This is a genomic window from Streptococcus sp. STR1/CE/0325 (assembly GCF_055386095.1).
The window spans coordinates 503,872-619,214 of sequence record NZ_AP045018.1 but is presented as its reverse complement, the minus strand read 5'-3'; the positions used below and the strand labels follow the sequence as shown (position 1 = coordinate 619,214).

Here is a 115,343-nt window from a genome sequence, read left to right as displayed (position 1 = left end):
AGTTGGGAGACCATTTTTTTCCACTCGCTTTTGATTTGACTGACCGCTTAGAGACACAAACAGCGCTCAGATCTCTACCTGAAAACTGGCAGGCGATTGATCTTTTGGTCAATAATGCTGGTCTAGCTTTAGGGCTTGAAGCCGCCCACCAAGCCAACCTAGATGATTGGGAACAGATGACGAAAAAGCTGCCAAAGTCTATGAAAACATCGCCTACATCACCCCACAAGACATCGCCAATATGGTCCTTTGGCTCAACCAACAGCCCGAACACGTCAACGTCAACCGTATCGAGGTCATGCCAACCGCTCAAACATTTTCACCCCTTTACGTTTCACGAGACGAAAATTAAATCAAAAAGACACCCTATCCTAAAGCAGATGAGGCATTCATCTGTTGGGATAGGGCTTTTTCTATCTCCGTCCAAATCCTGCTGGACTTTGTGGTTGACCATCTCTTTGTCCACCTGCACCCGGACCAGTCTGGGTCAGCTCAGTAAGAGTTTCACCATTGACCACAAGAGTTCCACCCGTATAGCTTCCTTTGCCATCATAGTCAAAGGCAGACTGGGCAGTAATCGCAATCTCGCCTCCTGTAATGGTGAGGTCGCCGTTAGAATCAATGGCATCCGTATCACCTGCACCGACCGCTACCTTGATCTTGCCTCCTGAAATGGTAATGGCTACCCCATCTTGGGACTCGCCTGGTACACTTTCACCTTTTTGGGAGTCACTAGCATTGATTCCATCATCAGAAGCAGTGAGATCTAGCTCTCCGCCTGTGATGGTCACGGTTTTGCCTTCAAGAGCCTCGTAACTCTTTGTTACCGTTATTTTTCCACCTGTGATGAGAGCGGCATTTGAGGCATGGATGCCGTCATCACCCGCTTCTATGGTCACCGTTCCCGACTCCATATAGACATTTCCAAGACTGGTGTCCTCGTCGTTATCTGCGTGAATGGCATCCTCTGTTGCGGTGAGCTGGAGGGTCGCCTCCTTAATATTGAGGGCATCATTGGCAGAAAGGGCGTGTTTTTGCCCTGTAAGGGTATAAGTACCACCAGTAATTCTGAGGTCGTCATTGCTCTCAATCGCATTGGCATAGTTGCCCGTAACCGTAAGACTGCCTGAACCATTGAGGGTCAGATCATCCTTGCTGTAAATGGCAGCATCATATTGCGTGTTGCTGTGGTTTGAGCTATCTGAAATACTATTTTTGGTGCCCTCTGCTAGGGTCAAAAAGGTCTTGTCCGCATTTTCCACCACAATCGCCGCATCATCTCCGGTCATGGTGACACCATTTAGGACGATTTGCACCTTATCGGTGTCGCTCGTCTTAACCACGACTTGCACTCCTTGGCTAGAGCCAGATAGGACATAGGTCCCCGCCTTGGTGATGGTCACCGTTTGACCACTGACTTTTGCTCCCTCTCCTTCCACTTGGGCGCTAGCACCTTTGAGCGCAATCTTTGTAGCTGTCTTTTCATCATAGGATGCATCGCTATCACGCGCAGAAAAATATTGACTTTTAGTGCTTGTTTGGGTGGTCTGTGTCGTTTGACTAGCGCTGCTGGTGCTATTTTGATTTGTCCCAGAGCTACAAGCCCCAAGGAGTAAGCTGGATAAAAGTAGGGGAAAGATTGTTTTTCTTAGTTTTTTCATGGGAAATCCTTTCTATAATTCATTTTCCTTGGTCACATAACGGCTGAGGGAAATCTCTAGATTGCCATTTCTCGTTCTGAGTTTATCGATAAAGGCTTTTTCAGATAGCTGACCGTTAAGACCAACCACATACTTGAGCTTAAATAGGCTACCCATATCAGAGGTTTTGACCGTGAGCAGCTCCGTGTGATTGGTCGCTTCCTTGAAAATATCCTCAAAAATCGTGTCATAGTCCAAACTTTCTGGAATCACGATGGTCAACTGCCTCAGACTCTCTTTCATTTGCCCAAAGTTTAGCCTTTCAAGCAACACCATGACCCCAGACAGTAACAGCGTCAGAACACAAGCCAGAACCAAATAGCCCATCCCAACTGCAATCCCGATGGTCATGGCTAGAAAAATAGCTAAAAGCTCTTTTGCCCCACCCGGTGCTGAACGAAAGCGAATCAAACTAAAGGCACCCATAACCGCCACCCCAGCGCCCAAGGAACCATTGACCAAGAAAATCACCACCGCAATCAGGCTAGGCAGCAAGACCAAACTCATAACAAAGGACTTGGTGTAGATACTCTTATACTGGTAGCTCTTGGCTAAGAGAATACCAAGAAGCAGAGAGACAAAGAGAGCTAACAACATCTCCAAACCACCCACACTAGTATCTGGAAAGACATCTAAAAATAGGGAATCAAGCATATAAAACTCCTTTATAGTTGGTCGTTTTTTTGTAAGCGACACCGTACTTAGAAAAAGACTGAGGGAAGATCTGGTGCTGGTCTAAAATCTCAGATAACCACAAGGGGTAGCTGCCTGGCACCTTGACCTCCATGATGACCCACCCCTCATCTAAGAGGGGAAGCCCGTATCGCTTGCTATCTAGTGTCAAGTCACTTCTGCGGTAGAGCAGGTCGTAGTCAATGGTAATGCGAACCGCCTCATCCTCTAAACCCTTTAACGAATAGCGACTATAATAGATATACATCATAGGAGCTAGCTCTCCGTAGCGCTGAATCAGCCAGTCTAACTCACTTTTAATCTGACTCTCTGCTAGCTGGTCCTCACCGACTAGATAGCCCTGTGCTTGAGCGATGGGAGCTGTAATTCGCCTTTTATAGACGATTTTCTTGACCTTTTTCTTGATTTCAAGAAAGGCTTGACTATCCTGACTTGGCGCATGGTCGTAGGTCCGAATCCGCAGCTTTTCCTTAAAATAAGGTTTTTCCAAAGACTCACGAATCATGCGAAAGTTGGGCGTGTCGTAGTAGAGATTGCTAATGGTGGAGTGCGCGTGCTCATCCTCTCTCATGTACTGGAACAGGTCTAGAAAAAGCCCACATAAATCTTTCTTTTTAACCAGATACTTAGTTTCATAGCGTTGAAATTTATCCTTAAAGGTCGTTTTTGACATGATCTTATCCCCGTTTCTTTTGAATAATATTAGGATAAAGGATAAAACTTAAGAAAAAATGAAAGAAATCTGAAACAAAACTAAATTAAATTGTATATTTAAATTTTAAAATCGATAATTCTCAACAAAAAAGAACCCCAAATTAGGGTTCTTACTAAGTTATCCGCTACTAGATGGGGCAAAACCTTTAACGTGTGATCGCTTGATCCGTCGTTAATAAAGAGGTAATAGAGGTTTTCGCCTAGATTTTCTGCGATTTTTTCACTTCCTCATAAGAGAGGGGAATGCTTTCTTCTTCATTATAGCAAGACACGATAATGTCTAACCTTCCCTCTCCTTTTTAGTGATTTCCCAGATATTTTTTAGCTTCTTCTAGGATGGGTAGCTCACGATTTGCCACCAAACGAGCGATAGGTGTAACCGCATTTTTGTGATAAGAAGCGATTGCCTCGTCTAAGCTTAAAAGGACTGTTTTTAGCTGAAAATCGTCTTTTTCAGCTTGCGTCAGTTCTTTTTTAGTAAACTGCTCAATCTGGCACAAAAAATAATGCGTGATATTGTGTCTATGAATCAGGTTGTAATAATCACTGACCACTCCAAGTTTTTGAACGATCTCTACCACAACACCTAACTCTTCTTTTAGTTCCCTTTGCAGCGCTGCTTCAAGATTTTCTCCCTCTTCGACACCACCACCTGCTGTTTCAATAAAAGTTGCTCGCCCAAAATCATCGTCCCTATGGACTTCTACAAAGTAAAACTGTCTCTTTTGGTCAAAAACTATCCCTCTAGCAATCATGCGGTCGTGATCTATATGCGTCTTTTTCCACTCAGTATCTTCAAGCTCTAGGAAAACTGTCACGATTTAATGACCTCTTGTGTTTTAGCGTAGTTGGCTTCGACAGCTTCCTTGTCTTTTTTCCACCAATCTTCATTAGCGGTGTACCACTGGATGGTTTCCTTGAGACCTGCTTCAAAGTTGGTAAATTCTGGTTTCCAGCCTAGCTCGTCACGCAGTTTTGAGGCGTCAATAGCGTAGCGCAAATCATGTCCAGCACGATCGGTCACATGGTCATAAGCATCAGGTGCTTGTCCCATTTCCTTGAGAATGAGTTCCAAGACTTCCTTATTGCTCTTTTCACCGTCTGCACCGATTAGGTAAGTTTCACCGATTTTTCCTTTAGTGAGAATGGTCCAGACACCTGATGAGTGATCGTTGGTGTGGATCCAGTCACGGACGTTTTTCCCTTCGCCGTAGAGTTTTGGCTTGATGCCACTTAGGATATTGGTGATTTGACGTGGGATAAACTTCTCAATATGTTGGTAAGGACCATAGTTATTTGAACAGTTAGAAATGGTCGCTTTGACCCCAAAAGAACGCACCCATGCTTTGACAATCAAATCAGAAGCTGCCTTGGTCGAAGAGTAAGGCGAGCTTGGATTGTACTTGGTTTCTGCGGTGAATTTTTCCCCAAAACCTTCTCCGTGACCTGGTAAATCCTCACGCAGTGGAAGATCCCCGTAAACCTCGTCAGTTGAAACGTGGTGGAAACGCAAATCATACTTTCTCGCCGCCTCTAAAAGCGTATAAGTCCCAATAAAGTTGGTATAGATAAAAGGACTTGGGTCATTGAGAGAGTTGTCATTGTGGCTTTCAGCCGCATAGTGGACGATAGCGTCCGCTTTTTGGGCTAAGCGATCCACCAGCTCAGCGTCCGCAATATCTCCGACAACCAGCTCCACACGCTCCCCAAGGATTTCTTCGATATTGGCACGGTTTCCAGCGTAAGTCAGCTTATCTAGCACCGTGATGTGGACATCTGGATAGTTATTGTAAACGTAATGCACAAAGTTTGAGCCGATAAAACCAGCCCCACCTGTGACGATGATGTGTTTGTATGTTGTCATGTTTTCTCCAAAAATTTTTGTTGGGCTTTTCTATCGCCCGTCATTTTCTCGTTTGGCTATCAAGCGAGCTTACAGCTCTTCTTTTTTTAGCGGTTTGACATCTTTTAAAAATGGATGCTGCTTATCCGCTTCAGAGACTTCTGCCGCTGCCACATCTTCCCATGTGATATCTAGGCTTGGGTCGGCGTAGTTGACAAAGGCATACTTAGGCTTAAGCTCTAAGGCCCAGTAGTCATTGACCAAATAAGTATAGGCAGCTTTTTCAGAAAGGACTTGAAAGCCATTTGCCACACCACGTGGGACGAAAATCCCCTTGCTGGCATCGATTACGGTCTGATAGGTGTGACCAAAAGTCTCACCCTCACGCAGATCCACCCAAGTACCTAGGACGCGTCCCTCATCAGCGATGGAGATGTATTTGTCCCAAGGCTCGGCGTGAAGACCACGAAGAACATTTTTACGTGAAAAGCTGATATTGTTTTGGAGCTTGCCTTCTTTGAAAAAACTTTCTGGAAAGCCTAAAGGCAACATTTTTTCCTTTTGGAAATTTTCCTTAAACCAGCCACGATTGTCGCCGTGAACAGGAATGTCAAATTCCAAGAGACCTGGGATGTCTTCAATTTTTTTAACTGCAAGGGTTTTGCCGAAAAATTGTTCTGTCATTAGTTATCTTCTCCAATCAAACGCAAGAGGTACTTGCCGTATTCATTTTTCTTGAGCGGTTGCGCTAGCGCATAGACCTCATCTCGTGTGATATAACCCATACGGTAGGCGATTTCTTCAAGGTTTGCCACCTGCACATTTTGCATGCGTTGCACGGTTTCGATGTATTGGGCCGCCTCTAAAAGGCTCTCATGCGTGCCTGTATCTAGCCAAGCAAAACCACGTCCCATGAGTTCGACAGAGAGGTCGCCACGCTCTAGATAAGCCTTGTTAACATCTGTGATTTCAAGCTCGCCACGTGGGCTTGGTTTGATGGTTTTTGCTATCTCAACCACGTCATTATCATAGAAATAAAGCCCTGTCACTGCATAGTGCGACTTAGGATATTCTGGTTTTTCCTCGATAGAGATGGCATTCATCTCCTTGTCAAACTCAACCACACCAAAGCGCTCTGGGTCCTTGACTTGATAGCCAAAAACAGTCGCACCTTTTTCCTTGCTGGCTGCTTTTTGCAACATTTTAGAAAGCCCTGGCCCATGGTAAATATTGTCCCCTAAGATAAGGGCAACGCTGTCATCACCGATAAAGTCCTCACCAATTAGAAAAGCCTGAGCAAGACCGTCTGGGCTTGGTTGCACAGCATAAGACAAGGAAATGCCAAACTCAGATCCATCTCCTAACAACTCCTCAAAACGTGGTAAATCCTGCGGAGTGGAGATGATGAGGATGTCTCTAATCCCTGCAAGCATAAGAGTTGAAAGCGGATAATAGACCATCGGTTTGTCATAAATGGGCATGAGCTGTTTGGAGGCAGCTCGTGTGATGGGATAAAGGCGGGTGCCTGATCCTCCTGCTAAAATAATACCTTTCATCTTAAAAGCCTTTCACGATTTTTATTGATATGCTTCCTTTATTTTATCATTTTCTCCGTCTGCTGTCATGCTCTGCCTGCAAGCCGTTTCACATAGTTTTCTATTGGATAGTCCCGAACGTCTAGGCGTGGACTGTGTCCCATAACCAGTTCTGCCAACATTTTTCCCAGTAGAGGACCTGTCGTTAGTCCTGATGAGCCTAAGCCACTGGCGGCATAAAGACGAGGAGCATCAGGAATTTGACCAAAAAATGGGCAAAAATCACTGGTATAGGCTCTCGTACCGACACGGACTGTCTTTCCTAAAGCTTCCTGCAATGGTGGAAAATAGGGAAGCGCCTCCTTTTCTAGACGGTCAAGAACAGCTTGTTCTGGTGTCAGATCAAACCCTTGATCATTTTCATGACTGGCCCCAACACTCATTTGTCCCCCAGAAAAAGGAATCACATCAATCTCTCCCTCTGGCATCAAGACAGGCGACCTATCCCAATCTGACCTTGCTAGCTGGTAATCCAAGAGCTGCCCCTTTTGCGGACGGACATCCACCTCATATCCCAAAGGAGCCAGCATCTCTCCCAACCAAGCCCCACATGCTAAAATAACCGCATCAAAAGGCTTTTCATCAACCAAATAACCTACCTCAGTCGGCTTGAGCTGCACCCGCTGACGCATCACGCAAACACCACTAGCTTCTAAGAGTGTCTCTGTCAGTAACTTCCCATCCACATGAGCGGCACCGCTAGCATAAAGAACCTGCTCTGCTCCAGCTAATCCTGAAAAAGCTAGACCCGCCTCAGCCAAAGATAACAAACGAAGCTCGCCAATCATAGGAGATTGTGCCTTCCTCTTATCTGCCAAAGCTTGTAATTCTGCCAAGCGCTTCGCATCTTTACGAAAGAGATAAGCCCCCGTTTGCTGATAAAAGTCGGTAGCATAACCGTTTTTTTCCACATCCTGGAGCAACTCGGCATAAAAGTCTGCCCCAAGCTTTGCTAAACGGTACCAAGCCTTGTGCCTGCGCTTTGAAAACCAAGGGCAGATAATACCCGCAGCAGCCCTTGTGGCCTGCCCCTCTCCGTGATCAAAAACACTAATCTCAAGATGTTCTTCTTTAGATAAATAATAAGCAGCTGTCGCACCAACGATGCCTGCCCCAATCACCGCAACTCGCATCTAGCCCCTCCTAGATATCCAAAAAAGGATTGGTTGAGACTTGCGATGAAAGAATTTCCACCTCCCAGCCCTCCTCTTTTTTCCACTGGTTCAATAACTCACTCACCTTTGGAACAAAGAGATGCTCGATATGATGACCTGGATCAATAGCCAAAAGCCCCTCACTCAACATATCCTGCGCTGTATGATAGTAGATATCCCCTGTGATATAGACATCTGCCTTTTTGGCAATAGCATCTGGGTAAAAGTCGTCGCCACTACCCCCACAAATCGCCACACGCTCAAGCATCTGTTCCTCTGGATTGCCGTAGGTCACCAATCTCACATGAGAAAGACCAAACGACGCCTTAACCTTGTCTGCCAAAGACAGCAAGGATTGACGAGGGACATGCCCCACACGACCAATACCATGACCATCCTTGGTAGCACGCAGAACCTCTACCTCCTCAATCCCAAGCAAATCATAGAACCAGTCGTTCAAACCACCCTCAACCACGTCAATATTAGAATGACTAACATAAACAGCGATACCGTGCTCGACCAAAGACAAAAGACGAGCCGTCTTAGGTGACCAGACCAAATCTTTCAAGGGACGAAAAATCGGTGCGTGCTTGACAATGATCAAATCCACCTGTTTCTCAATCGCCTCTTGAGCGGTCTCTTCTCTAAGATCAAGGGTCACCATAACCCGCTTGACCTCCTTATCCAAGCGACCAATTTGTAGCCCGACCGTATCCCCTTCAAGGGACAAATCCTTGGGACAAAAAGTTTCATAGCGTGCGATAATCTGACTAGCTTTCATCTAAAACCTCCTCTATTTGTTTGATTTTAATCATTAAATCTTGCCTAGCTTGGTTATGAGTTTGTGGAATCTGTGACAGAGCCTTAGCGAGTTTTTCACGCTCTCTGCTCCATTTTTCCCTAAAAATGGGAGACAAGTCCTTTAGCAGATGAGGTCCAAAGCGCAACTCTCTAGGAGAAAGAGAAGACTGCCCTTTTTCCACCACCAAAATCTCATAATATTTGCCCTGTTCTTTCAAAAGGCGTTCATCAATAATGTTGAAATCATGCGCCATCAGCCAAGCTCTCAGCTCATCTTCGCGATTATTGGGTTGTAAAATCAAGCGTTCGACTTGTGCTAGCTTGTCTCTGCCGCCTTCTAAAATATCTGCAATCAAACGCCCCCCCATACCACAAATGGTGATGATGTTCACCTCGTCACTCGCCTCAAAAGCTGCCAAACCATCAGCCAACCTCACCTCAATCTGAGAAGAAAGACCCGCTGCCTTCACATGAGCTAGAGCTGACTCATAAGGTCCCTTGACCACCTCTCCTGCAATCGCACAGTCAATCACGCCTCTCTCCACCAAATAAAGGGGCAAATAAGCATGATCACTCCCCACATCCAAAAGACGACTTCCCCTTGGAACAAAGTCTGCCACCAAACGCAGACGCTGAGATAACTGAGTCTCCATAACAACCTTTCTAAAAATAAGATACAAAGGGCGTTAAGAAAGCGAGAAGAAAATAGACAGTTAGACGTTGGAACTCTCGTTCCTAGGAAAACTGGAGATTTTCTCGACGCTTTTAGCCCGTGTTCAATTTCATAAGATACAAATTTAGCTCGAATTCCACTCGCCAGCGATAAAGGTCACTCACGTTCCTCTTTATCCCACGCTTCTTGCTATAAGGCAAGAAGCTAGGCGACTGAGCTGTTTTTTCGCTCGGTCAATTTGACCTCAAGTCTAAACTAACTCAAAACAAAGAAGCTGAGCACCTTGTCCCAGCCTCTTTGTTCTATTCCTTAAATAAGGGAATCAGCCCCATAAATCATGTGTCGAGGCCAAGAGGTCATCCGACAAAGGAGCAAGGGGAGGCTTCTTGTTCGAGCGATTTTCTCTTCGTTCTTCAATGTCACGCAGGCTAAGAACACCTTCGCTTCTCCAATTCGTTACGATTTTTCGCAAATAATTCCACGTTCTAACATTGTTATAGACGCTCTCTCTTAGTGCCTCACGGATGATTTCTGGCTTGAGCCCTTGATTTAGCCACTCTCGCAAATCCTCCAACTCTAAAGGCGTCAACAGCCAGCCACTCTCTTCAAAATCTCGAAGAAGGCCCTGTACCGCCTCATCTAAGGTTAGCGTTTTTGCTACTTCTTGTCCCTCATCCTGACTCAAGCGATCCAACTTTTCAAAAGCAAGACTCGTATCAAATAAAGTATCCGTTTCACGATCAATATTGATCTCACGAATGGCAAGAAGTCCTTCTTGTGTCAACCTCTTGATAGAACGGTTGACCTCATCTAGAGTCTTGCCCAAGGCATTGGCCACCTGACTAGGGGGCAATTCTTCAACCTTGGTCGTGTTTTGCAAGTGGAAAAACTGCCAGACTAAAAAATCATCTGCGCTAGAAAAGAGCGATTTATAATTCAAAAACAGCTGACTAGGGAGCACCAGTTGCCCAGATTGATAATGTTCTAAAAAACTCATGTCCCCTCCTCTTTTTTCGAGTTTTTAATAGTGCATCAAAACCTTGTAGTCATAATCTCCGATAGCTTTTCGACCCTCAAGTTCGTCTAGCTCAATCAAGAAGGCACAACCAGCGACGATACCACCCAAACGCTCCACCATCTCAATAGTTGCCTTGACCGTTCCGCCTGTCGCCAAGAGATCATCCACGATCAAGACCCGCTGACCAGGTTTAATGGCATCTGCGTGCATGGTAAGAGTATCGATACCATACTCTTTTTCATAGTCTGCGCTAATGACCTCACGTGGCAATTTTCCTGGTTTTCTCACTGGCGCAAAACCAACGCCCAACTCAAAGGCTACCGGACAGCCAACGATAAAACCACGCGCCTCAGGACCTACAATCATATCAATATGCTTATCCATTGCATACTGCACAATCTCACGCACCGCGTAGCTATAAGCCTTGCCATCTGCCATCAAGGGGCTAATATCGCGAAACATAATCCCTTCTTTGGGGTAATTTTCAATGGTTGCGATATAATCTTTTAAGTTCATATTTCTTTCTCTCGTTCTTTTTTACTGACACCAAAGGTCTTCTTCATTATAGCATGATTTACCCAAAGCGTAAACGCTAAAGCGAATCTTCTGCTGTCAAATACTCATAAATATCTCTTGGTTTTCCTAGAGCCATCAATTCTTGAAAGGCCACCAATTCTTTTAAATCTTGGTAAATCTGACTGTCTGCTATCGCCCGCCTTGGCGCATCTGGGATGTAGTGCATGACCCCGTCCTCAATGCGAATAAAGCCTAGCTCCTCAAAAATTTGAATCATCTTGACCAATAAAATGGCAGGTATCCTCAGATAATCCGCTAACTCTTTTAATTTATAGCGAATATCACAAGATTGGAATTGTTTGACCGCTTGATAGAGCACCTTAAACTGATCTCTTGTGCCATACCCGGTCAGATAGTAGGGGTGTTTGATCTGATTTTTAAAGTAGATAACCTCAAAAGAATGGTCACTAAAGAGAGCTTTCAACCTCTCCACTTGCTCAGGCACCTCCAAAAGGACCACTTCTCTTCCCGCTACTCCTTCACTAAGAAAAGGCACTTGTTCAGGAAGAGGGGCTGTTTTGGCACGAATATCAATGAGCTGAACCCCATTGACCCGTGCATCCACCAGCATGAGCTGGAGGGTACGTTGGCCATTCCACACATTCATGGACAGATTGACCGCTAATTCTAGCTGACTAGCCTGCAAGAATTCTTGCATGAGATGCCCTTGGTTAAAGGCCACTAAATCAAAGGTCTGCTCACCATCGGTGATTTTTAGCTTGAGGTGGGCATTGCCCTGTCCCATTTGTCTGGCTTGCTTGACACTCACGTCTTTCAAGCGAAAGACAGGCTTGGGATTCTCCATGCCAAAAGGAGCTAACCTTTCCAAACTTTTGAGGGTATCTAGGGTCAAATCTCCCAAGCTCAAATCCTGATCAATCACAAGACTTGGACGATGAGGCCCTTCTTTGGTCACTTCTGCCACATAATTTTCTAAAACTGCTTCGAGTTCCTCTAGGCGATCCAGTGCCAAGGTCATCCCAGCAGCGCCGCTATGCCCCCCAAAGGCGAGAAAGAGGTCTGAATGTGGAGAAAGCGCCTCAAACAAATCCACCCCTTCTGGGCTTCTGGCACTTCCTTTGGCTTCGCCATCTTCAATCCCCAGCACAATCACAGGCTGACCCAGTTCTTCTAGGAGCCTGCTTGCTACAATGCCTAGCACCCCACGGTGCCAGCCTTCCTTAGCCAAGACTTGGGCTTTTTGACTGGGATTGACTTGCTCTTTGGCTTCTTCTAAGATGGTTTTGACCAGTTCTTTACGCTCTTCATTCTTGTCATAGACTAATTGTGCCAACTCTTTGGCTTCTTCGTCGTCAAAGCCTGTCAACAGCTCAAGGGCAGGCGCTGGATCGTCCAATCTTCCTAGGGCATTGAGCTGCGGCGCAATGGTAAACCCAACTGTCTCTTCATTGACCTGCTCAGGCTCAATACCTGACAAGTCCAATAGAGCCTCTAGTCCCAGACGCTCTGTTTCTCTGATTTTCTTGAGACCATATTTGACCAAAAGACGGTTCTCATCCACCAAGGGAACCATGTCAGCAATGGTACCAATAGCCACCAAATCCAGCATCTCAGTCGGAATACTCTCAAGCAGCGCACAGGCCAATTTAAAGGCGACACCGCAACCTGCCAATCCCTTAAAAGGGTAGTCTCCTTCTGGATGTTCGGGATGAATGATGGCATAAGCATCTGGCAGGTTCTCAGGCAACTTATGGTGATCGGTCACAATCACGTCCACGCCCTGCTCCGTGGCATAAGCAATCGCTTCATGACCAGCGACACCATTATCCACCGTGATTATCAAAGAAACCCCTTCATTTTCAATAAAGTAACGGTAGATGCTCTGGTTGGGACCATAGCCATCACTAAAGCGGTTAGGCAGATAAATGTGATTTTCCGCCCCTAGCATCTCCAAGGTTTCTTTCATGATAGAAGCAGATGTCATGCCGTCGGCATCATAATCCCCGTAAACCAATATGGTTTCACCGGTCTCAATCGCCCGACGAATCCGCTCCACTGCTTTTTCCATATCATGGAGTAAAAAAGGATCATGCAAGTCTGACAAATCCGCCTGCAAGAAGGCTTCTAAGTCTTCCTGATTCGTCACCCCACGATTTAAGAGAACTTCTAAAGCCAAGTCAGACAATTTCTCTTTTTTAGCGGCTTTAGTCAACGCCTCTTGCGGCTCTTTTCTTTGCGAAAACTGCCAATCATACTTTGCGGAAATCATTTATAATGAAACACCTTTCTAGCCATCCAGTCTCCCAAAACAGGAAAAAGAGCATAGCACTTAGCCGCTAGCGCCAAAGCAAGGGGGAGATTTAGCTCACGCTTGGGACGACCCATCACCGCAACCGTCTTTTTGGCCACGGTCTGTGCGCTCAACAAAAAGGGCTTGACCTTGTCCAAATAATTGCCACTAGGATCTGCCACCTCAAAAAATCCCGTTTCAATGGGACCGGGATTGACAGTGGTCACATAGACACCAAAGGGATGCAGTTCCAAGCGCAGGGCATTGGAAAAACCAATCAGGGCAAACTTGGTAGCAGAATAGACGCTAGACTTGGCAGAGGCTATGAGGCCCGCCATGCTGACCACATTGATGATGTGCCCTTGTCCCCTTTCTTTCATCCGCTCACCAATCAGTCTAGCAAGGCGCATACTAGCCAGCGTATTGACCGCAAACATGTCTTCAACCTCTTGATCGCTAAAGTCCTCAAAGGAGCGAAATAGACCGTAACCCGCATTATTGATGAGGACATCCACACGACCATAAATCTCATAGAGGCGCTCAACAGCGTCTCTCACCGCCTCATCATCGGTAATATCAAGGGCTAGTGGAGTGACATTGGCTTTTTCTTGATACAGCGCTTCTAAGTGTTCTTGACTGCGCCCAATAGCGATGACACGAGCCTCAGCCAACTCTTCGACTAAGGCTCTCGCTAGACCGCCTGAAGCCCCCGTGACAACCACCACGCTATCTTTTGCTCTCATAGGTCAATTTCCTCTAAATCACGCACCACATGGGTATTCTCAAAAATAGCCCTCGCATCCTTGGCCAACTGGCTGACTTCTCTACCCAGAAAACGTGAACTCACATGGTTGAGCAAGAGCCGTTTGGCGCTGGCTTCTTTAGCTACTTGAGCGGCTTGGATATTGGTGGAGTGACCATGACTTTTGGCGATTTTTTCATCCCCTTTACCATAAGTGGACTCGTGTACCAAGACATCTGCCCCTACGCCTAAGCGAACACTGGCAGGTGTTTTTCTCGTATCTCCCAAGATGGTAATCACCTTGCCTTTTTTAGGCTCAGAGATGTAGTCCTTGGCAATGATTTCACGACCATCTTCTAGAATGATATTTTCTCCGTTTTTCACTCGACCAAAGAGGGGACCAAAAGGAACACCTGCTTCTATCAGCTTTTGGGCATCTAGTGTCCCTTCCAAATCTTTTTGCATGATGCGATAGCCCACACAAAAGATGGAATGATCCAATTTATCCGCATAGACCACAAATTTGTCGTCTTCCATGATTTTTCCCAAAGACTTTTCATCAAATTCATGAAAATGAATCCGATAAGGCAAGCGCGCTCCCGTCACCTTGAGACTAGCCAGAACAAAGGACTTGATTCCAACTGGACCATAGAGATCAATATCGGTCTGCTCCTCGCTTGCCTGAAAGGAACGGCTAGATAAAAAGCCTGGCAAACCGAGGACGTGGTCGCCATGCAAATGGGTGATAAAAATTTTACGGATTTTTCTTGGTTTGATAGTGGTTTCAAGGATCTGACGTTGGGTGCCTTCGCCACAATCAAACATCCAAATTTCATTGATTTCATCTAATAATTTGAGAACCAGACTAGAAACATTTCTTGCCTTGCTGGGCTGACCCGCACCGGTTCCTAAAAATTGTAACTGCATAACTCATACTTTCTATTCGTTTGTGATCTCGTCATATCGTCCTAAAGGCAAACTAAGCAACGAGATAAAGGATAAAATGACGGTCTTTGTAGGCATAGTAGCGCTCTCCTGAAAAAGCCAGCGCAACCTCCATCAACTCCTCTTGACTAGGACTTTCTAGCTTCATTGTCCCGTCTTTTAGCTGGCTGGCGCTTCCTAGTAGCAAACCCGCCACCTCAAGAGGCTGACTTTCTTCTTCCTCAAAAAAGACACCCATTTCAATGCGCCCTTTCCTTTCTCTCACTTGATAATGGGGGAAGATGAGGGCCAATTCAAATAAGACAGCAGGCGTAATGGCTTCCTTTTCTTCACTAAAGACCAGCGCCAACTCCTCACGCGCGTAGGCAAAGCCGTAAGACTTCCCCGACAGGTTTAGCCGGACAAAGGGCTTTTCTTCCGAAAAATCAGGCGCTTCCTGCCACAAATCCAAGGCCTTGGTCAAGTCCAAATAATAGTCGGTCGCCCGCTTGGGAGAGCCTTTTTGATAATGTTCGGCAAAATAAGCATTCAACACACTGGGCGGTGGGGTAATCCACTGCAACTGTTCTTCTTTTGACAGACCAGATAAGACCCTCGTCAAATACACCTCATCCAAACGGGTAAAGCCGCCATATTTTAGGGCTAATGCGATGATTGTTTCCATTCAAATGCCTCCAAACGCCATTGATTTTTAGGTGCAATATAGCCAGACAAAGTACCACCAGAAAATGCCGCTTCAAAATCCCTGTTCCCCAGCAAAACATATTTCACCAAATCGTAGATAGCAGCGACTTCTTCAGCGCTCACCTTGACGTGAAAGGGAACAAATAACTCTTGCAACTCACCCAAGATAATCTCCCTAAGATCCTCTCTAGCCTCAAGCGACTTAGCAGAGAGTCGGACATTATGAAATGCTGTAGCCTGCAAATGCTTGACCTGATCCATCTTATTGTAGATGGCAAGTCGAGGAATGTCTCCCATCCCAAGATCATTTAAGAGATCAAGTACCACCTGCTCTTGCTCACTGTGGTTGGGGTCGCTAGCATCGATGACATGTAGCAGTAAATCCACCTGACGGCTCTCTTCTAGAGTGGAGCGAAAAGCAGCCACTAACTCGGTCGGCAGATCTCTAATAAAACCAACCGTATCCGTCAAAGTCGCTTGAAACCGCCCTTGGAGGTAAATTTGCTTGGTGGTAGCATCAAGCGTGGCAAACAGCTCATCGGCTTCATACTGGCTTTGGTCTGTCAGCACATTCATGATGGTGGACTTGCCCGCATTGGTGTAGCCCACCAGCCCTATCCGAAAAACCGTATCAGACAGGCGTTTTTCACGACTTCTCTCACGGCTCTTTTCGATTTTCTTGAGTTTTTGTTCGATATCGTGAATCTGGTTGCGAATGGTCCTGCGGTCCAACTCCAACTGGCTCTCACCCGGACCACGGCTTCCGATACCACCCGCCTGACGGCTCAGCATGATCCCTTGACCCGACAAGCGCGGCAACATGTACTGGAGCTGGGCTAGGTGGACTTGTAGCTTACCCTCGTGGCTTCTTGCCCGCATGGCAAAAATATCTAAAATCAGCTGCATACGGTCGATGACCTTAACACCTAGAATATCTTCTAAATTACTGTTTTGCCTAGGAGTCAAACGGTTATTGACAATGACGGTATCCACTTCATCTGCTTCTATCATCTGCTTGATTTCATCGAGTTTGCCTGAACCGACAAAGGTCTTGCTGTCATAGCGCTCACGGTTTTGAAGATAGGTTCCCACCACTTCAGCGCCTGCCGTTTTTGCAAGACTGGCCAACTCATCCATGGATAAAGCAAAGTCGTCCTCTCCTTTTAGGGCAACCCCAACTAAGATGACCCGCTCTTGCTGTTTTTTGGTCTCTAGCATCTGCTTCACCTCCTTTTATAGCATGTTCCATTATATCATAAAGTCCCTAAAATTTTTCCAATCAGCCTTAGCTTCACTTCAAAAAATCTGCGACCATTTCAAAAATAGACTCCGGATAATGAGGGTCTGAAATCGCATAAAAGGTGACCTGCATCCGATTGCGAAACCAAGTCAGTTGTCTCTTGGCAAAGCGTCTGGTTTGCTGCTTGAGTTTTGAAACCACCTCGTCTAAATCCGCCTCCCCTCTAAAGTAGGGAAACAATTCCTTATAGCCAATCCCTCTCGTGGCCTGGACATCTGGATAGTGGTCATAGAGCCAACGTGCCTCGTCTAAGAGCCCTTCTGCCATCATGGCATCCACCCTGCGATTGATTCGGTCGTACAAGACCTCCCGATCATCCATCAAGCCAATGATAAGTGCCTCATAGGGCGATTCTTGATTAACCAAATCTTGACCAAAACGCTCCAATTCTAACGCTCTCATCGCTCGTCTGCGATTGATTTCCTTAATTTCAATTTTGGCCTCTTGAACCCTAGCAAATAGCTCCTCGTCGCTCAGCTCCTCTAAGACCTTTCTATAAGCGAGGACTTGGGCTTGATCAAGCCCTCCACCAAGATGATAGCCCTCCAAAAAACTTTGTAAATAGAGCCCTGTCCCTCCAACGATAATGGGAACCTTGCCTTTTTTAGCAATGTCTTCCACCGCTTGAGTGGCTTCGGTCACAAAGTCATAGGCAGAGTAAGTCTCAGCCACATCTCTCACATCAATCAGATGATGAGGGACCTGTGCTTGCTCGTCTGGAGTCGCCTTGGCTGTACCAATATCTAACTTTCGATAGACCTGCTGACTGTCCCCGCTGATAATCTCACCATTAAAACGCTTACCCAGCGCAATGCCAAGTGCCGTTTTCCCGACAGCAGTCGGACCAACCACCACAATCACTTTTTTCTTCATTTTTCTCAACCTTTTCCTTGCATTTTCACTTCAAATTGGTTACTATGATTATAACACAGAAAAGGAGAAACACTATGGCTAAAAAACATGGATTTATCAAAGGTTTAGTCACAGGCGTTGTGGGATCAGCTGCCGCTGTTGCCGGTGCCGTTTACGCAGTGAAAAAGACCATCATCGACCCTGAAGAAGAAAAAGCAGCCTTCATCGAAGAAAACCGCAAAAAAGCAGCACGCCGTCGCGTGACACGCTAATCCTTAAAACAGACTTCTGAATCAGAAATCTGTTTTTTTTATCAGATTGCCACATCATTTTCATCTGAGAATTTTTTCGATAAAAAATAAAAAGCCCGAAGATACGGGCTTTTTGATGTTCGTTAAACATGCCACCACCGAGAATTGAACTCGGAACTGAGCATTACCATTGCTCTATTATACCATTTAACTATAGCGGCTTCACCAAACAACTATTTAATAATACCATAGAAAAACAAAAAACGCAAGCCCTTTTTTAACTTTTTTGGCAAAAAAGAAACGACCACAAAAACAGGTCGCCTTCATTGAAAACTAAATCAATCACTAGCCCAAGGAAATCCTAAATGATACGTCACCTTTTAGTTTCCGACGACTGGCTAACCTCTACTTGGGATTTTTGAGTACAAAAAAACATGTGACTTCTAATGAAAAGCGACGAAACTCCCCATTAGAAAGTGTCACATGGAATAAATCAACAGTCACTTCTCTGACTGTTGATTCTTGAGCTGAAAAATAGAAAAGCGAAAATCATACCTCAAATTTAATCGGACTAAAAGACCCAAATATCAGGATTTTATCCGCTCATAAAGGAGATGACTATCTCGAAATTACGGTTAAGCTCGTTTCCCCTGCGCTAAACTGTCCGCTGTGTGGGGGAAGGCGCATCAAATACGACTTTCAAAAATCATCCGCCATCCCTCTTCTTGACACTCAAGGATCTCCAACCCTGCTTCGCCTCAAGAAGAGGCGCTTTCAGTGTAAAAGTTCCTGCAAAGTCACCGTTTCTAAAACCTTTCTCGTTACTCTTTCTAAATCACCCATTACAGTTGACATGAGCCGTTTTTTTCTGTCCCATTATGAGGGGCAGGCTCTGTCCTTGTTTTTTGCTTTAGATCAAACCTTCTAAGAGGCTACGCATAAATTGCTCGGAGTCAAAGGGACCGATGTCATCGATTTTCTCACCAAAGCCGATGAGCTTAACAGGAATGTCCAGCTCTTCTCGGATGGCTAGGACCACACCCCCTCTGGCGCTACCGTCTAGTTTGGTGAGGACGATACCGGTGAGCGGTGTGATTTTTGAAAATTCCTTGGCTTGACTGAGGGCATTTTGCCCTGTTGAGGCATCAAGGGCAAGGAAGGTTTCATGAGGCGCTTCTGGCAACACACGCTTGATGATACGTCCGATCTTTTCCAACTCTGCCATGAGGTTGTCCTTGTTTTGCAGGCGACCGGCGGTATCGATAAGGAGGATATCCACTCCTTCTTTGACCGCGCGCTCCATGCCGTCAAAAACAACACTAGCTGGGTCGGACTTCTCAGGTCCCGTCACCACTGGAACACCTACACGCTCTCCCCACTCAACCAGCTGAGCGACTGCTCCAGCACGGAAGGTATCGGCTGCCACCAGCATGACCTTTTTACCTTCCGCTTTATACTGATGGGCGAGTTTGCCAATGGAGGTGGTTTTTCCGACTCCATTGACCCCGACAAAGAGCATGACCGTGAGCCCCTCTTGATAGTGGATGCTTTCATCAATCTGACCATCTTTCTCGTAAATATCCACTAGTTTTTCAATCACCACTCGGCGCAGATGATCTGGTTTTTGGGCATTTTCGAGCTTGGCTTCCTGACGGAGTTCCTCACTCAAACGGGTTGCCACAGCCACTCCCACGTCCGATAGGATGAGCAGTTCTTCTAACTCTTCAAAAAACTCCTCGTCCACCCGTCTAAAGTTGGCAAAAAAGGCATTGAGCCTTGCACCAAAGCCTGTTCTGGTCTTGGCTAGGGTGCGGTCATATTTTTCTTCGGTAGTGACTGGTGCTTCCTCAACAAGCTCTGATACAGCTTGGTCGCTGTTAACTGGGCTTTCCTCACTGGTCTCTACCTCTTCAAACTCAAGAGCACTTGAGTTAGGCTCGTCATCTGGGATAGGCTCTACTGACTCTGCATCTTGGACGACTAGTTCAGTTTCATCAGCTACCATCTGCTCTGTTGCTTGGGGCTCCTCGGCAACATTCTGAACTAGCTCGGGCGTTTCTTCTAGTTCTTCTTCTGGCTGTTCGACGTCTTCTTGAATGGTCAGCTCATCAACTACCTCGATATCTGATGCTGGCTCGATTTCTTCTGTGTCCTCTTTATCTTCTACCACAGCTTGGCTGACTTGGTCATCGAGGACTGGCGCTTCAACTAAGGTGGTGTCTTCTAGGTTTTCTTCCTCTTTAGAGAGAACGGTTGGTTCTACCACCTCTTGTGGTTCTTGGTCTTTTTTCTTTCGTCCAAATAAACGGTCAAATAAGCCCATCTGTCTCCTCCTTTAAGATGTATTGTCTCACAGCTTCTGCAACACCGGATGCTTCATTGGTCGCTCGGGTGACTGCCTTAGCAGCCGCTTTAGCTTTAGCAGTGCCATTTTGCATGGCAACTCCTAGTCCAGCCCAGCTCAACATGGAAAGGTCATTTTCCTCATCGCCCATGGCCATGACCTGACTTTGATCAATACCCAAATAATCGCTCAACTGAGCAAGACCAACCGCCTTATGCACACCTTTTGGCATGATTTCAAGGATGATGTCCCTTGATTTAAAGACTTCAAACTGGTCGTAAAGTTCTTTGGGAAGGCGTGTGATCTGCTGATCGAGGTGGTTACTTTCCACCACCGTGACGATTTTATTGTAAACCACATCACGCGGCAACTCCTCAAGGCTAGCAATGGTCACAAACTCCAGCATAGGATTGGCTTCTGGATAGAGGGACTGGTGATTCTGACTAGGAATACCGTACACCCGCCCCTCACTCAAAATGTCAACTGGCAAATCAAGGGCAAGCAAGGTTTCTGTAATCTTTGCCACTTCTTCAAAGGTCAGCTGATGCTTGGCAAGGATTTTTCCTGTATTTTGCTGAATCAAGCCACCATTAAAGGTGATGCTGTACTCGTCCTCACCGATAAGGTCAAGATCTTCCAAGACATGTTGGATGGCTTTTAGCGGACGACCGGTCGTGATCACCACCTTGACCCCTTTGTCACGTGCAAGTGCTAAAGCAACCTTGTTTTCTGCTGTAATCTCTTTTTTAGCATTAAAGAGGGTCCCATCCAAATCCAAGGCTAATAATTTTATCTCTGTCATGAGCTTCTCCTATTCTTCTTGTTCTTGATAATCCTTTAACTTGACCGACACCAAAGAGGACACTCCAGATTCCTGCATGGTAACTCCATACATGGTGTCTGCTGCCTGCATGGTGCCTTTTCGGTGCGTCACCACAATAAACTGGCTCGACTGGTCAAAGCGATTGAGATAATCCCCAAAGCGTTTGACATTGGCTTCATCAAGAGCTGCCTCCACCTCGTCTAGAATGACAAAGGGAATGGTCTTCACTCGAATGATAGCAAAAAGTAGCGCCAGAGCAGATAGTGCCTTTTCCCCTCCGCTCATGAGGTTGAGGGACTGGATTTTCTTACCTGGTGGCTGCACGGAAATCTCCACCCCAGCGCTCAAGAGGTCGTCTGAGGTCAAAAGCAAATCGGCTCTTCCACCGCCAAACATCTGACTAAAGGTCTCTTGAAAACTCCTTCTGATGGCTTCAAAGGTTTCTTGAAAACGCTCTTTCACCTCATCATTCATCTGATCGATGGTCTCGTCCAAGAGTTTTCTCGCTTCAAGCAAATCCTCCCTTTGCCCTGTCATAAAGTCCAAACGCTCAGACACGCTGCGGTACTGCTCAATCGCGTCAAGATTAATGGGACCTAGCGCTCTGATTTCCTTGACCAGTTGGGCTAGACGGTTGCGCATCAAGGGCTCATCCTCAACTGCTTGAGCTGTCTTTTTAGCTTGCTCAAAACTCAACTGATAGTCTTCTGCGAGGCTTCTGGCTGCTTTTCTAAGCTCTGTTTCCACGGTCTCGAGCTGGACTTTCTGGGTCGTTTGTTGGCGAATGAGGTCCTCATTTCTCTTAGACAACTGATCGCTTTTCGTCTCTCGCTCAGAAAGAAGGGCTTCCACGTCTTCTAGCTCAAACCTCAGATGGATCAAATCCTGCTCACAACTGGTCAAACTTGCCTTGGCTTTCGCTAGCTGATCTTTGAGGGCAACCGAGCCTTCTTCATCCATACTGGTAGAAGCAGCAAGGCTTGTCTCTAAGTTTTGTAAGGACTTCGCTAAGTCTTTTTCCTCCTCACCAAGGCGCTTCAAGGTTTCCTGCTCAAACTTCAACGCTCCTAATAGGTCACGCTCTTCTAGCTGGTTTTTAGAAAGACTTTGTCTCAAGCGTTCTGTTACTTGCTGCCAATCTGCTTGATCACGCTTGGTCTCTTCCATGCGTTTTGTTAAATGCTCTTTTTCAAGACGAATGACACCCAAGTCTGAGCGCACTTGGGTAAGGCGTTCTTTGGAGGCTCCTTCTTCTTGAGGAGAGCCTGTAAACCGATCTAGCAGCTGTTTGAGACGCTTTTCTTGTGTGTCGAGCTGCTCTTTTTGTAGCAACAACTTTTGCTCAACCAAGCGCTCCTCTTCCCTCTTTTGTTTTAAGGCCGAAAGTTGCTGAGCTAATTTTTCACGTTCTTCTTTTTGCTGAGATAAATGCTGTTCTTGGCTTCTTATCTTGGCATTTGCTTGGTCAATGCTCTCTTTTAGAGCAGCGATTTCTGGTTCAATAAACAGCATGCTCTGGCGCTGATTGGCACCTCCTGAAAAAGCACCTCCTGGGCGAATTTCACTCCCATCCAAGCAAATCAACCGCACCTGATAACGGATTTTTTGAGCCGCTTTGGTCGCTTGATTCAAATCCTCAAAAATCGCAATGGTTCCCAAAAGATTTTGAAAAATGGAAACTAAACGTTCTTCAACACTGACCAGATCCACCGCAAAGCCGATAAACCCCTCGCAAGAACGCAAGTCCTTGGCCAGATGAGGAGCAACCTCCCTTTTCTTAATGGTCGTCAAGGGTAAAAAGGTCGCTCGACCTTGCCGATTTTTCTTTAGAAAATCAATCCCTCGTTTAGCAGCCTGTTCATCCTCAACGATGACGTGCTGGCTGCTGCCACCAAAAGCCACCTCAAGAGCAGTTTGATAGGTCTTATCAAACCGGACATGCTGACTGACCGCACCAATGATGCCACCTAGTTGGTCTTGCTTTTGCAAAACTGCTTTTACCCCAGCGTAAAACTGGCTATGGTTTTGCAAGATTGTTTCTAAACTTTGCCGTCTCGCTTCTTTTTTCTTGAGGTCATCCAGGTCTTTGAATAAGCGCTCTTGTGCTTTTTGATAGCTCGCTTCCAGTCTTTGGCTATCTTCTTTTCGTACTTGGTAAGAAAGACGTAAGGTTTCTAGCTGATCTTGGCTGACGTTTAGGGCAGTTTCTAGCTGATCTTTTTCTTTTAAGAGGGCATTTAAGTCCTGCTGAGTGGCTTCTTGGTCTTTTTTCTCTCGATTTTCTTGATGCTTTTGATTCTCCAAATCAGCCAGAAGGCTGGTTTCTTCATTGGTCAAATCAGCTTCTTTTTGAACCAAGTGTAAATAGCTCTCCCGCAAGTTTTCCATCACCGCTTCTGGACTGGTACTGTAAGCTGTCAGCTCTTGAGTAAGGGACTGGATACGATGTTGCGTCTTTTCCAAATCTTGAGCTAACTCTTGACACCTTGCCTTGGATTGCTCTTTTTGCTCACCTAACTGCACGAGCTGACGAGAAAGCTGGTCTTTTTCTTGCTTGAGGCTTGCTGCCTTTTCCTTGGCTTGGCTAGCATTTAACTCTGAGAGCTGGAGACGATTTTCCAAATCACCCAAAAGCTGGGTCAACTGGAGACGCTCGCCCTGCTTTTGCTCCTGCTTTTGAGCAATTTTGCGGCGTTTTTCCTTTAACTGCTGGTGCTCTTCTTCTAGCTCCTTGCGGCGCTCATAGTAAGTTCCTAACTGTTTCTCGGTTTCTTCTAGTGCTTCCTTGGTGGTTTGCCGCTTCTGGTTAAATTGCTCAATGTCAAATAGCAATAGACTAAGAGCTAGCTGCAAGCGTTCTTCTTCTAAAACCTGATAGCGTTCGGCTGTTTTAGCCTGCTTTTCCAGAGGTTTGACCTGAGTTTCTAACTCATAGATGATGTCTGCCACACGGTCGAGATTGCCCTTGGTTTGGTCCAGTTTTTGCTGCGTTTCTTTCTTTCTGGTCTTGTATTTCAAGACCCCAGCCGCCTCTTCAAAAATACTTCTGCGCTCCTCGGGCTTACTGTTAAAGATAGCCTCGACTCGACCTTGGGAAATGATGGAAAAAGAATCCCTACCAAGACCCGTATCCATAAAGAGGTGGTGGATATCCTTGAGGCGCACTTTTTTGCCATCAATCAGATAGTCGTTGTCCCCATTGCGGTAGATCTGGCGCTCCACACGAATCTCTTCGCCAGCCCCCTTGATGAAACCATCACTATTATCCAGATACACGCAGACCTGAGCATAGTTAAGCGCAGGACGTTTCTCGCTTCCTGCAAAGATGACATCAGGCATCTTGCTACTTCTAAGGCTCTTGCTGCTGGATTCGCCCAAGGCCCAGCGCAGACTCTCGGTGATATTGCTCTTACCAGATCCATTTGGACCCACAATAGCCGTCACCCCTTTGTCAAACTGAATGCGGGTCTTGTCTGCAAAGGACTTGAACCCTTGCATCTCGATTGCTTTTAAAAACATGCTTGTTGCTTACTCCAAAACCGAAAGAGCAACCCGTGCTGCCTCTTGCTCGGCTAGTTTTTTTGATTTGCCAATCCCTTGGCTCAGGCGCTTGCCGTCCACCACAACCTCCACTTCAAAGGTCTTATCATGGGCTGGACCTGTTTCATTGATCACACAGTAGTCAATGACCACCTCACCCTTGACCTGCAAAAATTCTTGGAGGATGGTCTTGTAGTCCTTGACCTGATCATAATTGCCCTCCTCAATGCTAGGAATCATGACCAGCTCAATAAAGCGGCTCACCTCTTCCAAGCCTTGATCCAGATAAAGCGCCCCCAAAAAGGCTTCAAACAAGTCGCCTAAAATGGTCGCACGCTCTCTGCCTCCTGTTTTTTCCTCACCTTTTCCGAGCTTGACAAAGGCTTGAAAACCGCACTGCTTAGAAAAGCTAGCCAAACTCTCCTCACGCACCATGGTAGAGCGCATTTTGGAGAGATCTCCTTCTGCCTTATGAGGGTATTTTTCAAATAAATATCTCGAAATCAAAAGCTGCAAAACAGCGTCTCCTAAAAATTCCAAACGTTCATTATGTGAAATGTTTAGGAGGCGATGTTCATTGGCATAGCTGGTATGGGTAAAAGCCGTCTCAAGCAAGGTCTGGTCCTTAAAAGTAATGCCAAACCGCGCGTTTAAAGTATCGTATAAAGCGTTCATAGCCTATCCTTTCTTTTTCTCATGTCCTTTTATTATACCACAAATCAGATGAGCTTTTCGGTCTTGACCCTACTTTTCCCAATAAAAGACTAGAATATGGGGAATAGCACATCCTACTAGCTATAAAAATGCAGCCAGTTGGGGTGATAGGCTTTATAGCGGAAACTAAAAAAGCGGTGATTTTTCTAACATCTCCGCTCTTTCTCTTTGGTTATATATGATATAATAGCATCTGGCACAAACAAAACACCGCCTGCGAAAGGAGGTGAGTTGCCCATGTAGCATGAAGTCCTCATAAACGTTGTCGCGCCAACCTTGGTTGGGGTAGTGCTTGCACTATTTTCTAAATGGCTAGCGATGAATGCCACTAGCTCAAACAGCCTTAGTCGCAAACGACGTAAAAAAAGCCCTCTACAAAGTGGAACATTGAACTGCACCCCAAAAGTTAGACACAAAATCTAACGATTGGGGGGCTTTTCTTATGAAATTAAGTTATGAAGATAAACGAGGTATATACAAGTTGAGAAAGAGAGGTGTATCATGGCCTCAGATCAGTCAGCGATATGAAGTCTGTCCTTCCAATCTCAAGTACATGGTTAAACTCATGGATAAATATGGTGTTGAGATTGTTGAAAAGGAAAAAAATCGGTATTATTCACCCGAATTAAAGCAGGAAATAATGGATAAAGTCTTGATCCATGGTTGCTCTCAACTCTCAGTTTCCCTTGATTATGCCTTGCCAAATCGAGGGATGCTCCCAAATTGGATAGCCAAATACAAGAAAAACGGTTATACTATTCTTGAAAAACCAAGAGGGAGACCACCAAAGATGGGACGTAAACCAAAAAAGACTTTGGACCAAATGACAGAGTTAGAACGACTAAAACATGAAAATGAATACCTTAGAGCGGAGAATGCTGTGCTAAAAAAGCTGAGAGAATACCGCTTGAGGGACGAAGCAAAGCGCAAAGAGCAACAGAAATCATTCAAGCATTAACGAATCAGTTTTCCCTAGAAACGCTACTCGAAATCCTTGATTTGCCACGCTCCACCTATTACTATCAAGTGAAGCGACTGGCTAAGCCAGATAAGGAGAAAATTATCAAGGATGAAATACAATCTATTTATGATGACCATAAAGGTAATTACGGCTATCGTCGGATTCATTTAGAATTACGAAATCGTGGCTTTATCATCAATCACAAAAAGGTGCAGCGCTTGATGAAAGAGTTAGGCTTGACCGCTCGTATTCGTCGTAAGCGCAAGTATTCTTCTTACAAAGGTGAGGTTGGTAAGAAGTCTGATAATCTGATTAAACGTCAATTCGAAGGCTCTAAACCTTACGAGAAGGGCTATACCGATGTGACGGAGTTTGCCTTACCTGAAGGGAAACTTTATCTCTCCCCTGTTCTTGATGGCTATAACAGTGAGATTATTGATTTTACCTTATCTCGGTCACCTGACTTGAAACAGATTAAAACCATGCTTGAGAAGGTTTTTCCAGCAGATTCATATAGCGGAACCATTCTTCACAGCGATCAAGGCTGGCAATACCAGCACCAGTCTTATCATCACTTTTTGAAAACCAAAGGAATTCGTTCCTCTATGTCTCGCAAGGGAAATAGTCCAGATAATGGGATGATGGAGTCCTTCCTTGGCATTCTCAAATCTAAAATGTTTTATGGATTTGAGAAGTCTTATCAATCCCTTGATGACCTTGAGCAAGCTATCACAGATTACATTTTTTACTACAACAACAAACGAATCAAAGCAAAACTAAAAGGACTTAGTCCTGTGGGGTACAGAACTAAATCCTTTAGATAAATAAAATGTCCAACTTTTGTCAAATCTCATCCTTTTTTAGGCCTTAGATGGCTAGCGAAAAATTTAAAAACAAGCTGAAATTTCCCAACCTGTTCTAGATCCGTGTCAAAGGGGTGGCTTGATCGGGAGCGGTATCATAGACTCTAATCTCACGCTCCACATCATAGTCCGCTTGCATGAGGCTGGTTTTCATGGTCATGTTGGCTAGCTCCTTGACATTATTTTCCTTGCTCAAATGTCCCAGATAAACCCGTTTGGTGCGATTGCCCATGGTACGAAGAAGGCTCTGCGCCCCATCTTCATTGGACAAATGCCCCTTATCGGACAAAATCCGCTGCTTGGTTCGCCAAGGGTAGCTGCCTGAGCGCAACATCTCCACATCGTGGTTGGACTCCATCAGATAAGCATCCGCATTTTCCACCAGCCCAGCCAAACGCTCACTCACATAGCCCGTATCCGTCAAGAGGACAAAGGATTTGTCATCCTTCATAAAGCGGTAAAACTGCGGGTCAGCAGCGTCGTGACTAACACCAAAACTCTCAATATCCAAGTCCCCAAAGGTCAAGACACTGCCACGCTCAAAGACATGTTTTTGTGCCACATCGATTTTCCCCAGCAAATTTTGAGCGTCCATCACTTCCCAAGTCTTTTGATTGGCATAAAGATCCAGATGGTATTTGCGCGCCAAAACGCCAACCCCACTGATGTGATCACTATGCTCATGGGTGATAAAGATGGCATCCAAATCCTCTGGGCTCCGGTCAATTTCAGCTAAAAGCCCCGTAATTTTCTTACCAGAAAGCCCCGCATCCACCAAGATGCGTTTTTGCGGCGTTTCGAGGTAAAAGCTATTACCACTCGAACCAGACGCTAAAATACTATACAAAAATCCCTGACTCATGACTCTAAGCTCACTTCCTCCCATTCATCTAGGGCTTCTTGGGTCTTTTCATACGGCAGGACAATGGTAAAGGTCGAGCCCTCCCCATACCTGCTCTTGGCCCAGATAAAGCCTTTATGCTGTTTGATAATCTCTTTTGCGATGGCAAGACCTAGACCAGTGCCGCCTTGCGCCCGACTCCTTGCCTTATCCACCCGGTAAAAGCGGTCAAAAATCAAGGGCAGATCCTTCTTTGGAATCCCTAAACCTTGGTCGCTGATGGCAACAATGAGCTGGGTGTCCGTGGTCTTCATGCTGACTGTGATAGTGCCACCATTAGGGGAATATTTGATGGCGTTATTGAGCAGATTGTCCAAAACTTGGGTCATCTTATCCGTATCAATCTCTAGCCAGATAGGCGTGATAGGATAATCTCTAACCAGTTCATAGCTCTTCTCACTTGTGGTGTGCTGATTTTTTATCTGGTCAAAGCGGTTCAAAATCGAGGTGATGAAGGCGGTAAAGTTGGTCATCTCCACATCCAGCTGACTAGCCTTGTTATCAATCCGTGAGAGATTGAGCAAATCCGAAATCATCCGCATCATGCGGTTGGTCTCATCTAGGGACACCTTGATAAAATCAGGAGCCACAGGCTCACCCAAAGCCCCCTCATCCAAGGCTTCAAGATAGGCCTTGACCGAGGTCAAGGGCGTGCGCAACTCATGACTGACATTGGAAACAAACATGCGGCGCTCCCGTTCCTCTTTCTCCTGATCGGTGGTGTCATGTAAGACCGCTACCAGACCAGACACAAAACCATTTTCCTTACGATTGAGGGCAAAATGAATGCGAAGTGTCACAAACTCCCCATGTTCATCACGGCTATTTAAGACAATCTCAGGTGTTTTCAAGACCAAATCCTGATAACTATAAGGATTGTCACGGCCCAAGATATCCAAAATCGACAACTCAAAAGCCTGCTCCTTGGTGATATTGAGCTGCTTTTGCGCCATGGCATTGATCATGATGATCTTACCTGTCCGATTAGTCGCAATGACCCCATCGGTCATATAAGCCAAGATACTCGCTAGGCGGTTACGCTCTTGAGCTAGCTTATCATGCGTAGCTCCAAGCACCACTGACAAGTCATTGAGGTGGGTCGCCAAATCCATGAGATCGCGGTCTCCCTTAACCGTGATGGTTTGACTATAATCGCCTGAGATCAAAGACCTGACCTTGCCATTGAGTAAGCGAATAGCCTTAGACTGACGGTATTCCCGATAAGCCAAAAAGATAAAATAACAGGCAACAAAAGCGAGCAGGCAAAGAATTGCCAGCTCGAACCAACTCAAATGGTTAAGAAAAATATTATTCATGAACTCTCATATAGTAGCCGACCCCGCGTCTAGTCATGATATACTCTGGGCGGCTCGGCGTATCCTCTAGCTTTTCACGCAAACGACGAATGGTCACATCCACCGTTCTCACATCACCAAAATAATCATAGCCCCACACCGTTTCTAAAAGGTGTTCACGGGTCATGACTTGACCAATGTGGGTCGCTAAATGATGAAGCAACTCAAACTCACGGTGTGTCAACTCTAGCTCTTTGCCGCGCTTTTTAGCCAAAAAGGCATCGGGGACAATCTGCAACTCACCAATGTTAATCTTTGGAATCCCTGGACTGGCCTGATCTTCACTAAGGGCTGTCTCAATGTTTTCCGTGCGCCGCAAATGCGCCTTGACCCTCGCTAGCAGCTCACGGTTGGAGAAGGGCTTGGTCACATAGTCGTCTGCGCCAATCTCAAGACCAATCACCTTATCAAACTCGCTATCCTTAGCAGACAACATGATAATCGGCACATGACTGGTCTTTCTGACCTCTTTTGCCACCTCCAAACCATCGAGTTCTGGCAACATCAAATCCAAGATAATCAAATCTGGCTTTTCCGCCTCAAACTGGGCAAGTGCTTCTCGCCCATCTGCTGCTGTCACTGTTTCATAACCTTCCTTGGTCAGGTTAAATTTGATAATATCTGAAATCGGTTTTTCATCATCAACAATTAAAACTTTCTTCATACATTATCCTCACTTTCTATCCTTTATCCTATCGTTTCTCCTATACTAGATTATATCAAAAAAAATGAAAAAACGATACAACAAGCCTTATCGGTGGTTCTGCCACCATAAGGTCAGTAAAAATCCCACTTTTTTCCACCAAGGCAGTTGCTTACGGTAACTTCTAATTCTCTCTTGAAACTGTCTTGCTTCATCCTGTAAGCCTTGCGCTTGTGATTTTCCATCTCTAGCATAAAAGCCTGCTGGGTTGAAAAAGCTACGCTCATAACCTTCCTCGCCTGCTTTGGTCCTGTTACTCGAACGGTAGTCCTTAGTCGCTCTATCTCGAAACAGGGGGTCGTGAACCCCAGCAAGATCCACATCCAAGTCCCAGTGCCGCTTACCTTTCCCATAATTAAAACTAGCGCCATTGATAATGCCACGCTGGGTGATGCTTCTGGTTTCTGTTTCATTGAGAAAATGCCCCTTGCTATCAAGGATAAACTCACTGTGCCACTGCACCAAAATCTTGATGTTAAAGGTGGCAAGATTATCTGGAAAAGCCCCACTACTCTGATGCAATTTATTATGAAAACGTGCCGACGTAAAAGGACTATAAGCCTTCAGCCAAGTAGGAAAAAGAGCCAGATAACAAGCGAGAGCTTCCCTATCACTTTCTCTATCCTTTTGATAAGATTTTCTGATATAGTCCGCCTGCTGGGCTGAAATCACATAGCGCAACTGATGGATTTTCTTGGCTAACAAATCGTCTTGGCTGATACTATCTTTTGGAAAAGCCTGATCCACTACCCTAGACAACTCCTTCCAAAAAGGATGATGAGGGGCTAAATCCGCATCAAAGCCAGCCACCAAGGTTTGATTTTCCCTAAGCTGACCGGACAAGTCCTTCGGAAAATCCAAGACAGCCAAAAGGACTTCCAAACGTTCTCTAGCTGGTCTTTCCCGCTCCATTTGCCAAAAGGTCAAAAACAGCCTTGAGCCGACCAAGAGCTTTGAAACCATTAGTCTATCTCTAAGCGCCTTATCCAAGACCTCATCCGACCAGCCCTGCTTTTCAAGTTGTACTAGACAGGCTGCTTGTTGATAACGTTCGTTCAGTGCCTTTTGATTAAAGTCAGACGTTTTCTTGGCTAAGCTGTGCCATCTTTTTTCTCTCCTCATGCCCTTATTATACCATAGCCTTTAAAAAAGCTTGACAAAAGGCTTAAAAATCAGTATCATGAAAGCAAAAAAGGGGACTTGCTATGGCTTATCAAGTATTACGAAAAGGACGCGTCATCATGTCCAATTTTGCAACCTACCGCGAAGCGCAACGCTATGTCGATCAAAAAACAGGCTTTTTCGGCGAGCCCAAGCACTATTATGAAATCAGGAAAGACGGCTGCTACTTGACCACAGCCTGTGTGGATTATATGGGCCTAGCAGATGATGGCGTAGAGCTCACTACCTTGAGAGCCTTTCGGGACCACTACCTCACCGATCAGCCAAATGGACAAAGAGACATCGCCCACTACTACCGCATCGCCCCTCGTCTGGTGGATCTGATTGACCACTCCCCTGAGCGCACCGTCTATTTGGAACGGATCTATAACCAGTTGGTCAGACCGGCTATTGCTTTGATAGAGGCTGGTGAAAATGACAAGGCTTATGCCCTCTATAAATCCTTCACCCTCCAGTTGGAACAAGATCTTTTAGACTAAAACACAAAGAAGCTGACCTCAAGGTCAACTTCTTTTTCTATGACTTAATGATAGGGCTTATAACCTGTCTTATCTGCTTCAGTGATGGGACGAATCACCCGACAGGGCACACCAGCTGCCACACTATTTGACGGAATATCCTTGGTCACGACACTGCCAGAGCCGATGATAACATTGTCCCCAATGGTCACACCTTGATTGATATGGACCCCAGCTCCAACCCAGACATGACTACCAATCTTAACAGGCTTGGCATAACAAGCTCCGTTAGCGCGCTCTGTCGGATCGATGGCATGGTTAGACGTGTAGATACCCACACGAGGACCAAATAAGACATGATCCCCAATCGTAATCCCACCACCGTCTAGCATCACACAATCAAAATTAGCGTAGAAATTATCCCCAATTTCAATCCCGTCGCCAAATTCACACCGAAATTGGGGTTCAAAATAAGGAGATTTGCCCACTTTTTTCAGTAACTTGGCTAAAATAGCCTCTCGCTCCTGGGCTGGTCTGCCGTAACTGTTATTATACTCATTACTCAGCAAGACCGCCCGCTCACGCGCTTCGATCAACTCTTTGGTTACATCATCATACATGGCCCCACTACGAATGAGAGCACGTTGTTCCTCTAGGTTCATAGCTTTTTCCTCCCTCCAATAGCGCCTTTCCTTTTACTTTTAAGACCAGCGTTCAAAAACAAGTCTGGAACAGCTGCCCCAGACTTGCCATCTCTATTCTTAGTCTTCGATAACTTCTTCGACTTTTTCAACACGAGAATAGTTCTTGATGTCCGCCAAGATTTGCTCTACAAAAGCCTCTAGGCTTTCAGTATGCGTTTCCTTGCTACCGTAGCGACGCACATTGACCGTACCATCTGCCATTTCCTTGTCCCCGACAATCAACTGATAAGGAACTTTCTTGGTTTGGCTTTGACGAATCTTGTATTGCATCTTTTCATTGCGCTCATCCACCACGACACGCACGCCCTTGTCTTTGAGAGCGTTCGCTACTTGCCAAGCATAATCAGCGTGTGCTTCGTTTGAAATTGGAATCACAGTGACTTGGGTTGGCGCTAGCCAAGTTGGGAAGGCACCCTTGTAGGTTTCAATGAGGTAGGCAGTGAAGCGTTCCATGGTTGAAACCACCCCACGGTGAATCATGACAGGACGGTGTTCTTCGCCGTCAGCTCCCACATAAGTGAGACCAAAGCGCTCAGGAAGAAGGAAATCCAGCTGGATAGTTGAAAGGGTTTCATCATTTCCAAGAGCAGTTTTCACCTGAATATCTAGCTTAGGACCGTAGAAGGCTGCTTCTCCTTCTGCTTCATAATACTCCAACCCCATATCGTCCATGGCTGCCTTGAGCATGCTTTGAGAGATTTCCCACATCTCATCATTGTCAAAGTATTTTTCCTTGTCTTCTGGATCACGGTAAGACAAACGGAAGGAATAATCGGTCAAGTTAAAGTCTTCATAAACATCAATGATGAGTTGAAGAACTTTCTTAAACTCTTCACGGATTTGCTCTGGTGTCACAAAGATGTGGCCGTCATTGAGGGTCATCTCACGCACACGTTGAAGACCAGAAAGGGCACCTGATTTTTCATAGCGGTGCATCATTCCCAACTCAGCGATACGAATTGGCAATTCACGGTAAGAATGCACATGGTTTTTATAAACTTGGATGTGGTGTGGGCAGTTCATCGGACGAAGCACCAACTCCTCACCATCTCCCATGTCCATTGGTGGGAACATGTCCTCACGGTAGTGATCCCAGTGACCAGAAGTCTTGTAAAGCTCGACACTAGCAAGCGGTGGTGTATAAACGTGTTGATAACCAGACGCGATTTCCTTATCTGTGATGTAGCGCTCGATTGTACGACGCACTGTCGCACCATCTGGCAACCAGAATGGCAGACCTTGTCCCACTTCTTGGCTAATCATAAAGAGGTCTAGCTCTTTACCGAGTTTTCTGTGGTCACGTTCTTTGGCTTCCTCACGCATCTTGAGGTAGTGCTTGAGGTCTTTTTTATCAAACCATGCGGTTCCATAAACCCGTTGCATCATCGGATTTTCGCTCTTACCGCGCCAGTAAGCCCCTGCTACATTGAGGAGTTGGAAAACTTGGATCATACCAGTTGAAGGCACGTGTGGCCCACGGCAAAGGTCAGTGTATTCCCCTTGGCTATAGATGGTCAAACCACCCTCATCTTCTGAGTGCTCTTCGATGAGTTCCAACTTATAAGGGTCATTTTTAAAGATTTCCTTAGCTTCTTCCTTGCTGACTTCTTGACGAATACTTGGGAAGTTTTCTTTGACAATCTTTCTCATCTCTTCTTCGATACGAGGAAGGTCTTCATTTGAGATTTGACCTTCGGCGTTATCCGTATCATAGTAGAAACCGTCTTGAATCGCAGGACCTACTCCAAGATGAATGTCTGGATAAAGGCGACGCGCTGCTTGGGCAAACAAGTGAGCCGCAGAGTGACGAAGTAGCCCAAAAGCATCCTCATGATCTGGGGTCACAATCTCAAGGCTACCATCTTCTGTAATTGGACGAGTCGTGTCAATAAGTTTACCATTAAACTTACCCGCCAAGGCTTTCTTCGCCAACGATGGGCTAATGCTTTTTGCAATATCTTCTGTTGTGATACCTGGAAGGTATTCTCTTACGGCACCATCTGGAAATGTAATCTGAATCATTGTTTCTCTCCTTTTTCTTTACTCGAAACCTTTATTTCTTGTTACTCTTTTTCTACGCCAAGTTGCTTTTCTTTTTGAGCTAAAAAGCGCTCCAATTCCCTTTCTATATCCACATCTAAACGGTGAGACAACTCTAAAAGCCACCACATATTCTCTGCTAATTTTTCCTCTAGGACATAAGGGGCCTCATCATAGTAGCGTCCTTGTTTGGTCATAACCAAGCGATTGAGATTTCCAATATCATTGGAAAGCGCTAGTAAATCCTCTTCAATGGACCAAGGCTTATGAGATGCTTGATTTCAAGCCTCTCATAAGCCTTCCTAATCGCTATGCTACGCTCCAGCGCTTCTTTAATGTTCACCTATCTCTCCTTTTTAAAAAACAAAAAGCGACATCCAAAAAGGACGTCGCAACGTGGTTCCACCTTCATTTGTAACAGGACAAGTCCCATTACCTCGTTTTTGGCTCTAACGTGGCCACCGTTTTATGTTTGCATAAAAACTAGGGAAGAGTATTTGCTTGCTTTTGTTTACACCACTCACAGCAACGGGTGCTCTCTAGAAAACAATCCACAAGAAACATGTTTCCAACTGTTATTTTATCACTTTTCCAAAAAATTGCAAGGGATTAGCGTAAAAAATCTCGTAAAACATCGACAACTTTTTTAGGCGCTCTGACCACCTTGACTGAGGTCTTGGCTGTACTTCTAGCAGCCCGTCTTGGAAGATTCATGGCAGAACGTACGAGGCGAATTGACTGATCTTCTCTACTTCCTTTGACCGTCATAGAGAGCTTGTCATATTGTTTGACCTGCTTGGTGATCAGCATATCGAGGTAAAATTCATAGACCGATTGTCCAAAATGTTCCGCAGAAATAGCGTAACACTTCTCCTTCCAAAGGCTATCATCCTTTGGTGGTGTGGCTAGGATAGCTTCTAAAATGGCCCCAGACAAATCACTTTCTTGATAGTAAAGCGTACCAAACATCGGGTCACTCACCAAATCATCCAAGTAAGGATTGCCGTGCGCAATAATCGGCGTACCACTAGCGATACTCTCTGTATAAGTCAGACCTTGCGTTTCACTGGTTGACGCACTGACAAAAAAATCCGCCGCCTTATAATAAAGCACTGTTTCATCTGGTGAAATCATCCCTGTAAAAAGTACGTGATTCGTTAAGTTCAGGTCCTTGGCTAAATGTTTCAGTTCTTGAAGATAAGGTCCGTCACCTGCCACTACCAGCTTTACTTCTTGATGTTCTGCTAGGACTTCTGGAAAAGCCTTAATAATAGCTTGAATATTTTTTTCATAGGATACCCGTGACAAACTGAGCAGCATGGTCTCATCAGGAAGAATACCTAGTTTTTCACGCAAATCACTAATGGCTTCTTTGGTGATGTCTGGTCGCACATAGCGTTCTAAGCGAATACCTGTTGGAATAACCACCTTTGGCACCTTGACATCATAACCCTCAAGGAGATTGTAAACGATGCGACTCGGACAGATAATGCCGTCCACATCATTTAGATAAGCCCGCATGATGTATTTGATCATACTTGGACGAATAAGCTTGCCCTTGGCGATATAGTTGACATAATCCTCATACTGGGTGTGGTAGGTGTGCACCACCGGAATATTAAGCGCCCGACCGAGAATCTCCCCCAAAATGCCGAGACTAAACTCCGTCTGCGTGTGGATAATATCAAGCTGATAAGCCTTCGCAATCCGGTAAGCCGTCAATAACCCACGGTAGGCAATCCTACGATCAGTAAAGGAAATAAAAGGAACACTCGGCAAGCGGATAATAGACGCATCATCATAACGCCCATCCGTTAGCTTATCCGTTGTGGTAAAAATATAAACCTCGTGACCATTTTTTTCCAACATATCCTTTAAGGTCTCAATACTGGTCGCCACACCCGATACTTGAGGGAAATACGTATCTGTAAATAACCCCACTTTCATCCACTTTTTCTCCTTATAGTAAGATACAAAGGAGCGCTTCGCTTTAGCGAAAACTTCAAAAGAAAAATCTATCTTTTTTCTGAAGAAGTTAGCTCCGTGTTCCGTTTCAATAAGATACAAAGGTGCGGTTCTTGCTTTAGCAAGAAATCTTCCAAAGAAAATTAGAGAACTTGACGAAGAACCCTAAAGTTCTAGGAAAGTGAGTCTATTTTCAAAGGAAGATAGCACCGTGTTCAATGATGATACAAAGCCCGTTGAGCGAACACAGGAAAATTAAGAAAACTGACGAAGAACTTAGGCGTTCTAGGAAGGTTGCATAATTTTCCACAGTTCGTAGGGCGTGTTCCAATCGCCAGTGATAAAGGTCACTCACGCTCCTCTTTATCACACGCTTCTTGCTATCTGGCAAGAAGCTAGGCGACTGACTAGATTTTTCATTCGGTCAACTTGACCTCAGAAAAAGCGTCGCCACCATAAGATACAAAGGGCGTGAAGAAAGCAAGAAGAAAATAGACAGTTTGACGCTGGAACCTTCAGTTCCTAGGAAAACTGAAGATTTTCTCGATGCTTTTAGCCCATGTTCAGTTCATAAAATACAAAGCCCGTTAAGCGAACACAGGAAAATTAGGAAAGCTGACGAAGAACCCTAAAGTTCTAGGAAGCTTTATCTATTTTCCAAAGTTCGCAGGGCGTGTTCAGTTTCGTTTGCTTTTTATCATACCATAAATCCCAATTTTTTTCAAAAATCCTTAGAACAGATCTAATACCATAACCCTAAAAAACACTTTCTTCTCCCTTTATATCAAAAAAGCCCTCGGGATATTTCCCAAGAGCTCAAAACCATTCATTTAGGTTGGTTTATTATTTTTTAAGATTGTAGAAAGATTTCAAACCACGGTATTCAGCCACATCACCCAATTGATCTTCGATGCGAAGCAATTGGTTGTACTTAGCGATACGGTCTGTACGTGAAAGTGAACCTGTCTTGATTTGGCCAGCGTTTGTTGCCACAGCAATGTCAGAGATTGTTGAATCTTCTGTTTCACCTGAACGGTGTGAAACAACTGCAGTGTAACCAGCTTCTTTAGCCATTTCGATGGCATCGAAAGTTTCAGTCAATGTACCGATTTGGTTAACTTTGATAAGGATTGAGTTAGCTGCACCTTCTTCGATACCTTTTTCAAGGTATTCTGTGTTAGTTACGAAGAAGTCATCACCAACCAATTGGACTTTCTTACCAAGACGTTCTGTAAGAACTTTCCAACCATCCCAGTCGTTTTCGTCCATACCATCTTCGATAGAAAGGATTGGGTATTTGTTAACCAATTCTTCAAGGTAAGCCACTTGCTCGTCAGCTGTACGAACCGCTGCACCAGGACCTTCAAATTTAGTGTAATCGTAAACTTTACGTTCTTTATCGTAGAATTCTGATGATGCACAGTCAAAGCCGATGAAGACTTCTTCACCTGGTTTGTAACCAGCTGCTTCGATAGCTTTGATGATAGTTTCTACTGCATCTTCAGTACCGTCGAATTTAGGTGCAAATCCACCTTCGTCACCAACGGCTGTTTCAAGACCACGTTCTTTAAGGATTTTCTTAAGAGCGTGGAAGATTTCAGCACCGTAGCGAAGCGCTTCTTTGAAAGTTGGTGCGCCAACTGGCAAGATCATGAATTCTTGGAAAGCAATTGGTGCATCTGAGTGTGATCCACCGTTGATGATGTTCATCATTGGTGTTGGAAGCACTTTAGCGTTGAAACCGCCAAGGTAGTTGTAAAGTGGCACTTCAAGGTAGTCAGCAGCTGCACGTGCAACGGCAATAGACACACCAAGGATAGCGTTCGCTCCCAATTTACCTTTGTTAGGTGTACCGTCAAGGGCAATCATCATGCGGTCGATAGATTGTTGATCGCGTACATCAAAACCGATAAGGGCTTCTGCAATGATGTTGTTAACGTTGTCAACAGCCTTTTGAGTTCCAAGACCGCCGTAACGTGACTTGTCGCCGTCACGAAGTTCTACTGCTTCATGCTCACCAGTAGAAGCACCTGAAGGAACCATACCACGACCGAATGCACCGGATTCAGTGTAAACTTCCACTTCAATGGTTGGGTTACCGCGTGAGTCAAGGACTTCGCGAGCGTAAACATCAGTAATAATTGACATCTTCTTACTCTCCTTATTGAGTTTAATTTGTTACCTTTTTATCATATCATAATTTGGACGCTTAGGCAAATCAAAGACAAATTCTCTTGAAAAAATTTTTTGAAAGACTTAGAAAACGCTATCAAAACTTGGTTTGTGGTACAATAAAGCATAAACAAAAAAGGAGGGAGTATTCATGACAAATTTGGAAGACAAGGTTTTGACCTACGCCACCGGTGAAAAACGGCTCAATCCAGATGAACAGCGCAACTGTCTAGGGACCTTCCACGAGCGATTGGTGCTCACCATCTCTTTAGAGGATGCAGACAAACAGCAGGTCATCGCTGCCTTTCCTAAGCTATTAGAAACCTTGGCGAATCAGTACCAGCCTTTGACCGTAAAAATCTCCGCTCGCCTAAGCGGTCAAACCGAGATGGCTTATATGAAGGCAGCCAAGGATTTACATCTCCCTGCCACCATCATCGACGAAGAAAAAGCCCACTCGCCTTACGGTGTCGTGGTCCATAGCGACCATGCTGTGGAGATCACGGACCCCGACTTACGAGCACAATTTCCACAGGTCTTACAGACAAACAGCTGCCACTCCTCTGGTGACAAAAAATCCTTCTGGCACAAGCTACTCCATTTTTAAAAAGAAAAAAGCGTTTGAGAGACTAGCCAATAACTCCCTCAAGGGCTTTTTTTACTATTGAATGTTTAAGGAGAGCGCTTTTAGCACGAGTCACTCTCGTATAGCTTCCCCTTATTCATATAAACTCGAACTCAAAAAATACCTCAGCACAATATTAGCAATATAAACGTTTTAAGTTTTAGTCTGAAAATAAGTCAGTGACACAAGACAAAAACCACCCAATCTAGGTGGTTTCTTCATGTCATTTTTATTTCTTCTCTTTTGATTCTTCTGGCAAGAATTGGTAGAGGATGATTCCAAGGACAGTTGAGAAGGCGACACCTGTGATTTGGAAACCGTCGATTTGAAGCATGAGTCCTCCGATACCAGAAACCAAGATAACACTGGAGATAAGGAGGTTCTTCTTATCATCCAAGTTGGTTTTGGATTCGACCAAGATTTTTAGACCGCTAGCTGCGATAACTCCAAAGAGGGCGATGGAAAGTCCACCAACAACAGGAGTTGGAATGGAGTTGATGAGCGCTGAGATCTTGCCGATAAAGCTAAGGAGAATAGCAAGAACGGCTGCTCCTGCAATGACCGCAACAGAGTAAACCTTGTTGAGTGCCATCACCCCGATATTTTCCCCATAAGAAGTCACCGGAGGCGCACCGATGAAACCAGCGATGATTTGGGCTACCCCATCACCCGTTAAGGTACGGTCAAGACCTGGATCCTTAAAGAAATCACGGTTGGTCAAGCTATTTAGAACCACCACGTGACCAAAGTGTTCTGTCATGGTCACAAATGCGATGGGTGCCATGGTTAGGATAGCACTTGGATAAAGTTTGAAGGGTTCGTTGACAAAAGGAATGTAGAGGTCTGGAACACTGATCCAGTGTGCCTTAGCGACACCTGCAAAGCTGACAAACTCCTGACCTGTCACCATTCCAAAAAGGATGGCAAAGATATAACCAGTGAAAAGACCTAAGAGGATAGGGATAATGCCGACAATGCCTTTTCCAAAGATATTGAAGAAGATAACCGCAAGTAGGGTCACCATCCCGATGATGAGGTAGCTGGTATTATAGACCCCGTCTTTGAGCATAACGTCATTGACCGCAACACTCGCTAAGCTAAGCCCGATAACCATGACGATTGGTCCCACCACGATGGGAGGAAGAATCTTGTCAATCCAAGCATTTCCCATAAAGCGCACAATCAAGGCAACCACTAAGTAAACAAGACCCCCAACAATAGCTCCCTGTGCCACAGCTCCCATGCCGTCCGTCTTTAGCAAGGTCTGCATAGCAGCAATGTAGGCAAAGCTAGAACTCATGTAAGCTGGGATTTTAAACTTGGTCACCGTCAAATGGGCTAGGGTTCCAAGACCACTAGACAAGAGAGCAACCGTTGGGTCAATCCCAACAAGAATCGGCACCAAAACGGTAGAGCCAAACATGGCAAACAAATGCTGGAAAGATAAACCGATTAGCTCTCCTGTCGGTGGGATTTGATCCACATCATATCTCGCATTCGATGGGGTTGATTGGGTTTGTGTCACTGTTATTTCCTCCTATTTCTTCGTCAAAAAGACTGCGTCTTCTTGGTCAATCTCGCTAATATGCACCACAACATCTTCTTCTGAGCTGGTGGGGATATTCTTTCCCACATAGTCCGCTCGGATAGGAAGCTCCCTGTGCCCTCTATCAATCAAGACCGCTAAGCCCACACGCGCTGGACGCCCGTGGCTAACGAGATTGTCAATGGCAGCGCGAATAGTTCTACCTGTAAAGAGCACATCATCGACAAGGATAACCTCTTTACCTGCAATCGAAACATCCATCTGGGTGGTATCTGTCGTTTCCTTGACATCATCACGAAAGGGTTTGGTATCAAGGCTGGCAAGGGGCAAATCAATCCCTTCCAACTCTTTGATGCGCTCCTTGATCCTTGCTGCAATCTCGACACCTCTGGTCTTGATTCCTGCTAGCACCAGACCATCTAAGGACTTATGGCGTTCGATGATTTCATAAGTCATCCGCATGATGGTGCGCCGCATGGTCACGGCATCCATGATTTCCTTCTTGGTCAATCTAACCTCCTTATTTCAAAAAAAGAGCCTCCTTTTTCAAGGAAGCCTTCTAAAAATAGGATACTAGAAACCTAGTATGCCCTTCTTTCTTGCGATTCCTTGCCTGCCTCACGGGACAGGATTTAAAGGATTTTCTATTGTTTTATATTCTAACACGTTCACCCATATCTGGCAAGTGCTTTAATCGATTTTTCTTAATTTTTTCAGGTTTTCTTGAAAAACCCTTGGGACGTCTGCTTCAAAGACCATCTCTTCTCCTGTTCTTGGATGAGTGAGTCCCAAGCGTTTGGCATGGAGGAACTGCCCCTCTCCTTTTAAGGTTTTTCGTGGACCATAGAGGGGATCACCTGCCACAGGATGACCGATATAAGCCATGTGAACCCGAATTTGATGCGTACGACCTGTCTCAAGGGTCAACTCAACTAGGCTATAATCTCCAAAACGCTCCAAGACTTGAAAATGGGTCACAGCAGGCTTACCCTTAGATGTCACGGCTTGTTTTTTTCGGTCTTTTTCACTTCGTCCGATAGGTGCCTCGATGATCCCACGCTCTCTAGGGAGATTCCCGTGAACGAGAGCTACGTATTGACGCAGAGACTTTTTGTCCTTTAGCTCCGCTGCTAGGGCTTGATGGGCGTGATCGTTTTTGGCAATCATGAGAAGCCCAGACGTGTCCTTGTCGATACGGTGGACAATGCCTGGTCTGACCACCCCATTGATGGTGGAGAGATCCTTGATATGATAGAGCAGGGCATTGACCAAGGTCCCTGAGGTGTGACCTGCCGAAGGATGGACCACCATGCCTTGAGGTTTGTTAATGATGGCGAGATCTTCGTCTTCGTAGAGGATATCAAGAGGGATAGCCTCAGCTTGGTAGTCTAAGACCTCTTCTTTTCTCTCCTCATAGGAGATGACATCTCCTTCTTGCACCACATACTTGGCTTTTTTGAGGGTTTGATTGACGAAAATCTCCCCTTGTTTAATCATGTCGTTTGCCTGCGTGCGGGATAAAGGTGTCAAATCCGCTACTGCCTTATCTAAACGAGCGCCACCTTCTTTAACGATGACTTCCACTAGTTTCCTCCTTCCATAAAGCGATGAGCAAGAGCACCACTCCAATAGAGAGGTAGCTATCTGCTACATTAAAAATCGCAAAATCCATAAAATCCAAATGCACCATATCAACCACATAGCCAAGACGTAGCCGATCAATGAAATTGCCCAAACCACCTGCAATGATGAGAACCAAACTGGCTAGTAGCCACAAGGAGGACTGGTAATGCTTAATGACATAAAATATCGCTCCTCCAATGACCACCAAGGTAATGAGGGCAAAGAGCCACTGCTGGTTTTGCAGGATGGAAAAAGCCGCCCCGTAATTGCGCAGGTAAGTCAGGCTAAAGACACCAGACCAAAAAGGGCGCACCTCTTCTAGTGGGATGTGGGCTACCACCCACCACTTGCTGGCTTGATCTAGTAAAATCAAGATGAGGGGTGTCAGGACAAGTCCCCATTTTCTCATACTTTTCCTCCTGTTTCAAAATAAGCCTGTAATTCCGCCACAAAACGCACGCCACAAGGGGAAAGTTCCAACTCAGAACGTTTGATGGCAATGAGTTGATTGAGCGGTTGTCCTTCTAGCGGAAGGCTGATAATCTGACAGTTTGGCTCCTTTAAAAAGCCAGAACCCGTCGCATAACTATCTGTGCGCTCCAAGATGCCATTTAAAGTAGCGCGATCCGTCACGTCGTAAATCACAGAACTATTGCTACGATCCACCAAATGCTCAAAATAATAAGGGTAATCCTCCTTATCTTGAGTGAAACGCACCGCAGGTAGAGCTCTCACATCCTCGATGGTTAGCTTTTCTTTTTGCACTAGGGGGTGATTTTTTCGCACATAGATATGGGTCTTAAACTCCACCAAGGGGCTGTACTCTAGCCCTTCTTCGTCCAAACGCCTCAAAATCTGATGACGATTGCCATCATTGAGATACAAAATCCCCACCTCGCTATGACCAGCACTGACCTCATCTAAAATCTGCATCGTGGTTGACTCGACCAATCGAAAGCGAGTGTACTCTGGATATTTCGCTGAAAATTGGGTAATCAAAATCGGCAAAAAATCATAGTGGTGGCTGGCAATAGAAAAATCCTTGGTACTACCTGTTAATTGAGAATACTGGTTTTCAAAACCATCAAAATGCGTGACCAAATCCTTAGCCTTATCCAAAAAGCCTTCTCCTCGCTTGGTCAAGACCGCTCCTGTCGCAGATCTAGTAAAGAGTTTAAACCCTAGCTCGTTTTCCAAATCCTTAATCGCCACCGAAAGACTGGGTTGGCTGACAAAAAGCGTACTCGCCGCTTCTCTGAAAGTTCCGCTCTGGGCAATGGCTAGCGCATAGCGTAATTGTTGTATGTTCATACTGTTGCTTCCTTCATCTCACTAAGCTTCATTATATCATAAAATAAAGGGTGTGCCTATTTCAGAGGTCTTTGTCCTTCTCCTATGAAGAGAAAAAATTGCCAAAAAGTTTGAATTTCATTATAATAAAGCCATGACAACAGAACAAGATACCTTAAAACAACAAGCCCAGCTCATGGAAGGGCTGACTAATCTGCTCAACGAACTTACCGCCATCAATAAACCCCAGCTAGAAAAAAATATCGCCCACCACAGCCTCAATGAACTCCAAGTCATCGAGCTGGTAGCTCGCTTGCCCCAGCCCAATGTCACCAAACTCTCTCGAGCGACCTATATGACCAGAGGCAGCATCAGCAAGCTCACCAAAAAACTCATGACTCAAGGGTTGTTAAGTCAGTACCAGCATGCCAACAATAAAAAAGAAATCTATTTCCAACTCACCCCTGAAGGTCAGGCTATTTTTGAGCAACATCAGCACCTCCATGCTGAATGGCTCAAACGTGATGCAGCTGTCTTTGAACACATGAGCGCTCAAGAATTTGAGATTTTCTTTCGTTTTATCGGGCGTTATCGCCATCACCTCAACCATCTGAAAGACCAATAAGTCCAGATGGTTTTCTTTTTGTCTATCTTTTTGTTGACAAGGAAACAAAAATGGAGTAATATTGTTTCCGTAGAAACAATTAAGAAAGGAACTTTTCAATGACCAAACATCAGCTCACTTTTGGTTTGATCAGTAGTTTTCTCACAGGCTTAGGATTGACCATTGTTGGTCCTGTCCTTCCTATCCTCTTAGAAAGGCTAGTATCCTCCACTAAGGAGCAATCCCTCTATCTGACTGCGATTAGTAGCCTCTATGCTCTCGCTGTATTTTTGAGTGCACCTGTCTTGGGTCGGCTGAGTGACCATCTAGGGAGGCGACCGATTCTCTTACTTAGTCTTTCAGGCTCTGCTCTTGGTTATCTCCTCATGGGAGCTTTTCCTAGTCTTTGGGCTTTGATTTTGGGACGGCTCCTTGAGGGCTTGACTGGAGGAGAGATTGCCACTCTCTTTGCGTATTTTTCTGACAAGACCACTCCCAAAGACAGACTTCGTTATTTTGGCTGGCTGGGGGCAACCGTTGGATCGGCAACCACGATTGGTCCGCTCTTGGGTGGTTTTTTAGCTAGCTTTCAGACCAGTCTGCCCCTTTATTTCGGAGCTGGCATCAGTGCTCTAAACTTGATATACGGCTATCTGGTCATGCCTGAAAGTCTCACAAAAAAACAGCCCCTAAGTCTAACAGCACTCAATCCCTTGATGCAAGTGAGTCAAGTCTTTCAGAAATCTTTTTTGAATAGACTCCTCCTTGGTGCTTTTTTCCTCTGGTTACCTAGCGGTGCCTTGCAAGCTATCTTTCCCCAAGTCGCCTACCAAGCCTTAAACTTTTCACCCACAGCTACGGGGGCGAGTTATGCCATTATCGGTCTGATGGATATCCTCTGCCAAGTCCTGCTGATGCCAAGACTCAGCCGCTACTGGTCAGACCATCAGATTTCTCAACTAGGACTAGCTAGTCAATTCTTGGCTTATGCTCTACTGAGCTTATCTGTTTTTCTCCTTCATCCCCTTGTCTTTATCCTTGCCATACTCATCTTTGGCTTTGGTGATTCCCTCCTAGGACCTAGCCTTAATAGCCTCTTGTCTAAGGAAGTCAGCCCCCAAGACCAAGGGCAATTACAAGGTCGCATGCAAAGCCTTCAAGCCCTCGCACGAATTTTAGGACCGCTCCTAGCTGGGCAAATCTACCTGCTCTCTCCTAGCCTTGCTCTAGGGCTTGGTCTCCTTTTTTTACCTCTGTCGGCTCATTTCCTCTACGGTCAAACCAATATCCGCTCATACTAAAGCAGTTGAGGCTATCCTCAACTGCTTTAGTCATTTATGTCTCCTGTTGGTGTTGACAGTAGGTGATTTCAAAAGCATCAAGATCACGCTCATTTAGATCCCTTAGCCTTGACAGCAGGCTGTCTTTTTGTTCTTCCATCGCCATTTTAGACTTGTCTAAGCGCTCCTGCGCTTGATGGTAATGGTTAGGCGACTGCTTGATTTTGAGATAAACTAGGAGCAAATCCTGATAGCGAGCCATCTGGATGTCTTGCTGGGCGAGGTATTCTTGCGTCCTATTCCCAGCCAATTTCATGATGGTTTGACGCAGACGCTGATCTAAGTCTTGGATAGTGGCATGATTATCCGCCAGTTCTGGAGCCAGTCCTAAGATGACCTCCTCGAGACGCTCAGACCCCAAAACCTTATCCAAATCCACCTTTGACCATGACTGACGACGGGTCAAGAGCCTGGCATAAGCGCTCATTTCTTTTCTAAGCGACCTTAGAGAAGCCTCACTGCTTCCGCCACGTTTTCGGGCAAGGTAATCTTCCAAGAGATCATAATACGGTGCCTCCATCTCGTCCTTGCCTTTTAAGGCCTCGCCTTGATAGAGCATCGCGACCGGCTCTTGCGTATCTAGGTGCCAGCGATAAACCTCTTCATAATCTTCTCGCAACTCAGGTGCCAGATAGACTAGCATAGGCGTGATGTCTTCTTGCGTGTCAAACCGGATGAAAAAGGGCGTGGCAAGAAGTTCTATCACTGCCTCCTCTAACTCCAGTACTGGCTCAAGGTCCAAGTCAAAGCTAGCGTCACTTCTTCCTTTAGCCACACTTAATTTTACTTGCCCAATAGCCTTTAATAGCTCATTGGCTAAGCGAAAACACGCGATATGACGATCCTCCTCCCACGCCTGTAAAAAGGCTGCGTACAAATCTTGGATGGTCTCTAGTCTATCTACTAAGTCTTCCTGCGCCATCTGATTTCTCCTTTCCTCCCTTTATCCTACTTCAAGAGCTGAAGCAAGCTCTCATAGCTCTCAACCACATCATAGACGGCTGCCTTATCAAGATGACCTGCCTCTCCTAGCGCCTTAAAATGTGCCTTGGCACAAGTGATCTTGGCTTTTTCTTTTGCTTTTAGATCCAAACTATTCATGCTCCCTTTCGTCTCTGCGACAAAGTACACATGCTTGATGTCCCCCTCTTTAAAAGCGATCGCCCAGTCGGGATTGTATTTCCCTAGCGGCGTTGAAATGTAAAAACCGCTCGGTAACTTGCTATACACCACGACATCCTCGTGAGTTTCTAAGGCCTCATGAAAGTCTTTCTCCGTCTTTGAATCCACCTTGGTATAATGGTAAATATCTTTTTCAGAATCCAGTACAAACGGATCATCTCGCTGGGCAGTCGCTGGATTATCTGTAAAAATGGTGTGGTCATAGCTCCGCTCAAGAACATCATAAGAAATCCCCTCCACGATTCGACTAGCCATTTCCTGCTGAATCAGTTTGGACACATTTGAGATAAATTCCTCTGGATTGCACTTAAACAAGTCAAATTTTTCCGAGCGAATCCCATATAAAATATGAGCCACCGCTTTTCTAGTCAGCTGGGTCTTATCAGCTATCTGCCCTAGTAAATCATAGGAAATCTGCACATCGCTTGGTTTGATGTAACTATCCTTGATGCTATTTTTGCCTTCTTTAAAATCCAAACTTTCTTTTTCAATGCGTTCGAGCTGACCTTCTCTCACTTGATAGCGCAGTTGCGACACAGAGAGTTCTTGGTCAATCGCCTCGATACACTTTTGAATCAGCTCTTCCTCATCAAACGAAACTCGGTAAGAAGTCTTTTTGTTTATCCTTTCCCACAGGGCTAAAAATTCCCGCTTGTGAAGATTTTTTTGATTGATTTCATCTGAAAAGACAAGGGATTGATTGGCATTTTCGATAGGATAAGGTTTGCCTCTGACCAACTGTTCGACGATTTGCGACCCAAAGGCGCTCACTTCTTCTGGTAAGACCAGCTGATCTTTTTCCACCGCTTGATAGAAAGCCGCGGTCAACTGTCCCTCAACTGACACATACCCCTCACGAATCAGGCTATTGTAGATTTGGGTTGCCAAATCCTCAGTGCTTTCTATCTTGTCTCCTGCCTCATTTGTCAAGATAATATGCCTAAAGAAGGTCTTATCCACCTGATGAGGACGACCTTTCAAGACCTCTTTCATCTCACTTTGTAGGCTCTTAGTGAAGCTCTCATAGCTTTCATTGGCAATGACGGTCAAGTGGTTAATGGCATGCACTTCCTCCCCCAAGAGTTCCTTGTCCTGTCTGATTCCTTTTTGGTCAACAGCTAGCCGCATGCCACGACCGATAGACTGGCGCTTGGCAATGTCAGAGCCGGAGTGGCGAAGCGTACAAATCTGAAAGACATTGGGGTTATCCCAACCCTCTTTGAGCGCAGAATGGGAGAAGAGAAAGCGCACCGACTCATCAAAACTAAGCAAACGCTCCTTGTCCCTCATGATGAGGTCATAGGCATCCTTGTCATTTGAGTTGCCTTCTTTTCCTTTGACCTTAGAGTTGACCAGCTGCATGGTGTTGGTCTTTTTATTTTTATCCACGGAGAAATACCCCGCATGCACACGGTTTGCCTCAAGATTACCACGAAGATAGTCGGCATACTTCCCATCTGGGTGCTGCTTGAGATAAGCCGCCACTTGTGTGTCGTATTCCCTCTCAAAAATCTCGGCGTACTCACCATTTAGCGCCTGACCTGCTTCGTCATAGCGCTTATACTTAGCCACTTCATCGATGAAAAAGAGGGACAAGACCTTGATCCCACGCAAGAACAAGCTCTCTTCTTTTTTGAGGTGGGTCTTGATGGTCTCACGAATTTGGAGCTTGCGCAAATCCTCCTCATTGCTTTCCCCAATCACTTGCCCAACCGCCAATTTTCGCTCAGGACCAATCTGAATGGTATTGGCACCATCTCTCGCGTCAAAATGACTGAGCGTCCAGCCCCTATAAGCTGGCAGTTCACCAGACTCAGCATAAAGGTCAAAACCCTCTTCCACCAGCTTGGTTTTGCGCCTAATCCCCGTTTGACTGCGGTATTCAAACTCAATCCTCGCCTTAGGTTTCCCCGTTTTTTGTAGCACCAACTCTTGCAGATAGAGATAACCGTCAGTTCCAGTCCTGCCTTTTTGTTCAATCGCCTTGACAGCAATCTTTTTGACCAACCGTTGCTGATAGGCATCTAAAGCATCTAGGCGATAGACCATATCATAGGCTTCCTTGTGGGTCGCCGAATAGCGAAGGGTAAAGAGAGGTTTAAACTTCGTCAAACTGTCCTTGGTCTTTTTGCCTTCTACCGACTGGGGTTCATCGATGATGAGGATGGGATTCATACTAGCGATGACATCAATAGGCTTTCTAAAACGAAAACTTTCCTGCTCCATATGGATACGTCTCGCATCTTTTCCCCTAGCATTAAAGGCTTGGGAATTGATAATCATGACCCGAATATCCGAAGTCGTGGCAAAGGTCTCCAAGTCTCCTAATCGGCTAGAGTCGTAGACAAAGTAGCGCGGTTGCTTGCCGTACTCTTCCTTAAAATGATCCGCCATCATCTGAAAAGACTTGAGCACCCCCTCACGAATGGCAACACTGGGCACGACAATGATAAACTTACTCCAGCCATAGCGTTTGTTTAACTCCATGAGCGTGCGGATATAGGTGTAGGTCTTTCCCGTCCCTGTCTCCATCTCGATGGAAAAATTGTAGGACAAGCGCCCATCTACACGACTCGTCGCAAGTTTTTTTGACGGACGGATGCCATACTGTATCTGATGCGCCTGCACTCGCTCCAAGATAGAGCTTTCCTCCACTTCAATAGGGTTATTGCGATAAGCGTCCATGATGAGGTCAGACTCATCATTATAGGCACTTCGTCCTGTATCAAGGAGATAACGCAGCGCATCTCGCTTAGGCTGCCCCTCAAAAAGATCCACCACACTGGCAACTGCCTCTAGCTGAAAGCCTTGGTGTTTAAATTGCAGTTTCATTGGGAGTCTCCTTTACATTTGCATCTATATCTTTCACATTTGTGTCTGTATCTTTTTATGTGATAACAAAATCCGCCATCCAGTTCTTGTTTCATAGAAGAAAGCACATCATCAATTTTTTTCGTTAAACCACTGTTAGCTATAATTTGATTTTTCTGTGACATTCCCATCTGTATGACCTTATCTATTTCTTTCAGCTTGTCAAACACATCCATATTTTTTTGTGATAAAAAATAAATACTATTGAGTAATTGTTTAAATTTCATATACGCTTTATTATCAAAAAAGTATATCTGTGTATCCTGACAATTGAGTAAATCATTATAAGTCCCTTCCAGCTCACCAAGAACATTATATAGTTTATTAACTATATCTAGTCTTTTATCATTTAACTTTTCATTATCTGAATTACTAATTTCTTCCATATTCTTTTTTATTAACTCTTGAGTGTCATCAATTTCCTTGTCTATAATTTCTAGGTATTGCTCAACTGGAATTTGTAAATGAGATAAATAAACTATAACCTCACTATACAAGTCTATCTTTTTCGTAAATAGAGTCTGTCTTTTTCCATAAAAATACCCTAACCACGCTACTACAATAGTCACCATCACTGATATAATTTTATCCATCCTACACCACCTTTACTTTTGTTTCTGGGGAGATGTCGTTGAAGATTTCTTCTAGATTGATTTTTTGGGTGCTGGTTTCAAAGGTGCTGTCTTTAAAGATCGCTCTGAGAGGTTTTTCTTTTGCCATGCTTCTTAGGACTTCATCTGGGACATGGTCACTAAAGCAGGCAAGCAGTCCTCCTGCTGCTACGTCATAGACGGTCACGCCTTGAATGGTGCGTTTTTCAATGGTTTCAGAGAGATCCAGCCCCCACTTGAGCATGATTTCAAGCAAGAGGTCGAGGTCGGTGCGTTCGTCCTTGATGTTGGAGATACTCTCAAAGAGGTCACCTTTGCTAAAGTCAGCAGGATTTTTAGCAACGTTTTTAAAGTTGGAGCTATCAAGGCGAAAAGCCTTAAAGCCAAGGTCAAGGTCCTTGGTTTCCTCCGGCTTTTCTGCTCTTAGCTTAGCGGCTGCACGGCGAATCCGCTCACGCGCAATCTGGTCAATGGTCTCATAGCCTGCCTCTTTTGCTGCAGACTTGTCTGTTACTTTCTCATCAAGGGTACAAAGGATATACCTGCGGTTTCCCCCATCTTCAGCGTTGAGCTGCATGACCGCGTCTGCCGTTGTGGCAGAGCCTGCGAAGAAGTCGAGGATGAGGGAGTCCTCAGAAGAGCCAATACTGAGAATATTCTTTAATAATTTGGTTGGTTTTGGAAAATCAAATAGACGTTCTCCTGAAAATAGTTTCTTTATTTCTTCTGTAGAATTTTTATTATTTCCATACTCCGAACCCCAGAAATCATTAGGAATTTGTCCAGCTTTTAGTGCATCTTTTAAATAAATTTTTCTCATTGGATTTCCACCATTTTTAGGCCAATGTATCAAATTTTGTGAATCTAATTGCCAAAATTCCTTCTCAGATAACATCCAATTTTTAGTAAGTTTTGTTCCATTTTGTGTAATAACATCAAATTCATATCTTCCCCGAACACTGTCAATACATGGACGTCGTGCGTAAACTCCATTGTCATCTCTATATTGGTATTCTTTTTTAGCTGTATCTGACAAAGGAATTCTGCCAATGTAAGAAGTTGGAGATTTTTTATAAAAAAGTATAGAATCTTTAACTGTAGAAAATTTTCCTACATTAGCTTGTGAATTAAATCTTCTCCATGAGATATTCGCCACAAAATTCCCCTCCCCAAAGATTTCATCGCAGACTTGTTTGAGGTGAGCTTGTTCGTTGTCGTCGATGGAGATAAAGATGACCCCACTGTCTTTGAGGAGATTTCTTGCGAGGCGCAGACGCGGATAGATCATATTGAGCCAGTCGGAGTGGTAGCGGGCGGAGCTTTTCTCATTTTTACTCAGCCCTACTTTTTGCATGCCCTCCTCATCGAGGAGGTCCATATCCTCAGAGAGCTCTTCAGTTGGTATTTCAAATTTGTCTGAGTAAACAAAGTCTTTTCCAGTATTGTAGGGCGGATCGATATAAATCATATCGACCTTGCCCAGATAGGACTCCTGCAGGAGTTTGAGCACTTCCAGATTATCGCCAGTGATAAAGAGGTTCTCACTGGTGTCAAAATCAACACTTTCCTCAAGAACTGGTCTTAGGGTCTGGGTCGAGGGACGAGCGGTTTCTGCCATGGCACCTCGCTTACCCACCCAGAGAAACTCATAGGTCTCACGCCCTTCTGAGATGTCGTGAGAGAGCAGGTCTTTTAGCTTGTCAAAGTTTATAGCAGGTCGCAAATTGCCCTGATCATCTAGGCTTTCCGTCAGAACTTCAGGAAAAAGTTGACCGATAGCCTCAATATTCTGTAAAGTGATATTCTTACTCGTTAGGTCGAGGTTTTCTACTAGCTCCCCCCCCCCACTTGTATTTTTATACATGTTTTGAGTGTTCATTTTTGTTCCTTTCAACTGCTATACAAACATATTTATCTAATTTATCTAAAAGCAATTTTTTATAAAAATAATTATAAAAGAGTTTTTTTAGTTGATCGTTTTGATTCACAAAAGCACCAAATTCTCTTACATCGCTTAAATCCAGCCCTACACCACCTTTACTTTCGTTTCTGGGGTGATGTCGTTGAAGATTTCTTCCAGATTGATTTTTTGAGTGCTGGTTTCAAAGGTGCTGTCTTTAAAGATCGCTCTGAGGGGTTTTTCTTTTGCCATGCTTCTTAGGACTTCATCTGGGACATGGTCACTAAAGCAGGCAAGCAGTCCTCCTGCTGAGACGTCATAGACGGTCACGCCTTGAATGGTGCGTTTTTCAATGGTTTCAGAGAGATCCAGCCCCCACTTGAGCATGATTTCAAGCAAGAGGTCGAGGTCGGTGCGATCGTCCTTGATGTTGGAGATACTCTCAAAGAGGTCACCTTTGCTAAAGTCAGCAGGATTTTTAGCAAGGTTTTTAAAGTTGGAGCTATCAAGGCGAAAGGCCTTAAAGCCAAGGTCGAGGTCCTTGGTTTCCTCTGGCTTTTCTGCTCTTAGCTTAGCGGCTGCACGGCGAATCCGCTCTCGTGAAATTTGGTCAATGGTCTCATAGCCTGCCTCTTTTGCTGCAGACTTGTCTGTTACTTTCTCATCAAGGGTGCAGAGAATATACTTGCGACTACCCCCATCTTCAGCGTTGAGCTGCATAACTGCATCAGCTGTAGTGGCAGAGCCTGCGAAGAAGTCTAATATAAGCATATCTTTTTTACCATACATTTTCAACAACATTTTAATATACTCTGGATTTTTAGGCATAGAGAACAGTTTTTTAGAATCAAAACTTCCATATTTAAATGAAGCTGTTTCTGTCTTTAAGTCCCACTCATCTGTTGACTTTATCAAGCTCTTTTGTTGCTTATAAACATTTCTATCTTTCTCATAAATACTGTTATCCTTAAACAATAAAGAGTGGCTATCAAATAACTCCCTAAATTTTGTCTTTGTATAGGTATTTTCTAAAAGTCGTCCATTTTTAACTGATTTATAAAGTTTATACCCTTGACAAATTAATTCATTATCTTTTTCATTAAGGGGTTCTGTCCGTAGTATTAAACTATCACCCTTAACATATACCGAATAGTCTTTATCTCCTCCTGCTGCTACTGAGTTTGTACTTTCTCCAACTAATACTCTCTTACCATTCGAATAAAATCCAAATTCATCTTCATCTAAATTATCTTTTTTTACAATATTTTGAAACGGTTGTACTAAATCAAGATTTTTAGAATAAATATGTAAAATTTCATGATTTATAGAAACAAATTTCCCATTCTTTCTCCCTTTGGGATTATTTTCAATAGCTAAACTAGCCACAAAATTCTCTTCCCCAAAGATTTCATCGCAGACTTGTTTAAGGTGGGCTTGTTCGTTGTCGTCGATGGAGATAAAGATGACCCCACTGTCTTTGAGGAGATTTCTTGCGAGGCGCAGACGCGGATAGATCATATTGAGCCAGTCGGAGTGATAGCGGGCGGAGCTTTTCTCATTTTTACTCAGCCCTACTTTTTGCATACCTTCTTCATCAAGGAGATCCATATCCTCAGCGAGCTCTTCATCTGTCTTTTGAAATCTATCCTTATAAACAAAGTCTTTTCCGGTATTGTAGGGCGGGTCGATATAAATCATATCGACCTTGCCCAGATAGGACTCCTGCAGGAGTTTGAGCACTTCCAGATTATCGCCAGTGATAAAGAGGTTCTCACTGGTGTCAAAATCAACACTTTCCTCAAGAACTGGTCTTAGGGTCTGGGTCGAGGGACGAGCGGCTTCTACCATGGCACCTCGTTTACCCACCCAGAGAAACTCATAGGTCTCACGCCCTTCTGAGATGTCGTGAGAGAGCAGGTCTTTTAGCTTGTCAAAGTTTATAGCAGGTCGCAAATTGCCCTGATCATCTAGGCTTTCCGTCAGAACTTCAGGAAAAAGTTGACCGATGGTCTCGATATTCTGTAAAGTGATATTCTTGCTCGTTAAATCGAGAGGGGTTACCCCCCCCCCCATGTATTTTTATACATGTTTTGGGTGTTCATTTTTATCTCTTTCTTTTTTTGTCCGCAAGCAGTTTCTGCAAAGCCTTGTAGCTTTTTAGCATCTCCATTTGTTTTTTGGCGGACTTTTCTTGGTACATTTTCTTCTTGAGGCGTTCCGCCTCTTTTTCCAACTTGGCTAGCTCATCACTAGCTGCGATGAGCGCTTTGATGTCCTCTGCTGGACTAGGAGCCAGTAAACTTTTCTTTCCCACCTCCTTGACCAAAGCAGCATAGACCTCATCTAGGTTTTTGCCCTCAAAACTAAGCGTCACGTCATCACTGGTTTCAAAACGGTGGACGATACGGTGATAGCAACCCCCTGTCACACTAGAAAGGGGTTCCTTATAATGAATGAGCAGGCGCTCTTTGCCATCAGGTGTCACGAGGATAAAAATCGGGTAAATCTTGAGTCGCTTATCCAGCTCTGCTAATAGCTCAGTAGCCATCACCTCACCCACCAGTTCCACGCGCAAGACCAAAATCTGCGAAACCCTTTCTCCTTTCGGAATATGGCTGGTCTTTTCATCGATGGCATGGGTGATACTGATGCGACTAATCTCTTGTCTAAGCGTCTCCTCATCCCGCTTTTTTAAGCCCAACTGCTCGAAAAAACGACTATTCCCTCGCTTGTAGGGGGCGTAGATAATCTGCTCCTTTTGGAGTTTGGTATAGTCAGATAGATGAATCATGCTCATCCCCTTTCATCATGACAAAGAAACAGATTAACTCAAAATCATCACTCCCTGCGATGCCCTCTTGAAACTGCAGCTCTTCCGCTGAAAAGAGGGTATCCATAAAGGACTGATCAGCCGTCTCCATGAGTTTATCAATCGCCACCTGCAACAGTCTAGAGTAGGCTTTCATCTGAGTGCCATCATCGGTCTGTGACTTGAAGGCTTCTACCAAGTCTGTCTGTACCTGCTTTTGATCCTTGCAGAGGCTCCGCATGGTATCAAGCAGGGTCTTACTCTCAGAGATAGGCAGGACCAAATCGCCCTCTTGACTCATATAGACCAGATAGTAGGGATGGAGGCGATTTTTTTGATTCAGCCCCTTGGTTGTGTCCTTATTTTTAAGGAGAAAGACCACGCCGTTCGGCGCTTTGTCGCTGCCTCTTGTGACCGCCTGCAAGCCTTTAGGGGTTTTTTCTAATTCCGGATGCTCTTTGAGGTAGCGTCTGAGATCCATGCGATAGTCCTCTAACCCCAGATCCATGATGGAGATGCCAGCGTTCATGTCTTCAAGATCCACCACTTCCTCACGCAGGCGCTCTAGTTGTTTTTTACGATAAAGGGCTTCTTCACGCTCTTCCTGACTCAGGAGGTTATCGTCTCCTGTGGCGGTGAGAACCGAGATCTTCATCCGTGTTTCGACCCGACTTTTGAGATCGATGTACTCGTCTAGCTCGATATTGGGCCAAAAGTTGATGAGCTGGATGACCGCATTTTGACTACCGATTCGGTCAATCCGTCCAAAGCGCTGGACGATCCTAACAGGATTCCAGTGAATATCATAGTTGATGAGGCAGTCCGCATCTTGCAGGTTTTGCCCCTCAGAGATGACATCCGTTGCGATGAGAATATCGATCTCCCTCTCATCATCTGGAAAGAGGACCTGCTTGTCCTTGGACTTGGGTGAAAAGTAGGTCAAAAGACTATTCAAATCCTTGTGCTTGGTTGAAAGAGTCGTCTTGGTCCCATCCACACCAGAGACCTGAGCGGTGTGACGCTGGTAACGCTCTAGGACATAAGGACTGATATGCTCATAAAGGTAGCGCGTCGTGGTCGCAAAGGCGCTAAAGATGACCATCTTATAATTATCAGGATTGAAGGGATGACGCATCTTCTCATCGATGATTGTATAGAGGGTCTGTAACTTCGCATCATTTTCCGGTGTGATCCGTTCACACAAGCGCTCAATCTCTTCTAAAACCTCCAAGTCACTTCTGAGATCAGCCTGCCAACTCAGATAGTCCATGTCACTAAGGGCGATAGAAATCTTTTTCCCGACGACAAAGTCACTGTTGCTATCCTCGGTATCAAAGTCAGCCTCATCAAGACTGGCATCTCCCACTTGGCTATCCTGACCAGACTGCTCGTAGCGAGCAATGGCTTCTAGCGTGGCTTTTACATAAGCCTTAACCACATCAACCAAGGTATAGCGAAAGGCCTCAATCGAGCTCTCCAAGCGTTTGAGGAGGTTGATCTGCATGAGTTTTTTGAGCCCTTGTTCACGCCCCATTTGGGTCAGGTTTTTCCCCCCTTTTTCATACTTACTCATCTTAGAGGGATAGAGATAGCGACTAGGCTGGTAGATCAAAAGATTGAGCTTTTCCAAGAGTTGATAGATCTCCTGATAAGAGACCGACCCATCTACGGTCAGGTTGGGACTGTGGTTGATCGGCTTTAGACGAGTCGGAAAATCCCCGATAGCCTCCTTGTCATAGAAATCCCTGATATGCTGCCTGCTCCTTGCGATGGTCACACTATCTAAGACCTTGAAAAAATCAAAATCCAAATCGTCCAAGAGTTTTTGTGTGCTTCTCTCCTCGCTGGGCAGTTTTGCCCAGTTATTGTAGGTTGTTTGTGCTAAGCGAAAGATGTCGTTGATCGAATGCTTGGTCTCTAGCTTGGCATCAAAAGATTGGCTATCCCCTTCATAAGCGAGGGCAAGCTGATTTTTCAAGTCATTGAAACGATTGTTGACAGGGGTGGCAGATAGCATGAGGACCTTGGTCGGCACCCCATCTTTTATGATGCGGTTCATCAACCGTTGATAGCGATTTTCCTTGCTTGATTCTCCGTCGGTATGACCACCATTTCTAAAATTATGCGACTCGTCAATCACCACCAAATCATAGGTGTCAAAGCGGTTGAGCGAGAGGTCAATGCCGTTTGATACCCCCTTATCTCGACTGAGATCCGTGTGATACAGCACATCATACTGTAGGTGGCGGTCATAGATGGGATTGTTTTTATAGGCGTGACGGTACATGTTCCAGTTATGTTCTAGTTTTTTGGGGCAGAGTACCAAGATTCGTTTGCCCCGATAGGCATAGTAGGTCATGACCGCAAGCGCAGTAAAGGTCTTTCCTAGTCCGACAGAATCCGCCAAGATACAGCCATTGTACTGTTCTAACTTTGAGATGATGGACACGACCGCATCTTTTTGGAAATCATAGAGCAGATTCCACACCTTGCTTTCTCGGTAGTTGACCCCCTCATTTGGCAAATGATCCGCTTGATGATTCTCTAAAAACTCACTGAAAATATGGTAGAGCATGACATAGTAGAGAAACTCTGGAGTCTGCTCTTTATAAGCAATCTCAAGGCTCTCCAAAACCTCCTGCGTCACCTCACGAAAATATTCATCGGATGCCCAGTATTCATCAAACTCTTCCAGATAGGCTTTTGCTTCTTTTCCCTGATAAAGATGCCGATTTTTCCTAAAGAGAGCAGGCTCATAGCCTAGCTCCTTTTGATCAAAATTGTTGAGACGATCCACTGCATAGATGTCATCTGGGGTTTCAAGCCGTAAGCCGTCGCTAATATCCTCCTCCACATTGATCGACTTAAACCGTGCCTTTTGACGGATCCAGTCCGCACACTCTTTGGCGAGAGCTTTCTGGGTCAATTCATTCATGAGTTTGAGTTCGTAGCGAGCCCCAAAGACCGAGTCCTCCCTCATCTTCTTTGGAATGGTGTATTCCCTAAATTCTTTCTTGGTTTCATCGGTCAAAAAAGTGGGACGGTTAAAGATAAAACGAAAGTCAGCAAGTCCTTCTAATTGCGCCTTGAGCGCCTCATAGGCAAACATCGAAAAAGTCTCTGCAACGAGTTTGATGCGACTCTGTGGCACCATCACTTTTTTCAGTTCATCTCCAAGGCGCTTTGAGCGATTATCAATATCCATATAGATCTCCTTTTTCGTACATGTCTATTGTATCATAATCCAAGACAGATTGAGCAACAAATCAAAAAAAGAGAAAACAAGGATTGTCACTTTAAAAAAGCAAGCCGCCTTGTTTTCATCTTTTATTAAACCTTCTTCACAAACTCTGACTTGAGGCTCATAGCACCGAAACCATCAATCTTGCAGTCGATATTGTGGTCACCTTCGACAAGGCGGATAGACTTGACCCGTGTTCCTTGTTTGATAGGTTTTGGTGCACCCTTGACCTTCAAGTCTTTGATGACAACGACACTGTCGCCGTCTGCTAAACGCGTCCCGTTGCTATCTAGGACAACCAAGCCCTCTTCGACAACCTCATCGGCTGACCACTCATAGGCACATTCTGGGCAAACCAGAAGGGCGCCATCTTCATAAACGTATTCTGAACCACATTTTGGGCAATTTGGTAACATCATGTCTCCTATTCTACTGTAACAGATTTGGCGAGATTGCGTGGTTTGTCCACATCAAGTCCACGTTGAAGGGAAGCAAAGTAAGCAATCAACTGGGTTGGGATGACCATTGAAATGGCACTAAGATAAGGATGAACAGCCGTCACGATGATGTCATCTCCTGCTTTTTCGATTCCCTCTTCGACAATGGTCAAGACACTCGCCCCTCTAGCTGCCACTTCTGCGACATTGCCACGCGTATGGCTAGCAAGGACAGGACGGTTAGAGATAAGAGCGATAACAGGTGTGCCGTCCTCAATCAAGGAGATGGTGCCGTGTTTCAACTCACCAGCCGCAAAACCTTCGCACTGGATGTAGGAAATCTCCTTGAGCTTGAGACTCGCCTCCATAGCCACGTAGTAGTCCAAACCTCGACCGATATAAAAGGCATTGCGCGTGGTCGCAAGAAGGCTAGCTACCTTATCTGCAATCAGGTCTTTCTCAGACAGGGTGGCTTCGATCGATTGGGCAACAATGGAGAGCTCATGGACCAAGTCAAAGGCCTTAGCCTTATCACTACCGTTGGCTTCACCGACTGCCTTTGCCAAAAAGGCAAGGGTTGCAATCTGAGCTGTATAAGCCTTAGTTGAGGCTACCGCAATCTCAGGACCCGCATGTAGGAGCATGGTATGAGTCGCTTCACGAGAAAGGGTAGAGCCTGGTACATTGGTCACTGTCAAGCTAGGAATGCCCAACTCATTGGTCTTGACCAAGACCTGACGGCTATCTGCTGTCTCTCCAGACTGGCTGAGGAAGATAAAGAGTGGCTTTTTGCTTAGAAGTGGCAACTGATAGCCCCACTCAGAAGCAATGCCAAGCTCAACTGGCGTATCGGTCAAGTCTTCCAAGAACTCTTTTGAAGCAAATCCTGCGTGATAGGACGTTCCTGCTGCGATGATATAGATGCGGTCGGCTTCTTGGACAGATCTCACAATGGCTTCATCCACCTTCATGTTTCCGTCCTCATCAGCATAAGTCGAGATGAGCTTGCGCATAACGGCAGGTTGCTCGTCGATTTCTTTGAGCATGTAGAAAGGATAGGTGCCTTTTCCGATATCAGAGAGGTCGAGCTCAGCGATATAGCTCTCACGTTCTACAACCTCTCCATCATAGTTTTCCACTGTCACGCTCTCTGGTGTCACGATGACTAGCTCTTCATCATGGATTTCCATATAGCGGTTAGTCTCACGAATCATAGCCATAGCATCTGAGCAGACCATGTTGTAACCATCTCCTAGCCCAATCAAGAGAGGGGACTTATTTTTCGCTACAAAAATGGTATCTGGAACTTGCCTATCAATCAAGGCAAAAGCGTAAGAACCCTTGATCAACTTGAGGGCTTTTCTAAAGGCTGAGAGGGTATCAAGACCGTCTTCTTCCACAAATTTTCCAACCAAGTGAACCACAATTTCCGTATCGGTTTGTCCCTTAAAGGTGTGACCTGCTAGGTATTCGTCTTTTAGTTCAGCATAGTTTTCAATCACTCCATTATGCACCAAGGTCAAACGTCCCATTTGTGATTGATGCGGATGCGCATTTTCCTCAAGGGGTTTGCCGTGAGTTGCCCAGCGGGTGTGTCCGATCCCACGGTTTCCTGCCACCTTATCCCCTACTTTTTCTCTTAGATCTGCGATACGACCAACGGATTTGACCAAGTTATCATCCCCAGCTGCTGTGGTGACAAAAATTCCAGCCGAATCATAGCCACGGTATTCTAATTTTTCAAGTCCTTGTAACAAGATGTCTGTTGCATTTTCATTTCCTACAACACCAACAATTCCACACATATTTTTATCTGGATAAGGTCAAAACCTTACCTTCCTCCTTTAAATTGGTCTAGTCATTTTCATTGATAAAAATGTAACAAATATAGTATATGCTATTGTTCGAGCCTTGTCAAGAAAAAAATTGGTCTAGTCAGATAGAGGAAAAAGAAAGAAAAAGAAAGGAAGTTGGAAATGTATCCAACCTCTATTCCTTTCTAAACTGTTCTTTTAAAAACGCTAGTCATCTAGTGGGGCTAATACGCTTGAGTTCTCAAGCTGTTAGCCCCTACTAGACCTTGCGGAGGTGGGAGTAAAACTGTTCAGTGAACAGTTTTAGCCCGAGCCTAAAAACAAGAGAGTGAGGAAAAATCGAATTTCTCCGAAATTACCGATTTTTGTCCCACTCTCATTCACTTTTGACAAAACCAAAGGCATCAAGGGGTGATAGTCTAAAGGTCACCACACCAACAATATTTTCCTCTGCAATCAGTCCAAAGGTCCTGCTATCCTCCTTGTTTTTACGATTATCGTTTAAAACGAGATAAGACCCTTGAGGAATCTTGGTTAGGGCTTTTCCTGTGAGCGTTTGTAAGGTAAAGTCTTCGGTATAAAGCATCCCAGCCTCTTTTTTGGCTAGGTGTCTCTCTTGGAGCTTCTCCAAATAAGGCTCTGCTGTGACCTTATTGTTGCGATACAAAATATCATCCATATAAGTCACACTATCTCCGCCCTTTGCCACGATGCGTCCCAGATGCTTCTTACCATCCGCTTGATAGACCACAAAGGACAGACGCTTTGGCTCTTCCTTAACCGCCAAGACCACTTGATTGGTCTTGAGATAAGCATTGGCTTCTTTTTGAGGCACGCGGTAACTCTGATTGGTCAAGGTCCTAAACCCAACCAAGCCAATCACCAGTAAAAAGAGAGCCAGAACAATATTTCTAATCAAATCCCGCTTGAGCATAAGCCCTCCTCTTTCTATTTCACTTCATTATACCATTTTTGGTGCGAAAAAGAAAGTTTCCAAATAGCCCCAACAAAAAGAGGCGGGAACAAATCCCAACCTCTTGACGAACTGTTTTAATCTTTGGCTTTCTTTCTACCGATAAGCGCCATTCCCAAGGTCAAAAGAACCAAGTCAAGACCTAGAACAGAGTAGGAAGATCCCTCATCTCCAGTCTGAGGGAGAGCTTTTTTCGAATCGGCTGGTTGACGATTAGACGAATTTGCTCTAGAAGTGAGCGCCTCAATACGAGGCATTTCACTCACTTCTTTTAAGGTCTTTTCTTTTTGGTCAAAAGTCGGCACAACAATTGGCTCTTGGGACTCAGTTGTTTCATTCGCTTGGTTTGGCATCTCCTCATGAGGTTGCTCAAGACTAGCTTGACCGTCTAAGGCTTCTAAGGTAGCGGCAAGAGTTGTTGTCGCTTCTTCGATTTGAGATTGGGTGACGTTAGAAGCATCGAGAAGGATCTGGGCTTGCTCAAGAGCTGTTTGAACAGCGGTTTTGACCTGAGAGGAAGCGGTGAGATAAGGGGCTTTGGTGGTTATCTCTTTGGCTTGCGCCACTTTTTCTTTGAGAGCGTCTTTAAAGATAAACACAGGCTTTTCAACAGTTAAGTCCTGATCATCCACTTGATAAATGGTCACCAAATGCTCAGCTGAAACAAAGACTTCTGACTGGCCTGCTTTGTCCACTAGTCTGGCATTTCCCTTCTCATCGATGGTCACCAGCTTATCAGGATTCAAGGCTTCAAGACGAGCCTTCAAATCATCTCGCTCGCTATGATCTAAGAAGGCAGAAGCAACGAGAAGATGGGCTTCAGGAAGAGTGACCAACTGTGCCTTGGCTAGTAAAAGGCTTTGCTGAGCAAGGAGCAGGTCTTCTTTTGTAGCGTTTTCTTCTAAGAGAAGCGCTTGCGCTTGATGAATGGCGGCTTCATAAGCGGCTTTGGTTTCAGGTAAGACGAAGTCATAAGACGATGAGCTTTGAAGGCTGAGAGCTTGATGGAGGGCTGCTTGCAAGTCATCCTTTAGAGACCTGAGATTTTCAACAGGTTCATTTTCATTCTTTGCTTTTAGATCGGACTGAGCTAGGAGTAGCGCTTTCGTTTCAAAATCAACAGCATCTTGACTGGTATTTTCTGTATTCAAGAGGGCCTCAGCTTTTTTCAAAGCAGCGTCATAGGCAGCTTTTTGAGCTTCTGAAGCATTGAGGTAGAGCGCTTGTAACGTCATATCCTTGGCTTCTGCCAACGCCTTTTGAAGGGCGGACTTATCTGTTTCTTGTCCGTCCAAGACCGCAGCCGTGTCCATCACCCTTGTCATGATGGCTTCCATCTCGTCTGAGGTGAGCGCTTGATCAGAAAGGGCTGCCTTTGCCTGCGCTAAAGCGGTATCGTATGCCTTCTTCGCCTCTTTCGAAGCATTTTGATAAGTATGGCTGGCTCTGATTTCGCTATCTTGCGCAATCTCTTGAGCCAAGGCTACCTTGGCTTGCTCCAAAGGAATTGAAAGAGAGGCAGGCATGAGGCCTTGTTCAGCAGTCGCTAGTTCTTCTCGGGCCATATCCACTTCTCCTTGTGTGGCATTTGGATCGGCGTTAACTTTTTGGGCTTGCGCTAGAGCGGTGTCATAGGCACTTTGCGTTTCTAAAGTCGCACCTTGGTAACGCTCGCTTGCCATCACGTCTGTGGATTTGGCAATCTCAAGGGCAAGACTGCTTTTATTCACTGGAATTGGAGTTTCACCATCTAGGGCAACTGCGCTTGCCATCAAGTTTAGCCTTGCCTCATCTACTTGAGCTTGGCTAGCGTTCGGGTTATCGTTCACTTCTTTTGCCGCATACAAGGCGTCATCATAGGCTTTTTGACTGGCTGGACTAGCATTTTGGTACTCGGCAGATGCCTTGACCTGACTTTCTTTGCCGATTTCTTGCGCTAACTTGGTCTTATCAGCCACCATAACAAACTGTCCGTCCAGAGCAGCTGCGGTATTTTGTAATTGCGCAACGGCTGCGTCAATGTCAGATTGGGATGCCTCTGAATTGCTATTAACTGACTTAGCAGATGTTAAAGCATCATCATAAGCTGTCTGACTCGCTGAACTTGCTCTTGTATATTTATCGCTAGCTTTAATCGCTGACTCTTTGGACAATTCGGCTTCAAGCGCTGACCTGTCCGCGCGGCCATCTAGATTATTTGCAGCAGTCTGTAATTGCGCAACGGCTGCGTCAATGTCAGACTGGGTTGCTTCTGGATTGCTATTAACTGACTGGGCAGAGGACAAGGCAGTATCATAAGCTGTCTGACTCGCTGAACTTGCTCTTGTGTATTTATCGCTGGCTTTAATCGCTGACTCTTTGGACAATTCCGCTTCAAGCGCTGACCTATCAACAGGTGTTACTTTAACTTCTTCGGCAAGTCCTAGAGTCGCAGCGATGAGGCTATCTTTGGCTTTGTCCACTTCTGACTGACTGGCTTTGGGATTGTTATCCACAGCTTTTGCCAAGGCCAAGGCGGTTTCATACCCCTTTTGAGTGACTGCTGAAGCAGATAAATATTTGCTTGAAGCTCTGACTTGTGCTTCTTTGACAATCTCTGCTGCTAGCGCTGTCTTATCGACTGCATCTGGATTCAATGGACTACCATCTAACTTGCTTGTGGATTTGATTAGCCGTGAGAGTGCTTTGTCAATCTGGGCTTGGCTAGCGTTCGGGTTATCGTTCACTTCTTTTGCCGCATATAAGGCGTCATCATAGGCTTTTTGGCTAGCCGGACTGGCGTTTTGGTACTCGGCAGATGCCTTGACTTGGCTTTCTTTGCCGATTTCTTGCGCTAACTTGGTCTTATCGGCCACTCTAACAGGCTGTCCGTCCAGAGCAGCTGCGGTATTTTGTAATTGCTCAACGGCTGCGTCAATGTCAGATTGGGATGCCTCTGAATTGATATTAACTAACTTAGCAGATGTTAAAGCATCATCATAAGCTGCCTGACTCGCTGAACTTGATCTTGTGTATTTATCGCTGGCTTTAATTGCTGACTCTTTGGACAATTCGGCTTCAAGCGCTGACCTGTCCGCGCGACCATCTAGATTATTTGCAGCGGTCTGTAATTGCGCAACGGCTGCGTCAATGTCAGACTGGGTTGCTTCTGGATTGCTATTAACTGACTGGGCAGAGGACAAGGCAGTATCATAAGCTGTCTGACTCGCTGAACTTGCTCTTGTGTATTTGTCACTAGCTTTAATCGCTGACTCTTTGGATAATTCGGCTTCAAGTGCTGACCTATCAACAGGTGTCACCTTAACTTCTTCGGCAAGTCCTAGAGTCGCAGCGATGAGGTCATCTTTAGCTTTGTCCACTTCTGACTGGCTGGCTTTAGGGTTGTTATCGATAGCTTTTGCCGTTTCTAAAGCAGTTTCATAAGCCTTTTGAGTGACTGCTGAAGCAGATAAATATTTGCTTGAAGCTCTGACTTGTGCTTCTTTGACAATCTCTGCTGCTAGCGCTGTCTTATCGACTGCATCTGGATCCAATGGACTACCATCTAACTTGCTTGTGGATTTGATTAGCCGTGAGAGTGCTTTGTCAATCTGGGCTTGGCTAGCGTTCGGGTTATCGTTCACTTCTTTTGCCGCATATAAGGCGTCATCATAGGCTTTTTGGCTAGCCGGACTGGCGTTTTGGTACTCGGCAGATGCCTTGACTTGGCTTTCTTTGCCGATTTCTTGCGCTAACTTGGTCTTATCGGCCACTCTAACAGGCTGTCCGTCCAGAGCAGCTGCGGTATTTTGTAATTGTGCAACGGCTGTATCAATGTCAGTTTGTGTTGCTTCGGGGTTGCCATTGACTGACTTAGCAGAGGCTAGAGCATCATCATAAGCTGTCTGACTCGCTGAACTTGCTCTTGTATATTTATCGCTAGCTTTAATCGCTGACTCTTTGGACAATTCGGTTTCAAGTGCTGACTTGTCCGCGCGACCATCTAGATTATTTGCAGCGGTCTGTAATTGTGCAACGGCTGCATCAATTTCAGTTTGTGTTGCTTCGGGGTTGCCATTGACTGACTTAGCAGAGGCTAGAGCATCATCATAAGCTGTCTGACTCGCTGAACTTGCTCTTGTGTATTTATCGCTGGCTTTAATTGCTGACTCTTTGGACAATTCGGCTTCAAGCGCTGATTTGTCTGTCGGAACATAAGTTAGGCTACCAAGGACCAGCTGAGGACTATCGTTGCCCGCCTCATCCCTTGCTGTCACTCTGACATTATAAATCGTACCCGCCACCAGCTGAGCCGAATCACTCACTTCGGTATTCCCGTCATAGAGCTTAACGCTCAGCCTTTCTCCTAACGTTGCTTTTGTTGAATAATTATCGCTAACAACGATTTTATCAGCCACACCATTTAAAAAGGCTTGAAGGGCACTTTTAGTCACAAAGTGCTTAATGGCATTTTCATCTGACCAGCCCAAGGCTTCTTTTGAAGTCCTCTCATCAATCCTTGGAGAAGTCACATCCACCGGAATCACGAACAAATCAATCATGTCTGTCCCATTCACATCTGGTTTTACCTGAGAAACAGGCTGATCTGAAATCCAAAATTGGTAGCGAGAAATAGCTGTGGCTTGTTCTGATAAGGTCGCAGGACCATTAGAGATTGCTGACGTGACAATTTTTTCTTCTCTCAAGTGAAGAGGACCAAAACCATTTGTCCACGTTTCAGGAATGACAAAGCCTTGTTCTCCAGAAATGCCAGTATATTTAACCTTATCCAACACACCATCTGGCCCTTCATTTGATCCGGTCAAATCAATTGGCGCATCACTTCTATAATCCGCCACGGTTACTAGATCCATAACCGCTGTATTGGTCCATTTTTTAATTTTAGCATCATAAAACTTATAGGTGCCTGTTGCCTTATCTTGAGCCAGCGTATCCTCGCTTGGTCGCCAGTTACTGCGCCAAGCCGTGCTTTCTGCCGTCTTTTTATCCGTTCCTAGCAAAATCCGCCCAACAAGATTACCCGCCTTATCTGACAGATAAGCCCGAAGCAAATCAAGAATATTCCCCGTATCAAAAGGCGTTTCATCACCAAGAGCGTAGTAGTAATAAAAGGCAACTCGGTCACTTCTGACCTCACCACCAGCTGAGCGTAAACCTGGGTCGTTAGGGCGACCAGCAACCTGTACGCCCTTTCCAGCCAACCCAATAGCGTAAGAACTGGCCTGCTCCACACTTCTAAACGTCATTTCTGTCGGAATAGACGCTGCTTCATAGACCGTTTCGCTAGCAGCTAGAGTCTGTGCTTGCCCATCTTTGGTGATGGTCACCGTCCCGTCCTTGGCAATGCTGATATTTTCCGCACTCAAGTCTGGATTGCTAGCTAGGAGACGTCTCATCACCTTTGCTTGATCGCTTTCTTTCAATGCCTTTGGATCTGCCACTGCTACCTTTTCAGGTGCGACAGTTTGAAAGGTAGCAATCGTTTGCTTTGGAAGGACAGAAAGAGACGCAGAGGGTTCGTTGGCTTGCGTTTGATTTTTTTCGCCCTCTTCTGGCGTTACTTCTGATACTACTTCTAGCGCTGACTCTTGCAAGTCTTTTACTTCGCTAGATGTTTCATCAAAAGCACTTTCTGCTCTTGTCGTGGTCTGTGTTTCTACCTTTTCCTGCTCATCTGCCGACACAAATGTTGTTCCCGAAACAAAAGTTGCACCGACTAAGACAGAAAAAACTCCTACCTTAAACTTACGAATGGAAAATATTTCTTTTTTTCTAAAATCCATGGGTAATGGTCTCCTTTTCATCAATCACAATATTATAGCAAGTCTAGGCCCATTCCTATACTGGTTTTAAGTTTACCCAATTTTGTATCTTTTTGTCAAGTCATGTTATATTTTGAAAAGGTATTCTAAAGGCTCAGAAATCGTGTCAATGCCCACTATTGTGAAGTTTTGAGCAAATCTAGGCAAAATGATTTTTTTGTCTATTTTTACAAAAGAAAAAGCACCTGAGGCATAAGCATCTCAAGTGCTGGATGAAACAACTACTCATCAAAATCTTTATACAATTCTTCAATGGTGACAAACTCATACCCTTGACCAGCCAAATACTCCATGACACCTGGCAGAGCATCGACAGTGGTTTGGTGAATATCATGCATGAGGATGATACTGCCTGGTTGCGTTCCTTTTTTCACATTTGCCAAAATCATGCTTGGATTATGATTTTGCCAATCAAGGGTGTCCACTGTCCAAAGGATTTGCTCCATGTGCGAAAGTGAGCGGATGCGTTCGTTGGTCGCACCATAAGGTGGTCGTAGAATGTCCGTTCCTTTTCCGATCGCTTTTTTGATGGCATCACTGGTATCGTTGATTTCTGCCTTGACTTGAGCGTCGCTTAGTTTGGTCAAATCTGGGTGATCCCAAGTATGGTTGCCAATCTCATGACCTGCTTTTTGGATTTTTTTGACCAAGGATTCGTTGCCTACCACATTAGACCCCACCATAAAGAAAGTAGCTTTGGCCTTATATTGGGCTAAAATCTTCAAGACCTGTGGCGTGGTTTCTGGATTTGGACCATCATCAAAGGTCAATGCCACCACTTTCTTGGTAAAAATGTGATGCTCCTTGAGATAAGCCTTGTAATCTTTTAGGTCTTGACCTTTGAGGTACTCACTATTGACCACATCGTAGAGGTTGGCAAGAGGCACAGTTACCTCATTTTCAAAGACCAACTGACCATCTTTGTAGTCAAACTGCTCATTTTCCTTAATCTCCTTATCCGTGTCTGGATAAAGGGCTTGGACTTCTTCGTTAAGCCGATCCATCCCGCCTTTGTCTAGAAACTGCCCAATGGTGAAAATGGTGCTGGCATCCTTGACAGGGTAAGAAGTCAAAACCTTGTCTGTTCGTTTGCTGGTATTGACCCCAAAATAGTCAATCGGATAAGTCACCTTATGAATTGACATGACACCAACGTGATTGAGTCCTGTCTCTTTGACCGTTGGATAAAGAATGGTCAACTGACGCTTGGTCTTACTACTGGGACGGTCTTGTTTACTGACCACCATACTATTATAAATCGGTGTATCCTTGATGGTCGGGCTAAGATAGTAGATGGGATTTGTTTTGCCGTTGGTTGCGTCGTAGAGTTTGAGCGTCACCCCTGTTTTTTTTGAAATCCCTGCTTCTTTTTCCACTGCTTGATTGATGGAATGCTGTACCTGCCAATGGACCACCTGCGTCCACACAAACAAGGTCAGCAAAAATCCAATCAAAATACCCAAGCTAATATCCAAATACCGTTTCATCTACTCGTCCTATATCTTCTTTCCCATCAATGTTATCGTCTTTTCGTTTCTCACTAAAAACTAAATCACTTTCATTATACCGTTTTTTTTGAAAAATCTCCAGTATTTACAAAGAAAGGAACCCGACTAAAGCGCCGAATTCCTCAATTTTTCAGTCTTATTGAATATCAAAGACAACAGATTTAAGAGTGGTCATGGCTTCGATAGAGTATTTGACTCCTTGAACCCCTGCACCTGACTTCTTAGCCCCAAGGAATGGGAAGTTGTCTGTTCCACGTTGGGTCTTGTTGTTGATATGAACCGTTCCCACTTCCAATTGCTCTGCAATAGAGAAGGCAAGTGGGTAGTTTTTAGTAAAGACAGAAGCCTGCAAACCGTATTCTGATTTGTTAGAAATCTCGATAGCTTCTTCAACAGAATGAACACGGATGATTGGAAGCACTGGTCCAAATGGCTCTTCCCAAGCAAGGCGCATATCTGTTGTCACACGGTCAAAGAGGATTGGGCAGATCAAGTTGTCTTCACGCTTGATTTCAGTCTTAGCTTCTGCGCCTTTTTCTTTGGCGTCTTCGACCAAACCTTCAACAAAGTCAGCTGCTGCGGTATCAATGAGTGGTGTGATGTCGGCATCATCTTCTGGATTTCCCACGATGAGTTTTTCGATCTTACCACGCAAGATTTCAACCAACTCATCTGCCACACTATCCATGACGAGCACGCGCTTAACCGCTGTACAACGTTGACCAGAGTAACCAAAGGCTCCTGCAACAATGTTTTTTGCGGTCAACTCAAGGTCAGCATCTTCAAGGACAATGGCAGAGTCCTTCCCACCAAGCTCAAGCATGATCGGACGCATACCAGCCAAACGACCGATGCGCTCACCGATTTGAGTGGAGCCTGTAAAGTTGATAAAGTTGACTTCTTCGTGTTCCACGATGTAGTCCCCGATTTCAGACCCACGACCTGTGATGGTATTGAGTACACCCGCTGGAAGTCCTGCTTCTACAAAGGCTTCTGCCAAAAGCAAACCTGAGATAGAGCCTTGCGTTGGTGGTTTAAACATCACAACGTTTCCTGCGATAAGAGCAGGCGCAATCTTAGAACCAGCAAGGTTAACAGGATAGTTAAAAGGCGAGATGGCAAGCACTACACCGACTGGCTCACGACGTACCACAGCGATTTTTTTCTTGCTAGCTGCTTCAAAGCTACCGCCTTCAAGCACTTCACCAGAAATCCGCACGCCCTCTTCTGCCGCATAGTGGATGATTTCGGCTGTTCTCACTACTTCAGCAACGGCTGATTTATAGCCTTTGGCAATTTCTTTAGATAGGACAGCGCCAATTTTTTCCTTATCTCTCACAAGGATATCTGCGGCCTTATGCAAATAAGCAGCACGTTCTACATAAGAGAGCGCACGCCATGCTTTCAAAGCACGACGACCTGCTGCCATCGCCTCATCCACTTCTTTTTGGCTCATGGCTGGAACTGTTCCAAGCACTTCACCAGAAGCAGGGGCAGAGATGGTGATGGTGTTTTCAGAAGCAACCCACTCACCATTGACATAATTACGATAGTCTTTTGTCATACGACTTCTCCTCTAAAAGTTTATAGCCATATTATAGACTCTTTTAGATGCGATTTCAACTATTTGATACGTTCTCTTTTTCACGAACTTTCAAAAAAAGAAAGCTCAAGCTTTCAAACAGTGATGGATTTAACGTTTTTCTATCTTCAATAATGATAAAATGTAATCGGATACAATTTAATTATTTTATATTAGGAGAGGTTCTTATGAAAATCTTATCCAAAAAACAACTGCTCAACCAGTTGCTAATCGCTTCAGCTATCCTTTCTGCTGTTGTCGTCAGTCAATCCCAAGTCCTAGCTGATACCAGTGTTCTGCCCCAAAGTCAGCCAGAAACCACCCAAGTCACATCAAATCAAGAGAGAACAAACACCTTAGATTCACAAATAAGCACGCAGACTACGCTTCAAATAGCTTCTTTGGATGCCAAAGAGCCTACTAACAAACCAGAAGAAGACCTTTTGGCTACCACAGATGAAACCATCGTCTTGCCTACTTCGACCATTTACATGTCTGAGCACAATACAACCATCGATACCATTCCAACCAAGATTTTTGAAAAGACGAAATCTTGGACCTTGGACGACTCTCCTATCGAAGATTGGCGTACTTGGAACCTTAAAGCAGGAGACTTTAGCGGCGAACCTTTTGTTGGAGTCGTAGCAGGAAAAGAAAAAGATAAGGCAGACCTAGGAATTGCCTTTGATTTTCAGCCCCTTTTTGGTGAGGACCTCAGCATGCGCACCCCAAGCAATATCAGGAGAACCTATCGCCACTGGATAGGGGAGCACCTCTTAAAAGGTAGTGACGACGATGGCAAGATCCTCATCACAAAACCTTTGATTTTTAGACCTTATCAAGATTTTCATACCCATGATGAAATGCTAGCTGAAATCACAAACATCGAACAACATGCCCCACAAGACCGCCTGGTGCAACTCGAAACTATCGGCATCAGTGCGCAAAACCGAGACATTAAAATGGGAATTATCGCTCAAGACAAGGACAGTTTGGAACACTATCTCAAAGAAACTACGCCTTTAATGTTGAGCAAACCTGACCAGCTTCTTGATGCGTTGGAAAAAGGACAATTTGACGGGAAACTTCCTATTCTCATCAATAATACCCACGCTGATGAACAACCGGGAATCGATATCGTCACCGGTCTATTTAAAGCTTTTGCCACCAAAAACAGCCTCGATTATCAGCTAACCGATAAAGATGGGCAAGAACAAACCATTCATCTTGATATTCAAGAGCTTCTGAAAAAATTTATCTTCCTCTTTGACTTCACTGAAAATCCAGATGGCGATGTTGCCAATACCAGAACTCTCATCAATGGGCTTGACCCTAACCGTGACACGGGCTATCAAAATAATCCAGAAACACGCGCCATCGTCACACAAATCAACAAGTGGAATCCCATTGCTGTCTTTGACATTCACGGCTTTATCAAGGATTTTCTTATTGAACCTGCAACACCACCGCACGATCCGAATTTTGAGTATGATTTATTTGCTGACCTCATGCTAGAAAATGCTCAAGAAATGGGGCAAACAGGGATTTCCAATTCCAAATATAATCATTTTATCATTCCTAAAATCAACTGGGGAGAAGGTTGGGATGACTCGTTTTCTGGCTATACTGCCGTCTATGCCATGTATCACGGCATTTTAGGTCATACCATTGAAATCCCTGAGGGAAATGAAGCCTCCTATCAAGCTGGTTTTCATGCTGTCTTGGGCGGTATCCACTACTTGAGCACCCATATCAAGGAACTCATGAAAGCTAGACTCCAATTTTACTCCAGAGGCATTCATCAAATCGAAGACCCAAAAGCTGAAAACGAACTGGTCGGACCTAATGGCGAGATTGTCGGACGTCTCAAAAAACAAGACCCTAAATTCTTCCCGAACTATTATATCATTCCCATGACACTTGACCCAAGCATTGATGCCCAAGAAGCCTTTAATATGATTGACTATTTTAAACGCAACGGTGTCATCGTCAAAGAATTAAGCAAGGACACCCAAGGCTTTAAAAAAGGTGATCTCGTCATTGATATGGCGCAAGCCAAACGTGGTTTTGCCAACCATGTCCTCTACTCAGGTTCTGACGAATCCGCTTGGGGAGCCATGTATGCAGAAGTGGTGGTCAACTTCCCAGCTATGCGCGGCTTTAAAGCCACAGCTGTCTTTAAGGATCACCTCTTTGATGGTAAACTAACGGACGTGGATTGGAAAGCCGCTCCTAAAACCAGCCGAGTAGAGCAAAAAGCGCCTTACTACATCATTGCCAACAATTCTAAAGAAGCTGTTCTGGCGGTCAACCAAGCCCTCTCTAAGGGAGAAAAAGTCTATTTAACAGACGATGGTTTCATCGTTTCCACCAAGACCTTTGCCCAACTGCTAAACGACCACGCGCTAATCGGCACCCCCCTCTACCAAAAACCAGTTGGAGAGAGCTTAAAACCGATTAAGGTTTATTCACCATCTCATCACTTCAGCTGGGCAGGGGATTTTGCCCTCACATCAAACGCAGCGCTAGCCCTCAAACAAATGGGATTTGAAATCGTTTCTTCTCCTGATGAGGCAGACGCTATTGTCCTTGAGGACAATAAATTTGATGCTTCTCTTTTAGGTCACAAGCCAACCATTATCACAGGTGGCTCAGCCCTCCAACACCTCGAAGAACTCAAGGTCTTAGATGGCTTTGACGCTGAACAATTTGAAGGCGGTGACGATTACGAAGGTTTGATTAAAATCCAACTCGACGACCAAAATCCGATGACGAGTGGCTATCTCAAAGATGATCTGTTCTACTCCAACTCTGGCAACTGGATTGAAAAAATACCAGCTGGCTTTAAACCACTGGCATCTATCCTGGACAAAGATTTTTATATCGCAGGTTGGTGGCCAAATCACGAACAACTCGCAGGTAAGACTGTCGCTATCTTTGGTCACTATCAAGATCAGCCCCTCTTTATCTACGCTGGTAACCCAGCTAACCGCCTCCATCCTGTGCATCTCTATCGTTGGTTATCCAATAGCCTCTTTGGCAGCCAGCTCGCTAAGTTAGAGCCTATCCCAGTCGCTCAAGTGCGCTTTACCATTTTGGATCAAAACCACACTCCTCTTTCAAATGTTGAGATAGCTCTTAGCATCAACGGCGAAGTCAACCATTACCGCTCTAATCAAGCGGGTCAAATTGACATGACCGCCTTATCCGAGCAAATGCTCACCTATCAGTTGACACAGCTACCAAAAGGTTATACCACTTCTCACCTATCAGGAGAGATTGCCCAACTCTCAGCTGGATTGACACAAGTCAACCTAGTGGTGACAAAAGTAGATACCACAACTCCTAAGCTTCCTGTCACACCATCCTACCAGTATGTCGCTTTAAAACCGGTTCATACCAAAGGACAAGCCCTCAGCTCTCATTCACTCTTGATGCCTTCTAACAAGGACGACAAACAAGCAGATCTTGCCAAACCGCAAACCAGCTTACCAAAAACAGGAGACAAGAACCAAGCACTCACCTTCATGGGGATTGTCCTATCCTTCTTCTCTCTGACTAGCCTAAGAAAAAAGAAGCTAACCAACACTGACTAAAGCCGGCTCTTACTTTGTTGCTTGATACCATCAAGCTCTCATGATATAATAAGGCGAAAGTTTATCCATTAGAAAGAGAAGAAACATGAGCCAATTTGACGACTTAAAAGCACTCAGCTACCACTTGATCCAAGACACCATCTATAAAAACCCGCCAGAAATCGCGACCCCTGCTGTCATTGAGATCATCGAAAAACTCCTCGCTGAAAAGTCAGCCGACTAAGGTCATTCAAAAGAAAAAAGTTTGGAAATCAATGATTTCCAAACTTTTTTTGTGACTAATCAAAGTCAACGTATTCTTTTTCCAGTTCAAGAACTTCTTCCATGGTTGCACATTCTGTCAGTGCACGGTTAGCTAGTTCTGCCATCTTGCCACTGTCAAGACGTTTCATAAGGCTACGTGTCCGAAGGATAGATGTCGCACTCATCGAGAACTCATCTAAGCCCATCCCCATAAGAAGTGGCACAGCCATCTGGTCACCAGCCATCTCACCACACATACCTGCCCATTTACCTTCTGCATGTGCTGCCTTGATAACGTTGTTAATCAAACGAAGGATAGATGGATTATAAGGTTGATAGAGGTAAGACACTTGCTCATTCATCCGGTCTGCTGCCATCGTGTATTGGATAAGGTCGTTGGTTCCAATAGAGAAGAAATCTACTTCCTTAGCAAATTGATCCGCAAGCATAGCTGCTGCTGGGATTTCAATCATGATACCCACTTCGATATCATCGGCTACTGGGATACCTTCTGCTTGCAATTTTGCTTTTTCTTCTTCGTAGATAGCCTTAGCTTGACGGAATTCTGTCAAGAGAGCCACCATTGGGAACATGATGCGCAATTTACCATGAACAGACGCACGAAGAAGGGCACGAAGTTGGGTACGGAACATGCCGTTTCCTGTCTCTGAAATAGAGATACGAAGGGCACGGAAACCAAGGAATGGGTTCATTTCTTTTGGAAGGTCAAAGTAAGGAAGTTCCTTATCTCCACCGATGTCCATGGTACGAACCACAACTGGCTTACCATTCATGCCTTCAAGAACAGCCTTGTAGGCTTCATATTGTTCTTCTTCTGTTGGGAAGTCCTGAGAATCCATATACAAGAACTCAGTCCGGTAAAGACCAACCGCTTCAGCGCCGTTGTCGTTCACGCCTTCAACGTCTTTTGGAGTACCGATATTAGCAGCTAATTCAAAATGCTTGCCGTCAGCTGTCACGGTTTCAGCGTCTTTCAACAGTGCCCACTCCGCTTTTTGTTTAGCGTAAGCTTCGCCAGCTGCCTTGAAGTTAGCGATTTCTTCTTCACTTGGGTTTATGATCACTTCACCAGTGATACCATTAACCGCTAGAACGTCGCCATCTTTCACCAAGTCAGTGATGTTGTTGGTTCCAAGAACCGCTGCAATTTCAAGCGTACGTGCCATGATCGCTGAGTGGCTGGTGCGTCCACCGATATTGGTCACAAAAGCCTTCACATAGCGTTTATCGAGCTGCGCTGTATCAGACGGTGTCAAGTCATGTGCAATCACGATAGACTCTTCACTAATTGTTGCAGGGTTCGGTAATTTTACACCAAGAAGATGAGAGAGCACACGTTTTGCCACGTCACGAATATCCGCAGCACGTTCTTGCATGTAAGGGTTGTCTTCCATGCCTTCAAAGATAGTCACAAACATATCTGTGACTTCTTTTAGTCCGCTTTCTGCGTTGACTTGTTTGGCGCGAATTGTTTCTTTAATCTGACCGATCATTTCTGGGTCAGAAAGTACCATTAAGTGAGCATCAAAAACGGCTGCTGCCTCTTCACCAAGGGTATCTACGGCTTTTTCCCGAATAAGAGAAAGCTCGTTTTGTGAAGCCTCAAGAGCGGCATCCAAACGAGCTTCTTCTGCATTAGTATCTGAAACTGTTACAGTCTCAAATGACAAATCCGGTTGGACCAATAGATATGCCTTAGCAATGGCAACACCATCAGATGCTGCAATTCCTTTAAGCATATGTGTCATATTAAGCAAGTCCTTCTTTTGTCATTGTTTCTTCGATTGCTGCAAGTGCTTCGTCTGCGTCTGCACCTTCTGCTGAGATAGTCACATCAGCACCTTGACCAACACCAAGGCTCATAACACCCATGATAGATTTAAGGTTAACTGCTTTACCTTTGTAATCCAAAGTAATATCTGATGAGAATTTGCTTGCTGTTTGAACAAGCAAAGTTGCAGGACGTGCGTGAATTCCTGTTTCAGCCACAATGTGGAAATCTTTTGAAGCCATAATGGTTCTCCTTTATTTGTAATCTTTTATCGGATTATCAAACTTATTGATGATAACCCTTACACTGACCATTATAGCACATTGCAATTTTTTTATCAAGCAAGAACTCACCTTTCTTGAATGGAAAACCATTTTGTTTCCTTTTCTTTTCCATCTGATTTTCCTTCTCCTTTCTTCTCTGACCAATGAAAGTCTTAAAACCTGCGTCACCACTATATATTGTGGTTTTTTGAAAATGGTAACACAAGATATTGGGGTTTTTCTTGTTTTTTTCTTCTTGCCTTTTTTGAGATTTTTGGGTATCATAGGTTAGTAATTTTAAAAAAGTAAGGAGAAAAGACGATGACAGCTATCACAGTTTTTTCTAAAAACAACTGCATGCAATGCCGCATGACAAAGAAATTTCTTGAAGAGGCAAAAGCCGATTTTACCGAAATCAATTTAGACGAACAGCCTGAGTATATCGAGCACGTCAAGGCGCTTGGTTTTAGCGCTGCGCCTGTCATTGAAGCTGGCGATGTCGTTTTTTCTGGTTTTCAACCTGAAAAACTAAAGGAACTCCTATGAAACCACTCGTCTTTTTTTCACTAACAGGTCAGTGCCGGAGGTTTTGCGACAAGCTGGGGCTCGAACAAAGTGCTATTGAACTAAAGCCCAACCAAGACTTTCCAGAATTGCATGCCCCCTTTATTCTGCTTGTCCCAAGCTATGATGAGGAGGATGTGGCCCTTGTGGACGACTTTTTAGAAGAAGCCCACGCCAACTGTCTAGGATTTATCGGTTCTGGCAATCGCAATTTCGGTCCTGAATTTTGTAAAACCGCCCGTCGCTATGCCCAACTCTACCATCTTCCTGTGCTCTACGAATTTGAGTTCAACGGCACCACAGAAGATGTGCTATTTGTTAAAGGATTATTATCACATGAGTCTTAAAGATCTTGGCGATGTCTCTTATTTTCGCCTCAATAACGAAATCAACCGTCCTGTTGACGGTAAAATTCCCCTTCATAAGGATAAAGAAGCCCTAAAGGCTTTCTTTCATGAAAACGTGCTTCCAAATACTGTTTCATTTGAGAGCACCCTAGACAAGATTGACTATCTCATCACGCACGACTACATCGAGTCTGACTTTATAGGAAAATATACTCCTGATTTCATCAGCCATTTAGCGGACTTGTTGAAAAAACAGAATTTTCGTTTTCAGTCCTTTATGGCAGCCTACAAGTTCTACCAACAATATGCGCTAAAAACCAATGATGGAACAGCTTATCTTGAGAGTATCGAAGATCGCGTGCTCTTTAATGCTCTCTACTTTGCTGATGGGGATGAAGCCCTCGCTAAGCAACTAGCGCTAGAGATGATTCACCAGCGTTATCAACCAGCAACTCCTAGCTTTTTAAATGCAGGACGCAGTAGACGTGGGGAGTTGGTCTCTTGTTTCCTCATCCAAGTGACAGACGACATGAACTCTATCGGACGCTCCATCAACTCTGCCCTCCAGCTCTCTCGTATCGGGGGAGGTGTTGGTATTTCCCTTAGCAATCTGCGTGAAGCAGGAGCACCCATCAAAGGTTTTGAGGGAGCTGCTAGTGGTGTGGTCCCTGTCATGAAACTCTTTGAGGACAGTTTCTCCTACTCCAATCAATTGGGACAACGTCAAGGGGCTGGTGTGGTCTATCTCAGCGTTTTCCATCCTGATATTCTCAGTTTCTTGTCCACCAAAAAAGAGAATGCCGATGAAAAAATTCGGGTCAAAACCCTTTCTCTTGGGGTCACGGTTCCAGATAAATTCTACGAACTCGCAAGAAACAACGAAGACATGTACCTCTTTAGCCCTTATTCGATCGAACGCGAATACGGTGTCCCATTTAGCTACCTTGACATTACTGAAAAATATGATGAATTAGTGGCTAATCCCAAAATCACCAAGCAAAAGATTAAGGCAAGAGACTTAGAAACAGAACTGTCTAAGTTACAACAAGAATCTGGCTACCCTTATATCATCAATATCGATACAGCTAATAAAGCCAGTGCCATTGACGGCAAGATTATCATGAGCAATCTCTGTTCTGAAATTTTACAGGTTCAAAAACCAAGTGAGATTAACGACCAACAAGAATTTGTCAAGATGGGAACCGATATTTCCTGCAACTTGGGATCAACCAATGTGGTCAATATGATGACTTCCCCTGATTTTGGACGCTCTATTAGAACCATGACTCGTGCCTTGACCTACGTCACAGATTCGTCTGAAATCGATGCCGTCCCAACCATCAAACATGGTAATAAAGAAGCCCATACCATTGGGCTTGGAGCTATGGGGCTTCACAGTTACTTTGCCAAACACCATATCGAATACGGTAGCCCTGAGTCTATTGAGTTCACTGATATTTACTTTATGCTCCTCAACTACTGGACCTTGGTGGAGTCAAATGCCATTGCTCATGAGCGTGGTGTGACCTTTACTAACTTTGAGAAGTCTCGCTATGCAGATGGTAGCTATTTTGATAGCTACATCACTAATCCAGTAGTGCCACAATCAGAGGTAGTCAAAGACCTCTTCAAAGACCACTTTATCCCTCAAAAAGAGGACTGGGAGGCGCTAAAAGATGCCGTCATGAAAGATGGACTCTACCATCAAAATCGCTTGGCTGTTGCCCCAAATGGCTCTATCAGCTACATCAATGATGTCTCTGCCAGCATTCACCCCATTACCCAACGCATCGAAGAACGTCAAGAAAAGAAAATCGGAAAAATCTATTACCCAGCTCACGGGCTTTCAACGGATACCATCCCTTACTACACCTCTGCCTACGATATGGATATGAGAAAGGTTATCGATGTTTATGCTGCAGCGACCAAGCATGTGGACCAAGGCCTTTCGATGACCCTCTTTATGCGCAGTGAAATCCCTTCTGGCCTTTATGAGTGGAAGACCGAAGTCAAGCAAACCACCCGTGATCTCTCCATTCTACGCCACTATGCCTTCCACAAGGGCATCAAGTCCATCTACTATATCCGTACCTTCACAGATGACGGAGAAGAAGTCGGCTCAAACCAATGTGAGAGCTGTGTAATTTAGGAGAATATATGCAAAATTTAACAACGAACAAAGAAGCCGCCATTCAATTTTACCAAATGGCTTTTGACGGCAATCCCGAAAAAGCAGTCGCCACTTATGTTGGCGAGCACTATCTGCAACATAACCCTTTCGTTGAAGATGGGACAGCTGGTTTTATCGCTTATTTTAATCGGATGAAAAAAGAATATCCTGATAAATCCGTTCAGTTTGTCCGAGCTATCGCTGAAGGCGATTTGGTGGCTCTTCACACCCATCAAATCTGGGGAGAGCCTGACAACAAAGAGTATGTGACGATGGATTTCTTCCGCTTTGATGAAAATGGAAAGATTGTCGAACACTGGGACAGCATCCAAGAAATCCCAAATAAGAGCAAATCTGGTCGCACCATGTACTAAAACCTGTTTAAAACCTGACTCAAGGAGAACACATGACCTACTATAACGCCATCAACTGGAATGAAATTGAAGATTCCATTGATAAATCCACTTGGGAAAAACTAACCGAACAATTTTGGTTAGATACCCGTATCCCCCTATCAAATGACCTTGACGACTGGAGAAAACTTTCAGCGGTCGAAAAAGATCTGGTCGGAAAAGTTTTCGGTGGTCTCACCCTACTTGACACCGTCCAGTCAGAAAGTGGCATGTCCCAACTCAAAAAAGACGTGAGAACCCCCCACGAGGAAGCAGTCTTAAATAATATCGAATTTATGGAGAGCGTTCACGCCAAGTCTTACTCTTCCATCTTTTCGACCCTCAATACCAAGTCTGAGATTGAAGAGATTTTTGCTTGGGTTTCTGAAAATCCTTTTCTACAAAAAAAAGCAGAAATCGTTAATGAGATTTATAAAAACGGTAGCCCCCTTGAGAAGAAAGTGGCCAGTGTTTTCTTAGAAACCTTCCTCTTCTACTCTGGCTTTTTCACCCCACTTTACTATCTCGGTAATAATAAACTCCCTAACGTAGCGGAAATCATCAAGCTCATCATCCGTGACGAATCCGTCCACGGAACCTATATCGGCTACAAATTCCAACTAGGATTTAACGAGTTAACAGAAGAAGAGCAAACCAAACTCAAAGACTGGATGTACGACCTGCTCTTTACCCTCTATGAAAATGAAGCCGCCTATACCGAATACCTCTATGACCCTGTTGGCTGGACCGAAGAAGTGAAAACGTTCTTACGCTACAACGCCAATAAGGCGCTCATGAATCTAGGGCAAGAACCCCTCTTTCCAGATACCGCAGCAGATGTCAACCCCATCGTCATGAACGGCATTTCAACTGGGACCAGCAACCACGACTTCTTTAGTCAGGTGGGAAATGGTTATCTCCTTGGAACCGTTGAAGCCATGCAAGATAGCGATTATTTGATTGGACTTGATTAAACAAAAGACGAAGCACCTGAAGTGCTTCGTCTTTTTAGTTACTGTCTTACTCCAGCTCGTTTTGGCTTTCTTTACCTTCTTCCAAAATCGCTTGAACAATCTTTTGGTCCCGCAATTGGCTAGAATCATTGATTACCTGTGCAGAGCGTACAATGGTTTGTTCCAGTTCTTTTCGTTTTTGTCTGCCTTCTTCAATCGCTTGGATAATGCCATTATTTTGCGCTACGATACTGTCTGCCAGCTTAGAAACAGACTCCACTGACAAGGTTGGCATCTGAGCCGACCGCTCCATCTGTGGGATGACCTCCTTGCTGGTTTCTGCCAAGAGTTGCAGCGCTGCGTTATTAGCATTGACGATGGCCTCAGCTGTGGCTCCTGCCTTCTTAGATTGCTGCATGATACCGAGTTGAGCTAGGGTCAACTTCATGGTCGGAATGGTATTGCGGCGTAGAAGAGCAAGTTTTAGCTTGCTGTCTGAAGAAACCTTAATCAGATTTCTCATCTTAGGGGTCGTCGCCCAAGCCACATAGAGACGGCTGAGCTGTTCTGAGCGCTGCTGTTCCAGTAAACCAATAATATCAGACACATGTGACAACTCCTCTGCCAGCTTATGATAATCTGGCGAATGTGGGTCGTACTGGGTCAACTGTTCCTGCAAATCTTTGGCACGCTTGCTGCTCTCTTCTTGGCTGGCTTCTAAAAAGGCGATAACCCCGACCAAGTTCTCGATAGACTTGGTATTGTCCTCAATCAAGCGCTCTGCTGAGATGATGTTGCGCGCTAAGGCATCCTCTTGCTTAACGGCTGTGGCAGCCAAATGATCCAGTTTCTTTTCAATAGACTGAGAAGCCAGTTGAAACTCTTGCAGATTGGCTTTTCCTTTTTGGAACCACTTTTGGAAGAAGCCTGGTTTCTTTTCCAGCTCTGCCACATCTGCTTCTTTGTACTTACCCACAAAGCCAAGCAACTCACGATTGACCTGCACAAAGATGTCATCCACCTGAGGAATGGCTAATTTCCTATTTTCGGATAAAAGGCGCTGAGAAGTCAAGTTGACCTCCTCGATCGCTTCTTTTCCAAACTCCAGAAGCGCATTTTGATCCGCCATAAAACGGTCCACCAACTGGGGCGCATGGTTTCTAATGCTGTCTTGTTGCTCGGGTGTTAGGGTCAACAAAAAGGACAAGGATTCCTCTTTTGGGTCTTCCATTTTCGTGATCACTTCTGTCGTTTTATCCACCTTCTGCGTCACAGAACCTGCTAGAGCATCAATATCAAACTGAAACTCACTCATCTTTTTGTCCTTCTTTCTTTAACATTCTAAGACTAATTTCAAAGTCACTCAAGCGCTCTTCATTCAACTGGCGCAAAGATTCATCCAAATCTTCATCAAACTGAGCCATGGCTTTTCTCGCTTCAGCCAACTTTTCCTCGGCATGGTAATAGTTTTTAGGTGCTTCCTTAATCTCTAGATAGCCACTGAGCAAATGGTAGAAATGCTCCATTCTCATCATGTGTTGCGCCACCAACTCTTGGGTTCTATTGCCATCAAGCTCTTCGATTTTTTTCAAAATCTCCTTATGATCCTTTAGCACATTTTGATAAACGTCCTTGATCTCAGGAGCAAGTCTTGCAATGCTCACTTCTAAATCATCGCTGGTTTCGGCTTCTTCTGGTGTTTGGCGTTTGAGATTCAGACTATCTTCGACCTCTCTTTGCAAACGTAACAAGCGAAGACCTTTTTGATAAACTTCCGCACTCACTTTGTCTTGTAAGCGGTCTAACTTTTCCCTTAATTGCCCCAAATCTTCCAATAATCGATAGGCTATTTGAGGGATTTTATCATCTTGACCTTCCACAACAAGATAAACCAACTTTTGATGCCCCTCTTCAATCCGATGAAACAAATCCTCCAACTGCTGATTAGAGCGCTGCGTCAGATACCCCTCAATCCTCCTGCCATAAATCAGATAAACAAGTATCCCTGCAATCGGTAAAACAATGTACCAATAAGTGATAATCATGCCAATGATAAAAAAGACACAGGCACCAACAATTAAGCAACCCAAGCCACTATCTGAATCTTTTCGCCTAGCCATGTTCACTCGACCTTTCTATATTTTCTTAGAGTTAGTATATCATAAAATCAACTATCTAGCCATTTTCATACTGCTATCTCTTGGATTTTCTGCATACAAAAAAGAGGAAGAATCAACGATTCTCTCCTCTTTTCCTATGTACAGTTACCTGTTCTTCAACAAAGTTGCTTAGGCTTCGTCAGACTTGCGTTTTTTACCTGCCACAAGGATAAGTCCTAGACTAGCCGCTAGGGCTGTCACACCTAAGATAGAGTAATCACTGCTTGTTTCCCCTGTTCTTGGAAGTGTTTCTTCCTTAGGAGCACTTGGGTTAGCAGGACTAACCGGTTGTGGTTTTGGATCCTCTGGTTTTGGCTGTGGCTGAACTGGTTTCACTGGGACATAGTTAATATCTGTGTCCTTACCTGGATCCACTGGCGTTGGTGGAATGTAGCCCTTGTTTGGATCTTTAGGATCAACCGGTTGAAGTGGTTTTCCGTCTGGTCCAACTGGGACATAGCCTGGCACATATGGAATTACTGGCTTATCATTACCTGGTTGACTTGGATCTGCTGGGGTTGGATCTGGGTATGGCAATGGATTGATTGGCGTCACACCATCTGGAACTTTTGGTACCCAGTTTCCAAGTTTGGCATAGTAAACCGTTTCTTCTTGGTTGGTACTGTTTTCTGTCAGACCTGTTACAGCACCGATGCTAGCTTGCACCTTATCAACCAAGTAGTAGCCCTTGACAATCGGTGAGATCACCGCATCAAAGGTGGTATCGCCATCAACAGCTGTCCAAGGGGTTGAACTCATAATCTTACCAGTCACATTGTTAATCACAAGCGTACGCGTGAAGGTCACGCTGTCTGTCGCGTCCGTATGCACAGTCTCACCAGTTGCCTTGTCCTTATAGTGGATGGTGCGTGTAATCACACGTTTCACACCAGACTCACCAGCCTCTTCTGGCCATTTTGGTCCGTTTGGATTATTTGGATTGATTGGCTGATTTGGATCTTTTGGATTGTCAGGAGTGACTGGTGTCGTTCCCGGCTTGAGGGTGACGGTGTAATTTTGTGTCACGCCATTGCTGTCATCCTTGTTATCGAAGGTCAAACCATCCGCTGGGAAGTCGTTATTCACAAGGACATAGCCTTTCTTGAGATACTCCTCGATGGTCATTTGAGGGCTGTAATCACTCTTTTGACCAGATACACCTGTCAATGAAATAGTATCCAAAACTTTGTTTGTACTGCTATCAATGAAAGTGACCGTTGCTTTTTGTGCATCCTTCACATAAGGCACGTCAATATCCTTACCTGGTTCCACTGGCATTGGTGGAATGTAGCCCTTGTTTGGATCTTTAGGATCAACCGGTTGAAGTGGTTTTCCGTCTGGTCCAACTGGGACATAGCCTGGCACATATGGAATTACTGGCTTATCATTACCTGGTTGACTTGGATCTGCTGGGGTTGGATCTGGGTATGGCAATGGATTGATTGGCGTCACACCATCTGGAACTTTTGGTACCCAGTTTCCAAGTTTGGCATAGTAAACCGTTTCTTCTTGGTTGGTACTGTTTTCTGTCAGACCTGTTACAGCACCGATGCTAGCTTGCGCCTTATCAACCAAGTAGTAGCCCTTGACAATCGGTGAGATCACCGCATCAAAGGTGGTATCGCCATCAACAGCTGTCCAAGGGGTTGAACTCATAATCTCACCCGTCACATTGTTAATCACAAGCGTACGCGTGAAGGTCACGCTGTCTGTCGCATCCGTATGCACAGTCTCACCAGTTGCCTTGTCCTTATAGTGGATGGTGCGTGTAATCACACGTTTCACACCAGACTCACCAGCCTCTTCTGGCCATTTTGGTCCGTTTGGATTATTGGGATTGATTGGCTGATTTGGATCTTTTGGATTGTCAGGAGTGACTGGTGTCGTTCCCGGCTTGAGGGTGACGGTAAACGTCTGATCCTTGGTTGCATCATTGTCAAAGGCAGTTCCTGGTGTAAACTCATCCGTTACCAAGACATAGCCCTTCTTCTCTAGCTCTGCAATCTTAGCTGCGGTTGAGTAGTTGATTGGACGACCTGCTTCACCAGATACTTGATCAGAATCTAGGGTTTGACCAGTTGAGCTATCCACATAGTTGATGATAGCTTTTTGTTGGCTTGCCACTGGGTAGTATGGCACTGGTGTGTCCTTAGTTGGATCTTCTGGTGTCACACTTGGGACACTTGGCGTCATGCCTGGGATGCTTGGTGTTGGGGTTTCACCACCCTTGCTTGGATCTTTTGGATCATTGTTGTAGGTTGGGGTTGGTGCATTTGGAATTGGATTGCCGTTTGGATCCACTGGGATGAGCTTACCGAAATTGTTATAGACAACCGTTTCGGTCAAGTCCTCTTGCGTGACGGTCTTAGCAGGCACTTGCGCCTTATCGGCGACCTTACCTGTCACAACTGGAGACGTCACAGCAGGGTAAGACGGTTTATCACTGGTCCAGTCGGTCGTAGACACCACTTGACCAGTCACTTTATCCACGGTTACCGTACGGGTCCACTTAGCGGTTTGAACATTGTCATCTGCCACTGGATTACCATCTTTATCCACATAGTGGATAGTTGAGGTCACGTCCTTAGCCACTTGACCAGCTTCTTCTGGCCATTTTGGTCCATTTGGATCGTCTGGATTAATCGGTTGATTTGGATCTTTCGGATCGGTTGGTCCAACTGGCTCTGTCGCATGAGTGAGGTGAACAGTATAGGTTTGATCCACATTGGTGTCATTATCAAAGGCAGTGCCCGGTGTGAAGCCGTCCGTTACGACCTTGTAACCCTTCTTCTCTAGCTCTGCAATCTTAGCTGCAGTTGAGTAGTTGATTGGGCTACCTGCTTCACCTGTCACTGTATCGCTATGTAACACCTTACCACCATCGGCATCATCCACATAGTTGATAATGGCTTTTTGCTCATTTTTAACTGGATAGTATGGCACTGGTGTGTCCTTAGTTGGATCTTCTGGTGTCACACTTGGGACACTTGGCGTCATGCCAGGGATGCTTGGTGTTGGCGTTTCACCACCCTTGCTTGGATCTTTTGGATCGTTGTTGTAGGTTGGTGTTGGTGCATTTGGAATTGGATTGCCGTTTGGATCCACTGGGATGAGCTTACCAAGATTGTTATAGACAACCGTTTCGGTCAAGTTCTCTTGCGTGACGGTCTTAGCAGGTACTTGAGCCTTGTCGGCTACCTTACCAGTGATGACTGGTGAGGTTACTTCAGAGTAAGAAGGCTTGTCGCTAGTCCAGTCAGTCGTAGACACCACTTGACCAGTCACCTTATCCACGGTTACCGTACGGGTCCATTTAGCCGTTTGAACATTGTCATCTGCCACTGGCTTGCCATCTTTATCCACATAGTGGATAGTAGAGGTCACATCCTTAGACACTTGACCAGCTTCTTCTGGCCATTTTGGCCCATTTGGATTGTCTGGATTGATTGGTTTTCCTGGTTCTTTCGGATCCGTTGGGGTAACTGGCTCAGTCGCATGAGTGAGGTGAACCGTGAAGGTTTGATCCTTCGTACCATCATTATCAAATGTCGTACCCGGTGTGAATCCATCAGTTACCACGACGTAGCCCTTCTTCTCGAGTTCTGCAATCTTAGCCGCAGTAGAGTAGTTAATTGGACTACCTGCTTCACCTAGCACTGTATCGCTATCAAGCACCTTACCACCATCTGCATCATCCACATAATTAATAATGGCTTTTTGTTGGTTCACAACTGGTGTGTATGGCACTGGAGTATCCTTGGTTGGATCTTCTGGTGTCACACTTGGCACACTTGGTGTCATGCCTGGAATGCTTGGAGTTGGGGTTTCGCCACCCTTACTTGGATCTTTTGGATCGTTGTTGTAGGTTGGAGTTGACACATTTGGAATTGGATTGCCATTTGGATCCACTGGGATAATCTTACCAAGATTGTTATAGACAACCGTCTCGGTCAAATCATCTTGTGTCACCGTCTTAGCTGGTACTTGCGCCTTATCTGCCACCTTACCAGTCACAACTGGTGATGTCACCGCTTCATAAGATGGTTTATCACTGGTCCAATCTGTGCTTGAAACCACCTGACCAGTCACTTTATCCACCGTAACAGTGCGTGTCCATTTAGCCGTTTGAACATTGTCAGTGGCAACTGGATTGCCATCCTTATCCACATAGTGGATAGTAGAGGTCACATCCTTAGCCACTTGACCAGCTTCTTCTGGCCATTTTGGTCCATTTGGATTGTCTGGATTAATCGGTTGATTTGGATCTTTCGGATCGGTTGGTCCAACTGGAACAAGCACTGGCTTCAATACAATCGTATAGTTTTGCGTTGCACCTTGGCTATCATCCTTATCATCAAAGGTAATGCCATCTGTTGGGAAATCGCTACGCTCTGGCACTAGCTCATACCCTTTATTAATATAGTCCTGAATCGTTTCAATCGGGCTATAAGTGCTCTTTTCACCAGCCTTACCAACAACAGTCACTGGACTTTGAAGAGGCGTTGTTCCATCACCATTTAAACCACCGTCAATAAAGGTAATCACTGCCTTTTGTTCCGCTGCTTTATAGGTAATCTCTTGATCCTTGGTTGGATCTTTTGGAATAGCTGGAGGATTGTAGCCCTTAGATGGATCGCTTGGATCTACTGGTGTGAGGCTCTCACCATTTGGTCCAACTGGTGTGTAACCTGGAATATTTGGAATGATACCTTTTTCTGGTGTTCCTGGTTTGGTTGGGTCACTCGGATCATTTGGATAAGGAATTGGGTTAACAGGTGTTTCCCCTTCTGGCACCTTAGGAATCCAGCTTCCGAGCTTGCTGTAATAAACCGTTTCATCACTGTTAGCTGTTTCTGGAGTGACGTTAGTCTTTTCAGCAACACTTGCCTTATCAGCGACAAATCCAGAAATAGCAGGTGTTTTCACCTCAGCAAAGCTGTTTTGGTTATCCTTAGCTACCCAGTCGCTATAAGTCACTTCCTTGGTTACCCAGTTGACGTTTGCCGTTCTCGTAAAGGTAATGCTTTGCGTCACATCTGGTTGCGCCGTAGAATCATCGCTCTTATACTTGTAATGAACGGTTCTAGTGACTTCTTTTGTCAAGGCTTCACGTTGATTTTCAGGAATGATTGGCGGCCATGGTTTATTTGGGTCATTTGGATCAACTGGCGTAACCTTTTCTTTGAGAGTGACCTTATAAACTTGAGAAATGTTATTTTCATCATCCTTGTCGTCAAACTTAGGATTGATTAATTTACTTGGATCTTCTGGATCTGGAATTCTCGCATCGGTAAAGCCATCTTTCACCAATTCATAACCGGCATCTTCAAATTCTTTAATGCGGTTTGCTGTTGAGTAATTGATGCTTTGACCTGTTGCTCCATTGACCGTATCGGTACGAAGAACGAGCTCTTCTGTGCTACCATCTTTTTCAGATACCTTTACGTAGTCAATAGCAGCTTTTTGAACACGTTTATAGACAACGACTGTTTCATAGTTATTGATAAAACCAGTATCAGAGAAATCTTTCCAGTAAGAGTCTGAAATGATGGTGTTGCCTTCAGCATCTTTTGTGGTAATGGTGTCTGTAATATCAGCAGGGGTTAACTCTGCTGTGATTTCCCGACCACTGGTTCCAATATCTTCTTTTAAGTTTGGAACGTTGGTGTCTTTGATTACTGCTACGTAGCCTTTTAGGACAGGAGAGGTCACAGTATCGTAGGTTTTGGTCGTGTTGACCGTGCCATCAAGTACCCATCCTGTATCGGCTTTTCCGTCACCATTAATATCTCTAACCACATAACGTGCTTTAGAGTAAGCCTCTAAGAATTGGTCACCATTAGCGACTTGGCTAGTTTTCAAGGTATTCAAGAAACGTTGCAAGTCAATACCTGACTCAATCTTACGTTCCCAGTCAGAAGCCTGCACCACATCTTTGATTTCATTGCCTTCATCATCAACGGCTGGTGATCCATCTTCAAATTCATAGCGAATGGTGTTGGTATGTATCGCTGTTGGCGCAATCACTGTTCCATTTGAAATCCAGATATTTTGACGGTTTTCATTAACAGGGTCAATACCGTATTGCTTATCAGAAGCAGAAACACTACCAGATGAAGAAAGAGTCGGATCAGACAGAGCGTCTGCTGGATTGATTTCAGGAACAGCTCCATTTTGGAAACCAGCGATGCTTAGATCTCCACTTTGGATGTTAGTCCAAACTGAGCTAATCTTATCTTGATCCTTTTTCGTCCCATCTTGGTTAAGTGAGTAAACGGTATAAGTTCCGTCTTGAGTTCCTTCTGGTCCGTTAAACTCAATCTTTGCGCCATCTGCTTTATTTTTAGCAGAAACATACAAGATATTTCCGTGCGCGATCGATTCTGGGTTATTTCCCTGAGGAATGCTCTTTGGCAATTTCCCTTCAATATCACCGACAGAAACACCGTCTGATTTGGTATAACGCAAGAAAGAAACAAAGAGAGGGTTATTGAACTGATAGGTGACGTTTTTACTGTTACCAAGCGGCACTGAAATCAACTCGGCATAATAGTTAGAGTTGTCATCACGAATATCAACGATACTTCCCTTATTAGCCTTAAAAAGCGGATCGGTCTTGGTTCCAGTTCTAGAATCAAGCGAGATAACATCATCCCAGTCATTGTCTCCCCGATTATCCATTTGAACACGGAAAGTCGCAAATTCATCAACCACAATGGTTCCATCTTCGTTAACTCCAATGTAGTTGTAACCATCATAAGAACCAGATGGGCTTGGATATTGTTTTGATTTTCCTTTACCATCTGAATGGAAAGTATTGGTCGAGTGCTTGCCAAAGATGAGATGAGAATCATCCCCTAGGTCAAAGGCTGTTCCACGTCCCTTATTTTCAAAATGAACAGTGGCCCCTTCATCAGTGACAAAGTTAAAGTTGTGTCCACCGACAATCCCATCACGACCCGTTAGATTAAAGGTCGCATTTTTACCGATAGTAACATCCGCTTGCGAACCACTTTGTTTGCTGGTATTCCAAGCACCGTAACCGCCGTAACGATCAGATTCTGTAATGGTATCTGACGGACGTTTGACACCAATGGAAATTCCTTGACCAATGCTAGAATTGATGGTCAATTTTGAATCACGACCCGTTGTAATCGTTCCACTTGTCGGCATGAAAATCGCCGCATTATGGTAACGAATACTATCTGTCTCATTGTCGGTATTCATATTGATGGTCAAACTACCAGTGTCTTTCACCTCAATCTTAGAACCGTCTGGCAGATTAATCGCATCTCCAATAGATGAACGATTGAGTGTCAAGCTAGCTCCTTCTGCAACGGTCACCGATTTGGCATCGTGGATATTGGCTTCACGACGTTCTCTATTTTGAGTGGTGGTCGCATTTGGCGTCGATGTTGCAGAACCTACGTTCTTTTGAACGTATTGGTTGGTTCCATCAGAGTTACTATAAGAGTCGCTAACCGTTGACTTGGTATTTCCTTCGATGATAACATCTGTATCACCGCCACCACCGTAGAGAGATGACCCTTGTGCTGTGACATTCTTAAAGGTCACCGTGTTGTGTCCGCTTGTTCCAGAAAGGTCAAAAGCTCCCTTAGAGTTTGCGGTATTGAGCTTAACATCCTCTAAAGTGATGTTCCAAGGCGCTGTCCCAACTGGTTTTAGCGTGAAGGAACGCAGGTCAAGGAATTGATCATCCCCTTTGATGGTCACGTTTGAACCATTGGCATTGATTAAAAGGGTACGGTCAACACCAGCTGTTGAGCCTGTATTAGTTGAGTTGGTATTTCCGTTTGTAATATCGCTTCCAGAAGCAATCACGCCTTCTCGAATACCTGCTGTCGCATCATTTGGACTTCCAGGCGCCAAGATGTCATGTGTTAAACGAATGACAGAAGCGCCGCTAGCAAAGGCTTCGATAAATTGTTTCCAGTTGGCAACCTTGACCTCTTCTGCACTGGCTTCTACGGCAAAGAAACGGCCTGTTGGCGTGGTGGTTGGGGCATCTGTTGAGACACTTCTGTCCTCACCAACAACTGGATTTGTCGTTTCTGCTTCTGTTAGAGCTGCTCTTGCTGCACTGGTTGGTAGTCCAGTACTGGCATCAATAGAGAGCACTGACACCGTCTCTTCTGGTTTTTCAGCAATCGTTTGCTTTTCTGCGACAGGTGTAGCGCTAGAGGGATTTTCCTCTCCAACTGATGCTGCACTTGAAGCGTTTTGCACTGGTGCAGTTGCGACTTCTGCTGTTTCATTTTTAGCCACTTCTTGGCTAGGAGTTTCTACTGATTCCACATTTGTAGTGGTTTTTTCTTCCAATGCTACTGGTGAGGCTGGATCTGTTTGCGCCTCATCCTTCACAAGACTGGTTGTTTTCGCTGCTGAGGTGGCAGGATCTTCAGACACCAAGGTGTCAGCTGATGCCACATTGACTTGAGAACCTAAAAAAACACTTGCTCCAATGACAACTGAAGCAATTCCGACATTAAATTTGCGAATCGAGAATACAAATTGTTTGTCAAACATGTTCTCGGTGCGCCGTTTACGGTTTGTTTTCTTGACCATTTGTACTTCCTTACTTCAAAATTTTGCGTGTGATAAAAATAGATTGACAAACATCAATCTATCACACTCATTAAGATATTTTAACGCCTTTTATTTTTATTGTCAACATTTTCCTGTACTTTTAAAACAACTTTTTACCCCCCCCCCCCCCCCCCCGAGAAAACGCTTATTCTATAAGCTTTCTTAGATTTTCAGAAAATAATGAGAAGAACTTCACTTGATATTCAGAAGTCGAAAAAGAGGCAATCGTTTGATAGTTCAAACAAAATGCTGTCACTTTTGTTTTTAAACAAAATTCGGCTTTTATTCTATTTTTATAAAAAAATAAACGTCTAAGACGCTACTGCGCCCTAGACGTTTTGGAATGAATCTTTTTCTGTTTATTGTACTGTGCGGATACGCATAGTATTAGTTGAACCAGATACACCAACTGGAACACCCGCTACGATAACGATGTTGTCTCCTGATTGAACAAGACCTGATTTGACTGCTTCACGTTCAGCCAATTCAAACATGTCATCGGTAGAAGCTGGTTTATCGGTCACAACTGGGATAACACCCCAGTTAATCATCAATGATTTTTGAGTTTCTTCATCAAAAGTCACTGCTAAAATATCAGCATCTGGACGATATTTAGAGATAGCACGCGCAGAGAAACCAGTCTCTGTCACAGTAACGACCAACTTGATGCTCATAGATTGACAAGCATCCTTAACAGCAGATGCCATGACTTCTGTCTTGGTCGTGCGTTTGAAGTCAGCAGAGTTCAAACGACCATACTCACCAAGAAGAGATTGCGCATTTTTTGCCACTGTTGCCATGGTACGAACAGACTCAACTGGGTATTTACCATTAGCAGACTCACCAGAAAGCATGGTAGCATCTGTACCATCGATAACTGCGTTAAAGACGTCAGAAATCTCAGAGCGAGTTGCACGTGGTTTGTCTGTCATGGTTTCAAGCATGTTGGTTGCAGTGATAACAGCTTTACCAGCTTCGTTGACTTTAGTGATGATCATCTTTTGGTAAACTGGAACCATTTCAAATGGAACTTCAATCCCCATATCACCACGGGCAATCATGATACCGTCTGCTGCTTCGATGATTTCATCCAAGTTATCGATCCCTTGTTGGTTTTCGATCTTCGCAAACAATTTTACTTTTTTGTTGCCAGTTTCCTCACAGATGGCACGCACTTCTTCAACATCTTTAGCAGTACGAACAAAAGAAATAGCGATAAAGTTGATACCTTGCTCAAGACCAAAACGAATGTCAGCGTTATCACGATCAGCAAGTGCTGGGAACGGGATTTTCGTATTAGGAATGTTAACCCCTTTTTGTTTTGCAATCACGCCGTCATTTTCCACTTCAACGACAAATTCACGCGTTGCTGGGTCTTTTTCGATGACACGAAGTCCAAGTTTTCCGTCATCCACCAAGACTTGGTGACCCACTTCAACGTCATCAAAGATGTCAAGCGCACCAGCTACATTAAGCGCAATCACGTCACGAGTAGATTTGATGCCTTGTTTGGTTGCAACACGGATCACTTCACCTGTCTTATAGTCATACTCTTTTGCTTCATCTTCAAAGAGTTCTGTACGGATTTCTGGACCTTTAGTGTCAAGAAGGAAACCAACTTTTTGGCCTGCAATTTCTTCTGCACGACGAACAGTTGCCATACGCTCACCTTGTTCTTGGTGATCGCCGTGTGAGAAGTTAAAGCGGAAAACATTTGCGCCTTCTTCGATGAGTTGAGCGATGATTTTAGCAGATGCTTCTACATCCAATTTTTCTGACCAATAGCCATCTTCACCAAAACGTTTGCCACCGCGGATTTCAACCGCTGGTCCAAGTGTTGCAACAATTTTTACGCGTTTATTCATTAGTTTTTCAAACTCCCTTATTATAGTAGATTAACATTACATATCAAATTAACAAAAACAGATTAACGAGCTAGGCTACGATTCAAACGATACAAATCAAGACGTGTTTCATGTGGATGGTTGACAACGATAGATCCGTCTGGTGCTAGGCTAAAGAGAGCACCTTCTTCCTTGCTACCAAGGATTGGGCTTTCAACCAATTCTTCCCCACGAACACCAATAGCAAGACCACCACGTCCAGCTTTTAGCAACTCAACAGCGTGCGCTCCCATCCATGAAGCTAAGACACGGTCACGTGGAGATGGTGTTCCACCACGTTGGATGTGCCCAAGGTTGGTCACACGAAGATCACTAGTATCGCCTGCTTCACGCATCTTCTTAGCAAACTCATCACCACTCATGACACCTTCTGCCAAAACAATGATAAAGTGATCTTTTTTCTTGACTTCATAGCCTTCTTTAACATTTTTCACGACTTCATCAATGTCAAATGGCTCTTCTGGAATGATGATCATATCAGCACCCGTTGCAACCCCAGACCAGATGGCAAGGTCACCAGCATTACGTCCCATCACCTCAACAACAAAGGTCCGTCCATGGCTAAATGACGTATCACGAATCTTATCGATCGCATCTGTTGCTGTGGTCACAGCTGTATCAAATCCGATGGTATAGTCTGTTCCTGCAATATCATTGTCGATAGTTCCTGGAATACCAACAGCAGGGAAACCATGCTCTGTCAAACGCATAGCCCCATGGTAAGATCCATCTCCACCGATAACCACGACACCTTCGATACCGTGTCTCTTCAACTGCTCAATCCCAGCCATTTGCCCTTCTAATGTGGCAAACTCAGGATAGCGAGCTGATTTTAAGAAGGTTCCACCATGTGAGAGGATATTTGAGACACTTTTGGCGTCCATTTTAAAAATATCGCCCTCAACCATACCAGCATAACCGCGGTTAATGCCGTAAACTTCCATGCCTTCTGAAATGGCCTTGCGGACAACCGCACGGACCGCATTATTCATACCAGGAGCGTCTCCACCACTGGTCAAAACAGCAATACGCTTCATTTTTGCTACTCCTTTTTCATTTTAACTCTTTTATTATAGCACACTCTTTGTTAAATATCTTACATTTTTAGTTATAAATCGTTTTCATGGTGTACTTTTTTAAAACTTCTTGTAATTCATCGCTTTTTGCGACCGAAAAACCACGACTGGCAAGGGTTGTTTTGGTATCCTCAAAGCGCAGCATGACCGGAATATCTCCTGGGTACTGCCTTAAAATCTGAGAAATTTCTTGGTCATGCGCATGGCTTTCTAGCTGCAACCAAAATTTTTCTGCGACTGGCTTTTCTATTTGTTGCAAGACCAGCTGCAAGCGACCTTCTCTTTCTTGCGTGCGCCCACTTAAAATCAGAATCGCATCTTCTGCCAGATCTTGACCAACCTGCTGGTAAATATCTGGAAAAACCGTCACCTCAAACGCATCATAGCCATCCGTCACGCGCAAGAAAGCCATGAGTTGCCCCTTGGACTTGGTCCTAATCTCCCTGATAGACTCAATCTGCCCCAACAAGCGAACTGTTTCATTTGACGTCAGTTGAGAAATCACAGCAAAAGGCTCTTGTAGCTTTTCTCTTAACCGCTTTAAAGGATGTGGACTTAGCCCAATGCCTAGATAGTCCTTTTCCAGCTGATACTTTTCTTGATCCGTGTAATCTTCACACTCTCTCCACTGGTAAGAACTCTCCGAGAAAAGACTTCCTAACTCTGTCACAAAGATAAACAAAGAAGGTAGGTTGGTGACTAGTTTTTTGCGATTGGCATCTAATTCATCAAAAAGACCTAGCTGGATTAACGGTTCTAGAAATTCTGTTTTGTGATAGGCTTTTGGTAGCTGAGTAACCAGACCTTCCATCGTCTGGATAGACGCTTGATGGCTCAGCCACTCTACCAGATCTCTTGGGACACCTTTCACCCGATTGAGTCCCAGTAGAATCTCTCCATTTTCAACACGGTCATAAGCACTCACTGTCTTTAGACTAAAGGGTTTAATCTGAAAACCAGACTGTAAGGCATCAATCAGATAGTCAGAACTCGACCGATTCAGCATGACCTCATAAAAGACATCAGGGTAATGGGCTTTAAAATAAGCCAACTGAAAGGCCAAAGCCGCATAAGCATAGGCGTGACTGCGGTTAAAACCGTAGCCTGCAAACTTAGCCATCTTTTCAAAGATAGACTTGGCAAGGCTAGTCTCTCGCCCTAAGCGCTCAGCCCCCAGCAAAAAATCAGCCTCCATGGCCTGCATCTCTATCGCATCTTTTTTGGACATGGCCCTGCGCAAGAGATCGGCTTTTCCCAGAGAAAAACCAGCATAAACTTGGGCAATCTGCATGACCTGCTCCTGATAGAGCATGATGCCATAGGTAGGCGTTAAAATGGGATCAATAGAAGGATCTAGTCGTTCGACCTTTTCTCTTCCCTCTTTCCTACGGATAAAATTCTCCGTGTAATCACTCGCCCCCGGACGATTCAAACTAGTGGTTGCCACCACTTCCTCAAAACGACTCGGTTTGATGCGCTTGAGTAGGCGAATCGCACCTGCCTTTTCAAACTGGAAAATCCCTTTGGTGTCCCCTCTTGCAAACAAAGCCAAGGTCGCTGGGTCTTCTAGATCAATCTGTTTAATCGCAATGTCTAGACCGTAGCGCCTTTTGACCTCCTCTTTCATCTTTTGCACAAAAGTAAGATTGCGAAGCCCCAAAAAGTCCATTTTCAACAAGCCATTGGCCTCGACACTCTCTGCATCGTACTGGGTCACCATCATATCCTCTCCTGCTTTTAGAGGAATATGCTTGGTCAAGTCGTCATCACTCATCACCACCCCAGCCGCATGGATGGACGTCTGGCGAGGTTGCCCTTCTATCTTTTTTGCAATGGCAAAAGCCTCTTGAAAACCGGGTCTGCTCGCAATCAGTTGCCGAAAGCTGAGATCACGCCCATAGACCTCCTGCAAGCTATCCTTAAAACTCATGCGACGGGTCAACTGACTCAAATCATACTCACTTGCCCCAAACCGTTTAAAGACATCTCTGATGGCCTGTCTAGCACCAAACGTCGAAAAGGTCACAATTTGAGCGGAGTGCATTATGCCATAGCGATCCTTGACATAGTGGAGAAACTCCGAGCGATAAATATCGGGCAAATCGATATCAATATCGGGCATACTGTAACGCTCTCGGTTCAAAAAACGCTCAAACAGCAAATCATGCTTAACAGGATCAATCCCTGTGATGTCAAGGGCATAAGCCACCAAACTTCCCGCCGCAGAGCCACGTCCCATCCCCATATAATAATCTCGACTGCGACCAAAACGCAGCAAATCCCAGACAATTAAAAAATAATCATCAAAGCCCATCTCATGAATGACCGACAGCTCTGATTCGAGACGCTCAATATAAGATGTCTGCCACAAGTCCTTAGTCTTTAGCCCATTTTGGGCACGTTCACGCAATTCCTCCACCGCAGGACGCTCAGGGTTAAAGCGTGGTAACTTTAGCTGGGTATCAATCTGATAGGATACCTGATCTAATACTTGACTCAAGCGCTCCAAACTTCCTGGAAAGCGCTCATCAAAAAGGTGCGACATCTCGTCATGTGGTCTTAGAGTGTACCGTCTTGCCACAGGAGGTGTCATCGACAAGGATTGATTGTCCCTGATGGCATGAAGAACCTGCAAGGTTTCGGCATCGCTGGCCTCATAAGAGCGAAAAAGAGGGAGAGGAACCACAGGCTTTGGATAATCAAGAACCGGACTATCCACATCTACACCTATCCAATAATCAAAAGGCAGATAGCTTCCTTGCTCAACATCTTTTGCAGCGACAATGACCAAAAGATCAGCTCGGTGCTCTGCCAAATCACTCAGACCAACTTCCCCACTCATGGCAAGCGTGGAGAGAACCAGTAACTCTTGATAACCTTTGGTTCCAAGGGCAACTAAATAAACTGGAAAAGAGTTCTCCTCCACTTTCAGGCTTAATTCTAGCCCCAAAACAGGGTCTAAACCAGCTTTTTTTGCCTCGGTTAAAAAATGATAAGCCCCGTAAAGGTTATCCTTATCCATGATACCAATCTGCTGATACCCCAGCTCTTTTGCCCTAGCAACATAGCCCTTAATATCTAGCACACTATCCATAAAGCTATAAACGGTCTTGGTATTTAATGGTACAAACATAAGCCCTCCTTTACACGTCAATCTTTACCCCTATTATACTATAAAAAAATCTTCAAAAAAACCGAAAAGCCTGATGCTCTTCGGTTTTAGTTTTATTGTAAATTCAAATGTTTTTTCATGAGATAGTAGGTGATACCGTAAAAAACAAAGGCTATCACCAAATACCATACCGTGATTGACCAAGAAAAGAGAGAAATAAGAGAATCGGACCCTTCAGACAATCCCATCTGACTAGAAAGCGCTAGCTCTAGAAAAGTCAGCACAAAGTAAGACACATAAGCCATGCTAATGCGTTTATTGCCAAACAACTGACCAATAGAGATAGAAGCGTAGAATTGTAAAACATTGGCTGTAGCTGATACTAGAAAAAAGACGAGGGATTGCCAAAGAACTGTCCAATATAAAGGAGACGCTTGACTCAAGGCTCTCTGAGCAGCCTGCCAAATTTCACCAAAGTTTCCTGTTAAAACGATGATGATAAAAATGCTAAGGACAAAGGCAAGCCCCCCTAGAAAAGACCAAATCAGAGCACCTACCAATTTAGAAAGAATCAACTGATGGGCGCTGACCGGAAGCGTATGGGTCAGGTAGCCTTCTCTTCCATAGATGTTGCGGTAAAAACGTCGGATAATCAAGACAAGGGTTGAAAAATAAAGGGCAACAATCAAGCTTATAAAGACGAGTAAGAGAACTCCTCCAATGGTACTTGTTATATTCTCACCATCCAAGTGGTCTGTAACACCATCTGAAATGGCATGACCAAAGATTAGACTTATCAAAATTGACACAGCAAACAAGGCAACATAGAGACCTAGATACCATTTGCCGACTGATTTGAATTCATATTTGACTAATTTTCCAAACATCTTTCGATTCTCCTAAATCCTAAATTTCTGACGAAACAGCGCATCAATCGAGCAACCATATTCCTCACGCAAATCATCGGTATTGCCCTGCAACAAGAGCTTACCATTTTGGATAAAGAGGGCTTCATCAAGGACAGCCTCCACATCTGAAATCAAGTGGGTAGAAATCAAGACCGAAGCCTCTTCTGAATAGTTGTTGATAATGGTGCGCAAGATATAATCTCTCGCCGCAGGGTCAACTCCAGCAATCGGCTCATCTAAGATGTAAAGTTTTGCCCTTCTGCTCATGACAAGAATCAACTGTACCTTTTCCTTGTTTCCTTTGGAAAGATTTTTAAAATAAGCTGACCGATCCAAGTCCAAATCATCCAATAGCTGGTCCGCACGACTGCGGTCAAAATCCTCATAAAAATCAGCAAACAAGTCCAAAATATCCTTGATTTTCATCTGGTCACTCAAATAAGTCGCATCAGGCAGGTAAGACACTAACTTTTTTGTCTCAACTGATGGTGTCACTCCTTCAATCAAGACCTGACCACTCGTTGGTTGCAATAGACCATTGATAATCTTAATCAAGGTCGTCTTACCACTCCCATTTGGACCCAACAAACCAATGATTTTCCCCTTGGTCAAGGTTACATCTAAATCTTCTAAAGCGAAAGTTTTTCCGTACTTTTTCGATACGCCTTCAACCCTTAATAGCTCTGTCATCTTTCTTCCTCTTTCATCATCTCTTTCATTTCCGCTAAAATTGCTTGATCGCTAAAGCCAATGCGTTTCATGTGGGTCAAAAATTGCTTGACTTCTTCCTTGGCTAATTCATGACGAACACTAGTTAATAAGGCCTCATCCTCTGTGACATAGCGTCCTGCTGTCCTGCGACTAAACACCAAACCTTCTCGCTCCAATTCTGTATAGGCTCTTTGCATGGTATTAGGATTAACCCCTGCTTCTTCAGCCAAATCTCGAACCGTTGGCAGCTGATCCCCTGGGTTTAACTCGCCACTTACGATTTTCATTTTTAGGCGCTTTGCCAACTGTACATAAATCGGTGACTTTTCATCAAATGTCCAAGCCATGACACCCTCCTTTCTTTTTTGTTATATATCAATAGTACAATTTTTCTAAAAAAATTTCAAGAAAAAACTCATCTTTTAATGAATTTGTGGTATAATAGTCAAGTACCATCCTTAGTGTAATGGATATCACGCAAGATTCCGGTTCTTGAAATGGGAGTTCGATTCTCTCAGGATGGATATAGATAGAAAAACCTTGAGAATTCAAGGTTTTTTGTTTTTCTCAGTTTTACGTTAGTGAAATATCTTCATACTAGAATATGAAGATATTATCATAAAAGAAAATAGGACTCTATAATATCTGTAGTGGGTAAAACCACTCAATTCCACACTGAAAAACTCACCAATACTGCCATAGCAAGATGCTTACACATTTCGGTTCCTGCGGTCCAAAGACAGCTCAATCAATTCACCTTCAAAAACAATTTCTCACATCTACCTGAGGTACTTCTTTTAATGAATTCTCCAGAAACAAGGGGAAATTTGCCTTTATTGCCCAAGATTTTGAAACTAAAAAATCGTAGCGCTCCTTGAAAACAACCGACAAACCACTATTAAAAACCACTTCTACAAGCACCCTAGGAAAGTTAGGGAACAAGTGAAAGTCCTTACCGTAGATATGTCTGGGAGTCACATTCCCATCATTAGATTATTTCCAAAAGCCAAAATTGTCCTCGAGCGCTTCCCCCTTCGCTCTCTTGTTTTCAAGCTCAGGCTAAACTAGTCCACTGGGCTAGTTTACTTCAACACCTTAGTCGCACTTTCCTAAAGACCAGAGTCGCTATCATGAAGGAGTTTGACGATAAGTCTCTTCCCCACCATGCCATGAAGAATCACTGGAAACTGCTTCAGAAGGATAGTCGAAAACTGGCTGATAAACCATTTTATTCACGAACATTTAGACAAACCTTGACACCTAGAGAAATTGTGGAGAAGATCCTATAATTCTCTGATGAACTGCGCTATTACTATGAGCTCTACCAACTCTTACTCTTTCATTTCCAAGAAAAGTGGATAGCCCAATTCTTTGGATTAACCAAAGACAATCTATCGCGCGTCAATCCCTTGTTCAAGACTGCTACTTTTAAAAACCATCAAGCCTACATCACAAACGCCCTCGAACTTCCTTACTCCAACGCTAAACTCGAAGCTACCAATAAAATCATCAAGGACATCAAACGACAAGCCTTTGGTTTTCGCAACTTCAAAAAAATAAAACCAAAATTCTTATCGCTTTAAACGTGCAAAAAGAGAGAACCAAATGGTTCTCTCTTGCTTTCAACACATTTTCTCAGCTGTTACAGGACTTAGGACTAACTAAGCTTCCTCTGATTCAGATTTTTTCTTTCTGGCTGTTCCAATAAAACCAAGTCCTAGTGCTGCTACAAGCGCTCCAAGACCTGCTACAGAATATAGTTTGGTCGTTTCACCTGTACTTGGAAGTGCAGGTTGCTGTGGTTTAGCTGGAGTTGGTTGAGACGTAGGTGTCACTGGAGCCTTAGGTGTTGGTGAAACAGGCTTCTCAGGCTTAGGATCAGGTGTTGGTTGACCTGGTTCTGGTTTTGGCTGAGGTTTCACCGGTTTGTAAGGAACTGGTGTATCCTTAGTTGGATCGTTTGGATCCGTGATGCCTGGTGGGATGTAGCCCTTGCTTGGGTCGTTTGGATCTACTGGAGTGAGCGGAATTTCTGGCTCGAATCCAGGGATATATGGCAACGGCGGATTGTCCTTAGGCTCTTCTGGTGTATTGTCATACGGTACCTTAGGAATATCACGACCTGGCTCCGTTGGGATGTACGGAATATAACTTCCTGCCTTCTTATAGACATAGATGATGTCTTGGGTACCTTCTACCACGCTACCATTTTCTGGTTTAGAATCCTTAGACACACGTGTGAAGTAGTACACCACTCCGTCCTTCTCAATGGTCTTAGGTTTGTGGTCTGTGGTATCGTAAGGCGTTCCGACTGGCGTGTTGCTTTCGTCCGTCACTGGGTCAGCGATGACATTGCCTTCCTCATCCACATAGTGCACCACGACATTACCTTTCACCACTTCTGGCGTCACCGGTTTGTAAGGCACTGGCGTGTCCTTGGTTGGATCGTTTGGATCCGTGATGCTTGGTGGGATGTAGCCCTTGCTTGGATCATTTGGATCCACTGGAGTGAGCGGAATTTCTGGCTCGAATCCAGGGATATATGGCAACGGCGGATTGTCCTTAGGTTCTTCTGGTGTTTCATCGTATGGCACTTCTGGAATCTCACGGCCTGGCTCAGTTGGGATGTAAGGAATGTAGCTGCCGAGACGCTCGTAAACGTAAGTCACGGTCTTCGTGCCTTCCTCAACCTTACCAGTCGTTGCATCAGAAGTGGTCAAGTGACCCTCTTTATCCACGCTACCCACTGGGTAAGTGCCGGCTGGAACCAGTTTGTAGACATGACCATCTTCACCCTTGATGGTGCTTGGACGGTTGTCTTCAACGGTGTTGTAGTCCGTATCGACAAGAACCTTGTCTTCGTCTGTCACTTGCGCCTTGATGGTCTTACCAGTTGTGTCCACATAGGTTACCACAACGCTACCCTTAACTGGAGCGTAAGGTACTGGCGTGTCCTTGGTTGGATCGTTTGGATCTGTGATGGTTGGTGGCACATAACCCTTGCTTGGATCATTTGGATCCACTGGTTTAAGTGGCGTTCCGTTTGGATCCTTCGGATCACGTGGGCGATAACCTGGCACAAATGGAAGTGGTGGGTTATTGCTTGGATCTTCTGGCGTGTCATCGTATGGCACTGGATCTGGATCGTTTGGTTTGTTTGGCTCGTTGCCCTCGATGTAAGGGATGTACTTACCTGGTTGGACTGGTACTTCTGGTTTGAGCTTGTAAACGTAAGTAACGGTCTTCGTGCCTTCTGCCACATCACCAGTCACCGCATCAGAGCTAGTCAAGTGACCATTCTCATCCACTGCTCCAACTGTGTAGTTGCCTGCTGGTACCAATTCATAGGTCTTGCCATCCTTGACAATTTGACTTGGACGGTTATCGACAAGTGTATCGTAAGCTGTGCCGACTGGTTGGTCTTGCTCGTCAATCACTTGGTGTTTGAGTTCGTTACCGTTCTCATCCACATAAGTGACCACAACGCTACCTTTCTTCACGACCTTACGGTAAACGTAAGTCACTTCCTTGGTCTTACCACCTTCAACGTTGCCTTCTTCGTCCCCTTCGGTCTTACTTGGCACGAGTTCGTAAGTGTTGCCACCAAACTCGATGGTTGGGTATTTGTGATCCGTGGTGTTATATGGCTCACCTGGTTTGCCGTTTTCAGTGTCATTTTCTGGATCGTGGATGACGTTACCATCCTCATCCTTGTAGTTCACGACCACATTACCAGCTTCTTCGTAAACGTAGTTAATGACCGTTGTGCCCTTCACAACCTTGCCATCTTCTGGCTTAGAGTCAGAGCGGACTTCCTTGTAGTAGTAAGTCTTGCCTTCAAATTCAATCTTCTCTGGCTTGTGGTCGGTCGTGTTGTACGGTGTATCCACTGGAGATTCTGGCGTATCCGTCACTGGAGTTGCGATTTCCTTGCCAGTCGTGTCGTAGTAGTGCACCACAACATCACCTTTGACAACCTCTGGCGTCACCGGTTTGTAAGGAACTGGCGTGTCCTTGGTTGGATCGTTTGGATCCGTGATGCTTGGTGGGATGTAGCCCTTGCTTGGATCATTTGGATCCACTGGAGTGAGCGGAATTTCTGGCTCGAATCCAGGGATATATGGCAACGGCGGATTGTCCTTAGGTTCTTCTGGTGTTTCATCGTATGGCACTTCTGGAATCTCACGGCCTGGCTCAGTTGGGATGTAAGGAATGTAGCTGCCGAGACGCTCGTAAACGTAAGTCACGGTCTTCGTGCCTTCCTCAACCTTACCAGTCGTTGCATCAGAAGTGGTCAAGTGACCCTCTTTATCCACGCTACCCACTGGGTAAGTGCCGGCTGGAACCAGTTTGTAGACATGACCATCTTCACCCTTGATGGTGCTTGGACGGTTGTCTTCAACGGTGTTGTAGTCCGTATCGACAAGAACCTTGTCTTCGTCTGTCACTTGCGCCTTGATGGTCTTACCAGTTGTGTCCACATAGGTTACCACAACGCTACCCTTAACTGGAGCGTAAGGTACTGGCGTGTCCTTGGTTGGATCGTTTGGATCTGTGATGGTTGGTGGCACATAACCCTTGCTTGGATCATTTGGATCCACTGGTTTAAGTGGCGTTCCGTTTGGATCCTTCGGATCACGTGGGCGATAACCTGGCACAAATGGAAGTGGTGGGTTATTGCTTGGATCTTCTGGCGTGTCATCGTATGGCACTGGATCTGGATCGTTTGGTTTGTTTGGCTCGTTGCCCTCGATGTAAGGGATGTACTTACCTGGTTGGACTGGTACTTCTGGTTTGAGCTTGTAAACGTAAGTAACGGTCTTCGTGCCTTCTGCCACATCACCAGTCACCGCATCAGAGCTAGTCAAGTGACCATTCTCATCCACTGCTCCAACTGTGTAGTTGCCTGCTGGTACCAATTCATAGGTCTTGCCATCCTTGACAATTTGACTTGGACGGTTATCGACAAGTGTATCGTAAGCTGTGCCGACTGGTTGGTCTTGCTCGTCAATCACTTGGTGTTTGAGTTCGTTACCGTTCTCATCCACATAAGTGACCACAACGCTACCTTTCTTCACCACCTTACGGTAAACGTAAGTCACTTCCTTGGTCTTACCACCTTCAACGTTGCCTTCTTCGTCCCCTTCGGTCTTACTTGGCACGAGTTCGTAAGTGTTGCCACCAAACTCGATGGTTGGGTATTTGTGATCCGTGGTGTTATATGGCTCACCTGGTTTGCCGTTTTCAGTGTCATTTTCTGGATCGTGGATGACGTTACCATCCTCATCCTTGTAGTTCACGACCACATTACCAGCTTCTTCGTAAACGTAGTTAATGACCGTTGTGCCCTTCACAACCTTGCCATCTTCTGGCTTAGAGTCAGAGCGGACTTCCTTGTAGTAGTAAGCCTTGCCTTCAAATTCAATCTTCTCTGGCTTGTGGTCGGTCGTGTTGTACGGTGTATCCACTGGAGATTCTGGCGTATCCGTCACTGGAGTTGCGATTTCCTTGCCAGTCGTGTCGTAGTAGTGCACCACAACATCACCTTTGACTGGTTTGTAAGGTACTGGCGTGTCCTTCGTTGGGTCGTTTGGATCTGTTGGTTTTGGTGGGATGTATCCCTTAGTTGGGTCGTTTGGATCTACTGGAGTGAGCGGAACTTCTGGCTCAAATCCAGGAATGTATGGCAATGGTGGATTATCCTTAGGTTCTTCTGGTGTATCATCATAAGGAACTTTCGGAATATCACGGCCTGGTTCAGTTGGGATGTAAGGAACGTAGCTACCAAACTGTTTATAGACATAAGTAATCTTCTTAGTCTTATCGGCTTCAACAGTACCTGTTGTTGGATCGACGCCGTAGCCCTTGTCTGTGAGCTTGAGTTCGGTCAAGTTATGATCGTTACCAACCGTCCCGACTGGGTAGTCACCCGCTGGAACGAGTTTGTAAGGACGTCCATCCTTGCTGTCCGTTGACTTGATGACATCTGGACGGTTGTCACTATCCGTATCATAAGCTGTGCCCGCAGACGCATCTGTTTCATCCTTGACTTGGTCCTTGATGCTGTTTCCGTTCACATCCACATAATCAACGACAACATTACCCTTGACTTCTTCATAGACATAAGTGACTTCCTTGGTCTTGCCAGCTTCGACTTTGCCATCAACTGGATCTGAAGACTCAAGGTGGTTGTTAGCATCTACCTTACCAACTGGGTAGTCACCCGCTGGAACAAGTTTATAAACCTTGCCATCGCTAGTGGTGATGGTGCTGTCTTTCTTGTCAGCTGTGTCGTAGCTTGTGCCACCTGAAACATCTTTTTCATCATCAACAGCTGGTTTCAATTCCTTGCCGTCTTTATCGACGTACTTGACGATGACGCTACCTTTGACTTCTTCATAGACATAAGTAATCTTCTTAGTGCCTTGTGCGACTTCACCTGTCGTTTGGTCAACACCAAGGTCTTTTTCAGCACTCTTAGCAGTATCTAGGCTGGTCAAGTTACCATTAGCATTAACCGTACCCACATCATAAGTGCCGGCTGGAACGAGGCGATATACCTTATCACCAACAGTGATGTCAGCTTTCTTGCGGTCCTCATCGGTGTTGTAGGCTGTGCCAACTGGAGCATCGGTTTCATCTGCCACTTGAGCCTCTAGCTTGTTCCCTTTGGTGTCCACATAATCAACCACAACGTTACCTGTCTTAACGACCTTACGGTAAACATACGTCACGGTCTTCGTGCCTTCGGTCACTTGACCAGAAACAGGGTCAGATGTGGTGAGGTGACCGTCAGCATCAACTTGACCACCCGCTCCTGGGTAGTTGCCTGCTGGAACCAATTCGTACTCTTCACCGTCTTTGGTGATGGTGCTTGGACGAAGGCTATCCGTCTTGGTATCATAAGCCTCATCCACTGGTGCATCTTTCTTCGCGTCTTGTGGATCTTTGATTTCATTACCATTTTCATCCACATATTTAACCACGACATCACCCTTGACCTCTTGGTAAACATAGGTGATTTTCTTGGTGCCTTCTGCGACTTCACCCGTTGTTGGGTCAACACCGAGAGTTGTAGTCGTTTGGGTCAAGTTGTGGTCATCCCCAACGGTACCAACTGGGTAGCTACCCGCTGGAACAAGGCGATAAGTCTTACCGTCTTTCTTGATTTCATTTGGACGATGGTCGGTATTCGTCTCATAGGCTGAACCGATAGAACCATCTTGGGTATCGATTTCTTGATCTTTAAGCGGCTTACCTTCGGTATCCACATAGTCAACGACAACATTACCTTTGACTTCTTGGTAAACATAAGTGACTTTTTTGGTTTCACCAGCAACAACTTTACCAGTAACAGGGTCAACTCCTAGGTTGTCCTTCTTCGTTTCGGTCAAGTTACCATCTGTACCTACTGTACCAACTGGATAGTCGCTACCCGCTGGAACCAGTTTATAGACCTTGCCATCTGTTCCTGTAATCGTTTCTGGGCGGTTATCACTATTAGTATCGTAGTCCGTACCCACAGATACATCCGTTTCATCTTTGACTTGTGCTTTGATGGTGTTCCCATTCACATCCACATAGTCAACGACAACGCTACCCTTGACTTCTTGGTAAACGTAGGTAATATGCTTGGTTTCTTCCGCTACGACTTTACCTGTCACAGGATCCGTACCAAGATCTTTTGTAACGCTCTTAGCGGTATCAAGGGTTTCGAGTTGACCTTCGCTACCCACTGTTCCGACATCGTAGGTGCCGGCTGCTACACGTTGATAGACCTTGCCATCTGCCGCAGTAATAGTTGCTGGACGAGTTGCTTCTTCGGTCGTATTGTAGTCAGTGCCTGCGGAAGCATCTGTTACGACATCTTTCTTATCAGCGATTTCCTTACCAGTGGTATCCACATAGCGGACATCAACACTACCTTTGACCTCTTCATAGACATAAGTGACTTCTTTGGTCTTGCCAGCTTCAACCTTACCATCGACTGGATCTGAAGATTCAAGATGGTTGTTAGCATCTACCTTACCAACTGGGTAGTCACCCGCTGGAACGAGCTTATAGACCTTGCCATCTGCAGTTGTGATGGTGCTATCTTTCTTATCAGCTGTGTCGTAACTTGTGCCACCTGAAACATCTTTTTCATCGTCAACCGCTGGTTTAAGGGTATTTCCGTCCTTATCAACGTACTTGACAATAACGCTACCTTTTTCTTCTTGGTAAACGTAGGTAATTTTCTTAGTCTTGTCTGCTTCAACGCTACCCGTTGTTGGGTCAACACCATAACCTTTTTCAGTCAATGTCAACTCAGTCAAGTTGTGGTTATCTCCAACCTTACCAACTGGATAGCTACCTGCTGGAACTAGTTTATAAACCTTATCACCGACCTTGATTTCTTCTGGACGGTTGTCAGTGTCTGTATCATAGGCTGTGCCCGCAGACGCATCTATTTCATCCTTGACTTGGTCTTTGATGCTGTTTCCGTCAGTATCTACATAGTCAACGACAACGTTACCTTTGACTTCCTTATAGACATAAGTCACGGTCTTGGTGCCTTCTGCGACCTGACCAGAAACAGGGTCAGATGTGGTGAGATGTCCGTCACTATCGACTTGACCACCAGCTTCTGGATAGTTGCCTGCTGGAACGAGCTGATAAACTTTACCGTCTTTGGTAATGGTACTTGGGCGAAGCGTATCCGTCTTAGTATCGTAGGCTTCGTCAACTGGTGCGTCTTTCTTCGCGTCTTGTGGATCCTTGATTGGGTTACCATTTTCATCCACATACTTAACCACGACGTTACCTTTGACCTCTTGGTACACGTAGGTAATATGCTTGGTTTGACCTGCTGTCACTGAACCAGTTGTAGCATCCGTACCAAGATTATTCTGAGCACTATTTGTGCCTAGTGTAGTCAATTGATTTTGGTCGCCAACTGTTCCGACATCATAGCTTCCTGCTGGTGCTAATTTGTAAGTTTTACCATCTGATGTCTTGATGACATTATCTCGTTTATCACTGGTGTTATATGACATGCCTGGTTGAGCATCTTTTTCATCAACTTTTTGATCTTGGAGTTTATTTCCTTTCGTATCAACGTAGTCAACGACAACATCGCCAGCCTTTTCATACACATAAGTCACAACACTTAGTGGTTTTTCAACTTTTCCAGTTTCAGGATCAGAACCTTCCTCTATGCCTGTTTCTTTATCAACAGACACACTACTGTTTGCTGGCAATTCACTGTTTTTGTTAACTAAATAATAAACACCTGGCGTTGCCTTGCTATCATCAACTGGAGTGGTCACCGTGATAGTTGATGGCTTATTATCCTTGGTATCATACTCTGTGCCACGCGCACTTGGTTGGGTATCCACAACCTCAGATTTGAGAACATTACCGTCCGTATCGACGTAATGAACCACTACTTCACCTTTTAACGTGTAGTAGTAAATCACATCAGAACCTTTAGCCCAACCGTTACTGTAGTTAATCTTACCTGGTGTGATAATACGGAAGTTGCTGCTACCAAATCCTGACCCAGAAACTCCTGGAATGTACTGTGCAATTGGGAATTGCATCACCGCACGAGTATTCGCTGGTACTTCGGTTGATTCTGGGAAAGTATTATAGTCACGAATACTATTATTGTTTGTCTCTGTTCCCTCAATATTTGTTTGCTTGTGAGCAAGGTAGAAGGCGTTCTCGTCATTGGAGACATAAGACGTATAATCCACGTAAGTCCCGTTATCGGTTCCGTTTGGTCCTGTTGGAACCTTCGCTAACTTCTCAGCTGGAATTTTATCGACATTATATACCTTGTCTTTGATCAAAGTATAGTCAGACATATTGTTAAAGAAATCTTCTGCTGATGGAAGTGTTTCTTTATTGGCATCTTTTGGTGAAAGGTACATGGTGACAATTGCTGTACCATCATCATCAATATACTCTCTCTTGATATAAAGCATAACCCGTGGAGATTCTGTTGAGATTGTGCTACCATCTTTTTTAGCCGTATAAGCCGTTGTTACGACACGACTGTATCTCACATCCCCTTTCAAACTCCGAACGGTTGAAGTGACATTCCCATTTTCATTCTTTGTACTAGAATCATAAGTATAGCCAGGAATTTCAATCGGTTTGGTGGTATAGTGATAACCCGTCCACGCTGGTTGATAGTGCGGATCTGCAATCACTTCTAGTGTATCCTTGTCTTTATACTCTGTTGTTTGCTTGGTGTAGCTCGGTGAAGAGATGGTGGCTGCATTAGTATATAAAACCGCTGCAGAAGCGAGCAAGCTCTCTAAACGTGCAACCTTATTTGATTCATCTTGATTGGTATAAGTGACCGTTCCATTACCATCTGATGTAAATCGAGCAATAAGCGGATCAATCGATGTTGGAATATTAACGGTTTGCGTTTGGTTATTATCAATCTCATAAGAAGCAAGTTTTGCTTTTGTGTTCTTATCAAACGCAGTAATATAAAGGTGGTGTGGGGTTGTACCAGATTCTGGGGCGGCATCAACAACAGAAATGGCATAAACGACATTACCGTTTTGAGAACCTGTCAAAAGATAGGTGTAACGATTTGGCTCTGGATCTTGGTAAGAAATCTCTCTATTCGGGGAGATACTATATCCTTCAAAAGATGATTCTGGAGCAGCATAGGCACGAAGTTCCTCCTCATCTAGCGGAGATAAGAATGTGATGACTTCTTTTGGATTGGCAAATCCACCCGCATAGACATGCGTATTGCCATTTTTATCCAAACCAACAAACGATGCCTCATCACCAACCTCTGGACGGTCAATACCAATGTAGTAACCCTTGGTGACGCCATCTTTTTCTGCTTCTTCTGGAGCAGGAGATGCAGCTGTGTCTGTGTCTACTGGTGTTTCACTCACCTCTGGCACTGGGCTTTCTTCCTTGTCTGGTGTAGCGACGTCACTTTCTACGGCAGCAGGTACCTCAACCAGACTGATTCCGGTTAGGATATCTGCTTCATTCCTATCCAAAGAAGCTTGATTACTTGCAAGCTCAACGTTTTCTTTACCTGCTTTTGCCAATTGGTCAACGATGAGAAGCTTTGCTGCCTTATCTTTTGGAGAAGCCTTACTTGCCTCAATTTGCGCTTTTTTAGCAGCAGCTGCCTGATCGATTCTTACTTTAGCGGATGCTTTATCAAGAACTGACTCGCTCGTTGTTTCCTCTTGAGCGCTTTGTGTTTCTTGACTCTCTGGGGTCAAGACTTGATTTGCAATCTCCGAAGAGGTATTTAGCGGCGGTGTTTCTACCGTTTTTGACACCTCTGAAGCTTGATTAGATGTTCCTAATTGATCTGCTTGCACGGCATCGACAAAGCCTGCAAATACCAAACCAATTAAAACCGATGCTGCACCAAACTTGAATTTCTTAATCGAAAATCGCTGGGCAGTATCACGATTCTTCCTTGCATTTAGCATGATCTAACGTCCTCCATTGAAATTATATTCAAAAAACAATATATATATATATATGCACTATTGTTCTTTATCATTCTAGCAGATTCTGAACGAAATTTCAAAGCATAAGCTCAAAAAAATTATATTTTTTTCTAAATTTTTATCAAAAAAACCTACACCCACCAAAGTATTGCGACAGACTTTGGTGGGTGTAGGTAAAAACTTTTATTCTGATTCTGACCTTTGAAGAAAAATAGAAAGTTTTTTTAATGGATTTTAAGAGTCAAAGTAAAACTTTGACAGGCACTATTCAACCATATTATGAAAGGAAAATCAAATAACATTTTGATGACCTAATATTTCTTTTTTGTAACGTATTCCTATTTTTGCTGATTTTTTTGGTCTAAATGAGGGTTTGATGGATAAAGAATAATGAGGTTTCGTTTAATCCTTTTGCTTCTTAAAAAGGATTAAGAGAAAAAGATTTCTACTCATTTTATATCATCAAGGCCATCATATATTTATAAGGATTTCTTTTTTAATCTTACACCTCTTCTTGTATAACTTTTTACCTACCTTTTATTTTGATTTCATCACTCGATAAAGCATCAAAAAAATATAATTAAGAATATTTCTAAATAATTTTTCAATCCATTTGATCAAAAAAAGAAGAAAAGCTTCCCTTTTTATTTTTAGAAAGCCTCATCTTCCTTCTTTTTTTAATTTACGTTGCATCTTCTCCCACTCTTTGATAATGAGAGCTTCTAGATAGGCTGATGCCGACTTGGCACCATGATAGACAACGAGTTCCTCCAATTTTTCATAGCGCACATCATAATGTAGCGAGAAAGGATAGCGTTGTTTTTTATCATAGCTGGTTGGAGATAGCTGGCTTGCCTTCCTTGTATTTTTCTTTGCTGCCATCATTTCATTCAGGTATGTGGATTGATTTTTGGTCATGATAGTTCTCACTCTCTAGTACAAAACTGTTTTCTACCTTTTAGTCTTATCCGTTATTTATGCGACCTTTGACCTCTATTCTCTTATAAAAAAGGAATATTGTCAATAAAAAAACATAGCCAGTTGCCTATTTAATCCAAATAAGGTTTTCTCATCAGACATCTAGCCTAAAAGAAAACGCTTAGAACAACCGTTCTAAGCAATGTTGTATTAACCCAAACCACTTTGGCTCTTAGTTTTGAGGGCATTGTTTTCAAAAATCAGCTGGATATTAGCATTGGCTACATTATCTGAACGTTTGACGTTACTGGTCCAGATTGCCTGTAGCTCAGTCTTGCCTGAAGAGACGCTTTGTGCCATCACGTCAGGTTTGCCAAATTTTTCTAAGACTTGATCATAGGTCATCCCTGTGGTGAGATCCTTATAATCCTTTAAGGTCAAAATTTCTTTTCGGTCAAAACTAAAGTTTGAAATAGACCGTGTGATGGCGCTATTTTGAAATTGCTGCACAGTGACAACGATGGGATCAGTCTTCCATGTATAGACATCTAGGGTGACTTGATCATTGAGTTTATTCTCAGAATGAGAGGTCGGCTCTCCAAATAGCCCTTTTAGTTCATCAAGACTCGATCCTCCTTGGAACTCTTGGGCTTCTTGTCCAAGTTTGATTTGATCAAACTTTAAGCGGATATCTTCGTGACCTGTTCCTTGCTTGGTTTTTTCTACCCAAGATTCATTGACTTCTAAGGGTTTTGAACTGGTCGTTTTTTTCTCTTTGTGACCACAAGCTGCAAGTAACAATAATGTGCAGCTAAGGGTCAACCATTTTTGCCATTTTTTCATCTGTTCTCTCCTTAACGATTCGCTAAGTCATTCATCTCTTTCGACGACTATTACGCTTTCATTTTCTCATATTTTCATTTATTCGTCAAATGCTAGAAACATAGAACTACTAGGGATAGATAGGAGGAAGGGCTATCCTTTAGAAAGGTGAGTGAGAATCTCTTCTTTTTTGCTTGTCGGGATAAACATAACCTTCTCACGTTTGGTAACATCAGGCTCATGCCCATCTAGGGTCACAATCTCATAGCCCAAAGCTTGTCCCATAATCATCGCTGGGGCATAATCCCAGATATAAAGGTTGGAAAAATAAGCCATTAAGCGCCCTGACAAGACATAAGACAGACTCACTCCAGCAGCTCCGTACATCCTAACACCAAGCGTCCTGCCAATCAAATCCCGAATGCCTGATTCATTATGCAGATACATGGCAGCGTTTGACGCCATGAGACTTCGATGAAAGGGCTTTGGTTCATAGTTGGAAAGCTCCTTTTCATTGCAAAAGACCCCAAAAGAAGGACCGCCACTATACAAGGTATCGGACATGACGTGATAGATAAGCCCAAACTGACCAACGCCTTTTTCAGCATAAGCTATCAAAATGCAAAAATCCGTTCCCTGTGCGACAAAATTGACTGTTCCATCAATCGGATCCAAAATCCAAACCCGCTCACCATGATAATCAGCCTGCAAGCCATCTTCCTCAGCTAAAATCTCATCTTCTGGATAGTGCTTACGAATAGCCCCCACCAAAAAATCTTGAACACTGTGATCTTGATTAGTGACCAAATCATCAAAACAGGTCTTTTCCTTAACCGTTAAGGACTGACCTTGACAGGAAAGGAGCTCTTGAGCTGCTTTTTTGATGAGCTCTCTTGCAAATCTAAATTTATTTTTCAAGCTTGACCTTTCCTTTTTGTCTGTCTTTAGCCATTTGAACAGCCTTGTAAGTGGAGTAGCCACTCAAGCGTTCAAATTCACGATCCAGTTGTTTTTCTCCTGATTTTGCCGGGACCACCTCTTTGAAGGATCGGTAAGCCTGCAAGAGTTTTTCTGCATCAACGCCTCCTTCATAGGCCTTTTCCACTTGGTTTAAGAATTGGATGACCTTCTCCATTTCTGCTTTCGACCAACTCAAATCTAAAGGATAGCTGTACTGCTTCATTGTCTATACTTCTCCTAGTTCTGCTTTTAGCGTGGCTTCACGCAACTCATGTTGCCGATAACCGCGAGGCAAGAAGGCTCTGATCTCATCTTCATTAAACCCAATCTGCATTCTTTTTTCATCCATGATAATCGGGCGACGCAAGAGGCTAGGATTTTCAGAAATCAAGTTTAGCAAACCCTTGACAGTGAGCTCATCCACATCAATATCTAATTTTTGAAAGACCTTAGAACGGGTTGAGATAATGTCTTCGGTCCCATTTTCAGTAAAGGACAAAATTCGCCTCAGCTCATGCGCACTCAGTGGACTGGTCATAATATTGTGCTCGACAAAGGCAACATGGTGTTTACTTAACCAAGCCTTAGCTTTTCTACAACTGGTACAACTCGGGGATAAAAATAAGGTTATCATCTTTTTACTCCAGCAGCTCTTAGAAGGAGCTTTTTTTCTAACCATGGACGACAGTCAAAGACCCTAGACATTCTTTTCTCTCGTCCAAGATTTTGCAATCGCATCATCTTGTTTTAGACGCCCAACAAGGGATTCAATGCCACTAAATTTTTCCATATCTCTAATCTTATCTAACCAAAAAATCTCGATGGTTTCGCCATAAATATCGGCTTGAAAATCAAAGATATTGGCCTCAATCCGAAGCTCTGTGCCACCAAAGGTGACATTTTTCCCGACGCTGGTCATTCCACGGTAGCGTTGATTTCCCACTAAAATATCGGTCACATAAACCCCGTCAGCTGGGAGATGCACACGGTCAATGCTGGCTAGATTCGCGGTTGGAAAACCAATGGTCCTGCCTCTAGCATCACCATGAACCACAATACCTCTGGTGGAAAACTCATCCCCTAAAAGGCGGTTGGCTTCTTTGACCTGACCCTTTTTGATGAGGGATCTAATCTTAGTGGAGCTAATCTTTTCACCGTCCATCTTGATTTCTGGAACGATAACGACCTTTGTCGCACAGTTTCTTTTGAGATAGTCACAGTCGGTCCGATTGTGCCCAAACTTGTAATCAAATCCCACGACAACAGCTTCTGGATGAAAGGCTTCGATATAGTCTTTGATAAACTCATCAGAAGAAATCTTGGCGAACTTGCTAGTAAAGTCTATCAAATACAGACTGTCCACCCCATACTGGGCAAATTTTTCATAGCGTTTTTCAGGATAGGTAATGTGCTTTAAGAGATCTGGCTCAAACTTTCTAAAAGCCAACTGTGGCGACTCTGGAAAGGTGAGCACTGCAACCTCTAAGCCTTTTTCCTTAGCCAGATCCTTGGCTGTTTCAAACAAGACTCGGTGCCCCAAATGCAGGCCATCAAAATAGCCCAAAACCAAAACCGTTGGTTTGTCTTCTTTTATTTGCTTATAATCGGTTATCTTTGTTATCTTCATAAATTATTGCATCACTTTTTTTGGTTTATAGCTTGTCCCACGTTTTTCCAAAATGGCGACAAGCCTTTGGTCATAGTAGGCAGCAAGTAAGGGAGCATCCCCTTCTAGTTCAATGAATTGCCCATAAAGCAGGGCTTGCTTGTTGGTTTCATCTATGGCGACACTAGGCAGACTTTTTACCCCCATCTCAATCGGCAAGAGAAAATCCCACTGCTCCTGTGCCACACGCGCTTCAATTTCAGAAAGAGAAAGGGCATCAGCCAGTTCCAAACCAGCCGAAGCAGTCCTAACCAGATGCGACATGTGGGCTGGGTAGCCAAGACGACCTCCTAGATCCACACAAAGGGTTCTGACATAAGTCCCCTTGCTACAAGCCACCCGAAAGGTAAAGCGGCACAAACCATGCTCAAAAGTCAAGGGACTGGTGCGCTCAAAGAG

80 protein-coding genes, 2 tRNA genes and 5 pseudogenes (2 of these 87 only partly in view) are annotated in these 115,343 nt (G+C 44.6%); 18 read left to right on the top strand and 69 right to left on the bottom strand.

All coding sequences use genetic code 11. From position 1 onward, the window contains the following. Window positions 1–352, top strand: a pseudogene (locus ACZ49W_RS03040) (SDR family NAD(P)-dependent oxidoreductase); it begins 133 nt to the left of the window's first position. Between the two features lie 61 nt (window positions 353–413). On the opposite strand, the gene ACZ49W_RS03035 reads toward ACZ49W_RS03040, so the two are convergent. The 18 genes from ACZ49W_RS03035 to miaA form a co-directional block, all read right to left on the bottom strand. Further along, window positions 414–1,661 carry a carbohydrate-binding domain-containing protein gene (locus tag ACZ49W_RS03035; RefSeq protein WP_464813862.1) on the bottom strand — a complete coding sequence of 416 codons (1,248 nt, stop codon included), beginning with the start codon at window positions 1,659–1,661 and terminating at the stop codon, window positions 414–416. A gap of 12 nt (window positions 1,662–1,673) precedes the next feature. Continuing rightward, window positions 1,674–2,354 carry a DUF4956 domain-containing protein gene (locus ACZ49W_RS03030; protein ID WP_464813861.1) on the bottom strand — a complete coding sequence of 227 codons (681 nt, stop codon included), beginning with the start codon at window positions 2,352–2,354 and terminating at the stop codon, window positions 1,674–1,676. After that, window positions 2,347–3,066: a VTC domain-containing protein gene (locus ACZ49W_RS03025; RefSeq protein ID WP_464813860.1), complete on the bottom strand. Its 720-nt coding sequence runs from the start codon at window positions 3,064–3,066 to the stop codon at window positions 2,347–2,349. Before ACZ49W_RS03025 ends, ACZ49W_RS03030 begins: the two co-directional genes overlap by 8 nt. A gap of 340 nt (window positions 3,067–3,406) precedes the next feature. Then, window positions 3,407–3,928 (bottom strand): NUDIX domain-containing protein, encoded by a 522-nt coding sequence (locus ACZ49W_RS03020; RefSeq protein ID WP_464814945.1) that lies wholly within the window; start codon window positions 3,926–3,928, stop codon window positions 3,407–3,409. Continuing rightward, entirely contained in the window at window positions 3,922–4,971 is a 1,050-nt protein-coding gene (rfbB, locus tag ACZ49W_RS03015; RefSeq protein ID WP_464813859.1) for a dTDP-glucose 4,6-dehydratase, read from the bottom strand. The genes ACZ49W_RS03020 and rfbB overlap by 7 nt, the downstream gene beginning before the upstream one ends. Window positions 4,972–5,040: 69 nt before the next feature. Next, a complete protein-coding gene (locus ACZ49W_RS03010; protein WP_464813858.1) occupies window positions 5,041–5,634 on the bottom strand; it encodes a dTDP-4-dehydrorhamnose 3,5-epimerase family protein in 594 nt (197 codons plus the stop codon). Beyond that, complete coding sequence (gene rfbA / locus ACZ49W_RS03005) at window positions 5,634–6,506, bottom strand: glucose-1-phosphate thymidylyltransferase RfbA (protein ID WP_464813857.1); 873 nt, start codon at window positions 6,504–6,506, stop codon at window positions 5,634–5,636. The genes ACZ49W_RS03010 and rfbA overlap by 1 nt, the downstream gene beginning before the upstream one ends. 65 nt (window positions 6,507–6,571) lie before the next feature. Further along, window positions 6,572–7,678, bottom strand: coding sequence for an NAD(P)/FAD-dependent oxidoreductase (locus ACZ49W_RS03000; RefSeq protein ID WP_464813856.1), 1,107 nt, complete (start codon window positions 7,676–7,678; stop codon window positions 6,572–6,574). A gap of 10 nt (window positions 7,679–7,688) precedes the next feature. Then, the gene (locus ACZ49W_RS02995) at window positions 7,689–8,480 is read right to left on the bottom strand and encodes a Nif3-like dinuclear metal center hexameric protein (protein WP_464813855.1); all 792 of its coding nucleotides are present in this window, start codon (window positions 8,478–8,480) and stop codon (window positions 7,689–7,691) included. Continuing rightward, window positions 8,470–9,153 carry a tRNA (adenine(22)-N(1))-methyltransferase gene (locus tag ACZ49W_RS02990; protein WP_464813854.1) on the bottom strand — a complete coding sequence of 228 codons (684 nt, stop codon included), beginning with the start codon at window positions 9,151–9,153 and terminating at the stop codon, window positions 8,470–8,472. The genes ACZ49W_RS02995 and ACZ49W_RS02990 overlap by 11 nt, the downstream gene beginning before the upstream one ends. A 342-nt stretch (window positions 9,154–9,495) precedes the next feature. Continuing rightward, a complete protein-coding gene (locus ACZ49W_RS02985; RefSeq protein WP_464813853.1) occupies window positions 9,496–10,170 on the bottom strand; it encodes a DnaD domain-containing protein in 675 nt (224 codons plus the stop codon). A 24-nt stretch (window positions 10,171–10,194) separates the two neighbouring features. Then, a complete protein-coding gene (locus tag ACZ49W_RS02980; protein ID WP_464813852.1) occupies window positions 10,195–10,707 on the bottom strand; it encodes an adenine phosphoribosyltransferase in 513 nt (170 codons plus the stop codon). 76 nt (window positions 10,708–10,783) lie between these two features. Then, window positions 10,784–12,997 (bottom strand): single-stranded-DNA-specific exonuclease RecJ, encoded by a 2,214-nt coding sequence (recJ, locus tag ACZ49W_RS02975; RefSeq protein WP_464813851.1) that lies wholly within the window; start codon window positions 12,995–12,997, stop codon window positions 10,784–10,786. Further along, entirely contained in the window at window positions 12,994–13,761 is a 768-nt protein-coding gene (locus ACZ49W_RS02970; RefSeq protein ID WP_464813850.1) for an SDR family NAD(P)-dependent oxidoreductase, read from the bottom strand. Before ACZ49W_RS02970 ends, recJ begins: the two co-directional genes overlap by 4 nt. Further along, window positions 13,758–14,687, bottom strand: a complete 930-nt coding sequence (gene rnz, locus ACZ49W_RS02965) for a ribonuclease Z (protein ID WP_464813849.1) — start codon at window positions 14,685–14,687, stop codon at window positions 13,758–13,760. Before rnz ends, ACZ49W_RS02970 begins: the two co-directional genes overlap by 4 nt. Before the next feature lie 52 nt (window positions 14,688–14,739). Continuing rightward, window positions 14,740–15,369 (bottom strand): cystathionine beta-lyase, encoded by a 630-nt coding sequence (locus tag ACZ49W_RS02960; protein ID WP_464813848.1) that lies wholly within the window; start codon window positions 15,367–15,369, stop codon window positions 14,740–14,742. Further along, a complete protein-coding gene (hflX, locus tag ACZ49W_RS02955) occupies window positions 15,348–16,607 on the bottom strand; it encodes a GTPase HflX (protein ID WP_464813847.1) in 1,260 nt (419 codons plus the stop codon). Before hflX ends, ACZ49W_RS02960 begins: the two co-directional genes overlap by 22 nt. 73 nt (window positions 16,608–16,680) lie before the next feature. Next, on the bottom strand, window positions 16,681–17,562 hold the full coding sequence (miaA, locus tag ACZ49W_RS02950; RefSeq protein ID WP_464813846.1) for a tRNA (adenosine(37)-N6)-dimethylallyltransferase MiaA: 882 nt from the start codon (window positions 17,560–17,562) through the stop codon (window positions 16,681–16,683). Window positions 17,563–17,636: 74 nt separating this feature from the next. On the opposite strand from miaA, the gene ACZ49W_RS02945 reads away from it, so the two are divergent. Further along, entirely contained in the window at window positions 17,637–17,813 is a 177-nt protein-coding gene (locus tag ACZ49W_RS02945) for a DUF3042 family protein (RefSeq protein WP_464813845.1), read from the top strand. Window positions 17,814–17,942: 129 nt separating this feature from the next. Here the strand turns inward: ACZ49W_RS02945 and ACZ49W_RS02940 are convergent. Then, window positions 17,943–18,013 (bottom strand) — tRNA-Thr (locus ACZ49W_RS02940). Window positions 18,014–18,357: 344 nt separating this feature from the next. On the opposite strand from ACZ49W_RS02940, the pseudogene ACZ49W_RS02935 reads away from it, so the two are divergent. Beyond that, window positions 18,358–18,615 (top strand): annotated as a pseudogene (locus ACZ49W_RS02935) (transposase family protein); the annotation flags it as partial. A gap of 87 nt (window positions 18,616–18,702) precedes the next feature. Here ACZ49W_RS02935 and ftsY read toward each other — a convergent pair. Genes ftsY through rnc form a run of 4 tightly spaced genes read right to left on the bottom strand, consistent with a single transcriptional unit; the run spans window position 18,703 to window position 25,174 of the window. After that, window positions 18,703–20,115, bottom strand: coding sequence for a signal recognition particle-docking protein FtsY (gene ftsY, locus ACZ49W_RS02930; protein WP_464813844.1), 1,413 nt, complete (start codon window positions 20,113–20,115; stop codon window positions 18,703–18,705). Next, complete coding sequence (locus ACZ49W_RS02925) at window positions 20,102–20,938, bottom strand: Cof-type HAD-IIB family hydrolase (RefSeq protein ID WP_464813843.1); 837 nt, start codon at window positions 20,936–20,938, stop codon at window positions 20,102–20,104. The genes ftsY and ACZ49W_RS02925 overlap by 14 nt, the downstream gene beginning before the upstream one ends. A 9-nt stretch (window positions 20,939–20,947) precedes the next feature. Then, window positions 20,948–24,478 carry a chromosome segregation protein SMC gene (gene smc / locus ACZ49W_RS02920; protein WP_464813842.1) on the bottom strand — a complete coding sequence of 1,177 codons (3,531 nt, stop codon included), beginning with the start codon at window positions 24,476–24,478 and terminating at the stop codon, window positions 20,948–20,950. A 9-nt stretch (window positions 24,479–24,487) separates the two neighbouring features. Further along, the gene (gene rnc, locus ACZ49W_RS02915) at window positions 24,488–25,174 is read right to left on the bottom strand and encodes a ribonuclease III (RefSeq protein WP_464813841.1); all 687 of its coding nucleotides are present in this window, start codon (window positions 25,172–25,174) and stop codon (window positions 24,488–24,490) included. Window positions 25,175–25,468: 294 nt separating this feature from the next. Between rnc and ACZ49W_RS02910 the strand changes: the two are divergent. Then, window positions 25,469–25,528, top strand: a pseudogene (locus ACZ49W_RS02910) (type I toxin-antitoxin system Fst family toxin); the annotation flags it as partial. Between the two features lie 127 nt (window positions 25,529–25,655). Beyond that, window positions 25,656–26,998, top strand: a protein-coding gene (locus ACZ49W_RS02905; protein WP_464813840.1) for an IS3 family transposase whose coding sequence is annotated in 2 segments (ribosomal slippage) — window positions 25,656–26,106 and window positions 26,106–26,998 — 1,344 coding nt in all. Because the reading frame shifts where the segments join, the coding sequence is not laid out codon by codon here. Between the two features lie 94 nt (window positions 26,999–27,092). On the opposite strand, the gene ACZ49W_RS02900 is transcribed toward ACZ49W_RS02905, so the two are convergent. From ACZ49W_RS02900 to ACZ49W_RS02885, 4 genes are all read right to left on the bottom strand, one after another. Next, entirely contained in the window at window positions 27,093–27,899 is an 807-nt protein-coding gene (locus ACZ49W_RS02900; protein ID WP_464813839.1) for an MBL fold metallo-hydrolase, read from the bottom strand. After that, window positions 27,896–29,254 carry a cell wall metabolism sensor histidine kinase VicK gene (vicK, locus tag ACZ49W_RS02895; RefSeq protein ID WP_464813838.1) on the bottom strand — a complete coding sequence of 453 codons (1,359 nt, stop codon included), beginning with the start codon at window positions 29,252–29,254 and terminating at the stop codon, window positions 27,896–27,898. The genes ACZ49W_RS02900 and vicK overlap by 4 nt, the downstream gene beginning before the upstream one ends. Next, window positions 29,247–29,957, bottom strand: coding sequence for a response regulator YycF (gene yycF, locus ACZ49W_RS02890; protein ID WP_464813837.1), 711 nt, complete (start codon window positions 29,955–29,957; stop codon window positions 29,247–29,249). Before yycF ends, vicK begins: the two co-directional genes overlap by 8 nt. Window positions 29,958–30,044: 87 nt before the next feature. Then, complete coding sequence (locus tag ACZ49W_RS02885; RefSeq protein ID WP_464813836.1) at window positions 30,045–31,118, bottom strand: DUF3114 domain-containing protein; 1,074 nt, start codon at window positions 31,116–31,118, stop codon at window positions 30,045–30,047. Between the two features lie 83 nt (window positions 31,119–31,201). Here ACZ49W_RS02885 and ACZ49W_RS02880 point away from each other — a divergent pair, with 83 nt between their 5' ends. Further along, complete coding sequence (locus tag ACZ49W_RS02880) at window positions 31,202–31,657, top strand: CFI-box-CTERM domain-containing protein (RefSeq protein ID WP_464813835.1); 456 nt, start codon at window positions 31,202–31,204, stop codon at window positions 31,655–31,657. A 44-nt stretch (window positions 31,658–31,701) separates the two neighbouring features. Here ACZ49W_RS02880 and ACZ49W_RS02875 read toward each other — a convergent pair whose 3' ends face one another. From ACZ49W_RS02875 to eno, 5 genes and pseudogenes are all read right to left on the bottom strand, one after another. Then, window positions 31,702–32,298 (bottom strand): sugar O-acetyltransferase, encoded by a 597-nt coding sequence (locus tag ACZ49W_RS02875; protein WP_464813834.1) that lies wholly within the window; start codon window positions 32,296–32,298, stop codon window positions 31,702–31,704. A gap of 99 nt (window positions 32,299–32,397) precedes the next feature. Further along, window positions 32,398–34,362 (bottom strand): threonine--tRNA ligase, encoded by a 1,965-nt coding sequence (gene thrS / locus ACZ49W_RS02870; protein ID WP_464813833.1) that lies wholly within the window; start codon window positions 34,360–34,362, stop codon window positions 32,398–32,400. Between the two features lie 41 nt (window positions 34,363–34,403). Next, a pseudogene (locus tag ACZ49W_RS02865) lies at window positions 34,404–34,723 on the bottom strand (nucleoside triphosphate pyrophosphohydrolase family protein). 266 nt (window positions 34,724–34,989) lie between these two features. Next, on the bottom strand, window positions 34,990–36,327 hold the full coding sequence (locus tag ACZ49W_RS02860; protein ID WP_464813832.1) for a glycosyltransferase family 4 protein: 1,338 nt from the start codon (window positions 36,325–36,327) through the stop codon (window positions 34,990–34,992). Window positions 36,328–37,188: 861 nt separating this feature from the next. Further along, window positions 37,189–38,493, bottom strand: coding sequence for a surface-displayed alpha-enolase (gene eno / locus ACZ49W_RS02855; RefSeq protein WP_464813831.1), 1,305 nt, complete (start codon window positions 38,491–38,493; stop codon window positions 37,189–37,191). Between the two features lie 175 nt (window positions 38,494–38,668). Here eno and ACZ49W_RS02850 point away from each other — a divergent pair, with 175 nt between their 5' ends. Further along, window positions 38,669–39,124: a DUF1694 domain-containing protein gene (locus tag ACZ49W_RS02850; RefSeq protein WP_464813830.1), complete on the top strand. Its 456-nt coding sequence runs from the start codon at window positions 38,669–38,671 to the stop codon at window positions 39,122–39,124. A gap of 247 nt (window positions 39,125–39,371) precedes the next feature. On the opposite strand, the gene ACZ49W_RS02845 is transcribed toward ACZ49W_RS02850, so the two are convergent. The 5 genes from ACZ49W_RS02845 to ACZ49W_RS02825 form a co-directional block, all read right to left on the bottom strand. Then, window positions 39,372–40,667: a uracil-xanthine permease family protein gene (locus ACZ49W_RS02845; protein WP_464813829.1), complete on the bottom strand. Its 1,296-nt coding sequence runs from the start codon at window positions 40,665–40,667 to the stop codon at window positions 39,372–39,374. 12 nt (window positions 40,668–40,679) lie between these two features. Continuing rightward, window positions 40,680–41,198, bottom strand: coding sequence for a bifunctional pyr operon transcriptional regulator/uracil phosphoribosyltransferase PyrR (gene pyrR / locus ACZ49W_RS02840; RefSeq protein WP_464813828.1), 519 nt, complete (start codon window positions 41,196–41,198; stop codon window positions 40,680–40,682). Between the two features lie 180 nt (window positions 41,199–41,378). Then, the gene (locus ACZ49W_RS02835) at window positions 41,379–42,272 is read right to left on the bottom strand and encodes an RluA family pseudouridine synthase (protein WP_464813827.1); all 894 of its coding nucleotides are present in this window, start codon (window positions 42,270–42,272) and stop codon (window positions 41,379–41,381) included. Next, window positions 42,256–42,720, bottom strand: a complete 465-nt coding sequence (gene lspA, locus ACZ49W_RS02830; protein ID WP_464813826.1) for a signal peptidase II — start codon at window positions 42,718–42,720, stop codon at window positions 42,256–42,258. The genes ACZ49W_RS02835 and lspA overlap by 17 nt, the downstream gene beginning before the upstream one ends. Further along, window positions 42,717–43,622, bottom strand: coding sequence for a LysR family transcriptional regulator (locus ACZ49W_RS02825; protein ID WP_464813825.1), 906 nt, complete (start codon window positions 43,620–43,622; stop codon window positions 42,717–42,719). Before ACZ49W_RS02825 ends, lspA begins: the two co-directional genes overlap by 4 nt. Before the next feature lie 133 nt (window positions 43,623–43,755). Between ACZ49W_RS02825 and ACZ49W_RS02820 the strand changes: the two genes are divergently transcribed. Further along, on the top strand, window positions 43,756–44,226 hold the full coding sequence (locus ACZ49W_RS02820; protein ID WP_464813824.1) for a MarR family winged helix-turn-helix transcriptional regulator: 471 nt from the start codon (window positions 43,756–43,758) through the stop codon (window positions 44,224–44,226). Between the two features lie 98 nt (window positions 44,227–44,324). Continuing rightward, window positions 44,325–45,506 carry an MFS transporter gene (locus tag ACZ49W_RS02815; protein ID WP_464813823.1) on the top strand — a complete coding sequence of 394 codons (1,182 nt, stop codon included), beginning with the start codon at window positions 44,325–44,327 and terminating at the stop codon, window positions 45,504–45,506. Window positions 45,507–45,540: 34 nt separating this feature from the next. Here ACZ49W_RS02815 and ACZ49W_RS02810 read toward each other — a convergent pair whose 3' ends face one another. From ACZ49W_RS02810 to ACZ49W_RS02750, 13 genes are all read right to left on the bottom strand, one after another. Further along, complete coding sequence (locus ACZ49W_RS02810) at window positions 45,541–46,467, bottom strand: hypothetical protein (protein ID WP_464813822.1); 927 nt, start codon at window positions 46,465–46,467, stop codon at window positions 45,541–45,543. A gap of 26 nt (window positions 46,468–46,493) precedes the next feature. Next, window positions 46,494–49,559: a type III restriction-modification system endonuclease gene (locus ACZ49W_RS02805; RefSeq protein WP_464813821.1), complete on the bottom strand. Its 3,066-nt coding sequence runs from the start codon at window positions 49,557–49,559 to the stop codon at window positions 46,494–46,496. Beyond that, a complete protein-coding gene (locus ACZ49W_RS02800) occupies window positions 49,556–50,191 on the bottom strand; it encodes a hypothetical protein (protein WP_464813820.1) in 636 nt (211 codons plus the stop codon). Before ACZ49W_RS02800 ends, ACZ49W_RS02805 begins: the two co-directional genes overlap by 4 nt. A 1-nt stretch (window position 50,192) precedes the next feature. Beyond that, the gene (locus ACZ49W_RS02795; protein WP_464813819.1) at window positions 50,193–52,088 is read right to left on the bottom strand and encodes a site-specific DNA-methyltransferase; all 1,896 of its coding nucleotides are present in this window, start codon (window positions 52,086–52,088) and stop codon (window positions 50,193–50,195) included. Between the two features lie 147 nt (window positions 52,089–52,235). Next, entirely contained in the window at window positions 52,236–54,182 is a 1,947-nt protein-coding gene (locus tag ACZ49W_RS02790) for a site-specific DNA-methyltransferase (RefSeq protein ID WP_464813818.1), read from the bottom strand. A gap of 31 nt (window positions 54,183–54,213) precedes the next feature. Further along, window positions 54,214–54,900, bottom strand: a complete 687-nt coding sequence (locus ACZ49W_RS02785; RefSeq protein ID WP_464813817.1) for a DUF4391 domain-containing protein — start codon at window positions 54,898–54,900, stop codon at window positions 54,214–54,216. Continuing rightward, window positions 54,884–58,123: a helicase-related protein gene (locus tag ACZ49W_RS02780; RefSeq protein ID WP_464813816.1), complete on the bottom strand. Its 3,240-nt coding sequence runs from the start codon at window positions 58,121–58,123 to the stop codon at window positions 54,884–54,886. Before ACZ49W_RS02780 ends, ACZ49W_RS02785 begins: the two co-directional genes overlap by 17 nt. A gap of 125 nt (window positions 58,124–58,248) precedes the next feature. Next, window positions 58,249–58,578 (bottom strand): zinc ribbon domain-containing protein YjdM, encoded by a 330-nt coding sequence (locus tag ACZ49W_RS02775; protein WP_464813815.1) that lies wholly within the window; start codon window positions 58,576–58,578, stop codon window positions 58,249–58,251. Window positions 58,579–58,583: 5 nt separating this feature from the next. Beyond that, a complete protein-coding gene (gene glmS, locus ACZ49W_RS02770) occupies window positions 58,584–60,401 on the bottom strand; it encodes a glutamine--fructose-6-phosphate transaminase (isomerizing) (protein ID WP_464813814.1) in 1,818 nt (605 codons plus the stop codon). Between the two features lie 385 nt (window positions 60,402–60,786). Beyond that, complete coding sequence (lepB, locus tag ACZ49W_RS02765; RefSeq protein WP_464813813.1) at window positions 60,787–61,344, bottom strand: signal peptidase I; 558 nt, start codon at window positions 61,342–61,344, stop codon at window positions 60,787–60,789. Window positions 61,345–61,460: 116 nt separating this feature from the next. Continuing rightward, window positions 61,461–67,166 carry a YSIRK-type signal peptide-containing protein gene (locus ACZ49W_RS02760; RefSeq protein ID WP_464813812.1) on the bottom strand — a complete coding sequence of 1,902 codons (5,706 nt, stop codon included), beginning with the start codon at window positions 67,164–67,166 and terminating at the stop codon, window positions 61,461–61,463. Window positions 67,167–67,426: 260 nt separating this feature from the next. After that, a complete protein-coding gene (locus tag ACZ49W_RS02755) occupies window positions 67,427–68,692 on the bottom strand; it encodes a polysaccharide deacetylase family protein (RefSeq protein WP_464813811.1) in 1,266 nt (421 codons plus the stop codon). Window positions 68,693–68,849: 157 nt separating this feature from the next. Continuing rightward, window positions 68,850–70,277, bottom strand: coding sequence for an NADP-dependent glyceraldehyde-3-phosphate dehydrogenase (locus ACZ49W_RS02750; protein ID WP_464813810.1), 1,428 nt, complete (start codon window positions 70,275–70,277; stop codon window positions 68,850–68,852). A 206-nt stretch (window positions 70,278–70,483) separates the two neighbouring features. Between ACZ49W_RS02750 and ACZ49W_RS02745 the strand changes: the two genes are divergently transcribed. Then, window positions 70,484–73,891, top strand: a complete 3,408-nt coding sequence (locus ACZ49W_RS02745; protein WP_464813809.1) for a M14 family metallopeptidase — start codon at window positions 70,484–70,486, stop codon at window positions 73,889–73,891. An 85-nt stretch (window positions 73,892–73,976) separates the two neighbouring features. Then, the gene (locus tag ACZ49W_RS02740; RefSeq protein ID WP_464813808.1) at window positions 73,977–74,114 is read left to right on the top strand and encodes a hypothetical protein; all 138 of its coding nucleotides are present in this window, start codon (window positions 73,977–73,979) and stop codon (window positions 74,112–74,114) included. A 55-nt stretch (window positions 74,115–74,169) separates the two neighbouring features. Here the strand turns inward: ACZ49W_RS02740 and ptsP are convergent, their stop codons facing one another. Both ptsP and ACZ49W_RS02730 read right to left on the bottom strand, forming a co-directional pair. Continuing rightward, window positions 74,170–75,903: a phosphoenolpyruvate--protein phosphotransferase gene (gene ptsP / locus ACZ49W_RS02735; RefSeq protein ID WP_464813807.1), complete on the bottom strand. Its 1,734-nt coding sequence runs from the start codon at window positions 75,901–75,903 to the stop codon at window positions 74,170–74,172. Between the two features lies 1 nt (window position 75,904). Beyond that, window positions 75,905–76,168 carry a phosphocarrier protein HPr gene (locus ACZ49W_RS02730; protein WP_464813806.1) on the bottom strand — a complete coding sequence of 88 codons (264 nt, stop codon included), beginning with the start codon at window positions 76,166–76,168 and terminating at the stop codon, window positions 75,905–75,907. 342 nt (window positions 76,169–76,510) lie between these two features. Here ACZ49W_RS02730 and nrdH point away from each other — a divergent pair, with 342 nt between their 5' ends. From nrdH to nrdF, 5 genes are read left to right on the top strand one after another with little or no spacing between them, the layout of a single operon-like run. Then, a complete protein-coding gene (gene nrdH / locus ACZ49W_RS02725; RefSeq protein ID WP_464813805.1) occupies window positions 76,511–76,735 on the top strand; it encodes a glutaredoxin-like protein NrdH in 225 nt (74 codons plus the stop codon). Beyond that, a complete protein-coding gene (gene nrdI / locus ACZ49W_RS02720; protein ID WP_464813804.1) occupies window positions 76,732–77,100 on the top strand; it encodes a class Ib ribonucleoside-diphosphate reductase assembly flavoprotein NrdI in 369 nt (122 codons plus the stop codon). The genes nrdH and nrdI overlap by 4 nt, the downstream gene beginning before the upstream one ends. Beyond that, the gene (gene nrdE / locus ACZ49W_RS02715) at window positions 77,090–79,249 is read left to right on the top strand and encodes a class 1b ribonucleoside-diphosphate reductase subunit alpha (RefSeq protein WP_464813803.1); all 2,160 of its coding nucleotides are present in this window, start codon (window positions 77,090–77,092) and stop codon (window positions 79,247–79,249) included. The genes nrdI and nrdE overlap by 11 nt, the downstream gene beginning before the upstream one ends. Before the next feature lie 8 nt (window positions 79,250–79,257). Beyond that, window positions 79,258–79,644 carry a nuclear transport factor 2 family protein gene (locus ACZ49W_RS02710; RefSeq protein ID WP_464813802.1) on the top strand — a complete coding sequence of 129 codons (387 nt, stop codon included), beginning with the start codon at window positions 79,258–79,260 and terminating at the stop codon, window positions 79,642–79,644. A gap of 32 nt (window positions 79,645–79,676) precedes the next feature. Further along, entirely contained in the window at window positions 79,677–80,636 is a 960-nt protein-coding gene (gene nrdF, locus ACZ49W_RS02705; RefSeq protein ID WP_464813801.1) for a class 1b ribonucleoside-diphosphate reductase subunit beta, read from the top strand. A gap of 46 nt (window positions 80,637–80,682) precedes the next feature. Here nrdF and ACZ49W_RS02700 read toward each other — a convergent pair whose 3' ends face one another. From ACZ49W_RS02700 to ACZ49W_RS02660, 9 genes are all read right to left on the bottom strand, one after another. Beyond that, window positions 80,683–81,930, bottom strand: coding sequence for a toxic anion resistance protein (locus tag ACZ49W_RS02700; protein ID WP_464813800.1), 1,248 nt, complete (start codon window positions 81,928–81,930; stop codon window positions 80,683–80,685). After that, window positions 81,923–82,735: a hypothetical protein gene (locus tag ACZ49W_RS02695; RefSeq protein ID WP_464813799.1), complete on the bottom strand. Its 813-nt coding sequence runs from the start codon at window positions 82,733–82,735 to the stop codon at window positions 81,923–81,925. Before ACZ49W_RS02695 ends, ACZ49W_RS02700 begins: the two co-directional genes overlap by 8 nt. A gap of 168 nt (window positions 82,736–82,903) precedes the next feature. Next, a complete protein-coding gene (locus tag ACZ49W_RS02690) occupies window positions 82,904–91,360 on the bottom strand; it encodes a mucin-binding protein (RefSeq protein ID WP_464813798.1) in 8,457 nt (2,818 codons plus the stop codon). 380 nt (window positions 91,361–91,740) lie between these two features. Continuing rightward, on the bottom strand, window positions 91,741–93,246 hold the full coding sequence (gene pyk, locus ACZ49W_RS02685) for a pyruvate kinase (RefSeq protein ID WP_464813797.1): 1,506 nt from the start codon (window positions 93,244–93,246) through the stop codon (window positions 91,741–91,743). 62 nt (window positions 93,247–93,308) lie between these two features. Next, window positions 93,309–94,322 (bottom strand): 6-phosphofructokinase, encoded by a 1,014-nt coding sequence (gene pfkA / locus ACZ49W_RS02680; protein WP_464813796.1) that lies wholly within the window; start codon window positions 94,320–94,322, stop codon window positions 93,309–93,311. Window positions 94,323–94,389: 67 nt separating this feature from the next. Then, on the bottom strand, window positions 94,390–97,494 hold the full coding sequence (locus ACZ49W_RS02675; RefSeq protein WP_464813795.1) for a DNA polymerase III subunit alpha: 3,105 nt from the start codon (window positions 97,492–97,494) through the stop codon (window positions 94,390–94,392). A gap of 92 nt (window positions 97,495–97,586) precedes the next feature. Next, entirely contained in the window at window positions 97,587–98,360 is a 774-nt protein-coding gene (locus ACZ49W_RS02670; protein ID WP_464813794.1) for a hypothetical protein, read from the bottom strand. 12 nt (window positions 98,361–98,372) lie between these two features. Continuing rightward, the gene (locus ACZ49W_RS02665; RefSeq protein WP_464813793.1) at window positions 98,373–99,071 is read right to left on the bottom strand and encodes an ABC transporter ATP-binding protein; all 699 of its coding nucleotides are present in this window, start codon (window positions 99,069–99,071) and stop codon (window positions 98,373–98,375) included. Then, entirely contained in the window at window positions 99,068–99,439 is a 372-nt protein-coding gene (locus tag ACZ49W_RS02660; protein ID WP_464813792.1) for a GntR family transcriptional regulator, read from the bottom strand. Before ACZ49W_RS02660 ends, ACZ49W_RS02665 begins: the two co-directional genes overlap by 4 nt. Before the next feature lie 105 nt (window positions 99,440–99,544). Between ACZ49W_RS02660 and ACZ49W_RS02655 the strand changes: the two genes are divergently transcribed. Both ACZ49W_RS02655 and ACZ49W_RS02650 read left to right on the top strand, forming a co-directional pair. Then, a tRNA-Arg gene (locus ACZ49W_RS02655) sits at window positions 99,545–99,616 on the top strand. A 132-nt stretch (window positions 99,617–99,748) separates the two neighbouring features. Next, window positions 99,749–100,701 (top strand): annotated as a pseudogene (locus ACZ49W_RS02650) (transposase); the annotation flags it as partial. Between the two features lie 52 nt (window positions 100,702–100,753). Here ACZ49W_RS02650 and ACZ49W_RS02645 read toward each other — a convergent pair. The 8 genes from ACZ49W_RS02645 to truB all read right to left on the bottom strand — a co-directional run. Next, complete coding sequence (locus tag ACZ49W_RS02645) at window positions 100,754–110,557, bottom strand: MucBP domain-containing protein (protein ID WP_464813791.1); 9,804 nt, start codon at window positions 110,555–110,557, stop codon at window positions 100,754–100,756. 681 nt (window positions 110,558–111,238) lie between these two features. After that, window positions 111,239–111,496 carry a hypothetical protein gene (locus ACZ49W_RS02640; protein ID WP_464813790.1) on the bottom strand — a complete coding sequence of 86 codons (258 nt, stop codon included), beginning with the start codon at window positions 111,494–111,496 and terminating at the stop codon, window positions 111,239–111,241. Window positions 111,497–111,706: 210 nt separating this feature from the next. Continuing rightward, window positions 111,707–112,339 carry a DUF3862 domain-containing protein gene (locus ACZ49W_RS02635; protein WP_464813788.1) on the bottom strand — a complete coding sequence of 211 codons (633 nt, stop codon included), beginning with the start codon at window positions 112,337–112,339 and terminating at the stop codon, window positions 111,707–111,709. Between the two features lie 132 nt (window positions 112,340–112,471). Continuing rightward, window positions 112,472–113,236, bottom strand: coding sequence for an inositol monophosphatase family protein (locus ACZ49W_RS02630; RefSeq protein WP_464813787.1), 765 nt, complete (start codon window positions 113,234–113,236; stop codon window positions 112,472–112,474). After that, entirely contained in the window at window positions 113,226–113,501 is a 276-nt protein-coding gene (locus ACZ49W_RS02625; RefSeq protein ID WP_464813786.1) for a UPF0223 family protein, read from the bottom strand. Before ACZ49W_RS02625 ends, ACZ49W_RS02630 begins: the two co-directional genes overlap by 11 nt. Before the next feature lie 3 nt (window positions 113,502–113,504). Beyond that, entirely contained in the window at window positions 113,505–113,912 is a 408-nt protein-coding gene (locus ACZ49W_RS02620) for a Spx/MgsR family RNA polymerase-binding regulatory protein (protein ID WP_464813785.1), read from the bottom strand. A 63-nt stretch (window positions 113,913–113,975) separates the two neighbouring features. After that, window positions 113,976–114,905, bottom strand: coding sequence for a bifunctional riboflavin kinase/FAD synthetase (locus ACZ49W_RS02615; protein WP_464813784.1), 930 nt, complete (start codon window positions 114,903–114,905; stop codon window positions 113,976–113,978). Between the two features lie 3 nt (window positions 114,906–114,908). Next, on the bottom strand, window positions 114,909–115,343 hold the end of the coding sequence (truB, locus tag ACZ49W_RS02610; protein WP_464813783.1) for a tRNA pseudouridine(55) synthase TruB. The gene runs 447 nt beyond the window's last position; the window shows 435 of its 882 coding nt (coding positions 448–882); its start codon lies beyond the right edge, outside the window — the gene reads right to left on this strand; it ends in the stop codon at window positions 114,909–114,911.

Excerpts from the sequence above, each read along its gene's own strand:
- ACZ49W_RS02825 (WP_464813825.1), bottom strand. The coding sequence starts at position 43,622 with ATGAACATACAACAATTACGCTATGCGCTAGCCATTGCCCAGAGCGGA.
- ACZ49W_RS02780 (WP_464813816.1), bottom strand. The coding sequence starts at position 58,123 with ATGGATATTGATAATCGCTCAAAGCGCCTTGGAGATGAACTGAAAAAA.
- ACZ49W_RS02620 (WP_464813785.1), bottom strand. The coding sequence starts at position 113,912 with ATGATAACCTTATTTTTATCCCCGAGTTGTACCAGTTGTAGAAAAGCT.
- ACZ49W_RS02815 (WP_464813823.1), top strand. The coding sequence starts at position 44,325 with ATGACCAAACATCAGCTCACTTTTGGTTTGATCAGTAGTTTTCTCACA.
- ACZ49W_RS03035 (WP_464813862.1), bottom strand. The coding sequence starts at position 1,661 with ATGAAAAAACTAAGAAAAACAATCTTTCCCCTACTTTTATCCAGCTTA.
- ACZ49W_RS02745 (WP_464813809.1), top strand. The coding sequence starts at position 70,484 with ATGAAAATCTTATCCAAAAAACAACTGCTCAACCAGTTGCTAATCGCT.
- ACZ49W_RS02850 (WP_464813830.1), top strand. The coding sequence starts at position 38,669 with ATGACAAATTTGGAAGACAAGGTTTTGACCTACGCCACCGGTGAAAAA.
- ACZ49W_RS02880 (WP_464813835.1), top strand. The coding sequence starts at position 31,202 with ATGGCTTATCAAGTATTACGAAAAGGACGCGTCATCATGTCCAATTTT.
- glmS (WP_464813814.1), bottom strand. The coding sequence starts at position 60,401 with ATGTGTGGAATTGTTGGTGTTGTAGGAAATGAAAATGCAACAGACATC.
- ACZ49W_RS02925 (WP_464813843.1), bottom strand. The coding sequence starts at position 20,938 with ATGACAGAGATAAAATTATTAGCCTTGGATTTGGATGGGACCCTCTTT.
- recJ (WP_464813851.1), bottom strand. The coding sequence starts at position 12,997 with ATGATTTCCGCAAAGTATGATTGGCAGTTTTCGCAAAGAAAAGAGCCG.
- ACZ49W_RS02790 (WP_464813818.1), bottom strand. The coding sequence starts at position 54,182 with ATGGGGGGGGGGGTAACCCCTCTCGATTTAACGAGCAAGAATATCACT.
- rfbB (WP_464813859.1), bottom strand. The coding sequence starts at position 4,971 with ATGACAACATACAAACACATCATCGTCACAGGTGGGGCTGGTTTTATC.
- ACZ49W_RS03010 (WP_464813858.1), bottom strand. The coding sequence starts at position 5,634 with ATGACAGAACAATTTTTCGGCAAAACCCTTGCAGTTAAAAAAATTGAA.
- ACZ49W_RS02660 (WP_464813792.1), bottom strand. The coding sequence starts at position 99,439 with ATGGCTTGGACATTTGATGAAAAGTCACCGATTTATGTACAGTTGGCA.
- ACZ49W_RS02985 (WP_464813853.1), bottom strand. The coding sequence starts at position 10,170 with ATGAGTTTTTTAGAACATTATCAATCTGGGCAACTGGTGCTCCCTAGT.
- ACZ49W_RS02810 (WP_464813822.1), bottom strand. The coding sequence starts at position 46,467 with ATGGCGCAGGAAGACTTAGTAGATAGACTAGAGACCATCCAAGATTTG.
- ACZ49W_RS02980 (WP_464813852.1), bottom strand. The coding sequence starts at position 10,707 with ATGAACTTAAAAGATTATATCGCAACCATTGAAAATTACCCCAAAGAA.
- ACZ49W_RS02675 (WP_464813795.1), bottom strand. The coding sequence starts at position 97,494 with ATGTTTGTACCATTAAATACCAAGACCGTTTATAGCTTTATGGATAGT.
- ACZ49W_RS02795 (WP_464813819.1), bottom strand. The coding sequence starts at position 52,088 with ATGAACACTCAAAACATGTATAAAAATACAAGTGGGGGGGGGGAGCTA.
- ACZ49W_RS03000 (WP_464813856.1), bottom strand. The coding sequence starts at position 7,678 with ATGCGAGTTGCGGTGATTGGGGCAGGCATCGTTGGTGCGACAGCTGCT.
- ACZ49W_RS02625 (WP_464813786.1), bottom strand. The coding sequence starts at position 113,501 with ATGAAGCAGTACAGCTATCCTTTAGATTTGAGTTGGTCGAAAGCAGAA.
- nrdF (WP_464813801.1), top strand. The coding sequence starts at position 79,677 with ATGACCTACTATAACGCCATCAACTGGAATGAAATTGAAGATTCCATT.
- ACZ49W_RS02700 (WP_464813800.1), bottom strand. The coding sequence starts at position 81,930 with ATGAGTGAGTTTCAGTTTGATATTGATGCTCTAGCAGGTTCTGTGACG.
- ACZ49W_RS02690 (WP_464813798.1), bottom strand. The coding sequence starts at position 91,360 with ATGGTCAAGAAAACAAACCGTAAACGGCGCACCGAGAACATGTTTGAC.
- ACZ49W_RS02670 (WP_464813794.1), bottom strand. The coding sequence starts at position 98,360 with ATGTTTGGAAAATTAGTCAAATATGAATTCAAATCAGTCGGCAAATGG.
- ACZ49W_RS02760 (WP_464813812.1), bottom strand. The coding sequence starts at position 67,166 with ATGGATTTTAGAAAAAAAGAAATATTTTCCATTCGTAAGTTTAAGGTA.
- ACZ49W_RS02805 (WP_464813821.1), bottom strand. The coding sequence starts at position 49,559 with ATGAAACTGCAATTTAAACACCAAGGCTTTCAGCTAGAGGCAGTTGCC.
- ACZ49W_RS02820 (WP_464813824.1), top strand. The coding sequence starts at position 43,756 with ATGACAACAGAACAAGATACCTTAAAACAACAAGCCCAGCTCATGGAA.
- ACZ49W_RS02750 (WP_464813810.1), bottom strand. The coding sequence starts at position 70,277 with ATGACAAAAGACTATCGTAATTATGTCAATGGTGAGTGGGTTGCTTCT.
- ACZ49W_RS02740 (WP_464813808.1), top strand. The coding sequence starts at position 73,977 with ATGAGCCAATTTGACGACTTAAAAGCACTCAGCTACCACTTGATCCAA.
- nrdE (WP_464813803.1), top strand. The coding sequence starts at position 77,090 with ATGAGTCTTAAAGATCTTGGCGATGTCTCTTATTTTCGCCTCAATAAC.
- ACZ49W_RS02995 (WP_464813855.1), bottom strand. The coding sequence starts at position 8,480 with ATGAAAGCTAGTCAGATTATCGCACGCTATGAAACTTTTTGTCCCAAG.
- ACZ49W_RS02900 (WP_464813839.1), bottom strand. The coding sequence starts at position 27,899 with ATGAGTCAGGGATTTTTGTATAGTATTTTAGCGTCTGGTTCGAGTGGT.
- rfbA (WP_464813857.1), bottom strand. The coding sequence starts at position 6,506 with ATGAAAGGTATTATTTTAGCAGGAGGATCAGGCACCCGCCTTTATCCC.
- hflX (WP_464813847.1), bottom strand. The coding sequence starts at position 16,607 with ATGCTAGAGACCAAAAAACAGCAAGAGCGGGTCATCTTAGTTGGGGTT.
- ACZ49W_RS02800 (WP_464813820.1), bottom strand. The coding sequence starts at position 50,191 with ATGGATAAAATTATATCAGTGATGGTGACTATTGTAGTAGCGTGGTTA.
- ACZ49W_RS02875 (WP_464813834.1), bottom strand. The coding sequence starts at position 32,298 with ATGAACCTAGAGGAACAACGTGCTCTCATTCGTAGTGGGGCCATGTAT.
- rnz (WP_464813849.1), bottom strand. The coding sequence starts at position 14,687 with ATGCAGTTACAATTTTTAGGAACCGGTGCGGGTCAGCCCAGCAAGGCA.
- ACZ49W_RS02645 (WP_464813791.1), bottom strand. The coding sequence starts at position 110,557 with ATGCTAAATGCAAGGAAGAATCGTGATACTGCCCAGCGATTTTCGATT.
- ACZ49W_RS02945 (WP_464813845.1), top strand. The coding sequence starts at position 17,637 with ATGGCTAAAAAACATGGATTTATCAAAGGTTTAGTCACAGGCGTTGTG.
- ACZ49W_RS02615 (WP_464813784.1), bottom strand. The coding sequence starts at position 114,905 with ATGAAGATAACAAAGATAACCGATTATAAGCAAATAAAAGAAGACAAA.
- eno (WP_464813831.1), bottom strand. The coding sequence starts at position 38,493 with ATGTCAATTATTACTGATGTTTACGCTCGCGAAGTCCTTGACTCACGC.
- ACZ49W_RS02755 (WP_464813811.1), bottom strand. The coding sequence starts at position 68,692 with ATGAAACGGTATTTGGATATTAGCTTGGGTATTTTGATTGGATTTTTG.
- yycF (WP_464813837.1), bottom strand. The coding sequence starts at position 29,957 with ATGAAGAAAGTTTTAATTGTTGATGATGAAAAACCGATTTCAGATATT.
- ACZ49W_RS02665 (WP_464813793.1), bottom strand. The coding sequence starts at position 99,071 with ATGACAGAGCTATTAAGGGTTGAAGGCGTATCGAAAAAGTACGGAAAA.
- miaA (WP_464813846.1), bottom strand. The coding sequence starts at position 17,562 with ATGAAGAAAAAAGTGATTGTGGTGGTTGGTCCGACTGCTGTCGGGAAA.
- ACZ49W_RS02695 (WP_464813799.1), bottom strand. The coding sequence starts at position 82,735 with ATGGCTAGGCGAAAAGATTCAGATAGTGGCTTGGGTTGCTTAATTGTT.
- ACZ49W_RS02860 (WP_464813832.1), bottom strand. The coding sequence starts at position 36,327 with ATGAAAGTGGGGTTATTTACAGATACGTATTTCCCTCAAGTATCGGGT.
- ACZ49W_RS02640 (WP_464813790.1), bottom strand. The coding sequence starts at position 111,496 with ATGACCAAAAATCAATCCACATACCTGAATGAAATGATGGCAGCAAAG.
- rnc (WP_464813841.1), bottom strand. The coding sequence starts at position 25,174 with ATGAACGCTTTATACGATACTTTAAACGCGCGGTTTGGCATTACTTTT.
- lspA (WP_464813826.1), bottom strand. The coding sequence starts at position 42,720 with ATGAGAAAATGGGGACTTGTCCTGACACCCCTCATCTTGATTTTACTA.
- ACZ49W_RS02710 (WP_464813802.1), top strand. The coding sequence starts at position 79,258 with ATGCAAAATTTAACAACGAACAAAGAAGCCGCCATTCAATTTTACCAA.
- lepB (WP_464813813.1), bottom strand. The coding sequence starts at position 61,344 with ATGCTCAAGCGGGATTTGATTAGAAATATTGTTCTGGCTCTCTTTTTA.
- ACZ49W_RS02635 (WP_464813788.1), bottom strand. The coding sequence starts at position 112,339 with ATGAAAAAATGGCAAAAATGGTTGACCCTTAGCTGCACATTATTGTTA.
- ACZ49W_RS02960 (WP_464813848.1), bottom strand. The coding sequence starts at position 15,369 with ATGGAAACAATCATCGCATTAGCCCTAAAATATGGCGGCTTTACCCGT.
- ACZ49W_RS02730 (WP_464813806.1), bottom strand. The coding sequence starts at position 76,168 with ATGGCTTCAAAAGATTTCCACATTGTGGCTGAAACAGGAATTCACGCA.
- ACZ49W_RS02775 (WP_464813815.1), bottom strand. The coding sequence starts at position 58,578 with ATGATGTTACCAAATTGCCCAAAATGTGGTTCAGAATACGTTTATGAA.
- ACZ49W_RS03025 (WP_464813860.1), bottom strand. The coding sequence starts at position 3,066 with ATGTCAAAAACGACCTTTAAGGATAAATTTCAACGCTATGAAACTAAG.
- ACZ49W_RS03030 (WP_464813861.1), bottom strand. The coding sequence starts at position 2,354 with ATGCTTGATTCCCTATTTTTAGATGTCTTTCCAGATACTAGTGTGGGT.
- nrdH (WP_464813805.1), top strand. The coding sequence starts at position 76,511 with ATGACAGCTATCACAGTTTTTTCTAAAAACAACTGCATGCAATGCCGC.
- pyk (WP_464813797.1), bottom strand. The coding sequence starts at position 93,246 with ATGAATAAACGCGTAAAAATTGTTGCAACACTTGGACCAGCGGTTGAA.
- pfkA (WP_464813796.1), bottom strand. The coding sequence starts at position 94,322 with ATGAAGCGTATTGCTGTTTTGACCAGTGGTGGAGACGCTCCTGGTATG.
- thrS (WP_464813833.1), bottom strand. The coding sequence starts at position 34,362 with ATGATTCAGATTACATTTCCAGATGGTGCCGTAAGAGAATACCTTCCA.
- smc (WP_464813842.1), bottom strand. The coding sequence starts at position 24,478 with ATGTTTTTAAAAGCAATCGAGATGCAAGGGTTCAAGTCCTTTGCAGAC.
- vicK (WP_464813838.1), bottom strand. The coding sequence starts at position 29,254 with ATGAATAATATTTTTCTTAACCATTTGAGTTGGTTCGAGCTGGCAATT.
- ftsY (WP_464813844.1), bottom strand. The coding sequence starts at position 20,115 with ATGGGCTTATTTGACCGTTTATTTGGACGAAAGAAAAAAGACCAAGAA.
- ACZ49W_RS02885 (WP_464813836.1), bottom strand. The coding sequence starts at position 31,118 with ATGAGGAGAGAAAAAAGATGGCACAGCTTAGCCAAGAAAACGTCTGAC.
- ACZ49W_RS02785 (WP_464813817.1), bottom strand. The coding sequence starts at position 54,900 with ATGATTCATCTATCTGACTATACCAAACTCCAAAAGGAGCAGATTATC.
- ACZ49W_RS02970 (WP_464813850.1), bottom strand. The coding sequence starts at position 13,761 with ATGAGAGCAAAAGATAGCGTGGTGGTTGTCACGGGGGCTTCAGGCGGT.
- ptsP (WP_464813807.1), bottom strand. The coding sequence starts at position 75,903 with ATGACACATATGCTTAAAGGAATTGCAGCATCTGATGGTGTTGCCATT.
- ACZ49W_RS02990 (WP_464813854.1), bottom strand. The coding sequence starts at position 9,153 with ATGGAGACTCAGTTATCTCAGCGTCTGCGTTTGGTGGCAGACTTTGTT.
- nrdI (WP_464813804.1), top strand. The coding sequence starts at position 76,732 with ATGAAACCACTCGTCTTTTTTTCACTAACAGGTCAGTGCCGGAGGTTT.